Source organism: Bradyrhizobium sp. CCBAU 25360 (assembly GCF_028128695.1).
In the GTDB taxonomy this organism is placed as follows: domain Bacteria; phylum Pseudomonadota; class Alphaproteobacteria; order Rhizobiales; family Xanthobacteraceae; genus Bradyrhizobium; species Bradyrhizobium ottawaense.
This window is the reverse complement of sequence record NZ_LBJA01000039.1, coordinates 285,958-383,834: the sequence shown is the minus strand read 5'-3', so window position 1 is coordinate 383,834 and position 97,877 is coordinate 285,958. Positions and strand designations below refer to the sequence as shown.

At 65.0% G+C, this 97,877-nt stretch carries 91 protein-coding genes and 2 pseudogenes (1 of these 93 running past the window's edge); 42 read left to right on the top strand and 51 right to left on the bottom strand.

Annotated elements, in window-relative coordinates; all coding sequences use genetic code 11:
* A pseudogene (locus XH81_RS19520) lies at nt 1–247 on the bottom strand (hypothetical protein); the annotation flags it as partial.
* A 37-nt stretch (nt 248–284) separates the two neighbouring features.
* A complete protein-coding gene (locus XH81_RS19515; RefSeq protein WP_028140242.1) occupies nt 285–1,577 on the bottom strand; it encodes an adenylosuccinate synthase in 1,293 nt (430 codons plus the stop codon).
* Nucleotides 1,578–1,997: 420 nt separating this feature from the next.
* On the opposite strand from XH81_RS19515, the gene XH81_RS19510 reads away from it, so the two are divergent.
* From XH81_RS19510 to XH81_RS19500, 3 genes are all read left to right on the top strand, one after another.
* Complete coding sequence (locus tag XH81_RS19510; protein ID WP_028140243.1) at nt 1,998–2,930, top strand: DMT family transporter; 933 nt, start codon at nt 1,998–2,000, stop codon at nt 2,928–2,930.
* Nucleotides 2,931–3,055: 125 nt separating this feature from the next.
* Nucleotides 3,056–3,991: a DMT family transporter gene (locus XH81_RS19505; protein WP_028140244.1), complete on the top strand. Its 936-nt coding sequence runs from the start codon at nt 3,056–3,058 to the stop codon at nt 3,989–3,991.
* A 221-nt stretch (nt 3,992–4,212) separates the two neighbouring features.
* A complete protein-coding gene (locus XH81_RS19500) occupies nt 4,213–5,190 on the top strand; it encodes a Bug family tripartite tricarboxylate transporter substrate binding protein (protein WP_028140245.1) in 978 nt (325 codons plus the stop codon).
* A 158-nt stretch (nt 5,191–5,348) separates the two neighbouring features.
* Here the strand turns inward: XH81_RS19500 and XH81_RS19495 are convergent, their stop codons facing one another.
* Nucleotides 5,349–7,034, bottom strand: a complete 1,686-nt coding sequence (locus XH81_RS19495) for a methyl-accepting chemotaxis protein (RefSeq protein WP_028140246.1) — start codon at nt 7,032–7,034, stop codon at nt 5,349–5,351.
* A 258-nt stretch (nt 7,035–7,292) separates the two neighbouring features.
* Here XH81_RS19495 and XH81_RS19490 point away from each other — a divergent pair, with 258 nt between their 5' ends.
* The 5 genes from XH81_RS19490 (at nt 7,293) to XH81_RS19470 (ending at nt 13,183) form a co-directional block, all read left to right on the top strand.
* On the top strand, nt 7,293–8,336 hold the full coding sequence (locus XH81_RS19490; protein WP_028140247.1) for a C-terminal binding protein: 1,044 nt from the start codon (nt 7,293–7,295) through the stop codon (nt 8,334–8,336).
* 83 nt (nt 8,337–8,419) lie between these two features.
* Nucleotides 8,420–9,766, top strand: coding sequence for an ABC transporter substrate-binding protein (locus XH81_RS19485; RefSeq protein ID WP_028140248.1), 1,347 nt, complete (start codon nt 8,420–8,422; stop codon nt 9,764–9,766).
* A 124-nt stretch (nt 9,767–9,890) separates the two neighbouring features.
* The gene (locus XH81_RS19480) at nt 9,891–10,847 is read left to right on the top strand and encodes a carbohydrate ABC transporter permease (RefSeq protein ID WP_038974596.1); all 957 of its coding nucleotides are present in this window, start codon (nt 9,891–9,893) and stop codon (nt 10,845–10,847) included.
* The gene (locus XH81_RS19475; RefSeq protein WP_028140250.1) at nt 10,840–11,742 is read left to right on the top strand and encodes a carbohydrate ABC transporter permease; all 903 of its coding nucleotides are present in this window, start codon (nt 10,840–10,842) and stop codon (nt 11,740–11,742) included. The genes XH81_RS19480 and XH81_RS19475 overlap by 8 nt, the downstream gene beginning before the upstream one ends.
* Nucleotides 11,743–11,827: 85 nt before the next feature.
* Nucleotides 11,828–13,183 (top strand): esterase-like activity of phytase family protein, encoded by a 1,356-nt coding sequence (locus XH81_RS19470; RefSeq protein ID WP_028140251.1) that lies wholly within the window; start codon nt 11,828–11,830, stop codon nt 13,181–13,183.
* Between the two features lie 52 nt (nt 13,184–13,235).
* On the opposite strand, the gene XH81_RS19465 is transcribed toward XH81_RS19470, so the two are convergent.
* The 6 genes from XH81_RS19465 to XH81_RS19440 all read right to left on the bottom strand — a co-directional run bounded on the left by XH81_RS19465 (nt 13,236) and on the right by XH81_RS19440 (nt 18,625).
* Nucleotides 13,236–14,063, bottom strand: coding sequence for an energy transducer TonB (locus tag XH81_RS19465; protein ID WP_152102414.1), 828 nt, complete (start codon nt 14,061–14,063; stop codon nt 13,236–13,238).
* Entirely contained in the window at nt 14,063–14,509 is a 447-nt protein-coding gene (gene exbD / locus XH81_RS19460) for a TonB system transport protein ExbD (protein ID WP_271596334.1), read from the bottom strand. The genes XH81_RS19465 and exbD overlap by 1 nt, the downstream gene beginning before the upstream one ends.
* A gap of 4 nt (nt 14,510–14,513) precedes the next feature.
* Nucleotides 14,514–15,257: a tonB-system energizer ExbB gene (gene exbB, locus XH81_RS19455; protein WP_271596333.1), complete on the bottom strand. Its 744-nt coding sequence runs from the start codon at nt 15,255–15,257 to the stop codon at nt 14,514–14,516.
* A gap of 53 nt (nt 15,258–15,310) precedes the next feature.
* Entirely contained in the window at nt 15,311–15,826 is a 516-nt protein-coding gene (gene hutX, locus XH81_RS19450) for a heme utilization cystosolic carrier protein HutX (protein WP_152102412.1), read from the bottom strand.
* Between the two features lie 24 nt (nt 15,827–15,850).
* Nucleotides 15,851–16,183: an antibiotic biosynthesis monooxygenase family protein gene (locus tag XH81_RS19445; RefSeq protein ID WP_271596332.1), complete on the bottom strand. Its 333-nt coding sequence runs from the start codon at nt 16,181–16,183 to the stop codon at nt 15,851–15,853.
* A 93-nt stretch (nt 16,184–16,276) separates the two neighbouring features.
* Nucleotides 16,277–18,625: a TonB-dependent hemoglobin/transferrin/lactoferrin family receptor gene (locus XH81_RS19440; protein ID WP_271596331.1), complete on the bottom strand. Its 2,349-nt coding sequence runs from the start codon at nt 18,623–18,625 to the stop codon at nt 16,277–16,279.
* Nucleotides 18,626–18,892: 267 nt separating this feature from the next.
* Between XH81_RS19440 and XH81_RS19435 the strand changes: the two genes are divergently transcribed.
* Genes XH81_RS19435 through XH81_RS19420 form a run of 4 tightly spaced genes read left to right on the top strand, consistent with a single transcriptional unit; the run spans nt 18,893 to nt 21,971 of the window.
* Nucleotides 18,893–19,099: a hemin uptake protein HemP gene (locus XH81_RS19435; RefSeq protein WP_271596330.1), complete on the top strand. Its 207-nt coding sequence runs from the start codon at nt 18,893–18,895 to the stop codon at nt 19,097–19,099.
* 6 nt (nt 19,100–19,105) lie between these two features.
* Nucleotides 19,106–20,059, top strand: a complete 954-nt coding sequence (locus tag XH81_RS19430; RefSeq protein WP_038948446.1) for a heme/hemin ABC transporter substrate-binding protein — start codon at nt 19,106–19,108, stop codon at nt 20,057–20,059.
* Nucleotides 20,056–21,147, top strand: a complete 1,092-nt coding sequence (locus tag XH81_RS19425; protein ID WP_152102410.1) for a FecCD family ABC transporter permease — start codon at nt 20,056–20,058, stop codon at nt 21,145–21,147. The genes XH81_RS19430 and XH81_RS19425 overlap by 4 nt, the downstream gene beginning before the upstream one ends.
* On the top strand, nt 21,144–21,971 hold the full coding sequence (locus XH81_RS19420; RefSeq protein WP_271596329.1) for a heme ABC transporter ATP-binding protein: 828 nt from the start codon (nt 21,144–21,146) through the stop codon (nt 21,969–21,971). The genes XH81_RS19425 and XH81_RS19420 overlap by 4 nt, the downstream gene beginning before the upstream one ends.
* Nucleotides 21,972–21,975: 4 nt before the next feature.
* Here the strand turns inward: XH81_RS19420 and XH81_RS19415 are convergent, their stop codons facing one another.
* Together XH81_RS19415 and XH81_RS19410 are read right to left on the bottom strand one after the other, a co-directional pair.
* Nucleotides 21,976–23,652: a mucoidy inhibitor MuiA family protein gene (locus XH81_RS19415; protein ID WP_271596328.1), complete on the bottom strand. Its 1,677-nt coding sequence runs from the start codon at nt 23,650–23,652 to the stop codon at nt 21,976–21,978.
* 171 nt (nt 23,653–23,823) lie between these two features.
* Nucleotides 23,824–24,444, bottom strand: coding sequence for a response regulator transcription factor (locus tag XH81_RS19410; protein WP_028140262.1), 621 nt, complete (start codon nt 24,442–24,444; stop codon nt 23,824–23,826).
* A gap of 205 nt (nt 24,445–24,649) precedes the next feature.
* Here XH81_RS19410 and XH81_RS19405 point away from each other — a divergent pair, with 205 nt between their 5' ends.
* Entirely contained in the window at nt 24,650–25,684 is a 1,035-nt protein-coding gene (locus tag XH81_RS19405) for an AraC family transcriptional regulator (RefSeq protein WP_271596327.1), read from the top strand.
* Between the two features lie 3 nt (nt 25,685–25,687).
* Here XH81_RS19405 and XH81_RS19400 read toward each other — a convergent pair whose 3' ends face one another.
* Nucleotides 25,688–26,899, bottom strand: a complete 1,212-nt coding sequence (locus tag XH81_RS19400) for an NnrS family protein (RefSeq protein ID WP_271596326.1) — start codon at nt 26,897–26,899, stop codon at nt 25,688–25,690.
* A 130-nt stretch (nt 26,900–27,029) separates the two neighbouring features.
* Here XH81_RS19400 and XH81_RS19395 point away from each other — a divergent pair, with 130 nt between their 5' ends.
* A complete protein-coding gene (locus XH81_RS19395) occupies nt 27,030–27,740 on the top strand; it encodes a Crp/Fnr family transcriptional regulator (RefSeq protein WP_038970872.1) in 711 nt (236 codons plus the stop codon).
* A 134-nt stretch (nt 27,741–27,874) separates the two neighbouring features.
* Here XH81_RS19395 and XH81_RS19390 read toward each other — a convergent pair whose 3' ends face one another.
* Both XH81_RS19390 and hemN read right to left on the bottom strand, forming a co-directional pair.
* A complete protein-coding gene (locus XH81_RS19390) occupies nt 27,875–28,072 on the bottom strand; it encodes a DUF1858 domain-containing protein (protein WP_028140266.1) in 198 nt (65 codons plus the stop codon).
* Nucleotides 28,073–28,280: 208 nt separating this feature from the next.
* The gene (hemN, locus tag XH81_RS19385; protein ID WP_028140267.1) at nt 28,281–29,633 is read right to left on the bottom strand and encodes an oxygen-independent coproporphyrinogen III oxidase; all 1,353 of its coding nucleotides are present in this window, start codon (nt 29,631–29,633) and stop codon (nt 28,281–28,283) included.
* A 204-nt stretch (nt 29,634–29,837) separates the two neighbouring features.
* On the opposite strand from hemN, the gene XH81_RS19380 reads away from it, so the two are divergent.
* The 4 genes from XH81_RS19380 (at nt 29,838) to XH81_RS19365 (ending at nt 33,088) form a co-directional block, all read left to right on the top strand.
* A complete protein-coding gene (locus tag XH81_RS19380) occupies nt 29,838–30,038 on the top strand; it encodes a hypothetical protein (protein WP_028140268.1) in 201 nt (66 codons plus the stop codon).
* 25 nt (nt 30,039–30,063) lie between these two features.
* The gene (locus tag XH81_RS38590) at nt 30,064–30,939 is read left to right on the top strand and encodes a copper chaperone PCu(A)C (RefSeq protein WP_063615301.1); all 876 of its coding nucleotides are present in this window, start codon (nt 30,064–30,066) and stop codon (nt 30,937–30,939) included.
* Nucleotides 30,940–31,062: 123 nt separating this feature from the next.
* On the top strand, nt 31,063–32,157 hold the full coding sequence (gene nirK, locus XH81_RS19370) for a copper-containing nitrite reductase (protein WP_271596325.1): 1,095 nt from the start codon (nt 31,063–31,065) through the stop codon (nt 32,155–32,157).
* Between the two features lie 52 nt (nt 32,158–32,209).
* Nucleotides 32,210–33,088: an SUMF1/EgtB/PvdO family nonheme iron enzyme gene (locus XH81_RS19365; protein ID WP_028140270.1), complete on the top strand. Its 879-nt coding sequence runs from the start codon at nt 32,210–32,212 to the stop codon at nt 33,086–33,088.
* Between the two features lie 143 nt (nt 33,089–33,231).
* On the opposite strand, the gene XH81_RS19360 is transcribed toward XH81_RS19365, so the two are convergent.
* Both XH81_RS19360 and XH81_RS19355 read right to left on the bottom strand, forming a co-directional pair.
* Nucleotides 33,232–33,882: a 3-oxoacid CoA-transferase subunit B gene (locus XH81_RS19360; RefSeq protein WP_028140271.1), complete on the bottom strand. Its 651-nt coding sequence runs from the start codon at nt 33,880–33,882 to the stop codon at nt 33,232–33,234.
* 18 nt (nt 33,883–33,900) lie between these two features.
* Nucleotides 33,901–34,608: a CoA transferase subunit A gene (locus tag XH81_RS19355; RefSeq protein ID WP_028140272.1), complete on the bottom strand. Its 708-nt coding sequence runs from the start codon at nt 34,606–34,608 to the stop codon at nt 33,901–33,903.
* A 272-nt stretch (nt 34,609–34,880) separates the two neighbouring features.
* Here XH81_RS19355 and XH81_RS19350 point away from each other — a divergent pair, with 272 nt between their 5' ends.
* Complete coding sequence (locus XH81_RS19350; RefSeq protein WP_028140273.1) at nt 34,881–36,821, top strand: AsmA family protein; 1,941 nt, start codon at nt 34,881–34,883, stop codon at nt 36,819–36,821.
* 115 nt (nt 36,822–36,936) lie between these two features.
* On the opposite strand, the gene dctA is transcribed toward XH81_RS19350, so the two are convergent.
* The gene (dctA, locus tag XH81_RS19345; RefSeq protein WP_028140274.1) at nt 36,937–38,322 is read right to left on the bottom strand and encodes a C4-dicarboxylate transporter DctA; all 1,386 of its coding nucleotides are present in this window, start codon (nt 38,320–38,322) and stop codon (nt 36,937–36,939) included.
* Between the two features lie 68 nt (nt 38,323–38,390).
* A complete protein-coding gene (locus XH81_RS19340) occupies nt 38,391–39,464 on the bottom strand; it encodes a 4-oxalomesaconate tautomerase (protein ID WP_028140275.1) in 1,074 nt (357 codons plus the stop codon).
* A gap of 118 nt (nt 39,465–39,582) precedes the next feature.
* On the opposite strand from XH81_RS19340, the gene XH81_RS19335 reads away from it, so the two are divergent.
* From XH81_RS19335 to XH81_RS19315, 5 genes are all read left to right on the top strand, one after another.
* Nucleotides 39,583–40,563 carry a LysR family transcriptional regulator gene (locus XH81_RS19335; RefSeq protein WP_038948430.1) on the top strand — a complete coding sequence of 327 codons (981 nt, stop codon included), beginning with the start codon at nt 39,583–39,585 and terminating at the stop codon, nt 40,561–40,563.
* Nucleotides 40,564–40,792: 229 nt separating this feature from the next.
* Nucleotides 40,793–42,178 carry an ABC transporter substrate-binding protein gene (locus XH81_RS19330; RefSeq protein ID WP_028140276.1) on the top strand — a complete coding sequence of 462 codons (1,386 nt, stop codon included), beginning with the start codon at nt 40,793–40,795 and terminating at the stop codon, nt 42,176–42,178.
* A 93-nt stretch (nt 42,179–42,271) separates the two neighbouring features.
* Nucleotides 42,272–43,144, top strand: a complete 873-nt coding sequence (locus XH81_RS19325; protein ID WP_028140277.1) for a carbohydrate ABC transporter permease — start codon at nt 42,272–42,274, stop codon at nt 43,142–43,144.
* Nucleotides 43,141–43,992, top strand: coding sequence for a carbohydrate ABC transporter permease (locus tag XH81_RS19320; RefSeq protein WP_018317827.1), 852 nt, complete (start codon nt 43,141–43,143; stop codon nt 43,990–43,992). The genes XH81_RS19325 and XH81_RS19320 overlap by 4 nt, the downstream gene beginning before the upstream one ends.
* A 113-nt stretch (nt 43,993–44,105) precedes the next feature.
* Nucleotides 44,106–45,098 carry a hypothetical protein gene (locus XH81_RS19315; protein WP_038948428.1) on the top strand — a complete coding sequence of 331 codons (993 nt, stop codon included), beginning with the start codon at nt 44,106–44,108 and terminating at the stop codon, nt 45,096–45,098.
* Here the strand turns inward: XH81_RS19315 and XH81_RS19310 are convergent.
* The 5 genes from XH81_RS19310 to XH81_RS19290 form a co-directional block, all read right to left on the bottom strand.
* On the bottom strand, nt 45,031–45,843 hold the full coding sequence (locus XH81_RS19310) for an ABC transporter permease (protein ID WP_028140278.1): 813 nt from the start codon (nt 45,841–45,843) through the stop codon (nt 45,031–45,033). The two genes, XH81_RS19315 and XH81_RS19310, sit on opposite strands and share 68 nt — an antisense overlap.
* A gap of 4 nt (nt 45,844–45,847) precedes the next feature.
* Entirely contained in the window at nt 45,848–46,762 is a 915-nt protein-coding gene (locus XH81_RS19305) for an ABC transporter permease (protein WP_028140279.1), read from the bottom strand.
* The gene (locus XH81_RS19300; protein WP_038970878.1) at nt 46,759–47,931 is read right to left on the bottom strand and encodes an ABC transporter ATP-binding protein; all 1,173 of its coding nucleotides are present in this window, start codon (nt 47,929–47,931) and stop codon (nt 46,759–46,761) included. The genes XH81_RS19305 and XH81_RS19300 overlap by 4 nt, the downstream gene beginning before the upstream one ends.
* A gap of 74 nt (nt 47,932–48,005) precedes the next feature.
* Nucleotides 48,006–49,466, bottom strand: coding sequence for a glycerol-3-phosphate dehydrogenase (locus XH81_RS19295; RefSeq protein WP_271596324.1), 1,461 nt, complete (start codon nt 49,464–49,466; stop codon nt 48,006–48,008).
* Nucleotides 49,467–49,602: 136 nt separating this feature from the next.
* Nucleotides 49,603–52,290, bottom strand: a complete 2,688-nt coding sequence (locus XH81_RS19290; RefSeq protein WP_271596323.1) for a sensor domain-containing protein — start codon at nt 52,288–52,290, stop codon at nt 49,603–49,605.
* A gap of 202 nt (nt 52,291–52,492) precedes the next feature.
* On the opposite strand from XH81_RS19290, the gene XH81_RS19285 reads away from it, so the two are divergent.
* The gene (locus XH81_RS19285) at nt 52,493–53,596 is read left to right on the top strand and encodes an NAD(P)/FAD-dependent oxidoreductase (protein WP_038948423.1); all 1,104 of its coding nucleotides are present in this window, start codon (nt 52,493–52,495) and stop codon (nt 53,594–53,596) included.
* 175 nt (nt 53,597–53,771) lie between these two features.
* Here XH81_RS19285 and XH81_RS19280 read toward each other — a convergent pair whose 3' ends face one another.
* Nucleotides 53,772–53,951 (bottom strand): YdcH family protein, encoded by a 180-nt coding sequence (locus XH81_RS19280; protein WP_026201910.1) that lies wholly within the window; start codon nt 53,949–53,951, stop codon nt 53,772–53,774.
* A 329-nt stretch (nt 53,952–54,280) separates the two neighbouring features.
* Between XH81_RS19280 and XH81_RS19275 the strand changes: the two genes are divergently transcribed.
* From XH81_RS19275 to XH81_RS19265, 3 genes are all read left to right on the top strand, one after another.
* On the top strand, nt 54,281–54,487 hold the full coding sequence (locus XH81_RS19275) for a YdcH family protein (RefSeq protein WP_008546179.1): 207 nt from the start codon (nt 54,281–54,283) through the stop codon (nt 54,485–54,487).
* Between the two features lie 122 nt (nt 54,488–54,609).
* Nucleotides 54,610–54,828 carry a hypothetical protein gene (locus tag XH81_RS19270; protein WP_028140284.1) on the top strand — a complete coding sequence of 73 codons (219 nt, stop codon included), beginning with the start codon at nt 54,610–54,612 and terminating at the stop codon, nt 54,826–54,828.
* Nucleotides 54,829–54,851: 23 nt separating this feature from the next.
* Complete coding sequence (locus tag XH81_RS19265) at nt 54,852–55,103, top strand: hypothetical protein (protein ID WP_028140285.1); 252 nt, start codon at nt 54,852–54,854, stop codon at nt 55,101–55,103.
* Here XH81_RS19265 and XH81_RS19260 read toward each other — a convergent pair.
* Nucleotides 55,100–55,825, bottom strand: coding sequence for a GGDEF domain-containing protein (locus XH81_RS19260; protein ID WP_081494282.1), 726 nt, complete (start codon nt 55,823–55,825; stop codon nt 55,100–55,102). The two genes, XH81_RS19265 and XH81_RS19260, sit on opposite strands and share 4 nt — an antisense overlap.
* A gap of 141 nt (nt 55,826–55,966) precedes the next feature.
* Here XH81_RS19260 and purE point away from each other — a divergent pair, with 141 nt between their 5' ends.
* A complete protein-coding gene (purE, locus tag XH81_RS19255) occupies nt 55,967–56,455 on the top strand; it encodes a 5-(carboxyamino)imidazole ribonucleotide mutase (protein WP_018317812.1) in 489 nt (162 codons plus the stop codon).
* On the top strand, nt 56,452–57,558 hold the full coding sequence (locus XH81_RS19250) for a 5-(carboxyamino)imidazole ribonucleotide synthase (protein WP_028140287.1): 1,107 nt from the start codon (nt 56,452–56,454) through the stop codon (nt 57,556–57,558). The genes purE and XH81_RS19250 overlap by 4 nt, the downstream gene beginning before the upstream one ends.
* A 45-nt stretch (nt 57,559–57,603) precedes the next feature.
* Here XH81_RS19250 and aqpZ read toward each other — a convergent pair whose 3' ends face one another.
* A complete protein-coding gene (aqpZ, locus tag XH81_RS19245; RefSeq protein ID WP_028140288.1) occupies nt 57,604–58,326 on the bottom strand; it encodes an aquaporin Z in 723 nt (240 codons plus the stop codon).
* Nucleotides 58,327–58,587: 261 nt separating this feature from the next.
* Between aqpZ and rpsU the strand changes: the two genes are divergently transcribed.
* Nucleotides 58,588–58,887 (top strand): 30S ribosomal protein S21, encoded by a 300-nt coding sequence (rpsU, locus tag XH81_RS19240; RefSeq protein ID WP_028140289.1) that lies wholly within the window; start codon nt 58,588–58,590, stop codon nt 58,885–58,887.
* Between the two features lie 271 nt (nt 58,888–59,158).
* Nucleotides 59,159–59,809, top strand: a complete 651-nt coding sequence (locus tag XH81_RS19235; RefSeq protein ID WP_028140290.1) for a tetratricopeptide repeat protein — start codon at nt 59,159–59,161, stop codon at nt 59,807–59,809.
* A 16-nt stretch (nt 59,810–59,825) separates the two neighbouring features.
* Here the strand turns inward: XH81_RS19235 and XH81_RS19230 are convergent, their stop codons facing one another.
* From XH81_RS19230 to XH81_RS19175, 13 genes and pseudogenes are all read right to left on the bottom strand, one after another.
* Nucleotides 59,826–60,809, bottom strand: a complete 984-nt coding sequence (locus XH81_RS19230) for a hypothetical protein (protein ID WP_028140291.1) — start codon at nt 60,807–60,809, stop codon at nt 59,826–59,828.
* A gap of 92 nt (nt 60,810–60,901) precedes the next feature.
* Nucleotides 60,902–61,186, bottom strand: coding sequence for a cupin domain-containing protein (locus tag XH81_RS19225; protein ID WP_028140292.1), 285 nt, complete (start codon nt 61,184–61,186; stop codon nt 60,902–60,904).
* A 61-nt stretch (nt 61,187–61,247) separates the two neighbouring features.
* Nucleotides 61,248–61,414 (bottom strand): annotated as a pseudogene (locus tag XH81_RS38750) (ionic transporter y4hA); the annotation flags it as partial.
* Between the two features lie 24 nt (nt 61,415–61,438).
* Nucleotides 61,439–62,917, bottom strand: coding sequence for a sodium:proton antiporter (locus tag XH81_RS19220; protein ID WP_028140293.1), 1,479 nt, complete (start codon nt 62,915–62,917; stop codon nt 61,439–61,441).
* Nucleotides 62,871–63,668 carry an alpha/beta hydrolase gene (locus XH81_RS19215; RefSeq protein WP_028140294.1) on the bottom strand — a complete coding sequence of 266 codons (798 nt, stop codon included), beginning with the start codon at nt 63,666–63,668 and terminating at the stop codon, nt 62,871–62,873. Before XH81_RS19215 ends, XH81_RS19220 begins: the two co-directional genes overlap by 47 nt.
* Nucleotides 63,669–63,696: 28 nt before the next feature.
* Nucleotides 63,697–63,867, bottom strand: a complete 171-nt coding sequence (locus XH81_RS19210; protein WP_162832257.1) for a hypothetical protein — start codon at nt 63,865–63,867, stop codon at nt 63,697–63,699.
* Between the two features lie 19 nt (nt 63,868–63,886).
* Nucleotides 63,887–65,284, bottom strand: coding sequence for an NAD(P)(+) transhydrogenase (Re/Si-specific) subunit beta (locus XH81_RS19205; protein WP_028140295.1), 1,398 nt, complete (start codon nt 65,282–65,284; stop codon nt 63,887–63,889).
* Between the two features lie 39 nt (nt 65,285–65,323).
* Complete coding sequence (locus XH81_RS19200) at nt 65,324–65,641, bottom strand: proton-translocating transhydrogenase family protein (RefSeq protein WP_018317801.1); 318 nt, start codon at nt 65,639–65,641, stop codon at nt 65,324–65,326.
* A gap of 11 nt (nt 65,642–65,652) precedes the next feature.
* The gene (locus tag XH81_RS19195; RefSeq protein ID WP_028140296.1) at nt 65,653–66,780 is read right to left on the bottom strand and encodes a Re/Si-specific NAD(P)(+) transhydrogenase subunit alpha; all 1,128 of its coding nucleotides are present in this window, start codon (nt 66,778–66,780) and stop codon (nt 65,653–65,655) included.
* Nucleotides 66,781–66,917: 137 nt separating this feature from the next.
* Nucleotides 66,918–67,070 (bottom strand): aa3-type cytochrome c oxidase subunit IV, encoded by a 153-nt coding sequence (locus XH81_RS19190; RefSeq protein ID WP_028140297.1) that lies wholly within the window; start codon nt 67,068–67,070, stop codon nt 66,918–66,920.
* A gap of 97 nt (nt 67,071–67,167) precedes the next feature.
* Complete coding sequence (locus XH81_RS19185; protein WP_097668350.1) at nt 67,168–67,554, bottom strand: type II toxin-antitoxin system death-on-curing family toxin; 387 nt, start codon at nt 67,552–67,554, stop codon at nt 67,168–67,170.
* A complete protein-coding gene (locus XH81_RS19180; protein WP_038948412.1) occupies nt 67,551–67,817 on the bottom strand; it encodes an AbrB/MazE/SpoVT family DNA-binding domain-containing protein in 267 nt (88 codons plus the stop codon). The genes XH81_RS19185 and XH81_RS19180 overlap by 4 nt, the downstream gene beginning before the upstream one ends.
* A gap of 72 nt (nt 67,818–67,889) precedes the next feature.
* Nucleotides 67,890–69,797: a M3 family oligoendopeptidase gene (locus XH81_RS19175; protein WP_028140300.1), complete on the bottom strand. Its 1,908-nt coding sequence runs from the start codon at nt 69,795–69,797 to the stop codon at nt 67,890–67,892.
* A 127-nt stretch (nt 69,798–69,924) separates the two neighbouring features.
* Between XH81_RS19175 and XH81_RS19170 the strand changes: the two genes are divergently transcribed.
* The 3 genes from XH81_RS19170 to XH81_RS19160 all read left to right on the top strand — a co-directional run bounded on the left by XH81_RS19170 (nt 69,925) and on the right by XH81_RS19160 (nt 75,877).
* Entirely contained in the window at nt 69,925–71,421 is a 1,497-nt protein-coding gene (locus tag XH81_RS19170; RefSeq protein ID WP_028140301.1) for a sigma-54-dependent transcriptional regulator, read from the top strand.
* A 347-nt stretch (nt 71,422–71,768) separates the two neighbouring features.
* The gene (locus XH81_RS19165; protein ID WP_028140302.1) at nt 71,769–73,982 is read left to right on the top strand and encodes a L,D-transpeptidase family protein; all 2,214 of its coding nucleotides are present in this window, start codon (nt 71,769–71,771) and stop codon (nt 73,980–73,982) included.
* Between the two features lie 269 nt (nt 73,983–74,251).
* Nucleotides 74,252–75,877, top strand: a complete 1,626-nt coding sequence (locus XH81_RS19160) for a DUF882 domain-containing protein (RefSeq protein ID WP_028140303.1) — start codon at nt 74,252–74,254, stop codon at nt 75,875–75,877.
* 57 nt (nt 75,878–75,934) lie between these two features.
* Here the strand turns inward: XH81_RS19160 and XH81_RS19155 are convergent, their stop codons facing one another.
* The 3 genes from XH81_RS19155 to XH81_RS19145 all read right to left on the bottom strand — a co-directional run bounded on the left by XH81_RS19155 (nt 75,935) and on the right by XH81_RS19145 (nt 77,282).
* Nucleotides 75,935–76,360, bottom strand: coding sequence for a DUF1801 domain-containing protein (locus tag XH81_RS19155; RefSeq protein WP_028140304.1), 426 nt, complete (start codon nt 76,358–76,360; stop codon nt 75,935–75,937).
* Nucleotides 76,361–76,502: 142 nt separating this feature from the next.
* Nucleotides 76,503–76,775 carry a DUF2312 domain-containing protein gene (locus XH81_RS19150; RefSeq protein ID WP_014492426.1) on the bottom strand — a complete coding sequence of 91 codons (273 nt, stop codon included), beginning with the start codon at nt 76,773–76,775 and terminating at the stop codon, nt 76,503–76,505.
* Between the two features lie 195 nt (nt 76,776–76,970).
* Nucleotides 76,971–77,282 carry a DUF1244 domain-containing protein gene (locus XH81_RS19145; RefSeq protein WP_028140305.1) on the bottom strand — a complete coding sequence of 104 codons (312 nt, stop codon included), beginning with the start codon at nt 77,280–77,282 and terminating at the stop codon, nt 76,971–76,973.
* A gap of 179 nt (nt 77,283–77,461) precedes the next feature.
* Here XH81_RS19145 and XH81_RS19140 point away from each other — a divergent pair, with 179 nt between their 5' ends.
* Nucleotides 77,462–78,055 carry a DUF1036 domain-containing protein gene (locus tag XH81_RS19140; RefSeq protein WP_028140306.1) on the top strand — a complete coding sequence of 198 codons (594 nt, stop codon included), beginning with the start codon at nt 77,462–77,464 and terminating at the stop codon, nt 78,053–78,055.
* Nucleotides 78,052–79,488: a pyruvate kinase gene (gene pyk / locus XH81_RS19135; RefSeq protein WP_018317789.1), complete on the top strand. Its 1,437-nt coding sequence runs from the start codon at nt 78,052–78,054 to the stop codon at nt 79,486–79,488. The genes XH81_RS19140 and pyk overlap by 4 nt, the downstream gene beginning before the upstream one ends.
* 151 nt (nt 79,489–79,639) lie before the next feature.
* On the opposite strand, the gene XH81_RS19130 is transcribed toward pyk, so the two are convergent.
* Nucleotides 79,640–80,320 carry a TetR/AcrR family transcriptional regulator gene (locus XH81_RS19130; RefSeq protein ID WP_028140307.1) on the bottom strand — a complete coding sequence of 227 codons (681 nt, stop codon included), beginning with the start codon at nt 80,318–80,320 and terminating at the stop codon, nt 79,640–79,642.
* A 289-nt stretch (nt 80,321–80,609) separates the two neighbouring features.
* Between XH81_RS19130 and XH81_RS19125 the strand changes: the two genes are divergently transcribed.
* A complete protein-coding gene (locus tag XH81_RS19125; RefSeq protein WP_028140308.1) occupies nt 80,610–82,100 on the top strand; it encodes a hypothetical protein in 1,491 nt (496 codons plus the stop codon).
* A 249-nt stretch (nt 82,101–82,349) separates the two neighbouring features.
* On the opposite strand, the gene XH81_RS19120 is transcribed toward XH81_RS19125, so the two are convergent.
* Nucleotides 82,350–82,514, bottom strand: coding sequence for a Flp family type IVb pilin (locus XH81_RS19120; protein WP_028140309.1), 165 nt, complete (start codon nt 82,512–82,514; stop codon nt 82,350–82,352).
* 414 nt (nt 82,515–82,928) lie between these two features.
* Here XH81_RS19120 and XH81_RS19115 point away from each other — a divergent pair, with 414 nt between their 5' ends.
* The 4 genes from XH81_RS19115 (at nt 82,929) to XH81_RS19100 (ending at nt 87,932) form a co-directional block, all read left to right on the top strand.
* On the top strand, nt 82,929–84,419 hold the full coding sequence (locus tag XH81_RS19115; RefSeq protein ID WP_028140310.1) for a hypothetical protein: 1,491 nt from the start codon (nt 82,929–82,931) through the stop codon (nt 84,417–84,419).
* A 102-nt stretch (nt 84,420–84,521) separates the two neighbouring features.
* Complete coding sequence (locus XH81_RS19110) at nt 84,522–86,084, top strand: hypothetical protein (RefSeq protein WP_049801845.1); 1,563 nt, start codon at nt 84,522–84,524, stop codon at nt 86,082–86,084.
* A 160-nt stretch (nt 86,085–86,244) separates the two neighbouring features.
* On the top strand, nt 86,245–87,240 hold the full coding sequence (locus XH81_RS19105) for a glycosyltransferase family 2 protein (protein ID WP_028140312.1): 996 nt from the start codon (nt 86,245–86,247) through the stop codon (nt 87,238–87,240).
* An 8-nt stretch (nt 87,241–87,248) separates the two neighbouring features.
* Nucleotides 87,249–87,932 carry a class I SAM-dependent methyltransferase gene (locus XH81_RS19100; protein ID WP_038948400.1) on the top strand — a complete coding sequence of 228 codons (684 nt, stop codon included), beginning with the start codon at nt 87,249–87,251 and terminating at the stop codon, nt 87,930–87,932.
* 1 nt (nt 87,933) lies between these two features.
* On the opposite strand, the gene XH81_RS19095 is transcribed toward XH81_RS19100, so the two are convergent.
* From XH81_RS19095 to XH81_RS19065, 7 genes are all read right to left on the bottom strand, one after another.
* On the bottom strand, nt 87,934–89,379 hold the full coding sequence (locus XH81_RS19095; protein WP_028140314.1) for a hypothetical protein: 1,446 nt from the start codon (nt 89,377–89,379) through the stop codon (nt 87,934–87,936).
* 170 nt (nt 89,380–89,549) lie between these two features.
* Nucleotides 89,550–91,475 carry an ATP-dependent zinc metalloprotease FtsH gene (gene ftsH / locus XH81_RS19090; protein ID WP_028140315.1) on the bottom strand — a complete coding sequence of 642 codons (1,926 nt, stop codon included), beginning with the start codon at nt 91,473–91,475 and terminating at the stop codon, nt 89,550–89,552.
* Nucleotides 91,476–91,739: 264 nt separating this feature from the next.
* Nucleotides 91,740–92,798 carry a tRNA lysidine(34) synthetase TilS gene (gene tilS, locus XH81_RS19085; protein ID WP_028140316.1) on the bottom strand — a complete coding sequence of 353 codons (1,059 nt, stop codon included), beginning with the start codon at nt 92,796–92,798 and terminating at the stop codon, nt 91,740–91,742.
* Between the two features lie 77 nt (nt 92,799–92,875).
* A complete protein-coding gene (ybgF, locus tag XH81_RS19080; protein ID WP_028140317.1) occupies nt 92,876–93,940 on the bottom strand; it encodes a tol-pal system protein YbgF in 1,065 nt (354 codons plus the stop codon).
* Nucleotides 93,941–94,144: 204 nt separating this feature from the next.
* The gene (pal, locus tag XH81_RS19075; RefSeq protein WP_018317777.1) at nt 94,145–94,633 is read right to left on the bottom strand and encodes a peptidoglycan-associated lipoprotein Pal; all 489 of its coding nucleotides are present in this window, start codon (nt 94,631–94,633) and stop codon (nt 94,145–94,147) included.
* Between the two features lie 305 nt (nt 94,634–94,938).
* Nucleotides 94,939–95,679: an N-acyl amino acid synthase FeeM domain-containing protein gene (locus tag XH81_RS19070; protein ID WP_028140318.1), complete on the bottom strand. Its 741-nt coding sequence runs from the start codon at nt 95,677–95,679 to the stop codon at nt 94,939–94,941.
* A 191-nt stretch (nt 95,680–95,870) separates the two neighbouring features.
* Nucleotides 95,871–97,877 carry the 3' portion of a putative bifunctional diguanylate cyclase/phosphodiesterase gene (locus tag XH81_RS19065; protein WP_038974611.1) on the bottom strand. Its footprint extends 324 nt past the window's final position, so only the last 2,007 of its 2,331 coding nucleotides appear in the window; the start codon falls outside the window, past its right edge — the gene reads right to left on this strand; its stop codon occupies nt 95,871–95,873.

Here is a 97,877-nt window from a genome sequence, read left to right as displayed (position 1 = left end):
CGCCGCCACCGGGGCGCGAGGCCTCGCGGGCGCGCTGGGCGGCCTCCGATTCGACCTTGCGGACGGCCTCCTCCAGCGACAACCTTTCGCGCGTGATCTCGGATTCGGAGAGCGGCGGCTGCACGCTGCGCAGCTGCGCGATCAACGCCGTGCGCGCCCGCTCATAGAGCGCGCGACGGCTTTCGCCGGGAGCGTTCGGGTCCAGGGCGGCAATAGCGCGGGCGATCAGCGGATAGTAATCAGCCATTTCAACTCAACTATACGCGCGTCCCGGTAAGATATCGTTAAGCCTCAAACGGATTTTGCACCAGGATAGTATCTTCGCGTTCGGGGCTGGTGGAAAGCAGCGCAACCGGGCACCCCACCAATTCCTCGATCCGCCGGACATATTTGATGGCCTGGGCCGGCAGGTCGGCCCAGGACCGCGCATTGGCGGTCGGCTCCTTCCAGCCCTCGATGGTCTCGTAGATCGGCTCGACCCGGGCCTGGGCGCCCTCGCCGGCGGGGAAGTGGTCGATCTCCTTGCCGTCGAGCTTGTAGCCGGTGCAGACCTCGATCGTGTCGAAGCCGTCGAGAATGTCGAGCTTGGTCAGCGCCAGGCCGTTGATGCCGCAGGTCCGGACCGCCTGGCGGACCAGCACGGCGTCGAACCAGCCACAGCGGCGCGGACGGCCGGTGTTGGTGCCGAACTCGCGGCCGCGCTCGCCGATCCGGCGGCCGGTCTCGTTGTCCTGCTCGGTCGGGAACGGGCCCTGGCCGACGCGGGTCGTATAAGCCTTGCACAGGCCGAGCACATAGCCGACCGCCCCGGGTCCGAGGCCCGAGCCGGTCGCCGCCTGCGCCGCCACCGTGTTGGACGAGGTGACGTAGGGGTAAGTGCCGTGGTCGACGTCGAGCAGCGCGCCTTGCGCGCCTTCGAACAGCATGCGCTTGCCTTCGCGCCGCTTGATGTCGAGCAGCCGCCACACCGTCTCGGCGTAGGGCAGCAGCTCCGGCGCCAGCGCGCTCAACTCCTTCAAGATCACCTTGCCGTCGAATTCGGGCAGGCCGAGGCCGCGGCGAAGCGCGTTGTGGTGGGCAAGCAGCCGGTCGATCTTGTGCGGGAGCGTGTCGAGGTCGGCGAGGTCCATCAGGCGGATCGCGCGGCGGCCGACCTTGTCCTCATAGGCAGGCCCGATGCCGCGGCGGGTGGTGCCGATCGCGGTCGCCGCGCTGGCGGATTCGCGATGCGCATCGAGCTCGCGGTGCAGCGGCAGGATCAGCGTGACGTTCTCGGCGATACGCAGGTTCTCCGGCGAGACCGCGACGCCCTGCGCCCGCAGCTTGGAGACCTCGTCGAGGAAGGCGGCGGGATCGAACACCACGCCGTTGCCGATCACCGACAGCTTCTGCTCGCGCAGCACGCCGGAGGGCAGCAGCGCGAGCTTGTAGGTCTTGCCGTTGATCACCAGCGTGTGGCCGGCGTTATGACCGCCCTGGAAGCGGACGACGATGTCCGCCTGCTCCGACAACCAGTCGACGATCTTGCCCTTTCCTTCGTCGCCCCACTGGGCGCCGACGACGACAACATTGGCCATTCGCGGGTAATCCTTCGAAGATTTCTCTGTAGGTGGCACGATCCGAACGGAAAATTGGTACCCATTTTTCCGGAATCATGCCTGCGCCCAGCCCAATTCCCGGCCAGAGGCCGTTCGCACCGAGGCAGCCCAACCGGATAAAGGAAGCAGCCTCTCTAGGCAAGCAAGAACGGGGCATTTTCAGGGCTTCGAGGCTACTCCAAGCCTTTGATATCCCCGGAAAATCCAGAAACCTTCGCGGCCAGCGCGCAGGCTTCGACCAAAGCGTGAGAGGCTCAATCCGCCGCTGCATGGTCGCGATGCGTCCGCCCCCCGTTGATGCAGCCCCGATTTCCGTGTCTTTGGACAGCGCCGGACGATCAGCCGGCCCGGATCCCGCCGGGCTGGAAGCCTCGGCGCACGCGGGGCACGCCAATCCCAATGTCCGCCACCGGCCAGACCACGAGCGCGGAGACATCCGGCCACAGCTGGATCGCCAACCAGCCTTATCTGCTGCTCAGCATCACCGCGCTGTGCTGGGCCGGCAACGCCATCGTCGGCCGGCTCGCCGCCGGCCACATCCCGCCGGTCACGCTGTCGTTCCTGCGCTGGTTCTTTGCCTTCCTGCTGGTGCTGCCGTTCGCCTGGAAACATCTTGCCCAGGACTGGCCCGCGATCCGCGGCAGGCTCGGCCTGATGATCACGCTCTCGGTCACCGGCATCGGCGCCTTCAACACGCTGCAATATTGGGCGTTGGAGCATACCCAGGCACTCAATACGCTGCTGCTGCAGTCGGCCGCGCCCCTGGTCGTGGCGCTGTGGTCGCTGGCCATCCTCGGCATCCGCCTCACCGCGGCGCAGGCGTTCGGCGTGCTGCTGTCGATGTGCGGCGTGCTGACCATTCTGCTGCACGGCGATTTCACCACGCTGTCGAACATCGAGTTCAACAAGGGCGACCTCATCTTCATCGTCGCACTCGTCATCTTCGCGCTGTATTCGGTGCTGACGCTGAAACGGCCACCGATGCACGGCCTGTCGTTCCTCGCCTTCACCTTCGGGGCCGGCGCGGCCTGCCTCATTCCGCTGGAGATCTGGGAATTGTCCGCGCGCCCGGTCATGAAGCTCGACGGGCCGAACCTCTTGACGCTGTTCTACGTCGCGGTGTTTCCCTCGACGCTGGCCTATCTCTGCTTCAATCGCGGCGTGCGCCTGATCGGCGCCAACCGCGCCGCGCCGTTCTTCCACGTCGTGCCGGTGTTCGGCTCGATCATGGCGATGGCGTTCCTGGGCGAACACCCGCAGGCATTCCACTTCATCGGTTTTGCGCTGGTGCTGTCTGGCGTGTTCGTGGCGTCGCGAAAGCAGGCGGCGTAGGACAAGCGAGGGTTCAACATATTAGCTGCCAAAGGCGCCTCCTCAGGGTTTGCCTGCATTGTAGCATTGCGGCCGCGTGGCTTGTGCCGCGACGGCAATCCGGCGCAAGCTCGTATCCAACGCCAATGACGATTGCCTCGCCCGCGCCACCTGCCTCCAGTTCGGCCAGCTGGCTCAACAACCAGCCTTATCTGCTGCTCAGCCTGAGCTCGCTGTTCTGGGCCGGCAACATCGTGCTCGCGCGCCATGTCGGCGCGCATGTGCCGCCGCTGACGGTGACCACGATCCGCTGGTTCGGCGTTTTCCTGATCCTGTTGCCGTTCGCCTGGCCGCATCTCAAGCGCGACTGGCCCGCCTTGCGCAACAGCCTGCCGCTGATGCTGTTCCTGTCGCTGGTGGGCTTCGCCTTCAACAACGCGATCTCGTACTGGGCGATGCAGTACACGGAGGCGCTGAACGCGCTGCTGATCCAGTCGGCCGGACCGCTGTTCGTGGCGCTGTGGTCGCTGGTGCTGTTCGGCGTGCGGCTGACGGGTGCCCAGTTCGCCGGCATCGCGATCTCGCTTCTCGGCGTGTTGATCATCATTTTGCGCGGCGATCTCGCCGCGCTCGCGAGCATCAGCTTCAACAGGGGCGACATCATGTTCGCCTCCTCGCTGGTGGCGTTCGGGATCTACTCGGCCTTCATCCCGCGTCGGCCCAAGATCCACCAGCTCTCCTTCCTGTCCTTCACCACCTGCTGCGGCGCGACGATGCTGCTGCCGACCGCGATCTGGGAGGCGGCAAGCGGCCGCGTGCTGCAATTCGACGGGACGACGCTGGCGACGCTGGGCTACATCCTGATCTTTCCCTCGACGCTGGCCTATCTGTTCTTCAACCGCGGCGTCGCGCTGATCGGCCCGAACCGCGCCGCGCCGTTCTTCCATCTGGTGCCGGTGTTCGGCTCGGCGATGGCGATCGTGCTGCTCGGCGAAAAGCTGCAGCCGTTTCACCTGATCGGCTACGCGCTGGTGCTCGCCGGCGTCGTGATCGCCTCACGCCAGGGCTCGGCGGTGAAGTAATTCCGCGCGGCGGACGATGCGTGCTCGTGTCCCGGACAAGACGCAGCGCGCAGGCGGTGCGTCGCAGAGCCGGGATCCAGTTTGTGGCAGCATGGGCCCCGGCTCTGCAGCGCACCGCCGAAGAAGCGCTGCGCCGCGTCCGGGGCAAGCAACTCGCGTCTTCCGATTTTGGCGAAGAGACGCTAGTTTCCCCGCCAACGAAAAAGAGGGAACGTCTCGATATGATTTCAGGGCTGATTCGAAACCTGCGTGCCGTCGGCGCGGCTGCATTGTGCCTCGTCGCCGCATCCACTGCACAGGCCGATACCTGGCCGAGCCGCAACATCACGCTGGTTTTGCCGTTCGCGGCCGGCAGCGGCACCGACACGACGACACGGCTGATCTCGCAGCATCTGTCGCAGGCGCTCGGCGTCGGCATCGTGATCGAGAACAAGGCGGGCGCCAACGGCATGCTCGCCGCGAGCTATGTCGCGAAGGCCGCCCCCGACGGCTACACGCTGCTGGTGACGACCAACACCACGCATTCGGCCAATCCCTATCTGCTCAAGAGCCTCACTTACGATCCGGTCAAGGATTTCACGCCGATCGCGCGCACCGGCGACCTGCCTTTCATGCTGGTCGTCAATCCGGAAGTGCAGGCCAAGACCGTTGGCGAGCTCGTCGCCTACGGCAAGGCCAATCCGGGCAAGCTGAGCTACGCCTCGGGATCGTCCTCCGCGATCGTGTCGGGTGCGACCTTTGCGCACAATGCCGGGCTCGACCTGCTGCACGTGCCCTACAAGAGCTCGCCGCCGGCGCTCAACGACGTCATGGGCGGCCGCGTCTCGATGATGTTCGTCGACATCCTGACCGGCCTGCCCCACGTCAACGGCAACGCGCTGCGCGCGCTCGCCGTCACCACCAAGGACCGCTCGCCGCTGGTGCCGAACCTGCCGTCGATGCAGGAGGCCGGCGTGCCTGATTTCGACATCTCGTCCTGGCAGGGCTATTTCGGCCCCGCCGGCATGCCGAAGGAGATCGTGACCCGGCTCAACGCCGAGATCCGGAAGATCGTCGAGAAGCCGGAGATCAAGGCACAGCTCGCCACCCTCGGCATGGACGCGTTCTCGGGCACGCCGGAGCAGCTCGGCACGTTCGTGAACGAACAGCTCGTGCTGTGGGAGAAGCTGATCACCAACGCGAAGATCGAGAAGCAGTAAGGACGGTCTCGTGTCGCGGACGCGGCGCTGAGCCCGGGGCACCGCTCTCGTAGGGTGGGCAAAGCGAAGCGTGCCCACCGTCAGGTCGTCGCAAAAAGAAAAGGTGGGCACGGCGCTTCGGCGCCTTTGCCCACCCTACGAATTTCGAGCGTTTGGCCTTACGCCGCGCGCACCTTGGCGAGGAAGCCGTCGACGGCGCTGCGCAGCGCGCCGGACTGGCTGTCCAGTTCGCGGGCGTTGGTGAGCACGTCGGTTGCCGCGGTGCCGGTCGCTTCCGCGGCCGAGGTGACACTGCCGATATTGGCGTTGATCTCGTTCGAACCGGCCGCGACCGACTGGATGTTGCGGGCGATCTCGCGGGTCGCTTCGCCCTGCTGCTCGATCGATGCGGAAATGCCGGCGGTGATCTCGCTCATCTCGGCGATGGTCTGGGTGATGCCGGAGATGGCCGTGACCGCGTCGCTGGTCGAGGTCTGCATCGCCGCGACCTGCGCGGAGATCTCCTCGGTCGCCTTGGCGGTCTGGTTGGCCAGCGCCTTGACCTCGGAGGCGACGACCGCGAATCCGCGGCCGGATTCACCGGCGCGTGCCGCCTCGATGGTGGCGTTGAGCGCGAGCAGATTGGTCTGCGCTGCGATCGAATGGATCAGCTTGACGACTTCGCCGATCTTCTCGGCGCCGGTCGAGAGCACCTGCACGGTGGCATTGGTACGCTCGGCGTCGCTGACGGCGCGGCTGGCGACTTCGGTCGAGCGCGTGACCTGGCGGGAGATTTCCGCAACCGAGCTCGACAGCTCTTCGGCGGCCGCCGCAACCGTGCCGACATTGCCGGAGGCTTTTTGCGAGGCAGCGCCGACCGTCGCCGCGCGCGAGGAGGCGTCGCTGGCGGTCGCGGTCATCGACTGCGCCGTCGTCTGCATGCCGGCCGCGGCCGAGGAGACCGAGCGGACGATGCCGTTGACGCTGCGTTCGAAGTCGTTGGCGATGCCTTCCATCGCGCTGCGACGTTCCGCCGCGACGCGTTCCTTGGCATCGGCTTCGGTCCTTTCGAGGTCGCGGATGCGGACCGCGTTGTCCTTGAAGATCTGGACGGTGGAGGCCATCGCGCCGACCTCGTCGCCGCGGCCGACGCCGGGAATGTCGCCCTCGAGCTTGCCGTCGGCGAGATCCTTCATGCGGGCGCCAAGCAGCGCCAGCGGGCGGCTGATGCCGCGGCCGATCAGCCAGGCGACGCTGCCGGCGACAATGAATATGCCGAGCATGGCAAAGCCGAGCAGCCAATAGACCGGACCCATCTTGGCGTCGATGTCGTCGAGATAAGCGCCGGTGCCGAGATACATGTCGAAGCCGGGCACCGCCACCGCGTAGCCGATCTTGCGGATCGGCGTCGGCTGACCGGGCTTCATGTATTCATAATGCAGCAGGATCGAACCGTTGGCCTTGACGCCGTCCATCAGCTCGACCGACAGCTTGCGGCCGTTGGTCACGACATCCATGCGGTTGGTGCCGATCTGCTTGGGATCCGGCGCGAGCTGCGTGATGCCTTCATACGACGTACCGAACAGATAGCCCGCGCCGTTGTCGTAGGTCATCGAATTGCCGTAGCGGCGAAGCTCGGCCATGGCCGCGTCCTTCGTCAGCTCGCCGGCGTCGACGCGCTTCTTCAGAGCGCCCGCATAGTTGCGTGCCAGCTCGACGATCGCCTTGGCCTGATCGATGCGCGCATTCACCATCTCGCGCTTCATCAGATAGCCGGCGAGGACACCGGAGATGCACAGGCCGAACAAGGTGACGCCGACAAGGATGCCGAGCTTCGGGGCGATCTTCAGATTGCTCAATTTCACGATTAGCTCCGGCAATAATGGGATACGGGCGCGCGACAGATCGATCGAAATCGAAATAGCTTTTAGGGAGAGAGCCTTAGCAAGTTACTTACGTGCCTCCGTAGAAGCCCGGACGCAGCCGCAATAAACGGCAATTTATCTCCGCACCGGCAACCAACGATTGTACGCGACCGCTCCGATTTCGCGTAAAAGACGCAAAGGCCCGCCCGCGGAGACGGGTCACAACAAGAACCGACAAACCAAATCGGGAGCGAGAAAATGCCGAAATACAGGGTGGTGACGCCGAAGGGCGCGAGCTTCACGGTCGCGGGCAGCGACTATTCCTTTGAGCGCGAGGCGCTCGATCCGATCGACGCCGAGATCATCGAGGCTCCCGCCGACGAGGCCGGGTTCATCGCCGCCGCAAAGACCGCGGACGCCATCTATGCCAAGGGCATCCCGATCACCAAGACCATCATCGACAGCTTGCAGACCTGCAAGGTCATCACGCTTGGCTCGGTCGGCGTCGACAGCGTCGACGTCAAGGCCGCCACCGCGCGCGGCATTCCCGTCACCAACATTCCGGACACCTTCATCGAAGAGGTCGCCGACCACGCCATGATGCTGCTGCTCGCCGGCTTCCGCCGCCTGGTCGAGCAGGACCGCATGGTACGCAGCGGCCGCTGGGCCGAGGGCCGGCCAGCGCTGCTCAAGGTCCCGAGGCTGATGGGCCAGACGCTCGGCTTCGTCTCGTTCGGCCGCGTGGCGCGTGCGGTTGCGAAACGCGCGGCGCCGTTCGGCCTGCGCATGATGGCCTACGATCCCTTCATCCAGGAAACGCTGATGTACGATCACGGCGTGATCCCGGCGACGCTGAACGAGGTGCTGTCGCAATCCGACTTCGTCTCGATGCATGCCCCGGCAAGGCCCGAGGTGCATCACATGCTGACCGAGAAGCACTTTCGGCAGATGAAGAAGGGCTCGATCTTCATCAACACCGGGCGCGGCGCAACCGTGGACGAGGAGAGCCTGATCAAGGCGCTGCAGGAAGGCTGGATCGCGCACGCCGCGCTCGACGTGCTGGAGAAGGAGCCGCCCTCGCACAACAATCCCCTGCTTGGCATGGAGAACGTGACCCTGACCGCCCATGTCGCTTCGGCCTCGGCACGGTTTGACGAAGCGCGCAAGCGCCGCGTGGGCTACGAATTGTCACTGGTGCTTCAGGGCATGTGGCCGGTAAGCTGCGTCAATCCGTCGGTGCTGCAAGACACCACGCTCCGCCGCTGGCAACCCGTCAGCATGGATCGCGGGCCGAACAGCTAGGCGGCCGGCGCCAAGGCGCCAGAGGCGAAACGGCCCTTCACCGGCGATCAACGCCGGGAAGGGGACATCATAGGGAGGAACTGATGAGGAACGACATCACACGTCGTGATGCCTTGGCGCTGGGCCTGTCCGCTGCAACGCTCGCGGCCACCGGTGCTGCAGCGCAAACAACATCATCGACAATCAAGGCCGCCGACGTGGCGGCGCCCAAGCTTGCGATCGAGAAGGGCGCATCCTTGCGCATGCTGCGCCCGGTGCGCTTCGTCCAGGCCGACGAGGACGTGTTCCGTGCCAATGCAGCAAAGTTCACCAAGGAGACCGGCGTCGAGGTCAAGGTCGATTTCGTCGGCTGGGAGGACATCAACCAGCAGACCGCGGTCACCTCGAACTCCGGCGCGGGCCCCGACATCATCATCGGCTTCTCCGACGCTCCCCACATCTACGTCGACAAGCTGATCGAGCTGACCGACGTCGCCGATTATGTCGGCAAGCGCTATGGCGGCTGGCTCCCGCTGGCGCAGCGCTACGGCAAGAAGAACAAGAGCGACGCCTGGATCGGGCTGCCGTTCGGCGCCACCGCGGGGCCGCTGATCTACCGCAAGTCGATCCTGCAATCGGTCGGCTTCGACAAGGTGCCGGAAGACCATGCCGGCATCCTCGACCTCTGCCAAAAGCTGCACAAGGCCGGCAAGCCGGCCGGCTTCGCGCTCGGCAACGCGAGAGGAGACGGCACCGGCTTCGCCAACTGGACGCTGTGGTCGCACAACGCATCCCTGCTCGACGAGGAAGGCAACGTCGTCATCAACAGCAAGGAGACAATCGCCGCGCTGAACTGGGTGAAGCAGATCTACCCTACCTTCATCGCCGGCACGCCGTCGTGGAATGACGTGTCAAACAATCGCGCCTATTCCGCGCAAGAAATCTCGCTGACCGCCAACGGCGTCTCGCTGTACTTCTCGCTGAAGAACGACCCGGCGACCAAGGCGATCGCCGACGACAGCGAGCATCAGCTTCTGCCCAAGGGCCTGGCCAAGGTCTCACCGATGGACGGGCTCACGCTCAACGCCATGGTGTTCAAACACAGCCAGTATCCCAACGCCGCAAAGGCCTTCCTGCAATACATGCTGGAAAAAGACCAGTACGAACCCTGGCTCAACGCCAATTCCGGCTACTGGTCGCAGCCGCTGGCTGCCTATGCCGATGCCGCGGTGTGGTCGCAGGACCCCAAGGTGACAATCTTCAAGAACACCATGAACAGCACTTACTATAGCGGTTACAAGGGACCGATTTCGACGGCCAGCGGAGCGGTCACCGCCGATTACGTGCTGATTCAGATGCTATCGTCCGTTGCGACAGGCGCGGCCACGCCGGAGGCCGCAGCCGCGGAAGCCGAGCAACGCTGCAAGCGGTACTTCCGGCGGCAGAAGTAGAGATCGTCATTGCGAGCGAAGCGAAGCAATCCAGTCCGTCCGCGCAGCGACAGTCTGGATTGCTTCGTCGCTTCGCTCCTCGCAATGACGGCGTAGTGAAAGATCAGAACAGGACAACACACTAATGTCCGTGACCGCCCTTTCCTCCCAAGCCCTGGCGCAGCGGCAACCGTCCTGGCTGGTGCGGCTCTTCGACTACAAGCCATTCCTGATCATGATGTGCCTGGCGCCTGCGATCGGGCTGCTTTCGGTGTTCCTGACCTATCCGCTCGGCCTCGGCATCTGGCTCGCCTTCACCGACACCACGATCGGCCGGCGCGGCGTCTTCGTGGGCTTCGAGAATTTCCAGTATTTGCTCACCGATCCCTTGTGGTGGAACGCGGTCTTCTACAGCGTGGTCTATACGGGCATCGCGACCTTCGGGAAGTTCGCGCTCGGCTTCTGGCTCGCGCTGCTGCTCAACAACCATTTTCCGTTCAAGAGCATCCTGCGCGCGATCATCCTGTTGCCCTGGATCGTGCCGACCGTGCTCTCGGCGCTGGCGTTCTGGTGGATCTACGATCCGCAGTTCTCGATCATCTCCTATTTGCTGGTCGACGTGCTGCACTGGCGGTCGGGCAATGTCGACTTCCTCGGCTCGCCCTGGCCGGCGCGCTTCTCGCTGATCGCTGCCAACATCTGGCGCGGCATTCCCTTCGTCGCGATCTCGCTGCTCGCCGGCCTGCAGACCATTTCGCCCTCGCTCTACGAGGCCGCGATGCTCGACGGCGCCAGCGCCTGGCAGCGCTTCCGCTACATCACCTTCCCGATGATGATGCCGATCCTCGCCATCGTCATGACCTTCTCGATCATCTTCACCTTCACCGACTTCCAGCTGGTCTACGCCATCACCCGCGGCGGGCCCGTCAACTCGACCCATCTGCTGGCGACGCTGGCGTTTCAGCGCGGCATCGCCGGCGGCGAACTCGGCGAAGGTGCGGCGATCGCGGTATCGATGATCCCGTTCCTGATCTTCGCGACGCTGTTCTCTTATTTCGGCCTGGCGCGCCGCAAATGGCAGCAGGGAGAGGCCAATGACTGATACCGTCGCGCAAACCGCCGCTGTGGCCGACGCGAAAGCGGCACCTGACACCATGGCCTGGGATTCCGGGCTGCGGCGGCTGATGATGATCTATCTGCCGCTCGGCTGCTTCGTGCTGATCCTGCTGTTCCCGTTTTACTGGATGGCGATCACCTCGTTCAAGCCGAACGCGGAGCTGATGAACTACAAGGACCACAATCCGTTCTGGATCTCCTCGCCGACGCTTGCCCACATCAAGCATCTGCTGTTCGACACTGCCTATCCGCGCTGGCTCAAGACGACGATGCTGGTGGCGATCGGCTCGACCACGCTGTCCCTGATCGCGAGCACGCTCGCTGCCTATGCGATCGAGCGCCTGCGCTTCCGCGGCAGTCCTTATGTGGGCCTCGGCATTTATCTGGCCTATCTCGTGCCGCCGTCGATCCTGTTCATTCCCCTCGCCACCGTCGTTGTGCAGTTCGGCCTGTTCGACTCACCGCTGGCGCTGATCCTGGTCTATCCGACCTTCCTGGTGCCGTTCTGCACCTGGCTGCTGATCGGCTACTTCAAGTCGATCCCCTACGAGCTCGAGGAATGCGCGCTGGTGGACGGCGCAACACGCCTCCAGATCCTGCGACGGATCACGCTGCCGCTCGCGGTGCCCGGGCTGATCTCCGCCGGCATCTTCTCCTTCACGCTGTCCTGGAACGAGTTCATCTACGCGCTCGCCTTCATCCAGAGCGGCGCCAACAAGACCGTGCCGGTCGCAATCCTGACCGAGCTCGTCACCGGCGATGTCTACCAATGGGGGGCGCTGATGGCAGGCTCGCTGCTGGGCTCGCTGCCGGTCGCGATCTTCTACTCGCTGTTCGTGGACTACTACGTGTCCTCGCTGACCGGCGCGGTAAAGGAGTAGATCGCGGCTGCGGCGTTTGGCCCGGTTTCACAAAACTGCAACACGCGATCCGCATAACGCGTGCGTCCGCCAACAGGAGACGCACATGCACGCGACTTTTCTTGCCACCGTCGCAACGATCATTCTCGCCGTGAGCCCAGCGCTCGCGCAGAGCGAAGGTGAATTCCCCGCCAAGCTCGCCGGCCACGTGGTGATGCCGGCCGCCACGTTCATCGACGCCCCCGCCGATGCCCCCGCCGATCTCAAGACTTCAGGGAAATACACCACCGGCAAGCGGGTCGACGCGCTCGGCACCGTGATGGGCAAGTCCTATGAGCGCGCGACCGGCGTGTCGCTGCCGTTCAAGGGCCAGCCGCTCCAGGGCCATTCCGGCATCAAGACCATGCCCGACGGCAGCTTCTGGGTCATCACCGACAACGGCATGGGCGCGCGCGCCAACTCGCCGGATTCGATGCTGTACCTCAACCGCTACAAGATGGACTGGGCCGGCGGCAAAATCGAGCGGCTGGAGACGATCTTCCTGCACGATCCCGACAAAAAGGTCCCGTTCCGCATCGTGCACGAGGACACGCAGAAGCGCTATCTCACCGGCTCCGACTTCGACACCGAAGGCTTCCAGATCATCGGCGAGACCTTCTGGATCGGCGACGAGTTCGGTCCCTACATCCTGAAGGCCGACAAATCAGGCAAGATCCTGGCCGTGTTCGATACGGTTGCTGACGGCAAGCCGGTGCGGTCGCCGGACAGTTGGGCCGTGGCGACGCCGGGCGCGCCGGGCGCGACCTACACCAACGTCAACCTCCGCCGCTCCAAGGGCTATGAGGGCTTTGCGTCCTCCAAGGACGGCAAGTTCCTCTACGGCCTGCTCGAGGGACCGCTGTGGGACGCCGAGAAGAAGGACTGGGAGAAGGTCGACGGCAAGGAAGCCTCCCGCATCCTCGAATTCGACGTCGCTGCGGAGAAGTTCACCGGCCGTTACTGGCAGTATGTGTTCGAGCAAAACGGCAACGCCATCGGCGATTTCAACATGATCGATCAGGCCTCCGGCCTCATCATCGAGCGCGACAACGGCGAAGGCACGGCGGACAAGGCCTGCCCGCAAGGCCAGCGCGGCGAGAACTGCTTCCCGGATCTCGCCAAGTTCAAGCGCATCTACAAGATCGAGCTCACGGAGGCCAATGTCGGCAAGCCCGTGCGCAAGATCGGCTATATCGACCTCTTGAAGATCAAGGATCCCGACAAGAAGGCGAGGAAGCCGCTCAACGACGGCGTCTACACCTTCCCGTTCTTCACCATCGAGAACGTCGATCGCGTCGACGACACCCACATCATCGTCGGCAACGACAACAATCTGCCGTTCTCCTCCAGCCGCGATCCCAACAAGGCCGATGACGACGAGTTCATGCTGCTCGAGGTCGCGGATTTCCTGAAGGCGAAATAGGCTGACGCTATGCTCCTCTCCCGCTTCGCGCGGGGGAGGAGTTCGTCGCAAATCAATTACCAAACGCGACGCCCACGTTGATGGGAATCGTCGCATAAGTGATTTCGGACGGCACCGGCGGGAATGGCTGGGCCTGACGCACCATGGCCATGGCCTGGGCATCGAGCACCGCCACACCCGAAGAGCCCGCGAGGCGGCTGGACAGCACCTGCCCGCCACGGCCGAGCGTGAAGCTCAGCTTGACCACGCCCCTCTGACCATTCGCACTCGTCGGATACTGGTGGAAGCGCATGAGGTGCGCGCGCACGCGCTGATAATAGGTTGCCATCGCCGAAGCAACTGAGCCGGCACTCACGGCGGATGCCAGCGGAGCCTGGCGCTCGGCACGTGGCGGCGCGCTGGTGCGCGGCGCGGGCGGCGCATCCGACGGCTTCCGAGCATCGGGACGTACCACCCGAGGCTTTGCCGGTGCCGGCTTCTCCACGGGCGCGACTTGCACCGGCTCGGGCTTCGGCGGAGCCGGATCCAGCTTCTGCTCCGGCGGCGCAACCACGTCCGGCTTTTCCTGCGGCGGCGTCGGCGCGATCGTCTCTTCGACGGCCTGCTGCTGCTTCGGCTCCGGCGGCGACGCATCCGCCTGCTCCATCACGGGGCCCGGCGCGATATCGAGCGGTGTCGACTGCGGCGCCGATGTCTCCGGCGTCATGTCGATGAGGATCGCCGGCATGTTGACACCTTGCTCGGGCTGCGACCTGATCCAATTCATCGCCAGCAGTGCGGCGGCGATGTGCAACGCCACGACCACCGCCGCCGATGCGCCCCAGCGCGCGGTCTCGCGCTCTCGAAGCGGCTCGTGCAGGGCAAAGGCGTTCGCGGCCATCAGTTGCGTCCATCGAGGCCGACGAGGGCAACCTTGAGGTAGCCGGCGTTACGCAGGGTGTTCATCACCTCCATCAGGTCGCCGTAGGAGACGGCCTTGTCGGCGCGCAGATAGATGCGCTCGTCCTTACGGCCTTTGATGACGGCATCGAGGGCGGCGGCGAGACCGTCGCGGGCCATCGTGTCCTCGCCAACGGCAATTGTGGAATCCGGCTTCACCGTCACGAAGGTCGGCTTGTCCGGCCGCGGCGCCGGCTCGGCTGCGGTCGCGGGCAGCTCGACACCGATATCGACGGTGGCGAGTGGGGCTGCCACCATGAAAATGATCAGCAGCACCAGCATCACGTCGATGAACGGCGTGACGTTAATCTCGTTGACGACGTGGAGATCATCCGGGTCACCGCGCTTGAGCGGCGATCCCCCGCGCACGCCGAGCTTCGCACCCATGGGCCTACTCCGCCGCCCGCGCCAGGCGGAACTCCCTGTGGTCGCGCTGACGGCTGACCAGCAGCATCAGCTGCGCCGAGGCATCGCCGAGCAACGCGCGGTAATTGGCGATACTGCGGACCAGATGATTGTAGATCACCACCGCCGGGATCGCCGCGACGAGGCCGAGCGCGGTGGCGAGCAGCGCCTCCGCGATGCCCGGCGCGACCACCGCGAGGCTGGTGGTGTGGCTCTCGGAGATGCCGATGAAGGCGTTCATGATGCCCCAGACGGTCCCGAACAGGCCGACGAAGGGCGCAGTGGCGCCGATGGTCGCGAGCACGCCGGTGCCGCGCGCGATCTGCCTGGACATCGCCGCCTCCACCCGCTCGAGCCGCAGCGCCACCCGCTCCTGAAGGCCGTCGTCGAGGATGCCGCCCGAGAGCTCGGCTTCCCTGGCGCAGGACTGGATCAGCTGGGCAACGGCATCGTGCGCGTCACCGGCCCGTGACGATGCCTCAGCCAGCGTCATGTTGCCTTCGAGCCCGCGCGTCCGCTGCAAGGCGAGCATGCCCTTGCGGCGCAGCTCGATGGTCTTGGCGAGCCACACCGTCCATGTCACCAGCGAGGCGACAGCGAGCCCGATCATCACCGTCTTCACGATAATGTCGGCGCTGACGAACATGCCCCAGGGCGACAGATTGCGCGGTAACAGGGCTTCGTCGATCGCGAAGGCCGGTGTCGGCACCAGCGCGATTGCAACGACCATTTGGCGAAGCCTGGACTTGCCTTGCATCCTGATCTCCCGACAACAAAAGAAAGCTACGCAGCCGGCTGCGCCGCGATCCGGGCCGCGAGCTGCCGGAACCGCGCCAGCTGATCCGTCCGCAGCGCCCTTGTCTCGTCGCGGCCGACGAACACTTTGAACATGATGCCGCCGTCGGCGTTCACGAACGCGACGAAGGCCGACGATTTGCCCATGAACGGGCGCTCGACGAAGGCGACGCCAGCGCAGCGCTCGTGGCGAAGATGGCCGTGCAGACCCTTCGGCTGCATCAGGTTGAAATAGCCGCGGCCGATCTCGCCCGCAGGAACAGCGCCCGTGAACTCGAAGATCGCGTCATCGGTGTGCACGATCAGCGTGACCTCGCCCCACTCCGCGATGTCCAGCATGGCGGCGGCAAAGTGCTCGCCGCCACCGATCCGCACCATGGAGGATGGCAGCGCCTCGATCACGCTGCGCGGGGTGACCTTGCGCTCGCGCGCAACGTCCTCGATCACAGCACCCGGATTGTCGGCCATATGGACCCTGAGATCGGCAAGATCGGTGCTCAACATGTCCGGCTCCTCTGCCATTGCAATCTAGGCGGCCGCGGCCTTGCGCTCGCTCTGGATCACCTCAAAGGCCTCGAACTTGGGATGGCCGAGATACAGGCTCTCGCCGGTCGAGTTGTCGGCGCGGGCATGGGCACGACGAAACTGGTCCGAGCGCGTCCAGGCCTCGAACGCCGCCCTGTCGACCCAGGTGGTGTGCGACGAATAGAGCGTGTGGTCCTCGGCCTCCGGGCCCTTCAGCAGGTGAAACTCGACGAAGCCCGGCATGCTGCCGAGATAGGATTCACGGGTGGCCCAGACGGTTTCGAACGCGGTCTCCGCGCCCTTCTTCACCTGGAAACGATTCATGGCGATGAACATCAAAGTCTCTCCTTCTGATCAAAACGAAACGCGCCGGAGCCGCGCTGGAGCATCAGCGCGGCCCGGCGGAGATGTGGTGCTGCGAAGCTGGCGCTACGCACCTCCAAAATGGATCTTCATGCCGGCCTTGTAGACCCGGCCCGGTCCGGGGCTCGACCACAGCACGTCGTTCTGCGTGGTGCCGTCGGTCGACGTGCCGGGAATGGCGTAAGGCCGGTAGTACTGGTTCAAGAGATTGTCGATCGACGCCGAGAACACGATGTCCTTCGTCGCGTTGTAGGTCATGTACAGATTGACCAGCTCGTACCCGGTCGCGGGCAAATAGCCGGCGGGTACGTCGTTGTTGGCACCGAACGAGGCCCATTGCGCCGTCAGGATCAGCGTGCGGTCGAGCAGGCGGACGCCGCCGGTCGTGACGACCTTGCGCGGGGTGATGGTCGCGAGCCCGACATTGGTGACAGCGTTCTTGCCCTGGATGTAGTGGCCGGCGACACCGATGAACCAACTGCCGGCATCGTACATCGTCTCCGCCTCGAAACCCTGGATGCGGGCCCGCGCGATGTTCTGGTACTGGTAGAACTGACTGAACGAGCCAAACCCGGTCGGGACCGGCGTCGAGGCGACGAGGTCGATGTAATCGCTGACGTCGTTGCGGAACAGGTTGATCTTGCCGCGGAAGGAGTCACTGGCGCTGAAGATGTTGTCGTACTTCAGGTTGATGCCGACTTCCTTGTTCTTGCCGACTTCGGGACGAAGATTCGGATTGGGCAGGAAGCAGAACAAGCCGACGGTCCCGTCAGGACAGGGGAAGAAGGCCGGCCCGCCACCGGTCGCATGCGCGCCTGAGATCACGGTCTCGGTGATCGAGGGAGCGCGATAGCCTTCGGCGTAGCTGACATATGGCTGGAAGCCGGGAACGGGCGTGACGCCAAGGGTGATCTTCGGCGAGAAGCGGTCGCCGCTGCCGTTGGTCTTGCCCGACTCCAGATCGTAGCGATCGTAACGGATCGCGCTCACGGCCTCGAACCAGGTGCTGTAGTTCTGCTTCAACTGCAGGAAACCGCCCGACACGGTGCGGATGCCGCTCGGCGTGGTGATGTTGGAATTGCCGCGGCTGTCGGTCGTGATCACATCGTCCTGAAACGCATCGAAGCCCACTGTGAGTGCGTTGCGCCAGTCACCGACGTTGAACCGCGTGGTGTTGTTGGCGTCGATGCCGTAGGTATTGAGGACATAGCCGCGCTTGTCGCCGACGCAGCCGGAGATGTTGTTGCCGAAATTGCCGGTGCCGCACAGAGCCGCACCCGAGGTCGAATAGTGGTAGGTCTTGGTCTGGTCGTTATCGACGCGGTTTCCATAGATTGACATGTGCCAGTCGAACAAATTGTCGCTCGGCAGCGCGTAATTCCAGGTGATCGTGCCGGTGTAGTTCTTGGCATCGGAAGCGTAGACCGACGAGCCCTGATAGAGCGCGCGCTGGGCGGCGGTCGCGACGGGGCCCCTGTTGAACTGGCCGACATCGTATTGATAGTCCTGGAAGATGGCGCCGAACTTGACCTCGTGGCCGAGGGCGGGACGCACCGTGAGCTTCATCAGGCCACTCTCGACCTGGTTGCCGGTGTTGCCGATCTCGGTGCCGTTGCCGTCCTTGTAATTGCCTTGCGTGCGATAGACCGCGCCGCCGAAGATATCGACGTCCGGTGTGGCGCGCACGCCGCCGAAGACCGAGCCGAGGCCGCGATTGTTGTTGGAGCCGTAGGAGCCCGAGAGATCGACGCCCCAGCGCTCGCCGGGACGCAGCACATCGTCGATGTCCTTGGTGCGGAACGAGACCAGGCCGCCGATCGCGCCGGAGCCGTAGATGTTGGCGGTCGGGCCGCGCACGACGTCGACGCCGCCGACCAATTCAGGATCGAGGAAGAAGGAGCCGCTGGCGTTATGACCGGTGCGCTGGTAGTTCTGGCGCGCACCATCGACGACCACCGCAACGCGCCCGAACTCCTGCAGGCCGCGGATGTTGATGACGGTCGCGGGATCGTCGCCGCGTTCCTGGAACGACACGCCGGGTACAGCATAGAAGATGCCCGACAGCCGGTTGGGCTGGATTCCCTGGATCTGGTCGAGCGAAATGGAGCTGACCGGCGCGAGCGCATCGATCGCGCGCTCCTTGGTTTTCGTTGCAGCGACCGTGATGGTGTCGAGCGTCTGAACCGGCGCGGTGCCGCCGGCCTGGGCTCGGGCGTTGAGGACCTCCGGCGCTGCCTGCTGCGCGACCAGCGGCTTGGCCGGCTTGCGCTTGGCCTGCTTCGGCCGCTCCGTCGACGCGCGTTCAGCCTGCGGCTCGGCGGTCTGTGCAAGACCGCTCTCCGTCGTCATTGCCGCAAATGAAATCACCGACGCGCCCAAAATCAAGGCGCGCGAATACCTAGCCCCGTCAGCCATATCAGCCCCAGCCTGCACTTCACTCTATTATTTCAGGTCTTTTGGCTGGCGTGCGTTCGCAACGCGAACGACTGGCTGGCTGATTTCTCAAGACGCGGGCAAGTCGCCCCGCCGCCATAATTGGTTACGTGGCAACACTCTGACGGTCAATGACATCAGGTTGCAGTTTATATCGATTGTAAATTGCAGCCGTTGGAATGCGCTTCGTGCCGCTTATACAAACAAGCAAGCAGCACTCCAGAGTTTCGAAAGCGCATCACAGCCTACATGTCAGCAACATCAGGAGACAGCAGCGGCGGCGCGGCGGGGTCGGCAGGAAGCCCTGCTGCGACAACGAGAACCCTCACCATGCGTGGGAGCCGGATCGACAGTCGCGAGCTGTTTGGGGCCGAGCGCGAGATCATCATCGCGCATGGCGAGGACAGCTATCGGCTTCGCCTGACCTCGCAGAACAAGCTGATCCTGACGAAGTAACCTGTAATGACATTCTGTCGCACCCTCGCAAGCCTCCTGCTCTCCAGCACGATCGCGGTCGCCTCTGCCGCGCACGCCGCCGGCATCACCGTGCATGACGCGCGCAATCGCGACGTCGCCGTGACCGACTTCGCGCGCACCGTCTCGATCGGCGGCGCCATCACCGAGATCATCTATGCGCTCGGGCTCGAGAGCCGGCTGGTCGGCGTCGACACCACCAGCCTTTATCCAGCGGCGGCACTGCAGGACAAACCCAATGTCGGCTACATGCGCCAGATCTCCGCCGAAGGCGTGTTGGGCCTCAACCCCACCCTGATCCTGGCGATCCAGGGCTCGGGCCCGCACGCGACCATGGAGATCCTGGAAACGGCGAAGGTGCCGTTGGTGCTGGTGCCCGACACCTTCTCCGAGGACGGCCTGATCGAGAAGATAAAACTGGTCGGCCACGCCATGGGTGTCGATGCGCGCGCCGCGTGCCTCAGCGCCGCGGTCGGCGCCGATCTTGCGCAGCTGCGCGCCCTGCGCGCCAAGGTGACCAAGCCGGTGCGCGTGATGTTCGTGATGTCGCTCCAGAACGGGCGCGCCATGGTCGCCGGCCACAAGACCGCGGCCGACGAGATCATTCAACTCGCCGGCGCAGCCAACGCCGTCGACGATTTCGACGGCTACAAGATCATCGGTGACGAGGCCATCGCGGCGGCAAGACCCGACGTGGTGTTGTCGATCGAGCGCGGCAAGGACTCGCTTCCTGCCGACGCGATCTACGCCCATCCCGGCTTCGCCCTGACGTCGGTCGCGGCCAACAAGAGCCTCATCACAATGGACGGGCTCTATCTGCTCGGCTTCGGGCCACGGACGGCGGCGGCGGCGCGAGATCTCTCGGTAAAACTCTATCCGGCATTGGCCGAACCGGGCGATGCATTCACCTCGGCGCTGTCGGCGGCGAATTGCCGGCAATGAGGGTGGCGATCGGCACGGAAGCGCGCGGCACGGAACGACGCTCCAGTTCGCGGCGGCGGTCCGCATCGTTCGCAATCCCTCTCCTGATCGCGGTGCTCGCGGTCGCCGCGATCGTGGCGCTGAGCTTCGGCGCCGCCGGCATTCCCCTCTCCCGCCTGCCTGCCGCACTCGGCCTATCAGGCGAAAGCACGGCCATGACGGCCCGCGACCAGCTCGTGCTGTGGTCGATCCGCGTCCCCCGGATCGCGGCGGCGGCGATGGTCGGCGGCCTGCTCGCCGCGGCCGGCGCGATCATGCAAGGGCTGTTTCGTAACCCGCTCGCCGATCCCGCGCTGGTCGGCGTCTCCAGCGGCGGCGCGCTCGCAGCCGCAAGCGCGATCGTGTTCACCGATTCGCGCTTCGGCGAGACGCTGCGCTTCCTCCAGGCCGAGCTCCTGCCGCTCGCGGCATTCGCGGGATCGCTGGCCACGACCGCGATCCTCTACGGCATCTCGAGCCGCTCGGGCCGCACCTCGATCGCGGTCTTCCTGCTCGCCGGCGTCGCCATCACCGCCATCGCCAATGCCGGCATCGGGCTTCTGGTGTTCATCGCCGACGACCGCCAGCTCCGCGACGTCACGTTCTGGCTGCTGGGCTCGATGAGCGGGGTGACCTGGACCAAGGCCGCCGTGCTGGCGCCCATCCTCGTCATCGGGCTTGGCGCCTGCGCCTTCATCGCGCGCGGCCTCGATCTCCTGGTGCTCGGCGAGGCCGACGCCTTTCACGGCGGCGTTGACGTCGAGCGTCTCAAGCGGATCTCGATCGTCATGGTCTCCGCCATGACCGGCGTCGCGGTGTCGATCAGCGGTGTCATCGGCTTCGTCGGCATCGTCGTGCCGCATCTGCTCCGTCTCGTCATTGGACCTGCGCATCGGCTGTTGTTGCCGGCCTCGGTGCTATCAGGCGCGATCCTGATGGTCGGCGCCGACACGCTGGCGCGCACCATCGTGGCGCCGGCGGAGATGCCGATCGGCATTCTGACCGCAGCGGTCGGCGCGCCGGTCTTCCTCTTCATCCTGTTGCGGCAGCGCGGGCTGGCCCCGCTATGAGCGCCGTAATCGAGGCGCGTGCCTTGAGCAAGCGCGCCGGCCGCGCGACGCTGCTCGATGGCGTCGGCCTGACGGTTGCGGCCGGCGAGATGGTCGCGATCATCGGCCCGAACGGCGCCGGCAAGTCGACGCTGCTGCGGTTGCTCTCCGGCGATCTCCGCCCAAACGCAGGCGAGGTGCGCCTGAAGCAGCGGGATATCAGCGGCTATGCGCCCCGCGAGCTTGCCGCGCACCGCGCCATGCTGTCCCAGCACATCAACGTCACCTTCCCCTTCACCGTCGAGGAGATCGTGCTGATGGGCGCGGGCGAGCGCAGCGCGCGTGCAGCAGGCGCGCTCGTCGACGCGGCCCTCGATGAGGTTGGGCTAGCCCATTTCCGCGAACGGCAATTGCCAACGCTCTCAGGCGGCGAACAGCAGCGTGCCCATTTCGCCCGCGTGCTGGTGCAGCTCGCCTGCGGCGAAGCCGAGCATGGCCCGGGACTTCTGCTGCTGGACGAGCCGACCTCGAGCCTGGATCTGCGCCACCAGATCGACCTCGTCGAAGCAGCGCGCCGCCGCGCGGCCGGCGGCACCGCAGTCATCGCGATCCTGCACGACCTCAATCTCGCGATCCGCTTCGCCGACCGGCTGGTCGTGCTGGCTGGCGGCAAGCTCGCCGCAGATGGCCCGCGCGCGGATGTCGTCACCCGCGAGATCATCCGCGAGATCTTCGAGATCGATGCCGTCGTCCATCAAGGCGACGACGGCGTGCCTTACGTGCTGCCGCAGTCGATGCGGGCGGCGCTCCTCACCTCTTCCCAGCGGGGAGAGGTGAGGGCCTAGCCGCCTACCCCGCCGGGACGATCACCATGCTCTTGTCCTTCGGCCAGCGGATGCGCCAGGCGAAGTTGATATCCTTGACTTCGCCCGGCTTGGCGTCGAACGACCATTCCAGCACGCCGCGGCGGTCACGGATGTTGCTGGCGGTCGGCGGCGTGGTCGCGGGCAGCATTTCGACGACGATGTCCTCGCTCTCGCTGACCGGCAACTGATCCTCGATCGCAACCTTGATCGGGAAATCATGACCGTTGCGGATGGTGGTCTTGAACGTACGCTCGTCGGTCTTGGATGTTGTGACAAGCAGGCCGGCCGAACCCTCGTTGCGCTTGAGCACGACGCGCTCGATTCTCACCTTGTCGTCGGCGCCGAAGCCGAGCCGCACGATGTCGTCCTTGGCGGAAGCGGAGAGCTTGCCGCGACCGACGAAGACGCCGTCGCGGTAGATCGCGACCTTGCCGGGCAGCAGAGCCGAGTCGTCGGTCTGCTTGAAGCTGGCTTCGAGGAAGGCCGTCGGGTCCAGCACCGGTGCGGCGCGGACCGCGAGGTCGGCGGGCACGGTCATCGCTGCAATCCGCAGGCTCTTGGCGCCCTCGGCGGCGGCGAGGCTGACGCGGCCGGGAATTTTGAACGTCGCCTGGAAATCCCCGATCTCGGCAATTGCCTGCTGCTCGTCGGCACGTTCGCGCGGCTCGGCCGCCTCCGCGATCTTGGCCATCGCTGGCGATTGCATCTGGCGCAGGACCGGCGCGGGCCGCGCCAGATCGGAGACCGAGCCTGCTGCCAGCGGCTTCGGCACCTGGGGATATTGCGCGACCAGTGAATGCAGCTCCGGCGCACTGCCGCCGCGGCTGATGCGGGTTGTGGAGACGCCGAGCGTCACGTTGGACCAATCCTCGCCGGTCGATTGCGTGATCTCGGCGCGACGAATGAGTTCGAGCTGCGGCTTGCGATCCTTGGCGCCGGTGTCGAGCCGGGCGTCATAGAGCGGCATCCAGCGCGCATTGCGCACGGCATACGTCACGCGCAGCGTCGCCTTCATCGCAGCGGTCGCGGCAACGTCCATGCGAACCTCGAGCTTGCTCGGCGGCTTGGCCTTGCGCTCGACCTCGAGTTGGGCGATCTGCCGGTCGATCTCGCGCGTCTTGCGCGTGGCGTCGCGGACGGCGGTGTCGGCGCTCGCAATTTCCTCGCCGACCGCAGCAAAAGCCGCGCGCCATTCGGCGATCGGCCGCGCCTCGCCCTTGTCGCCGATCCCCGCCGGGGAGGTTTCCGCAAAGTGCTCCGCAAACTTGCGCCGCGCATTCGCCGAGTCGATCGCGCCTTGCAAATCGGCGCGCTGATCGTTCAAGGCCTCGATGCGCTTTTCCAGCTCGGGCAGATTGACCGGCGCGGCGCGAGGCGACCGCGCATCGATCGTGCCGATGGTGAGCTTTGCGCCGCCCTCACCCTCGACCCGGATGGAGGAGGCATCGAGACCAAGCGGGAAGTCCTTGGCAACAAGCGTCGAATCCCCGGACGGCAAATCGACCGTGATGACGCGCGTGACGGTGGCACCATCGGGGTAAACCGTGACCGTATCGATCGCCGAAATGGCGTCCAGATCGGCGGCCCATGATGGCGACGACGCCGCCATGGTGACCAGAACCAGGCTCGTCGTTGCCAAATATCTTGCGGTGATGCGCATGAAGTCCCTCCTGCCGTATCGCCGCGCCGCCAGCCGGACGCGCGCGATCAAATGCCTCGCCAACATGGTTGGACGCGGCAGGGAAGGAACTGGTTCGATTGGGGTTTCCGTGGGGCGCCGCAGCGGCGGCACCAAGGCCGCGGAACGGAACGTCGTCCCGCGGCGAGCCCGCTAAACCTGGGTCGACGCCCCCTGGCCGAAGATGCGGCGGAGCAGATCGGTCACGTTCCTGGCTCCGGCCTTCTTCAGGATGCCGGCGCGATAGCCCTCGACGGTCCGTGCGCTCAGATGCATGCGCCGGGCGATCTCCTTGTTGGTCAGGCCGGCAGCGAGGTGCTCGAGCACGTCGCCCTCACGCTCGGTCAAGGGCTCGCAGCCGGGCAGCCAGCGCTGCCGGCTCGTGCCGGGCTGCGCAAATTCGTCGATGGCGGCATCGATCCGGCCGACGATGTCGTGGGTGCGGAACGGCTTTTCGATGAAGTCGGCCGCGCCGCTCTTGATGGCGTCGACCGCCATGGCGATGCTGCCATTCGCCGAGGTCACCAGCACCGGTGCCATGCAGTTTTCCTCGCGCAGCCGCCTGAGCATGTCGAGGCCGGAGCGATCGGGCGGCAGCTCCATCAGCACGCAGGCCGGCATCCGCGCCTTCGCTTCCGACAGAAGTGAGGCACCGTCAGCGAAGCAGATCACGTCATAGGCGCTCTGTTGGAGCGCGGTCGAAAGTTGTTCGCGGGAGGCAGCGTCGGTGTCGATGACGAATACCTCGCCCTTGGAAAGCATGTTCCCCGGCATAATCCCGATCCAGCAATGTCTTGGTCAAATGGTCCGAGACGGAAAGCGGGCCGCATCGCCCTGCCGCGCCGTCGTGAGCACGGCATTCACGCCAGTGCTTCGGTTTCCCCTATGTATGTTCCGGCCGGTTCCTGGATTTGACGGATCGAGACAGAAACTTTACATTTCGGGACATCTGCGGGAATGGCTGGCAGGAACGGTTCGCATGACCGACCTCGTTCGCAGCGCAGGCTTGAGCTATTACCCGGAGGTTGCCCGGTCGGTCGGGCTCGATCCCAAACAGATGATGCGCAAGGCCAGGCTGCCGCTGGCCTGCCTCGACAAGCCCGATACGCCCATCGCCGTCGCCGGCCTGCGCCGTCTGCTCGAATTGTCGGCGGAGGCCTCCGGCGCCGAAGATTTCGGCTTGCGTCTCGCCGAGCGCGGCGGCCTGACCAATTTCGGTGCGGTCGGCCTGATCGTGCGCGAGCAGGCGACTGTCGGTGAGGCGATCGAAGCATTTTCGCGCTTCATCCACATCCATCATGACGGCATGCGGCTGGATGTTGCACGCGACGGGCAGATCGTGACGGCCACGCTGCACCTGCGCGGCCGGCGGCCGAGCGCGCCGCGCCAGGCGATCGACATGGTGCTCGGCAGCATCCACCGCATCATCCAATCGCTGTACGGCCATGACTGGCGGCCGCAGGAGGTCCACCTGCATTACCCGCCGCCGCGCGATCGCAAGCGCTATCGCGAGTTCTACGGCTGCCGCGTGACCTTCAACGCCGAACACGATGCGATCCTGCTCTCGGCGCGCGACATGGAGCGCCGGATCCCGAGCGCGCATCCCCTGATCGCGAGCTATCTGCGCAAGCGGATCGAGGCAATCGAGACCCGGCCGGCAAGTTGGGAAGGGAAGGTCGACGAGGTCGTGCGGACCCTGCTCGCCGGCGGCGACTGCACCGTCGAGCGGGTCGCCGAGCATCTTGCCTGCACCCGCCGTACCATCCACCGGCATCTGGCCTCATCAGGCACCAGCTTCTCGGCCATCCTGGATGCGCAACGCGCCGATCTCGTGATCCAGCTGATCGAGGACCCCGACCGGCCGCTGGCTGACATCGCGACCCAGCTCGGCTTCTCCGCGCAGAGCGCCATGGCGCGCTGGTTCCGCGGCCGGTTCGGCTGCACCGTCACCGACTGGCGCAAGGGCATTCGGCCTCCGACACCGTCCGATGCGCCTTCGGCGACCGCAGCTTGAGTTTCAGCGCGCCGGAGCAGGCACGCCCATTACGGCAAGGGCACGCCGCCGGCTGCCGGCGAGCAGCGGGCCGAACGCGACGGCAAATCCGAGGAACGCGACCAGCCAGCCGCAGGCGGCGATGTGCAACAATAGATCGCTGTGCGCGGGCAACACCACGGCGGCGACCCGTGCCAGAGCCGCGATGATGATCGCAGCGTAGATTCCCTGGGTCGCCGGCGAAGCGGTCAACGCCTGTCCGGTGTGGCCGAGGCTCGCGCGGGTCATCACCGCCAGCGTCATGGTTCCCGCCGCGCCCGTCATCCAGGCGTGGATGCCGGCGCTTGGCGGCAGCGCTCCGAAAACCGCGACGGCGTGCAGGATGAAGCCGAGCGGCACGAAGACATAGCCAATATGCAGGATCACCAGCAGTCGCTCGCGAAAGGTGCGATCGCCGGCCCAGCGCGCAAGCCGCACCAGATGCAGCCCGCCGACCAGCGCCATCAGGACACCGGTGACGGCATTCAGCGGCGCCACGATCCAGAAGATGAGCGCGAGCGCGCTGCATCCGATCACTGCGCCGTCGAAGCGTCCGAACGGCACCGGCAGACGGCCGGGATTGAACTTGACCAGCCAGTTGCGGGTGAAGCTCGGAATGATGCGGCCTCCGATCAGCGAGATCAGCAGCATGACCACACCGATGCCGACGCGGATGCTGACATCGGCCGCGCCCTGGTAGTGCGCCTCGATATGAAAAGCGACATTGCCGGCGAGCAGAACGGACACCATCGCCACCACGGGCAGGTTGCGCCAGTTGCCGCCTGCGATGATCTCGCGCGCCGCGGCAGCGACCACCAGCGCCAGGAAGGCGGCATCGACGAGAAGCGCAAACGCCCAGCCGGTATCGGCCGACAACGTCACCGCGATACGTCCGGCAAGCCAGACCATCACTAACGCCCCCAGCGAGGTGCCCTGGATCGGCAGCCGCCCGGTCCAGTTCGGGATGGCCGTGAACAGGAACCCGGTGATCACCGCCGGCAGGAAGCCGTAGAGCATCTCGTGGACGTGCCAGTCGCGCGGCGCGAACGCGGAACTCACCGACAATTCGCCGTAGAACATCGGCAGCCAAGCCAGGATCGATAGCCCCGCCTGGATCGCGGCGAGCAGGAAAAAGGGCCGAAAACTGTTCGCAAACAGCGGCCAGCCCTCAAAGTTGCGGGATCGAGCGCCAGCCATGGGGTCAACTCCAATAAATTTCAGTCCGTTATCTGGAAAAATACTGCCACTCAGCCGTCCCGTTTTGCGCTATCGCAAACTATCGAACGATTGCAGGTGCCATCACACTCCCTGATGCCAAGGAGGCAGAATGGCCAAGGTCGACACATCGCTGGTTGCGCATTTGCCGCTGTTTGCCGGGGTCACGCCGGAAGCTCTGGATGAGATCCTGCGTGAGGCCCGTTCGGCGCGCTATCCCAAGAACAGTGCCATTTTCGAGCAGGGGGCGGATGCGCAGTCCTTCTTCCTGCTGCTGCACGGCCATGTCCGCGCGGCCAAGACCACGCCGACCGGCGAGCAGATCGTGGTACGCTACGTCGCACCCGGCGAAACGTTCGGGCTCGCCATGGCGATCGGAGCCGTGCAGTATCCGGCGACCGCGATCGCGGTCGATGACAGCGTGGTGCTGATCTGGCCAACCTCGGCCTGGCCGCGGCTGGTCGAGCGATTTCCCTCGCTGGCGGCCAACACGCTCCAGACCGTCGGCAAGCGCCTCCAGGAAAGCCACACCCGCATCCTGGAAATGTCGACCCAGCAGGTCGAGCAGCGCGTCGCCCATGCGCTGCTGCGCCTCGCCAAGCAGTCCGGCAAGAAGCTCGACCACGGCATCGAGATCGACTTCCCGATCAGCCGCCAGGACATCGCCCAGATGACCGGCACCACGCTGCACACCGTCAGCCGCATCCTGAGCGGCTGGGAGAGCCAAGGCCTCGTCGAGAGCGGCCGTCAGCGCATCATCCTGCGCGATCCGCACAGGATCGTCGTGTTGGCGGAGCGAAGCGCCGACAGCGGCGCGGCGTGACAGCCGCCGGGACGTCTCCGCCCAAGATAGGGATTAAGACAGGGATCGAGATAGGGGTGAGGGGCGCTTCCGCTTACGGCGAAAGCGTCCCTCACCCGGGAATCCGCGCGCGCCCGCGTGAATTCCGGACCGCTTCACGCCGGCACGCAATCGCACAACGCGGCGAGGAATTTCTCGCGGTCGATGCCATGCTCGCGGCAGGCATCATCCACCGTGTGGAAGGTTGCGATCGGGCAACCGACACAAGCCATCCTGAAGGCCAGAAACACGCGGATCGTGTGCGGCGCGGTACGCATGATGTCATCGACCAGATCGTCGGATCCAAAAGACATGGACAACTCCGTTCCGCAACGACGATAGCAGAATGGATCGAAGGCTCCTTGTCGAAGCGCAAGCTGGCTTGTCATTCCGGGGCGCGCGAAGCGCGAACTATGATGCGCAATTGCGCATCTCAGAATCCATCGCGCAGCAGGTGACGTGGAGAAATGGATTCCGGGTTCGCGCCAAAGGGCGCGCCCCGGAATGACAGGAGGAGAGACCTTACACAGCCCGGCTGTGCAGCTGCTTCGCCGGATTGAGATGCGCGTCGAACGCGGCGGCGACGCTGCGGACCAGGAAGCGCGAATCCTTTGCGACTGCGAGGCGGTTGCCATCCAGCCTCACGATGCCGTCGGAGATCAGCGGCTTCAGACGCGCCGCCGAATTCAGCATCGCCCCCGCCTCCGCGCCATGGCGCGCGCAGATGTCGCCGAGATCGGCGCTGAACTCGCACATGATGCGTTCGATGATGTCGGCGCGCAGCCGGTCGTCGTCGGTGAGCCCATAGCCCTTGGCGGTGGCGAGACGGCCGGCGGCGATGCTTTGCGCATAGGCGCCGATCTGCACCTCGTTCTGGACGTAACCCTGCGGCAAATGCCCAATCGCGCTCGCGCCGAAACCGAGCAGGACTTCGCTCTTGTCAGTGGTGTAGCCCTGAAAATTGCGCCGCAGCGTCCGTTCCTCGAAGGCCACTGCCATGGAATCGTCGGGTCGCGCGAAATGATCGAGCCCGATCTGCACGTAACCGGCCTCCTTCAATGCATTCGCGATCGCGCAAGCCTGGTCGTGGCGCGCGAGTCCGTCCGGCAACACGGCCTCGTTGATCATCTGCTGGTGCTTCTTGAAGCTGGGCACGTGAGCGTACCCGAACACGGAGAAGCGGTCGGGCGCGAGCGTGAGGCTGCGCCGGACCGTATCCAGACAGGACGCGACGGTCTGGTGCGGCAGCCCGTAGATCAGATCGAAATTGAGTCCCTCGATGCCGGCGCGCCGGAGCATGTCGACCACGGAAGCCGTCTGCTCGAAGCTCTGCACGCGGTTGATCGCCCGCTGCACCACGGGATCGAAGCTCTGCACGCCAAGGCTCGCACGGTTGACGCCGGAGAGCCGCATGGCATCGACCATGTCGGCGGTCAATGTGCGGGGATCGATCTCGACCGCGATCTCGGCCGAGGGTAGCACGAAGAACTTCTGGCGCATCGTCGCCATCAACTCGGCGAAAGCTTCCGGCTGCATGATCGTCGGCGTGCCGCCGCCGAAATGGATGTGCTCCACCTTGATGCGGCGGCCAATGGTTTCGGCGACCTGCTCGATCTCGTTGCGCAGCGTCCGCTGATAGCCGGCGATGAGCTCGTCGCGGCGGACGATCTGGGTATGGCAGCCGCAATACCAGCACATCTCGCGGCAGAACGGCACGTGGAGATAGAGTGACGCGCTGGCGCCCGCCGGCAGCTCCGCCAGCCAACTGGCGTAGGCGTCCGGTCCGACCGCCGTCGAAAAATGCGGCGCGGTCGGATAGCTCGTGTAGCGTGGCAATCGTTCTTCGCCGTAGCTCGCCGCTAGATCAGCTCTCATGTCTTACCCATTCGTAAATTTCCGCCGTGCGCAGACATCACGGCAAATCACGGAATGCACTCCAATAACCCGGATCCGCGGAGGCGACCTTGCGCTCGCGCAAAGTCGGCCGGGGGTGCAGCAGACATTGCGCTCGCGCAAAGCGCAGCGGCGGGTTCGGGGCCATGATCATGGCAATTCGCACGCCATCCGGAGCGTTTGCCCATGAGGCTTCTCGCACTCGAACTGATTCTTTCCTTGCTCGACGTCCGCGGCCATATCCCGCGTTTCGACGACTTTCGGCCGGCCCCGGTCGCACCGGCCCCGGCCGGCACCGTGCGCGCTCTGGCCGCGGCCATCGCCGTCTTCGCCGTGCTGTCGCTAGCGATCTGGGCAACGGTCTGGCTTGCCACACATCTATTTTAGTCACGTCTTCGCGAAGGCCTCGACCATGATCTCATCCAAGCGCGCATTCGCCGGCGCGGTCGTGCTGGCATGCATTGTCGGGGCGCCGGCCTTTGCGGCCGACACGACCAGCGGCGATCTCGTCATCACCAGGGCCTGGAGCCGGGCGACGCCCGGCGGAGCCAGGGTCGCCGGCGGCTATCTGACGATCGAGAACAGGGGCCGCGCGCCGGAGCGGCTGCAGGCCGCATCGGCCGCCCATGCGCTTCGAACCGAGATCCATGAAATGACCGTCAACGACGGTGTCATGACCATGCGCCCGCTCGACAAGGGGCTTGTCATCGCACCCGGACAAATCGTGACGCTTGCACCCGGCGGCGGACACCTGATGTTCATCGGTCTCGATGTGCCGCTCCATGCCGGCGACCAGATGCCCGTGACGCTGTCGTTCGAGCACGCCGGCGCAGTGAAAGTGACGCTGGACGTGCAGGCCATCGGCGCACAGGCTCCCGAAAGCGCGAAGACAACGGCGGCCGCAGAGCCTGCACATCGCGTGGAGCAGGCTGCGGCGGTCCCACCCCCGTCGACGACCGAAGCTGACGAGAGCTTCTTCACGCATCTCCATGCTGAAAAGGCCATGGCCAACGTCACGGTCTCGCCCGGGCGCGCCGGTCCAGTCGAAATCGCAATCCAGCTTGAAGATGCGAATGAGTTGCCGCTGAGCGCCGACGCGGTTGCTGTCACGCTCGGCAACGCCGAGCACGGCGTCGCGCCGATCACCGCGAACGCCGAACGCGTCGGCAACGATCAGTGGCGAGTCAGAATGTCGGCACCGCTGTCCGGCCGCTGGTCGCTCGGCCTCGACATCCGCATCAATCCGTCGGATGCGGTTAACGTGGTGTCACCGATCCTGCTCCGTTGAGACACCTAAGTACTGTTGCGGAGACGAATCCGGCAAAACCTTGTCGCAGCGCAAACACTCTTGCCACGATCGGCGCACACTGCATCCGTCATCAAAAACCTTTCCAGATGAAGGATGCTTCCGATGTTCACCCGCAGAGCCGCATTGATCAGCGCCGCCGCGACCGCGCTGATGCTGGCGACCCCCGCCTTCGCGGCCGATGATCTCAAGCTGCCGCGCCAAAAGGTAGAGCTGGTCGCTCCGCCCTTCGTGCACGCGCACGAGCAGGCGACCAAGCAAGGCCCCAAGATCATCGAGTTCAGGCTCACGATCGAGGAGAAGAAGGTCGTCATCGACGAGAAGGGCACCACCTTCCAGGCGATGACCTTCAACGGTTCGATGCCGGGCCCGCTGATGGTCGTGCACGAGGGCGACTACGTCGAAACGACGCTGGTCAATCCCGCGACCAACACCATGCCGCATAACATCGACTTCCATTCCGCGACCGGCGCGCTCGGTGGCGGCGCGCTCACTCTGGTCAATCCCGGCGAGCAGGTCGTGCTGCGCTGGAAGGCAACCAAGACCGGCGTGTTCGTCTACCATTGCGCTCCGGGCAGCCCGATGATCCCCTGGCACGTCGTCTCCGGCATGAACGGCGCCGTGATGGTGCTGCCGCGCGACGGACTGAACGATGGCAAGGGCCACGCTCTGAAGTACGACAAGGTCTACTACATCGGCGAGCAGGACATGTACGTGCCGCGCGACGAGAAGGGCAACTTCAAGTCCTACGACTCGCCGGGTGAAGCCTTCACCGACACCGAAGAGGTGATGAAAAAGCTGACTCCCACCCACGTCGTGTTCAACGGCAAGGTCGGCGCGCTCACCGGCAAGAACGCACTGACTGCCAAGGTCGGCGAGAACGTTCTGATGGTGCATTCGCAGGCCAACCGCGACAGCCGCCCGCATCTGATCGGCGGCCATGGCGACTACGTCTGGGAGACCGGCAAGTTCGGTAATGCACCCGAAGTCGGGCTCGAGACCTGGTTCATCCGCGGCGGCTCGGCGGGAGCTGCACTGTACAAGTTCCAGCAGCCCGGCATCTACGCCTACGTCACGCACAATCTGATCGAGGCCGCCGACCTCGGCGCCACCGCGCACTTCAAGGTCGAAGGCAAGTGGAACGACGATCTGATGATGCAGGTGAAGGCCCCTGCCGAAATACCGGCAGCCACCAACTAAACGCGACAAGGGGCCGGTCATCACCGGCCCCTTCTTTCTTCGAGGAATGACCATGCTGATCGCATTCAAGCTCAAACTGGCACTCGCCTGCGCCGCCGGGCTCGCCGGGCCGATCGCGATGGCGCCGCTGGTCTCGGACATGACCGTCCACGGCACGGCGTCGGAGCCTGCGATCGTCAGGGTCGCAGCGGGCAGCCTGTCCTATCGCGAGGCCGGCGATTTCACACGCGGCGGACAGCAGGCGGAAGCGCCGCTGCGCGCGATGCGCGTCGACCGGCCGCTCCACATCATGCGAAATCAGGTCTCCTCATCCGACTATCAGCTCTGTGTGCAGGATGGCGCCTGCCGCGCGCTCGATCGCGACGTCGCGGTCGCCGCCGATCGTCCCGCGGTGCAGGTGAGCTGGCACGATGCCGAGGCTTATGCAGGCTGGCTGTCGCGCAAGACAGGCCACCATTACCGCCTGCCGAGCGATGCAGAATGGGCCTTTGCAGCAGGCTCCAGATTCAAGGACGATGGCGTCGCTGTCGATGCCGACGATCCTTCGAAGCGCTGGATCAGCCGCTATGAGCGCGAATCCGAACGCGACCTTTCCGACACCACGGCCTATCCGTTCGGCAAGTTCGGCCCGAACGAGCACGGCGTCGAAGACCTCGCCGGCAACGTCTGGGAATGGACCTCGACCTGCTTCGTGCGCTCGCGCGTCGACGCCGCCGGCAATGCCGGCCGCCCCACCGTGAACTGCGGCGTGCGTGTCGCCGAGGGCGCCCACCGCGCCTATGTCACCGATTTCATCCGCGACGCCCGCGCCGGCGGCTGTGCCCAGGGCGTGCCGCCCGCCAATCTCGGCTTCCGCCTGGTACGCGAGGAGACCTCGTGGGTCGCCAGCGTGTCGGCGCGCTGGAGCAAGGTGTGGGCGGTGAGGTCGTAGGGCGGGCCTGACTCGCGAAATAGCAGAGTCTCGGCCGCGCCTCATACTCCGTCATTGCGATGTGGAAGCAGTGCGCGTCGGTACTTCAATGAAAATGGCCGGGACAAAGCCCGGCCCTTTCCCATTGGTCGCGGATCGTCAACTCAGCTGTTCTTCAGCGCCACGCGAAACTCGGCTTCGGTCTTCGCCTTGACCTCGTCGAGCGAGACGCCGTCGGCGAGCTCGATCAGGGCCATGCCGCCGTCACCGTGCTTGTCGATGGTGAAGACGGCCAGATCCGTGACGACCATGTCGACGACGCGCTCGCCGGTCAGCGGAAGGTTGCACTTCTTGAGGAGCTTGGAGCCGTCCTTGGCCGAATGCTCCATCACCACGACGACGCGCTTGACGCCGGCGACGAGGTCCATCGCGCCGCCCATGCCCTTGACCATCTTGCCGGGGATCATCCAGTTGGCGAGATCGCCGTTCTGGGCCACCTGCATGGCACCGAGGATCGACAGGTCCATGTGGCCGCCGCGGATCATGCCGAAGGAATCCGCGCTCGAGAAATACGAGGTCGAGGGCAGCTCGCTCACGGTCTGCTTGCCGGCGTTGATCAAGTCCGCGTCCACCTCGTCTTCATAGGGGAACGGGCCCATGCCGAGCATGCCGTTCTCGCTCTGCAGGCTGACATCGACCCCGTCGGGGATGAAGTTCGAAACCAGCGTCGGGATGCCGATGCCGAGATTGACGTAGTAGCCGTCACGCAGTTCCTTCGCGGCGCGCGCGGCCATCTGTTCACGGGTCCAGGCCATGTGTGTCTCCTGATACGCTTAAGCGGCGGTGCGCGGGCGGGTGTTGCGGAATTCGATGCGCTTCTTGGCCGTGCCGACCTCGACGATGCGCTTCACGAAGATGCCGGGCGTATGGATGTGGTCGGGATTGAGTTCACCGGCCGGAACCAGATGCTCGACCTCGGCCACCGTGATCTTGGCGGCGGTCGCCATCATCGGGTTAAAATTGCGCGCGGTCTTGCGGTAGATGAGGTTACCGGCGGTGTCGCCCTTCCAGGCATGCACGATGGCGAGGTCGGCGAACAGGCCGCGTTCCATCAGATACTTCTCGCCGTCGAATTCCTTCACTTCCTTGCCTTCGGCGATCAGCGTGCCGACGCCGGTCTTGGTGTAGAAGGCCGGAATGCCGGCGCCGCCGGCGCGGATACGCTCGGCGAGCGTGCCCTGCGGATTGAATTCGAGTTCCAGCTCGCCGGCAAGGAATTGCTGGGCGAACAGCTTGTTCTCGCCGACATAGGACGAGATCATCTTCTTGATCTGCCGGGTTTCCAAGAGGCGGCTGAGCCCGATGCCGTCGACGCCGGCATTGTTGGAGACCACCGTCAGGCCCTTGACGCCGGACTCGCGGATCGCGTCCGAGAGCTCCTCGGCGATGCCGCAGAGGCCGAAGCCTCCCGACATGATCATCATGTTGTCTTTCAAAATGCCGTTGAGAGCCGACTTGGCGTCGGGATAGACCTTGTTCATGCAAATAACCTTCGACTGAACCTTCGGCTTGGAGGCGTCGCGCCCTATTGGCGGCGATTATTAGGCGAAATCCTCCAAAGCCGTCAATGATACGGGGTTCTCCGCACCGCGCCCGGGTGATAGAAGCTGCCCACACCGTGGGCAGAACCGTCCGCGGCCTTGAAAGCGACAAGAAAAACCATCAAGTTGCGGGGGTTGGGCGTGGGCACGCAGGTTTCCCGACCCGCCCTTCTGGCTCCAACGACCAACCCGATCAGGACATGCCATTGACCATGGCCCAAGGAATGAAGCGCCTCGGGACGCCGATCGCGGCGCTGCTCGGTGTCGCGCTGATCGCCCTGATCGCGACCTCATGGCTCATCAACCGCGACGCGCTGCGCAGGGCGGTCGAAGCGCAGATCCGCGACGTCACCGGGCTCGAGCTCAGTGTCGCAGGCGCAATCGACATCTCGGTGCTGCCGGCAAGCTACATCTCCTTCCGTGACGTCGGCCTCAAGGGCGGCGGCACCAGCGATCCCGCGCTCCAGGTCGACGTGCTCACCGCCAATCTGCGGCTGCTGCCGTTGCTGCTGCAACGGTTCGAGATCTCCGACCTGACGCTGCTGCGGCCCCGCATCCATGTCAGCCTGAAGCCGGACGGCCAGAGCAACTGGACGCCCTTCATCCAGACCATCGCGCGCACCATGAAGCCCGGGGCCGAGAACCAGGTCTCGTTCTCCGAAATCCGGATCCAGGACGGCGTGCTCGACTACGAGGACGCCGCCACGCACGGCACCGAGAAGTTCGAGGACATCGACCTGTCCCTGGCCTGGCCTTCGATCTCGCGCTCCTTCGCCGCGACCGGACAGTTCGACTGGCGCGGCGAGCGTGTCGACGGCTCGATCAGCTTTTCCGATTTCGTCGCCGCCCTCTCCGGCGAGCGCTCGGGGTTGAAGGCGCGGATCGCCAGCGCGCCGCTCAAGCTCGCCTTCGACGGCAGCGTCGCCAACCGCACCAGCCCGATGATGGAGGGCACGTTGACGATCGACAGCCCCTCCTTGCGCAACGCGCTGCGCTGGACCGGGCAGCCACAGCCCGCCAGCGGCGGCTTCGGCCGCTTCGTGCTGAAGGCGCGCGCCAACGTCGTCGGCGCCTCGATCGCGCTCACCAACGTCAATGTCGAGCTCGACGGCAATGCCGCCGAGGGCGTCATGACCTACGCCAATAACGGCCGGCAGACGCTGCAGGCGACGCTTGCCGCCGACGCGCTCGACTTCACGCCTTATATCTCCACCTTCCGCCTGCTCGCGAGCGGCGCGCGGGACTGGAACAGGCAGCTGTTCGATCTCAACGGATTGTCGACGACCGACCTCGACATGCGCCTGTCGGCAGCAAAGCTGACGGTGGGGCCGACCAGGCTCGGCCGCACCGCGATCGGCGCCAATTTGCGCAACGGCACGCTGGCGCTCTCGGTCGGCGAGGCGCAGGTCTATGGCGGCATCGCAAAGGGCTCGTTCGGCATCGCGCGCTCCGACACCGTCGCCGACATCAAGGCGCAATTCCAGTTCACCGACGTCGATCTCCAGGCCTGCGCCACCGAACTGTTCGGCCTCAGCAAGCTATCCGGTCGCGGCAACATCAACGTGTCGCTCTTCGCCTCGGGCTCGAGCCCGTTCGGCCTCGTGCAGTCGCTCGACGGCAGCGCCACCGTCACCGGCCATGACGGCGCGATCTCGGGCTTCAATGCCGAGCAGCTGCTGAAGCGCCTGGAGCGGCGGCCGCTGTCCGGCGGCGGCAATTTCCGCAACGGTTCGACGCCGTACAACAATCTCACCATCGCCGTGAAATTCTCCGATGGGGTCGCGACCGCCGAAGACATCCGTGTCGAAGGGCCGGCGGCGAAGATTACGCTCACCGGCACCGCCTCGGTGCCGACGCGCGAATACGACATGAAGGGCGTGGCGAGCCTCAACAGCACGTCGGGATTCGAATTGCCATTCGTGGTGCAGGGCCCCTGGGACGATCCCCTGATCTTCCCCGATCCGGAAAGCCTGATCCGCCGCTCGCCGGCCTCCGCGCCGCTGCTCGACATGCTGAAGGATCGCAAGGGGGGCGACGCCGTGCGCTCCGCGATCGAGCGCATCACCGGCAGCGGAAAGCGTCCTCCACCGGCGGAATCGCCGACGGCGGAGAACGCCAAAGAGAACGCGAAGGAAAACGCCAAATCCAACTAGGCTGATCAACGCAGCCTTCGCGGATTTCGGTAGCCCGAGCTCAACAAGCTCGACATGCCAGCGACTTGCCAAATCCAAATCGAGCAGTGCGGCCGATTGCATCCCGGAGGTGGCGTTAAGCGGCCGATTGCGTCGTCGAAATCCAGGCCTTGTCCCCCTGCAGCACTGCTCCTCCACCGATCTTCGATCCGGCCGCGACCTTGAGAGCGCCGCTTCCTCCCAGTTCGCGAGCCAACACCTCGCGGTCACAGGCGTCCTCCCACAGCGAAACGGTAATGGCTGCGACGCAGTTGCTGATCATGCTGGTCAGCGCCCGCGCTTCCGACATGAAACGGTCGATGCCGACAAGCAGCGCCACGCCGGTCACGGGCAGATCCGGCATGACGGAGAGGGTCGCGACAAGCGCCACGAAGCCGCTGCCGGTGACGCCAGCCGCGCCTTTGGACGTCAGCAGCATCAGTCCGAGCATCGCCGCAATCTGCCCCCACGACAGGTGGATGTCGCAGGCCTGCGCGATGAAGATGGAGGCCAGGGTGAGATAGATGGCGCTGCCGTCCAGATTGAAGGAATAGCCCATCGGCAACACGAGGCCGGACACGCCTTTCCGGCATCCGAGCTGCTCCAGCTTGCGCAGCGCTCCCGGCAGCGCCGGTTCCGACGATGATGTGCCGAGCACGATCAGCAGCTCTTCCTTGAAGTAGCGAATGGTCTTCCACAGGCTGAAGCCGTTCAGCCGCGCCAGCGTGCCGAGCACGACGACCACGAAGACGGAGCAGGCGATATAGAATGTCAGGATCAGCAGTCCGAGCGAGCCGATCGATCGAATGCCGTAGCGGCCCACGGTGAACGCCATGGCGCCAAAGGCGCCGAGCGGAGCGAGCTTCATGACGAAGCCAAAGGACACAAACAGGACCTGAGAGAAGGAATCGACCGCCTTCGTAACCACCGCGCCCCCATCGCCGGCACGGCTCAGGCCAAAGGCGATCAGGATGGAGACCAGCAGGACCGGCAGCACTTCGCCGTCGGCAAACGCGCCAAAGAAGGAATGCGGGATGATGTGCAGCATGAAGTCCGCAAATCCGGTCGCACTCGCCTGCTTGGTGAATTTCGCGGCCACCGACGGATCCAGCGTGCTGACGGACACATGCATGCCGACGCCCGGCTGGATCAGCAACACGGCGACCAGCCCGGCCAGCAGTGCGAGCACGGTCAGCAGGTAGAACAGCGCCATGGATTTCACCAGCGTGCGGCCGACCTCGCGGGAATCGCTGATGCTGTTGATGCCGCTGACGATGGTGCAGAACACGATCGGCGCGATCATCATCTTGACCAGCTTCACGAAGCCGTCGCCGAAGGGCTTCAGCGCGGCACCGAACTCAGGCCAGAGATGGCCGGTGAGGACGCCCAACATGAGACCGATCAGCACCTGGACGTAGAGGATCCGGTAGAATGGCTTTCGCGTCTCACTGTTCACGGGCCCGACCAGCGCTTGCTTCTGCATTCTCGTTTCTCCCATGGCTCTGATTTTTCATGGCTCTGATTTTTGAAGGCTTTGAAAGCGGTCCGGCTTCAGGCTGCCAGGACTGAATGAGGGACGTGCGATCGACGGGCGAAGACATGGCCCTCGAGAATTCGCCGGGCTGTCCGCTGCACCCGGGCAACCGGGCCGGGCTCCAGCCGAACCACGAGCTGGCCGGAGGGATGGGCGAGCGTGATCGGCACCGGAGGTGCAAGCAATCCAACCATCTCTGCGGCGATCGTCCCGGGCGTCACACAGGCGGTCGCGATCGCGACGGCACCGGTCACCGCCAGCGCGCTATGGCAGTCGTGCGGCATGAAGTACCTGACGTTCAACGCCGCCCCGCTTGCAGGCGCGATCAGAACCGGCTTCGGAATCACCATTGACGCGGAATCCGGAAAACCCATCCGGCGTCCAGCCTCGATGCGCAAATGTTCGAGCCGCCCGCGGAAGGCGCCGTCGGCGAAGGCCGGAGGGGCCTCGCGGCCGGTCCATCCGAGATCTGCCGCGCGGACCAGCATGACGGGCATGGCTGCGTCGATGCAGGTCACGTCGATCCCTCCGATACGGTCGACCGGACGTCCTGTCGGCAACAGGCGACCGGTGCGTGCGCCGGCCGCGTTGGGGAACGACAGTTCGATGGGCGCGGCCGTTCCCGGTACCCCGTCGATCCGCGCCCCGCCCTCATAGGTCACCCGTCCTCCGGGAGTGGCGACCGTCGCATCGATCAGCTTACCGGTGTTGACGTTATGGATACGCACATGGGTGCGATCTGCGGTAGCGGCGACCAGGCCAGCTTCGATTGCGAACGGCCCGACCGCCGCCAGCATGTTTCCGCAGTTCGGCGAGGTATCGACAATCCCTTCGCGAACGCGCACCTGGGCAAACAGGTAGTCGACATCGGCGTCGGGCACCGTTGCCGGTCCGATGATCGCGACCTTGTTGATCACGGCATTGCCGCCGCCGATTCCATCGATTCCGAGATCGTGCCCACCTCCCATTACCGACAACAGGACCGCGTCGCGCGCGTTGGGATCGGCAGGAAGGTCGCGAGCCAGGAAAAACGGTCCGCGCGAGGTCCCACCGCGCATGACCACACAGGGAATGGCAATCTGATCGTTCATGATGTTCTTCCGTTCGGCGACATGCTCGCCTGAACCAGAGCATCCTCCCTCCGAACTCTTTTGTGAAATGCAAATATCTGAGGTATTATTTCGTCAATCGACATAATGGAGCCTTGCCATGAACGCAGAACTGCTCGACCTCAAGGCGTTCATCACCGTCGCGGAGATGGGCAGCTTCGTCCGGACCGCGAAGGCGCTCAATCTGTCCCAGCCGGCGCTCAGCCGGCGCATTCAGAAGCTGGAGGAAAGTCTCGGAGCGCCGCTGCTCGAACGGTCCACGCGCCACGTCAATCTCACCATGACGGGCCGCGACTTCCTGCCGAAGGTCCGCCGTCTCATCGACGAGTTTGAGACCTCGGTGCTCGCCATCCATGATATCGGCGCGCGAAGTTCGGGTTTGGTCTCCGTGGCTGCGGTGCCGACAGCGGTGTTCTATTTTCTTCCGCGAGCGATCGGCCGGTTCGCCGAAGCGTATCCGCGCATCCGCATCCGCATTCTGGATATCGGCGCCAATGAGGGGTTGGAAGCGGTTGCGCGCGGAGAAGCCGACTTCGGCATCAATTTCATCGGCGCTTCGCATGCCGAAATCGAATTCGAGAAATTGGTTGAGGACCCGTTCGTCCTGGCCTGCCGTCATGACCATCCGCTGGCTTCGCGCAAGCAGGTGAGCTGGTCGGAGATCGTGTCGCACCGGGTCATCACCGTCGGTCGCAACAGCGGCAATCGCGCGTTGATCGACAATGCGCTGGCGCGGCAGGGCCTGCAGCTGAACTGGTCTTATGAAGTCGCCCACCTCTCCGGCTCGCTTGGCCTGGTCGAAGAGGGATTGGGCATCGCTGTGCTGCCGAGGCTCGCGACGCCCGCCGCCGGTCATCCGATCATTCACACCGTTCGGCTGATCGAGCCGGAAGTGTCGCGGACGATCGGAATCGTGCGCAGGCGCGGGGCGACGCTATCGCCGCATGCCAGCCAGTTTTTGAAGATGCTCCTCGAGGCATGGCGCTCTCCTTCTCGAGCCAGCGGGCATGGCAAGCCGCGGCCCCGATCCGCTGAGGCAAGTTCGAACACGATATCGACGGGTCTAAAGCGGAAGCGCTGACGGCTCGCCCGAGCGGGACGAGACCGTTCCCCAAACTGGAGTTCCTCGGAAGGCGCGAATTGATCAGGGCGAATTGATGCGGTGATTGGATCGATGCACGCGTTAAGGATCTCCGCAAGGCCCATCCCCGCGACCTATGTCTGACAACATGCCGCTAGATCGAGCTAACGCCATGCGCTAGTGTTTTATACGACCGGTTAAAAACACCGGCCGTTTGAGGGAGAAAAACGTGAAATCCAAGGTTATTGGCGCAGTATCACTGGCGGTCGCTGCGGCCGGGCTGTTTGCAGCCGCTGCACCCGCATTTGCGCAGCAGAAGACGATCACGGTCTGGTGGGGCAAGGGCTTCTATCGCTCCGAAGACGACGCACTGATCGAGACGATCAAGAAGTTCGAAGCCAAGACCGGCATCAAGGTCGAATTGTCGCAATACGCGATCCAGGACATGATTCCGAAGACGGTCGCCGCGCTCGATGCCGGCACCGTGCCCGATGTCGCCTATTCCGACTCTTATGACGTCCAGGCGCAGGGCAAGTGGGCCTATGAAGGCAAGCTCGAGGATCTCTCCGACGTGATGGAGCCGATCAAGGGCCGGTTCGTGCAGAACACGCTGGATGCGTCGATCCTCTATAACGACGTCACCAAGAAGAAGGCCTATTACGGCTTCCCGCTGAAGCAGCAGAGCATGCACGTCCAGATCTGGAACGACATGCTGGAGAAGTCCGGCTTCAAGCTCGCCGATATCCCGAACGACTGGACGGGCTACTGGACGTTCTGGTGCGACAAGGTGCAGCCGGGGATCCGCAAGGCCACCGGCCAGCGCATCTATGCCGTCGGCCAGCCGATGGGCGTGGAATCCACCGACGCCTTCCAGTCGTTCTACACCTTCATGGACGCCTACCACGTCAAGCTGGTCGACGACGACGGCAAGCTCACGGTCGACGATCCCACGGTTCGCGAGAACCTGATCAAGGCGATGAAGGATTACACCGACACCTACATCAAGGGTTGCACGCCGCCATCCTCCACGACCTGGAAGGATCCCGACAACAACGTCGCGTTCCACAACAAGACCATCGTGATGACCCACAATTTCACGATCTCGATCGCCGCGAAGTGGTTCGAGGACTCCCAGAACCAGGCGCTCACGCCCGAACAGCGCGAAGCCGGCAAGAAGGCCTACGAGCAGGACATCGTGACGGCGTCCTTCCCGAAGGCGCCGGATGGTTCGACCATCCGCTACCGCTCCGACGTCAAGACCGGACTGGTCTTCACCGCGGCCAAGAACAAGGCAGAGGCCAAGCAGTTCATCAGCTTCCTGCTCCAGGAAGAGAACGTCCGCCCCTACATCGAGGGCGCGCTCGGCCGCTGGTTCCCGGTGACGAAGGAAAGCCAGGAAAGCCCGTTCTGGCAGGCTGACAAGCACCGCAAGGCCGTCTACACGCAGTTCAAGGGCGGCACCGCGGCGTTCGACTTCACCAAAAACTGGAAGTTCACGATCCTCAACAACGAGAACGTGTGGGCGAAGGCGATGAACCGCGTCGTCAGCGAGAAGGTTCCGGTCGACAAGGCCGTCGACGAACTGATCGCCCGCATCAAGCAGGTCGCGGGTTAAATCATCCTGCCTCTCCCCGCCTCGCGGGGAGAGGTGCTAGAACAACACCGGCCGCGTTTCGCGGCCGGCATCTCTTTGAAGAGTCCGAAAAGAATGGCGATCACGCTCTCTGGCGATCAGGCACTCCCCGGCCCGCCCCTGTCGTCGCGGCTGACCCCGCCGCAGGTCTGGGGCATCGTGCTGCTTGCGCCCTATCTGCTCGTTTTCCTTGCCTTCGTGGTCTACCCCGTCGGCTACGGGCTGTGGCTGGCGCGGGCCCCGTCGAATTATGTCGCGCTCTACAACGATCCGATCTTCGCGCGCGCCGCGGTTAACACGCTGATCTTCCTGGTCATCGGCATCAACATCAAGATGCTGATCGCGCTGTTCCTGTCCGGCTTCTTCGCGGTGCAGCGCCCCTGGATCAAATGGCTCTCGGTGATCTTCATCCTGCCCTGGGCGGTGCCGTCGATCCCGACCATCCTGTCGGTTCGGTTCATGCTCAATCCCGAATGGGGCATGGTCAATCACCTCATCTTCTCCCTGACCGGCGATGACGGCCCGAACTGGCTCAACGACCCCACCGTGGCGCTCAGCATGGCGATCGCGGTGCACATCTGGAAGTCGCTGCCGTTCTGGACGCTGATCCTGATCACCGGCCGCCTTGCGATCTCGCACGATCTGTTCGAGGCCGCCGAGGTCGACGGTGCGAGCTGGTGGCAGAAATTCCGCTACATCACCTGGCCGTCGATGCAGACGCTCTACGTCACCTGCACGCTGCTCTCGATGATCTGGACGCTCGGCGACTTCAACAGCGTCTATCTGCTCACCGGCGGTGGCCCGGCCGACCTCACGCATGTGCTGTCGACCCTCGGCATCCGCTATCTCCGGCTCGACCAGCTCAGCCTGGCCATGGCATCGATCGTCTGCGCAATGCCGTTCGTCCTGCCGCTCGTGTACTTCATGATGAAACGGTTGTCGCGATGAAGCTCCCCACCCTGCGCGAAGTCGCAACCGAAGCGCGGTTGCTGCTGATCGGCATTCCCGTCTTCCTCTGGACGATGATTCCGATCTACCACATGTTCCTGTTCGCGATCTCGCCGAAGGAGGACGCATTCTCCGGCAAGCTGTGGCCGGACCATCCGACGCTGCACAACTTCGAAATCGTGTTCAAGCAACAGCACTACTTCCTGCGCGACTTCTACATACAGTTCTGGAACTCGCTGGTGATCGCGGCATCCGTCGGCGTGCTGACGCTGTTCATCGCGACCGCCGCGGCATTCTCGATCTCGCGGCTGAAGGTGCCCGGCGGGCGGGTCGTGATGAATCTCGCGCTGTTCACCTATTTCATCCCGGCGGCGTTCCTTGCCGTGCCGATGTACCGCACCATGGGCAATTACGGCCTGCTCAACAATCACTGGTCGCTGATCCTGGCGATGGTGACCATCGCCAGCCCTTACGCGATCTGGGTGCTCAAGCAGGCCTCCGACAAGCTGCCCGTCGAATTGGACGAAGCCGCCGTGATGGACGGTGCGACGACCCTCCAGATCTTCCGCCTGGTCTACCTGCCGCTGATGATGCCCTCGCTGGTCGCGATCGGCACTTATGCGGTGCTGCTGGCCTGGAACGAATATCTCTACGCGTTCCTGCTGCTCTCGAACGACCGCGAGATCACCCTCCCCGTCGCGCTCGGCAACTTCCTCGCCGCCGACGACTCGCCGTGGGAGCTGTTGATGACGACCGGCTTCATCTACGCACTGCCGCCGGCCGCGATCTACTATGCCTTCCGCCGCTACATGGTGGGCGGGCTCACGGCAGGTGCGGTGAAGTCCTGACGCGACAGGACGCATCGGGTCGCCGCAAGCAGGACGTTCGAGCGACAACGTGGACAATTGCGGGTTGTCCACGCCTGCTCTAGCCTCCGTGCCCCAATGCAGGGCACGGCATCATGCGCAGCAACGACGCGATCCATCTCGGCCTGATGCTGCTGGCGCTCGCGGCGGCCTATCTGATGCCGTTCGAGCTGCTCCTGCTGGCTTATGTCGTGCTCGGCCCGGCGCACTACTTCACCGAGATTTCGTGGCTGCACGACCGCAGCTACTACCTGCCACATCGCGGGATTGCGGCAGCCCTCGCAATCATCGCCGTGGTCGCGGCCCTGATCGACAACGCCTCCTGGTTCGGCTTTGCGATGTGGGGCGCGCTGATCGTCTGCGCCATGCTCGCGGCCACCACCTCGGCGATCGAGAGCATGCTGCTGTTCATGACGGCACTCGCCCTGTCCGCGATCATGTATTCGAGCGGGTCTTCGCTCGCGGTCATCGGCATCCTGATTCCGACCCTGGTCCACGTCTCGCTGTTCACGCTGATCTTCATGGTGCTCGGCGCGCACCGATCCGGCAGCCGCGTCCAAGCTGCGCTGGTGGCTGTCTACCTCGTCGCGATTGCTACGATCCTGCTGCTGCCGCCAACCGCCGAAGTCCGGATCGCAAGCTTTGCCCGGGTTGGACAGGATTATTTCGGCAATGTCGGCCCGGCGCTCAGCCGGCTGTTCGGCGTACCCGGTCTCGTCCTCGACACCAGGCTGACGAGCCTGCTCGCCTTCGTCTATACCTATCATTACCTCAACTGGTTCATCAAAGCCGACGTCATCCGCTGGACCGCAGTCCCGAAGGCGCGGCTGGCGGCGATGGCCGCCGCCAGCGCAGCCTCCACCGCGCTCTACTTCTACGACTACGCGTTCGGTTTCACCTTCCTGCTGGCGCTGAGCCTGATCCATATCCTGCTGGAATTCCCGCTCGACGCCCTGGCGCTGCGGCAACTCGGGGCGGCGGTGCAGGGCGCGGCGCGAGGATGGCACGCTGCACGAACGGCTACAGCGGCGCCGCGCTCTCGCCCTGCGAGCTCGACAGTTTCGAAGCGAGCGAGGCGATCACGATGACCACCGCGATCAGGGCGATCACCAGCGTGCAGATCGCGTTGATCTCCGGCTTCACGCCCAGCCGCACCTCGGAATAGATCCGGATCGGCAAGGTCGCCGACCCCGGCCCGGTCGTGAAGCTCGCGATCACGAGATCGTCCAGCGACAGCGTGAAGGCCAGCATCCAGCCTGCGACGATCGCGGGGGCGATCAACGGCAGCGTCACCGAAAGAAAGGCGCGGACCGGGTCGCAGCCAAGGTCCATCGCCGCCTCCTCCAGCGAACGGTCGAGCGAGCCGAGCCGGGACTGCACGACCACGGCGACGAAACACATCGTCAGCGTGGTATGGGCGATCGTCACCGTCCAGAAGCCGCGCTCGGCGTTCAGCGCGACGAACAACAGCAGCAGCGACAGACCGGTGATCACCTCGGGCATCACCAGCGGCGCGTAGAGCATGCCGGAGAACAGCGTGCGGCCGCGGAAGCGCTCGCCGCGCGACAATGCGACCGCGGCGAGCGTGCCGAGCAGCGTGGCGATGGTCGCGGAGGAGACCGCAACGCGAAAACTCATCCAGGCCGCCTCGATCATGGCGCGGTCGTTGAAGAACTCGTGATACCAGCGCAGCGACCAGCCGCCCCACACCGTCACCAGCCGCGAAGCATTGAAGGAGTAGATGACGAGGATGAGGATCGGCAAGTAAAGGAACGCCAGCCCGAGCGCGAGCGAGGCGATGTTGAAACGGGACAGGCGTGAGACCTTGCGCATGGCGTCAGCGCCCCTGTTCCAGCTGCCGCTTCTGGAGCCGCTCATACAGCAGCAGCGGCATCAGCAGCACCACCAGCAGCACGATGGCCGCGGCAGAGGCGACCGGCCAGTCCTTGTTGGTGAAGAATTCGAGCCACAGGGTCTGGCCGATCATCAGCGAATTGGAGCCGGCCAGAAGGTCCGGGATGACGAATTCGCCGACGATGGGAATGAAGCACAGCAGCACGCCGGCACCGACGCCGGGCAGCGACAGCGGGAAGGTGACGAGCCAGAACACCTGCCACGGTGGCGCGCCGAGATCGCCAGCCGCCTCCTCCAGCGCTGGCTCCATCTTGGCGAGCGTGGCGTAGAGCGGCAGGATCATGAACGGCAGATAGGAATAGACGATGCCGATATACATCGCGCTGTCGGTGGAAAGCCAGACCAGGGGCTGGCTGACCAGGTGTAGCGCCAGCAGGATCTGGTTCAGCAGCCCGTCGTGCTGGAGGATGTTGATCCAGGCATAGATGCGGATCAGGAACGAGGTCCAGAACGGCACGATCACCAGCACCATCGCCACCGCCTGCCAGCTCTTCGGCAGTCGCGCCATGCCGTAGGCGATGGGATAGCCGATCAGCAGCAGCAGCGCAGTCGCGGTCACAGCGACGGTGAGGCTGCGCACATAGGCGAACACATAGATGTCGTCGGAGACGAGCAGCTTGAAATTGTCGATCGACAGTGCGGCAAAGGCCGCCTTGAGCGCGTCCCACCCCGCCATCAGGTCGAACACCGGCTCGTAAGGCGGCTGCGCGATCGCCGTCAGCGACAGGCTGATCTTGAGCACGAACGCGAACGGCACCAGGAAGAACAGCACCATCCAGACATAGGGGGCGATCGCGGCAAAGCGCGCCGGACGCGCGAAGATACGGCGGGAGCTCATGACGGCAGCACCACGCAATCATCGGGCGTGAACCAGGCGACGATTTGCTGGCCCACGCTATAGGCGTCGACGTCCAGACGCGCGCTGTTGGCGACGGAGGCCCGTACGATTCCGCCGGTATCGAGCTTCACTTTATAGGTGGTGGTGCCGCCGAGATAGCAGATGTCCGCGATCACGCCGTCCAGGCTGTTGATCGTGGTTTCACGACCGGCTTCGCTGACCGGGGCGCGGCGCGACAACTTGATCTTCTCGGGACGAATCGCGATCGAGAATCTTCCCGCGCCGACCGGTTCGCGCGGCTCGGCCACCACCAGCGTACCCGCATCACGCGTACCAATGACCAGACGATGACCGTCGCGCAATCTGGTCTCGCCGTCGAACACATTGACGTCGCCGACGAACTCCGCGATCCAGCGCGAGCGCGGAGCTTCATAGAGCTCGCGGGGGCTCGCGACCTGAGCAAGCCTGCCGGTGTTCATCACTCCGATCCGGCTCGCCATCGTCATGGCTTCCTCCTGGTCGTGGGTGACGACGATGAAGGTCATGCCGAGCCGGCGCTGCAGCTCCATCAGCTCGCCTTGCGTATTCTCGCGCAGCTTCTTGTCGAGCGCCGCGAGCGGCTCGTCGAGCAGCAGCAGTTGCGGGCGGCGCGCCAGTGCGCGGGCAAGCGCGACGCGCTGGCGCTGGCCGCCGGAGAGCTGATCCGGCTTGCGCTTCTCGAGCCCTTCGAGCTTCACCAGGGCGACCATCTCGGCCACACGGCCGGCGATGTCGGCGCGTGCCATGCCGGCGCGCTTCAAGCCGAAGGCGATGTTGTCGCGCACCGACAGATGCGGAAACAACGCGTAATTCTGGAACATCATGTTGATCGGGCGCTCATGCGGCAGCGCCTGCGCGATGTCTTTGTCCCCGAGCAGGATGCGCCCCTCGTCCGGCGCCTCGAAGCCGGCGAGCATGCGCAGCAGCGTGGTCTTGCCGCAGCCGCTCGGGCCGAGCAGCGCGAAGAATTCGCCAGCCTTGATGTCCAGCGAGACGCCATCCACGGCGCGGAAGGTGCCAAAGGTTTTGGCGACGCCCTCGATGCGCAGCAGCGGCTGGCCCGCCGCAGGAAGCGCATCTCCGCCGGCCGCATCAGCCGCGGCGCCTGTTCTGGGCAACTCGTCCGTCATGATCCTGCCAACCCCGATTCCGCCGCACGCTAGCCGCCGATCGTCCCTAGCTCAACCGTGCCGGGAGAGATCGTTCACATCACATTCGCCATGAACGACGCCAGCGCGTCGCGGTCCGCCGCAGGCATGGTCAGGCCCAGCTTGGAGCGGCGCCACAGGACGTCCTCGGGGAAGCGGGCCCATTCGCGAGCCATCAGATAGCGGACCTCGGCGCCGGTCAGTTCGGGACCGAAGCCCGGGCCGAGATCGTCGCGGCTCCTGGCGTCACCGAGAACTGCGGACAACCGCGTCCCATAAGCCCCGACCAGACGCTGGGCCTCTGGCTCCGAGAGAAACCGCCAGCGGTCGCGCGCAAGGTCGACTTCGGTGTCGAAACGCTCCCAGGCAAAATCTCCGCCGGGCAGCGCGGCGCCGGCAGTCCAGGGCGGCGACATCGGATAGAACGGCGTCAGCTTCGTCACCGCCCACTCCGCGCGCAGGCGCGAGGTGGTGACGTCGCCGCCGAACATGGTGAGCAGCGGCGCCTTGCGCTGGCGCGCATGGAACAGCATCGTGCCGTCGCGGCCGCGCAGGGACGCCAGCGTCAGGTTGACGCCGGAGACCGTCCGGACCACGTCGGTCGGGGCGACGCGCTGACGAAAATAGCGGCTCGCCGCTTCGCAGAGATAGCCGACGTCGGCCCCCGGCATCGCCACAATTGCGGGATCGCCGGTGAAGGCGTGCGTGACCGTGCCGATCAGCGTGAAGTCGCGCTCGAAGGGCCGGGCAAAGATCAGCCGTCCATCATTGTTCTGAAAGACGTAGACGTTCTCGGAATCGAACAGCCTGGGCACGATGATCTGGCTCATCTGCGTGGCCGCCATCGCGGGCTGCGGCTGCCGCAGCACGGTCTCAGCAACCATTGGCGTCCAGCCGCCGGTGGCGTTGGCCAGTGCCCGCGCCGTGATGGTGCGGCGGTGGCCGCGATCGACCACCGCGAGCCGCCAAATGTCGGTTCTGTCCGCACGGACGCAACGCGCACCAGTCCGGATCGCCGCCCCATGCTCAGCGGCATCCAGCGCCGTCAGCACCACCAGGCGAGAGTCATCGACCACGCAGTCCGAATATTCGAACGCCGTACCGAACGGGCGCTTCAGCGCGTTGCCGACCGGATGATGCGTGATGTCGAGAGTGGCCGAGGGCGGCAGGCCGCCCCGGTTCGTGAGACCGTCATAGACATACAGGCCGGCACGCAGCAGCCATGGCGGCCGCTCGTCGGAATGCGCGGGGATCACGAAGCGCATCGGCCGGACCAGATGCGGTGCGATCCGGAGCCAGGTCCGGCGCTCGGCCAGGGCCCGGCGCACCCGCCGGAACCCGCGCCGCTCCAGCACCGACAGATCGCCGTGGATCAGCCGCGGTGTTGCCGACGATGCCGCGCTGCCGAGATCGCCCTGCTCGAACAGGATCACCCGCAAGCCGCGGCCGGCCGCATCGCGCGCGAGGCTGACACCGTTCAGGCCGCCGCCGATGATCGCGAGGTCGTAATCCGCCATGAAGCCGTCGAATGGGAGCAAAGCGCCCCATCATCACTAGAGCCATTTCCGTTCCGATGAAATCGAAACGGGGCTCTAGATTCTTATTCTGACGGTTTTTCTTGACGCGAACCGGCGTCCACTTCGCTCGAACGCTCTAGCCGGTCTTGAGCGCAAGCTCCATGACTTCAGCGCGGCCGACGAGCCCGGCATATTTCCCGATCGGCAAGGGCTTGCCGAGCAGATAGCCCTGCACGCCGTCACAGCCCTCCTTGGCGAGGAAGGCGAGTTGCTCGACCGTCTCGACGCCCTCGGCGATGATCGACATTTCGAGGCCGTGGCCGAGATCGATCACCGCGCGCACGATCGCAGCCGATTGCGGATTGCGGCCGAGATTGGTGATGAAGGCCCGGTCGATCTTGATCTTGTCGAACGGGAACGCCTGGAGATAGCTCAGCGAGGAGTAACCGCTGCCGAAATCGTCCATGGAGATGCGCACGCCGAGCGCCTTCAGGCGGCGCAGCAGCGCGAGGCCCCGGTCGAAGTCCTCGATCAACACGCCCTCGGTGATCTCCAGCTCGAGCCGGCCGGGTGCAAGGCCGGTCTCGAGCAGGATCGAATGGACGAGGCCAACCACGTCGCCGTGCATGAACTGCGCCGGGGACAGATTGACCGCGACCTGGAGCGGCTTCGGCCAGGACGCCGCCTCGCGGCAGGCCTCGCGCAGGATCCACTCGCCCATCTCGACGATCAGACCGCTCTCCTCGGCGATTGGGATGAATTCGGCCGGCGAGACCTGGCCGCGTACCGGATGCTGCCAGCGCGCCAGCGCCTCGAAGCCGATGATCTCGCTCTCGGCAACGCTGTGGCCGGCGGCGCCCTGGGGCTGGAAGGCAAGCGAGAGCTCGCCGTTCTTGATGGCCACCGACAGGTCCTGGTGCAGCACGCGGCGGTCGCGGATCTGCTGGTCCATCTCGGGCTGGAAGAGGCTGATCGTGCCGCGCGACTTCTGCTTGGCGCGGAACAGCGCCGCACCGGCATTGGCGAGCAGCGAGGCGCCGTCAGTGCCATTGTGCGGGAAGATCGACATGCCGGTGGTGACGCCGGCGCGGACCGCCCGGCCGTCGATCTGGAAGTCCTTCGCGACGGCGTCGCCGATCTGCTGCGCCAGCGCAAGACCCGCGTCCGGCTGCTTGCCGTCGATGATCAGTCCGAATTCGTCGCCGGACAGGCGCGCCACCACGCCGCCACGGGCGGAGTCCTGGAGCCGCTTGGCCACCTCGATCAGGAGCTTGTCGCCGAGCGCATGACCGAAGACGTCGTTGACCTCCTTGAGGCCGTCGAGGTCGACGCAGAGGACGGCGAACTCCTCGCCGGTGCCTTCGCAGGCCTCGATCATCTGGGTTAGCGCCTGAAGGAAGGCGGCGCGGTTCGGCAGATCGGTGAGGCCGTCGTGATAGGCCATGTGCGCCATGCGCGACTCGGTCTGCCGGCGGTCGGTGACGTCCTCGTGGGTCTTGATCAGATATTGCGGCTCGCCGGTATCGCCGAGCACGGTGGCGCGGCGGGTCAGGAACAGCCGCAGGCCGTCCTTGGTGGAGATCGGATGCTCCTCGGTGATCATCCCGCGTTTCTTGATCGCGGCCTCGTCGCGCGCGATGATCAGCTTGGCTTCCTTGGGGTTGAAGATGTCGGACGCGGTCAGGCCCGTGGCCTCCTCGCGCCGGCGGTTGAGGATCGTCTCCGCGCTGCGATTGGCGAGCAGATAGCGGCCGTCCTTGACCTGCTCGACGATCAGCGCCACCGGGATGTTGTCGACCACCAGCTCGAGGAACTTCTTGGTGCTCTCCAGCTCCTGCGACAGCGACCGGCGGTCGGTGATGTCCTCGAACACCAGCAGCAGAAACTCGGGCTTGTTGCTCTCGTTGCGGACCACGATCCGAATCGAGGCGACCATGCGCCGCTCGCCGCCGCGGTCGACCTCGAACTCGTTGCGGAACTGGCCGTCCGGGGAGTTGAGCGCCGCCCGGTCGGTCGCCTCGATACTGGCTGCCGAGACCGGCGCAAACAGCTCGCGTGCGTTCTTGCCGACGGCATGATCCCGCGAGAACCCCCAGAACCGCTCATAGGCGCTGTTGGCGAAGATGTAGCAGCCGTCCTCGATGTTCTTCGCGGCCACGCAGGCCGGCACATGGTCCAGCACCGATTCCAGGAATTGCTTGGTGGAAGCGAGCTGTCGCGACAGCTTGCGCTGCTCGCTGACGTCCAGATGCGTCGCCACCGAGCCGCCGTTCGGCAGCACGAAAAACTTCACCAGGATGGCTCGGCCGTCGGGCAGCTCGGTGATCAGGCCGTTGTGGCTTGCCGCCTTCTCGTAGAATTCGTCGTCGGAGATGCCGCCGAGCACCCCGCGCTTGCGCCGGAGCTTAAGAAGCTCATAGCCGTCCATATTGGCCCAGAGTTCCGACCGCGTCAGGCCGTAGATCTCGAGATAGCGGTCGTTGCAGAAGATGATGCGGCGCTGCGCATCCGTCATCACCACGCCCTGATTGAGATTGTTCATGGCGGAGGAGACGAAGGCGTTGCGCCGCAACTGTAGACGCCTGGTCCGGCGCAGCGAGGAATGGATCCACAGCACGATCGCGGCGAGGAAGGCGCAGACGACGATGCCCGCGATCAGGACTTCCCAGACCACGTTGGGATCGAGCTGGCCGAGATAGCTCGGCGCGGCAAAGCTGTCCGACAGCGCAAAGGCGCGCGCGGGCGCAACCGTGCCGGCCAGGCACACAACGGCCTGCACAGCAATCGGAAGCGTGCTGCCCTCGTGCCAGTTCTTCTCAGCCATCAGCCACCCGCGATTTCAACGTCGGATTGTCTGGCTTCACGCGTTTGGATCGGGTAAACGCCTGTACGCGCAACAGAAAAATGTGACGTGAAATACGGCAATTGCCCTGACATGATAAATTCTTCCTTAACGGAAAACGGCCGCGCGGCATTCTCTCCAGGCCTGATGCCACCGGCGCCTCCAGCGGACCTCCTGCACAACCATGGATAAGGTCGATTGCGTCGTCATCGGAGCCGGCGTGGTCGGGCTCGCGGTGGCTCGAAAGCTTGCGCAGGCCGGACGCGAGGTCATCGTGCTCGAGGAGGCCGAGGCGATCGGCACCATCACCTCCTCGCGCAACAGCGAGGTGATCCATGCCGGCATCTACTACCGCGCCGGGAGCTGGATGGCGCGCATGTGCGTCGACGGCAAGCACGCGCTCTACCGCTACTGCGCCGAGCGCGGCATCCCGCACAAGAATTGCGGCAAGCTGATCGTCGCGACCAGCCCGCAGGAGACCGAGAAGCTGCAATCGATCAAGGCGCATGCCGAGGCCAATGGCGTGCTCGACATGCAGCAGCTCACGGGCGAGGCGGCACGCGCGCTGGAGCCGGCACTGGCCTGCGACGCCGCGCTGCTGTCGCCATCGACGGGCATCATCGACAGCCACGCCTACATGCTCTCGCTGCGCGGCGAAGCCGAGGAAGCCGGCACGGCGTTCGCGTTTCACACGCCGCTGATCCGCGCCAAGGCGGCGAACGGCCTGATCGAGATCGACGCCGGCGGCGAGGCGCCAATGACGCTGCAATGCGCCCTCCTCGTCAACGCCGCGGGGCTCTCGGCGACCAATGTGGCGCGCAACATCGACGGCATGCCGCTGGACCGAATTCCGCGCGCCTATCTCGCCAAGGGAAATTACTTCAGCTGCAATGCCAAGGCGCCGTTCTCGCGCCTGATCTACCCGGTGCCCGAACCCGGCGGGTTGGGAGTGCATCTGACGCTGGACATGGCAGGCCAAGCGCGCTTCGGCCCTGACGTCGAGTGGATCGAGACGATCGACTACGAGGTCGACCCGTCACGCGCCGAGCGGTTCTACCCGGCGATCCGCAAATACTGGCCGACACTGCCTGACGGCGCGTTGATGCCGAGCTATTCGGGTATCCGGCCGAAGATCGTACCGCCCGCGGTGGCCACGCAGGACTTCCTGATGCAGGGCCCGCGCGATCACGGCGTCGCTGGCCTGATCAATCTGTTCGGCATCGAATCGCCAGGACTGACGTCGTCGCTCGCGATCGCAGATCACGTCGCCGAGCTCGCAGACATCTGAAGCGTTTTCGAGCGACGTGGATATCAGTTCGCGGCAAGACAACGCGTTGCGACAAAAACCAAACACCGCGCAAACTTCTTTGCACGGTTTCTCACCTTTGTTGCAGGGATGAGCGCAAAAGCTCCCACCCCTGCGGGATAGGGGTATGTTCAACTCTACGCTGTTGCGGGGGGTACTAGTGGAGCGTGTCGCCGTGCCTCAGACGCTCGATCTGGTCCTTGACCATCAACTTCCGGCGCTTCAACTCAACAATTTGCAGGTCGTCTGTTGAAAGGTGCACGAGAGCTTCGTGCAATTCGTTTTCGAGAAGTTTGTGCTTCCGCTCCAATTCAACGAGATGTGCCTGAATTGTCATTCGAAACCTCCTCGGTAGGGTTGAACCTCAGGATTCGATCCGGACAAGGAAGTGTACATCAGCGATTCGTTCTGTCGATGGGTAACCGTCGCCGCAGCTTCATTTTTGAAAATTCATATGTAACGAAGCGTGAGTAAAGGAACCGCGCGGGAAAAATCCATGATATCAATGCGCTTGCGCAGCGCCGCAGCGATCAGCGGAAATATGTCGCTGGAGATCGGCGAACGATGGTCGCAGATCGCTTGCGATCACGCCGCGCAAGGACGATAATTTCCACAGGGCATCCACAGCCTTAATCCCACGCCTATCGGTTTTCGGCCACCGCAGACATGACCAATGAAGACGAGCGTGAGCTCGAAGCCGAGCTCACCCGGTTGCAGCAGGAACACCGAGATCTCGATGCGGCGATCGATGCACTGCATCAATCGCCCGCCCCCGACCTATTGCGGTTACAGCGCTTGAAGAAGCGCAAGCTGTTGTTACGAGACCGCATCGCGTTCATCGAAGACCAGATCACCCCCGACATCATCGCCTGACCTGCGATCCGGCTTTCCCTCGCGCGGATGAATCCGCTTGACTCCAAAAGAACAAAATAGGAACATTTGACGACCCCAGCGCCCCCAGAAAACGCCCAGGACAACTGACAAGGACAATGCAGATGTCGACAGCCGCCCTTCTCGACAACAGCCATTATGAACAGGCGTGCGATCAGGCGATCGCGATGTGCGACGGCAATCTGCGCAGCACCATCAAGGCGCTGATCATGGCCAACGAATATCTGGAGGCCGAGCTGGAGGAATTGCAGGCGGCGATTTCCGCCGGCTGCATTCCGGACACCTCGCGCAGCAAGATGCGGAGCAAGAGCAGCGCCGCCTGAACCGTCAGCTATCGGAGCCGATCATGCCCGACGTCACCTACTACGTTGCATTGCCCTTCCTGATCGACGAGGACGGATCGCCGGTGGCGGGTGCTGCCGAGGAATGCCAGACATCGGCTGCCGCCCTGCGTCGTGCGGAAATGCTGGCGCACGGCGCCGGCCATATCGGCGCCGTCGCCTTCAGCCGCAGCGGCGATCCCCTGACCGGCGAGTTTGGCGACGCCAAATTGCTGCGGAAATTCGGTAACGTACCGCCAGATCTCAGCGCGCTTTAGCTGCCGACCAGCCTGACCCCCGGCTCGTGCCGCCGGTGCGCCTTTCGCACATACATGGCGGCATCCGCCTCCTCCAGGGCGCGGCCCGGGTCGGACTGCGCCCCCAGAAGCGCGACACCGGCGGAGGCGCCCGCGGTCACCTCCTGGCCGCGAAAGACAAAGGACAATTCGTCGACCGCCTGCTCGAAGATGGCCGCCTTCGCCTTGGCGTCGGTCTCGCTGAGATTCCACAGCAGCAGCGCGAACTCGTCGCCCCCGAGCCGGCCGACCACGTCGGAGGCACGGACCTGCCGCGTCAGCGTGGCGGCAATCGCCTTGAGCACCTCGTCGCCGGCGCCATGACCGAACGAATCGTTGATCGGCTTCAACCGATCGACGTCGAGCACGATCAGCGCCCCGCTGGCGCGGTAGCGCTTCATGTAGGCGATGGCGCGCGCGAGCTCGCGCTCGAAGCCGCGCCGGTTGGGGATATCGAGCAGGAAATCGGTGTCGGCCGCAGCTTCCAGTTCCGCGACCCGGCGCTGCGCCTCCTTGAGCTTGGCCCGCAAGCCCCGGATCGTCGTCCTGACGGCATCCTTGGCTCCATCATCGCCCGAGGCGCCGCGCGTCGGCGGCCCCGCCGAACGCCTGGTCAGCCGTTTTGGGGCGGCTTTGGATCGGCCGGCACTGGTTTTCCGGCCCTTTTTGGCCTTCGCAGCGCCCGCCCTTTTTGGTTTCTTCATGGGCATCCTGCTCAATGAAGGCTTGCGGGGATTCACCAAGACAGGATAGTGGATTCCCTTCTCCTTGCCACCGCCTTGCGAGCCGCCGGCCGGAACCGTTAATCTGGCCTATCTTTCTGTTTTTCGGGCACAATTAACGTCATGACCGCGCCGATCGCCATCATCATGGGAAGCCAGTCGGACTGGGACACGATGCGGCATGCCGCCGACACGCTTGCCGCGCTCGGCGTCGCCGCCGACACCCGCATCGTCTCGGCCCACCGCACCCCCGACCGTCTCTTCGCTTTCGCCAAGGGCGCCAAGGCCGCGGGTTACAAGGTCATCATCGCCGGCGCCGGTGGCGCTGCGCACCTGCCCGGTATGGCGGCGGCGCTGACCGAACTCCCGGTGTTCGGCGTTCCCGTCGAATCCAAGACGCTCAAGGGCCTCGATTCGCTCTATTCGATCGTCCAGATGCCCGCCGGCATCCCGGTCGGCACCCTCGCCATCGGCAAGGCCGGGGCAACCAACGCCGCACTGCTGGCAGCGGCCGTCCTGGCGTTGTCCGACCCGGCCTTGTCCGATCGCCTCGCAGCCTGGCGCAAGGCGCAGACCGAGGCGGTCGCCGAGCGCCCGGAGGACAAGGCGTGACCGACACCAGGCAGGTGAAGCTGAAGCCCGGTGACACCATCGGAATCCTCGGCGGCGGACAATTGGGCCGGATGCTGGCCATGGCTGCGGCGCGGCTCGGCCTGCGCTGCCAGGTGTTCTCGCCCGATCCGGACTCGCCGGCTTTCGACGTCGTATTGAACGCGACCTGCGCCGAATATGCCGACGTCGAAGCGCTCGAACTGTTCGCCAACGACGTCGACGTCATCACCTACGAATTCGAGAACGTGCCATCGGCCGCCGCGATGGTGCTGGACGCGCGCCGACCCGTGCTGCCCAACCGCAAGATCCTCGAGACCACCCAGGACCGGCTCGCCGAAAAAGATTTCGTGACGCGGCTCGGCATCGGCACTGCGGCCTATGCCGACGTCACCTCGGTGTCCTCGCTGCGCGAGGCGATCGCCAGGATCGGCCTTCCGGCCGTGCTCAAGACCCGCCGCTTCGGTTATGACGGCAAGGGCCAGGCCATCATCCGCGAGGGCGACGATATCGCCAAGGTGTGGACCAGCCTCGCGACCAAATCCGCGATCCTGGAAGCCTTCGTGCCATACGAGCGCGAGATCTCCGTGATCGCCGCACGCTCGGTCACAGGCCAGGTCGAGTGTTTCGACGTCACCGAGAACGAGCACCGCGACCACATCCTGAAGATATCGCGCGCGCCCGCGCCGATCCCGGCTGCGCTCGCCGACGAAGCACGCAGCATCGCCGGCAAGATCGCAAGCGCGCTCGACTATGTCGGCGTGCTCGCTGTCGAGATGTTCGTGCTCGCCAATGGCACAGGCCCGAAGGTGCTGGTCAATGAGATCGCCCCGCGCGTGCACAATTCCGGGCACTGGACGCTCGACGGCGCGTCGGTCTCGCAGTTCGAGCAGCACATCCGCGCCATCGCCGGCTGGCCGCTCGGCAAGCCCGTGCGTCACGGCGAAGTCGTCACCATGACCAATCTGATCGGCGACGAGATCAACGATTACGAAAAGTGGCTGAGCGTGCCCGGCGCGACCGTGCACATCTACGGCAAGGGTGCGCCGCGTCCCGGCCGAAAGATGGGCCACGTCACCGAAGTCAGGCCGACGAAAGGCAAGTAGCGGGACCGCAGCAATCGCTGCGATCCCGCTTCGCTCGAAAACGCTTTAGGCCGTCTTCGCGCCTGCGACGACGCCCGTGGGCTCCTCGCTGAGCCAGCGATAGATCACCCCGCCCAGCGCACCGCCGATCAGCGGTGCGACCCAGAACAGCCAGAGCTGCGCGATCGCCCAGCCGCCGACGAACAGCGCAGGACCCGTGCTGCGCGCCGGGTTCACCGAGGTGTTGGTGACGGGGATGCTGACGAGATGGATCATCACCAGCGCGAGCCCGATCGCGAGCGGCGCGAAGCCCGCGGGCGCGCGACCATGGGTCGCGCCCATGATGATGAACAGGAACATCATGGTCATCACCACCTCGGTGAGGAAGCACACGATCATGCTGTACTGGCCGGGCGAATGCGCATCATAGCCGTTGGATGCGAAGCCCTTGCTGACATCGAATCCGGGAGCTCCGCTCGCGATGACGTAGAGGAGCCAGGCGGCCACGATCGCGCCGGCCACCTGCGCGATCACATAGGGCAGGATCTGGCCGGCCGGAAAACGCCCGCCGGCGGCAAGACCGACCGTGACGGCCGGGTTGAGATGGCAGCCGGAGATATGGCCGATCGCATAGGCCATGGTGACCACGCTCAGTCCGAATGCGAGGGAGACACCGACCAGACCGATTCCGACCTGCGGGAAGCCGGCAGCGATCACCGCGCTTCCGCAGCCTGCGAATGTGAGCCAGAAGGTGCCGATGGCTTCAGCGGCGTATTTCTTGATATCCATGTGTCGTCCCCTGCTTTCAAAGATTCCGGAACAAGCTCCGGAAACGGCCCCATCCCTGGCGTCGAATCGCCCAAATCAGGGCCGCACAGAGGTATTTTCGCCTCATTTAATGGCTGAACTTGGCCCGAAAGCCCGCTTGTCCGGTGGACATCCCGGGATTTGTCTGATACATCCGCGCCCTCAAGGTTAAGGGCTTGCGCGTTTTCGCCATCCCCTTCGTCTTACCAGAATTCAAATCCGATCCACTGAAGAGGATGCCGCGTGCAGGTTCTCGTTCGCGATAACAATGTCGACCAAGCCCTCAAGGCGCTGAAGAAGAAGATGCAGCGCGAGGGAATTTTCCGCGAGATGAAGCTCCGCGGTCATTACGAGAAGCCCTCCGAGAAGAAGGCCCGCGAAAAGGCCGAAGCTGTGCGCCGTGCGCGCAAGCTGGCCCGCAAGAAGCTGCAGCGCGAAGGCCTGCTGCCGATGAAGCCGAAGCCGGTGTTCGGCGCCGGTCCCGGCGGTGATCGCGGCGGGCGTGGCCCGGGTGCAGGTGCTGGTCCGCGCGGACCGCGCTGATTTACCGAATTTTGCAAGATTTCAGTTTCGATGACGCGGGCCTCTGGCCCGCGTTATTGTTTGTGCGCGGGGCCTTTTCCGGGTCGGGCACCACGGATGCGGCACGCAAGCGCGATGAGATTTGGATTGAACGTCGTCGCGCTTTAGTTTGTTGTTTGAGCAATCTCTACGCAAACGCATTGCGCGTTTGTCGCGAGAGAAAACCGCTGCATACTTTTCGCCAACGCGGCCCTTCGGGTCCGGATCATGCTCTAGCGCGAGCGAACCGTAGATGGCCTCCCCCCTCCCCCAGCACGGCTTGACGTGGCTACGCCGGATCTCGCAGCCGCCGTTCGCGCTGGCGCTCATGGGGATAGCGTTGTGCGGCTGCTCGTTCGATCTGGGATCGCTGATGCCGGAGAAGGACAAGCCGCAGGAGGCGCCCAAGGCCGCCGCGCCCGCCGAGAGCGCGGTGAGCGCCGCCAACGTCACCGAGGCTCAGGCCCACACCGCAAAAGCCCAATCCCTGGCCAAGTCAGGCGAGGTCGCGGCGGCGCTCGACGAGTTCAATCGCGCGGTCGGGCTCGATCCCTACAATGCGCAGGCGCTGTATGGCCGTGCCCTGATCTACCAGAGCAACAATCAGCACGACTTCGCGATCGCAGATTTCAGCGCTGCGAGCGGGCTCAATCCCCAGAAGGTCGAGCCGCTGCTCGGCCGCGCCACCAGCTATCTCGCGCTCGGCAAGGTCAGGGAGGCCACGGCCGATCTGGATGAGGCCTCAGAGGCCGATCCGCACAACGCGCAGGTCTGGACCGCGCGGGGACAGGCCTATGAGCGGCTGGGCGACAGGGCCAAGGCGGCGGCGTCCTACACCAGGGCTGTATCGCTTCGTCCACGCGACGACGCCGCGCGCAGCGGCCTCGCCCGCGTCGGCGGCTGACGGTTCTGGCACCGTCTCAATCGGGGGTGGCGCTCTTCGGCAGAACCGAGTGGAACATCGACTTCATGCCCGACAGCATCTCGTCGGCGACATTGGTCTTCTTGGGCCGCGGCATGGAGCCACCGGCGTCGGCGCGCAGATCGAGCGGTGGCGCGATCACCGGCACGGGAATGTCAGCCGGCGGCGTCATCCGATTCGGATCATCGCTACCGACCGAGGCCGTATAGGACGGATTGGCCGGCGAGGAGCCATCCTTGCCATAGGCCTCTGGTGAGGGCGTCGATACCGTGATCGGCGGCGGCAGCGGACGGACCGTAGCCGGCTCCATGCTGATGACCCGCGGGGCCTCGGGCGTGCGAGCGGCTTCCCGCACGGCAGGCTCGGTCGGCTTCTCGGCTGACCTGGTCTCGGTCGGCCTAACCTCGGCAGCAGGCTTGGTCTCGGCGGACTTGCCTTCATACGACTTGCCCTCAAGAGACTTGCCCTCAGGAGACTTGCCCTCAGGAGATTTGCGCAGCCGCTCGATCGCGGCACGCACGAGGTCGTTGGCGTCGGGGGCCGGAGCCGCGGCAGCCGGCGCCGAATTGGCCTCAACCACCGGAGCGGCGGGAGCGGGCGTGCTGGCGGCCGGGGTAGACGTCGGGGTAGACTTGGCGACCGCCTTCTCGCGCGCCGACGGCTTGCCACGCGGGCTGGCCTCGGCCGGAGCCACATCCGCAGCCTTGTGCTCGGCAGACGGCTGATCGGCAGCCTTTTCAGCCGCCGGCTTGTCCGTCACGCTCTTCTCGGGGATGCCTTTGGCCTTGACGCCGGGCGCCGGGAGATTGGCCACATCGGCGGGCTTGCCGTTCTTGCCGGCCTCGGCAGGGGCCACGACGGCCGCAGGGGCGTCAGCCGCCGGCTTGGCGTTGATGTAGTGGTTAACGATGTACGCCCCGATGATCGTCGCGAGCACCGAGGGGAAAATATCCATCGAAATTTTAGCGAGGTATTTCAGCATTCCGGCCACTCCCCGCGCGATCTGATGCGGGAACTTTGGGGCATTGTAAGGGATCAACTGCGACGGATCGATGGCAAGTTGTAAGGCCGGACCTACGGCTTCAGCTCGATCTCAAGGAACACGATCTCGGTTGAGGTTTCGTTAAGTACGTCATGTTGGACGCCCGCCTTGCGGAAATAGGATTTCCCGGCCGCCAGCTGCGCCTTGGACCGCTCGCCGCCCGGCGCCACGATGGTCATTTCGCCCGCGACGACGGGAACAATCACATAGTCCATGCCGTGGGTGTGATGCCCCGTGGCGCTGCCCGGACCGAGCCGCCATTCCGTCACCCGGACCTCCTCGTTGTCGACCTGAACCTCGGATCTGGCGGCAAGCATTGGGACCTCTCCTGGGACGCGATCCCGGCCCCCGAAGGGCCGCGTGAGCGCAAAGTGGTTCAGGGCACGAAACCATGAATACGTAGACGCCAAATACCATCACATGGACAAGCCCGAACAGGACGTTTGTCCTGCCCGTGCCGAAGGTCGGCATGCTCAGGACGAAGGTCGGGAGCAAGACCACGCTGCCCCCCGGGCGTCGAGGCCGAGCTCGAGCTCCTTGTCGAGCGGCGAGCAAATCGGCCGGCGGATTCAATGCCAGCGCAGGATCGGCGCGACCGGCAGCAGCGTCAGCAGCATGAACAGCGGGATCAGCACCGCGCCGGCGCGCACGAGATAGCCAAAGAAGCTCGGCATCTTGATCCCGTTCTCGCTGGCAATGCTGCTGACCATGAAGTTCGGCGCGTTGCCGATATAGGTGAGCGCTCCCATGTAGACGGCGCCCATCGAGATCGACGCGAGCGTGCCCGACAGCTGATGCATCAGCATTTGCGGATCGCCGCCGGCAAGCTGGAAGAACAAGAGATAGGTCGGCGCATTGTCGAGAAACGCCGACATCAGGCCGGTGAACCAGAAATAGGCGACCTCGCGCGGCGTGCCGTCCGGTGCCGTCACGGCCGACAACAGCCAGGCAAAGGCGCCGTGATGGCCGGCATTGAGCATGGCAATGACCGGGATGATGGCGACAAAAATGCCCGCGAACAGTTTTGCGACCTCGCGGATCGGCTCCCAGGTGAAGCCGTTGGCCAGCCTGTGCTCGTCCGGCGTCAGCCACACCGACAGCGCCGCAATGGAAAGCAGCGCCAAATTGCGCGCGATGTCTTCCAGCTCCAGCTTCGTTCCGAGAATGTCGAAGGCGATAGCGGGCTTCCACATCGCCGAGGCCAGCAGGCTCGCGACGATGGCTGCGATCAGCACGAGGTTGACCAGACCGCGGATGCGGACCGGATCCGCAGGACCGGCGTCGCTCAGCGCGGGCTCGCTGCGGAAGCGCCAGGAATCGATGGCGATGAAGATCGCGAGCAGCAATCCGGCGACGATTGCGGTCTGCAACCAGATGCTCCGCGTGGTCCAGAAGAAGTCGACGCCGTGCAGGAAACCGACGAACAGCGGGGGATCGCCGAGCGGGCTCAGCGCGCCGCCGACATTGGCGACCAGGATGATGAAGAAGATGATGACATGGGCGTTGTGGCGCCGCGGCCGGTTGGCGCGGATCAGCGGACGGACCAGGATCATCGCGGCCCCCGTGGTGCCGACGATGCTTGCCATCAAGGTGCCGAGCGCGAGGATGCCGGCATTCGTCGCCGGCGTGGCCTTGATGTCGCCGGTAATGAGAATGCCTCCGGCCACGACATAGAGCGCGAACAGCAGCACGATGAAGCCGAGATATTCAGCGAGCATGGCATGGACGAACGCCGCCAGCGTCGCCATGCTCCCGGCAAAAATGACGAGCGAGGCCAGCGCCAGCAGCGACCAGGCAGCAGCGATCTTGCCGTAATGATGGTGCCAGACTTTTGCAAACAGCAGCGGTCCGAGCGCGATCGACAGCAACAGGCCGGCAAAGGGAAGCGCATAGGGCCAGCGCATCGCCGCACCATCGAGGCCGCTTGCGGCCCAGGCCTGCTGCGGCAACAAGGCGAGGATGGCGGCGAGGGATACGCCCCACAGCCGGGAGACGAGCCGTTCAGGATCCAATGAAGCGCCTTGCCGTTTCGATCGCACCGAACGCATCGAGATTGTCGTGTCCGCCGCCCGCAAAGCGAACGAACTGCTTCGGTTCATGCGCGAGCGCGAACAGACGCTCTCCGAACACGATCGAAATGACAAGGTCATTGGTGCCATGCATCACCAGGAGCGGCACCGTGACGCGCGCGATCCGCTCGTCGGAAGGGAACGGATCGCGCATCAAGAGGCGCACCGGCACGAACCAGAATGACGAAGATGCAATGTCGGCCGTCGAGGTATAGGGGGCCTCCAGGACGAGCTTTCCAACACGCTGTTCCGAGGTGAGCGCAACCGCCACGCCGGTCCCGAGCGAGAAGCCCCAGGCGACGATTCGTTCCGCCGTGTAGCGGGCGGTGGTGAAGGCATAGGCGGCAGCGGCATCGCGCAGCAGACCCTCCTCACTCGGCGCGCCGCTCGAGCCGGCATAGCCGCGGTAGGACAGCGCGACCAAGCCGGTGCCATCAGCCGTCATGGCCTTGAAGCGGCTGACACGGCCGGCGAGAAAATCGCCATTGCCCGGAAAATACAGGATCACGGGACGACCCGGCCTCGCCGGCACATGCCAGACGATGATCTTCTCGCCATCCGAGGTGGCCAGGACATGCTCCTCCGCCTCGGGACAATTTGCAGCCTCAGGCGGGGTCCGCTTGGCGGTCGGTATCGGAAACAGCATCTCGCGCTGCCGGGCATAGAGCACGACGAGCCCGGCGAGATAGACGGTCGCGAGCAGGATGACGGTCCATTTGGCGATGGTGATCATTGCGCGGCCGGCCCCCGGTTCAGGCTCAGGGCTTGCGACTGCTCCGCAGCAATTTCATGACGTCGGGCCGGAGGCTCGCCGGTACGTCCCGGCAGCCGCACGCCGCCTTGTGGGCGGCGTGCCATGCGACGCGCTGCTCGCGCGTCGCCTTGAGCGGCATGCGATGGGACCGGTGCCATTCCCTGTTGATGGCCACGGTCCGTTTCCTTCGCGTGCTACATCGCCTTGACGATGTTCTCGGTGACCTTCTTGGCGTCGCCGAGCAGCATCATGGTGTTGTCGCGGTAGAACAGCGGATTGTCGATGCCGGCATAGCCGGAGGCGAGCGAGCGCTTGATGAACATCACGGTGCCGGCCTTCCAGACCTGAAGAACGGGCATGCCGTAGATCGGCGAGGTCTTGTCCTCTTCGGCCGCCGGGTTGGTGACGTCGTTGGCGCCGATCACGAAGGCGATGTCGGCCTGCGCGAATTCGGAGTTGATGTCCTCGAGCTCGAACACCTCGTCGTAGGGAACGTTGGCTTCGGCCAGCAGCACGTTCATGTGGCCGGGCATGCGGCCGGCGACCGGGTGAATGGCGTACTTCACCTCCACGCCTTCCTTCTTCAGGATGTCGCCCATCTCGCGCAGCGCGTGCTGCGCCTGCGCCACCGCCATGCCGTAGCCGGGCACGATGATGACCTTCTGGGCATTCTTCATGATGAAGGCCGCATCATCCGCCGAGCCGAGCTTGGCGGGCTTCTGCTCGCCGCCGCCACCGCCGGCCGCCGCGGTCTCGCCGCCGAAGCCGCCGAGGATGACCGAGATGAAGGACCGGTTCATCGCGTGGCACATGATGTACGACAGGATCGCGCCCGACGAGCCGACCAGCGCGCCGGTGATGATCAGCGCGGAATTGCCGAGCGTGAAGCCGATGCCGGCCGCAGCCCAGCCGGAGTAGGAGTTCAGCATCGAGATCACGACCGGCATGTCGGCGCCGCCGATCGGGATGATCATGAGCACGCCGAGCGCCAGCGCCAGGATGACGATCAGCCAGAAGTCGAGCGCGCCGCCGGTCAGGACCAGGCGAACGATGAAGAACACCAGCGCCACGGCAATCGCGATGTTGATGATGTGGCGGGCGGGCAGGATGATCGGCGCGCCGCTCATCCGCGCGGACAGCTTCAGGAACGCGATCACCGAGCCGGTGAAGGTCAGCGCGCCGATGGCGACGCCGAGCGACATCTCGACCAGGCTCTGCGGATGGATATTGCCGGGGGTGCCGATATCGAAGGCCTCGGGCGCGTAGAACGCGCCGGCGGCGACCAGCACCGCGGCCATGCCGACCAGCGAGTGGAAGGCGGCGACCAGCTCCGGCATCGAGGTCATCGGCACGCGACGGGCGATCACCGCGCCGATCGCGGCACCGATGGCGATACCGACGATGACGAGCACCCAGGCGAGGCCGTCTGCCGGCGGATGGTTGGCCAGCGTGGTGGCGACCGCAATCGCCATGCCGATCATGCCGAACAGATTGCCCTGGCGCGACGAAGCCGGGCTCGACAGCCCGCGCAGCGACAGGATGAACAGCACTCCCGCCACGAGATACAAAAATGCAGAGAGGTTGGCGCTCATCTCAGGTCCCCATTGATCCCTTCAGCCCGAGGTGGCCGCTTACTTCGACTTCTTCTTGTACATCGCCAGCATGCGCTGGGTGACAAGGAAGCCGCCAAAAATGTTCACGCAGGCGAAAATGAGCGCGACAAAGCCGAAGGCGCGGGCCCAGCCCGAGCCACTCGAGACGTTCGCGACGCCGCCGGCAAGCAACGCGCCGACCACGATCACCGAGGAGATCGCGTTGGTCACGCTCATCAGCGGCGTGTGCAGCGCCGGTGTCACCGACCACACCACGAAATAGCCGACGAAGACGGCGAGGACGAAGATCGACAGCCGGAAGATGAAGGGGTCGACGACCTGTGCAGCATGCTCCATGGCGGGTCTCCTTAAGCCTTCGGCTGGAAGTTCGGGTGGATGACGGCGCCGTCTTTCGTGAGCGCGGTCGCCTTGACCAGTTCATCGTCCCAGTTCACGGCGAGCTTCTTCTCCGTCTTGTCGACCATGGTCTCGATGAAGGAGAACAGGTTGCGCGCGTAGAGGCTGGAGGCCGAGGCCGCGACGCGGCCGGCGACGTTGGTGTAGCCGACGATCTTGATGCCATCGAGGTCGACGACCTCGCCGGCCTTGGCGCCTTCGACATTGCCGCCGCGCTCGACGGCGAGATCGACCAGCACCGAGCCCGGCTTCATCGACTTGACCATCTCGCCGGAGACGAGCTTCGGCGCGGGCCGGCCCGGGATCAGCGCCGTGGTGATCACGATGTCCTGCTTCTTGATGTGCTCGGCGGTGAGCGCGGCCTGCTTGGCCTGGTATTCCCTAGACATCTCCTTGGCGTAGCCGCCGGCGGTCTGCGCGTTCTTGAACTCCTCGTCCTCGACGGCGAGGAATTTCGCGCCGAGCGATTCGACCTGCTCTTTGGTCGCGGGCCGCACGTCGGTCGCGGTCACGATGGCGCCGAGACGGCGCGCGGTCGCGATCGCCTGGAGGCCGGCGACGCCGACGCCCATCACGAACACTTTCGCCGCAGGCACGGTGCCGGCAGCGGTCATCATCATCGGGAAGGCGCGGCCGAACGCCTCGGCGCCCTCGATCACGGCGCGGTAACCGGCGAGGTTCGCCTGCGAGGACAGCACGTCCATCACCTGCGCGCGCGTGATGCGCGGCATCAATTCCATCGCGAAGGCGGAAACGCCGGCATCGGCGATCGTCTTCAGCGCGGCCTCGTTGCCATAGGGGTCCATGATGGCGATGACGAGCGCGCCGCGCTTGTACTGCGCGAGCTCGGAGGCTTCAGGACGCTTCACCTTGATGATGATGTCGGCATCCTTCAGCGCATCTGCGCTGACGGTGGCACCTACCGCGGTGAATTCGGAATCCGGCAGGCCCGATTTGAGGCCGGCGCCCGGCTCGATGGCGATCTCGGCGCCCAGCGCCTTGAACTTCTTCACCGTATCGGGCGAAGCGGCGACTCGCGGCTCGAGCGGATCGATTTCCTTGGCAACGGCGATCTTCATAGGTCCTCCGGCGGCGCGGGACAGCGCGCGCGCAAACTAAGCGTTACTCCCGCGGCGTTCGATACCGGTTTTGGCACCGGCTTGGATGCAAATATTCTGGGCAGCTGCTGCCGCTGGCGTGTGCAGCTGCCGACAGATCAGGTCAGGAAGACCGCCATCAGGATCACGATGAGCGCGACCGAGACCGTGCCGTACTTCACCAGCTTGATGAAGCCCTCGTAGGTCTGCTCGTGGGCAACGTAGTCGTTGCCGTCGGCGGTGCTGTACGCCACTTCGCTATGATCAGCCATGGATTGTCCCCAGTCGAAAGTCGAATTCTTGGGCTGGGATACCTGAAACCTTCGAGCAGGGCAACGGCGCTGGGCAGCGGTTTTCCCGCAAATCGGCTCATTTGGAATCCCAATTGTCGCGGATCCAACGCGTCAGGTTCTCCTCGCTGACCTCGCCGGCAGCGAGCGACAGGATGATGGCTGCCGCTTCAGCCTCGGGTACAACGAAGTCGATGCCGTTCACGCCGAGAAACGTGTACAGCGCCAGCAGCGACGTGCGCTTATTGCCGTCGACGAACGGATGGTTGCGCGCGATGCCGAAGGCGTACGCCGCCGCCAATTCGGGAAGATCGGCGCTCTCGTAAGACCGTTTGTTTCTGGGCCGATCGAGCGCGGATTCGAGCATGCCTTCATCTCGAAGGCCGCTTGCGCCGCCATGGATCGCCAGTTGTTCGTGGTGGATCGCAATGATGATCCGACGCGTCAGCCAGAACGGCTCATTCACTTGGCAAGCTCGGCGAGAGCGTTGTGATAACGCTTCATGCCTCGCCGTGCGACTTCCATTGCTTTTTCGAAGTCAGGATCATGCGGCGTCAGCAACACGCCACCGTCCGACTGCTCCACCGGAAACAGCCTGTCGCCCTCTTTGAGATTCAGACGACCCGCGAGCTCCTTCGGCAGGATAACGCCGATCGAATTGCCTATCTTGCGCACCTGAAGCACGGTGGATTCGTTCTTCAAGTCCTTAGAGCTCGCGTTCTCGTTCATGGCAGCACCTCGTTATACATCTGTATAACACGACCCACCCAATTGTTCAACAAATGTTTTACGGCCCTACACTCAGCCCATCGCCTCGAGCTCGTCGATCATCCCGGCGATGACACTCAGGCCGCCGTCCCAGAACTTCGGGTCCTTGGCATCGAGCCCGAACGGCCGCAGCAACTCGGAATAATGCTTGGTGCCGCCGGCGGCGAGCATGTCGAGATAGCGCTCGGCAAAACCCTCGGCCGCGTTCTCGTAGACCGCATAGAGCGAGTTCACGAGGCAATCGCCGAACGCGTAGGCGTAAACGTAGAACGGCGAATGGATGAAGTGCGGGATGTACATCCAGTAATTCTCGTAGCCCGCCTTGATCTCGATCGCCGGACCCAGGCTCTCGCCTTGCACCGACAGCCAGATCTCGCCGAGCCGCGTCGCGGTGAGCTCGCCGTTCTTGCGCTCGGTGTGGACCGCGCGCTCGAACGAGTAGAACGCGATCTGCCGCACCACGGTGTTGATCATGTCCTCGACCTTGCCGGCGAGCAGCGCCTGGCGCTGTTTTGCATTTTTGGTCTGGGCAAGGAGCCGCCTGAACGTGAGCATCTCGCCAAACACACTGGCGGTCTCGGCCAGCGTCAGCGGCGTCGGCGCCATCAGCGCACCGTTCTTCGCCGCCAGCACCTGATGCACGCCATGGCCGAGCTCGTGGGCGAGCGTCATCACATCGCGCGGCTTGCCCTGGTAGTTCATCAGGACATAGGGATGCGCCGACGGGGTGGTCGGATGCGAGAACGCGCCCGGCGCCTTGCCCGGCCGCACCGGCGCGTCGATCCAGCGATCGGTGAAGAAGCGCTCGGCGATATCGGCCATTTTGGGCGAGAAGCCGCGATAGGCCGTCAGCACCATGTTGCGCGCGTCGGGCCAGCCGATGGTATCGGTCGCGGCAAAGGGCAGCGGCGCATTGCGATCCCAATAAGCCAGCCGCTTCTTGCCGAACCACTTCGCCTTCAACGCATAATAGCGATGCGACAGCTTCGGATAGGCCGCCCGCACCGCGGCGACCAGCGCATCCACCACTTCGCGCTCGACACGGTTGTTCAGATGGCGGGAATCCGCGACGTCCTGAAAACCGCGCCAGCGGTCGGAGATGTCCTTGTCCTTGGCGAGCGTGTTGGTGATCAGCGCAAAGGTGCGCTCATTGGCCTTGAAGGTTTTTGCCAGTGCCTCGGCTGCGCTCTTGCGCTTGGCGCCGTCGCGGTCCTGCAACAGATTGAGCGTCGGCTCGATCGCCAACTCCTTGGCCCCGACCTTGAAGCGCAGTCCGGAGATGGTCTGGTCGAACAGCCGATTGAAGGCGGAATAGCCGGTCTGCGCCTTCTCCAGGAAAAGCTGCTCGAGCTTGTCGTCGAGCTGATACGGCTTCTCCTTGCGCAGATCCTCGATCCAGGGACGGTAGTGCGCGAGCTCGGGCGCTTGCATCGCCCGGTTCAAAATATCGTCATCGACACGATTGAGCTCGAGCGCAAAGAACAGCAAATGCGTGGACGCCGCCGTCAGCCGCTCGGAGACATCGCCGTAAAACTTTGAAATCGCAGGGTCCACGCTGTCGCCGGCGTGGACGAGCCCGGCATAGGAACCGAGCCGGCCGGCAAGATCGTCGATTGCCTCATAGCGTCGCACGGCTTTCGCGAGCCATTTTCCGCCATCTTCGTTTGCTGTCCCTGTCGCCAGCTTGCCCTTGTAGTCGGTCTCGAACGCGACGCAGTCGGCATCCATCGTTTCGAGATCGCGCGCCACTTCCGGCGCATCGATCCCGGAATAGAGATCGGCAAGGTTCCACTCCGGAAGCTTGCCGGTCTTGCTCGCAGGCTTTGCGAGCGGCGTTTTGGAGGACTTTGCCTTGGCGGCGGATTTCTTGGCGGCGGACGTTCTGGCGGCGGATGTTTTGGCGGCAGGCTTGCGGAGAGCAGTCTTGGAGCGCGAATTCATTGTGTGGGAAACCTGTGTTCAACAAGCGCGACGGCGGGCGGAGGCATCAAGGTTTAAGAGTGCGTTAATCGGCTTCGGCCAGAGTGCCCCGATTCGAGACAGATAGTAGTAGCGTGCGGGGAACACCATGGCTGCCAGTATTTTGATCGCCGACGACGACGCCGTAGCCCGCCGGCTGGTCGAGAACATGGTGCAGAAATGCGGCTATGAGACGGTCGTCGTGGACTCCGGTGACGCCGCGATCGCCGTCCTTACCACTCCCGACGCGCCGGCCATCGACGCCGTCATCCTCGATCTCGTGATGCCCGGCCTCGACGGCATGGGCGTGCTGGCGAAAATCCGCGAAGCGGGTCTCAGCGTCCCCGTCATCGTGCAGACCGCCCATGGCGGCATCGACAACGTGATCTCGGCGATGCGCGCCGGCGCGGCCGATTTCGTGGTCAAGCCGGTTGGTGTGGAGCGGCTCCAGGTCTCGCTGCGCAACGCGCTCAACGCCTCCGCGCTCAAGGGCGAATTGCAGCGCATCCGGCACAGCCGCGAGGGCCGGCTGACGTTCTCCGACATCATCACCCGCGCCGAGGCGATGGCTGGCGTGATGCGCGCCGCGCAGAAGGCGGCGAACTCTGCGATTCCCGTTCTGATCGAAGGCGAGTCCGGCGTCGGCAAGGAGATGTTCGCGCGCGCCATCCATGGCAGCGGCGAGCGCAAGGCCAAGCCCTTCGTCGCGGTCAATTGCGGCGCGATCCCCGACAACCTCGTCGAGTCCATTCTGTTCGGCCACGAGAAGGGCGCCTTCACCGGCGCGACCGAGCGGCACATGGGCAAGTTCGTCGAGGCCCATGGCGGCACGCTGTTCCTGGACGAGGTCAGCGAGCTGCCCCTGACTGCGCAGGTCAAGCTGCTGCGCGCGCTCCAGGAAGGCGCAGTCGAGGCGGTCGGCGGCCGCAAGCCCGTCAAGGTCGATGTCCGCATCGTCTCGGCAACCAATCGCCGGCTGCTGGAGCGGGTGAAACAAGGACACTTCCGGGAAGACCTGTTCTATCGCCTGCACGTGCTGCCGCTGACGATCCCCTCGCTCCGGGCGCGGCGCGAGGACATCCCGCATCTGCTCCGGCATTTCCTGGCGCGGTTTGCCGCCGAGGAGAACCGCGCGATCACCGGCATCAGCGGCGAGGCCATGGCCCATCTTGCCCAGCTCGACTGGCCCGGCAACATCCGCCAGCTCGAGAACGCGGTCTACCGCGCCGTGGTGATGAGCGACGGCGACCAGCTCGGCCTCGGCGACTTCCCTCTGCTCGCTTCGCAGCCGCATCCCGTAACCGAGATTCCGACCGCCCCGCTGATGCTCGAGCCGGCGGCGACCCCGTCGGTGGTATCGGGTAATGAAATACCGATCGCGCCGCTCCCGGCGGTAGGCACGCTCGCCCTGCTCACCGCGACCGGCGATGTCCGCTCGCTGGAGGACATGGAGAACGAGATCATCCGCTTCGCGATCTCGCACTACCGCGGCCAGATGTCCGAGGTGGCTCGCCGCCTCAAAATCGGCCGGTCCACCCTCTACCGCAAACTCGACGAGGCCGGGGTTCCCGGACATGGCGGGAAAAGCGGCGAGGAGACGCACTGAGCATCATGCGAACGAGGGTTCGCGCGGCGATGCGGGAGCGGCTGTAAGCCGTTCGCCTGACGACAGAATTCGACTGCTTCTTGAACCGTGACTTGGAAGTGACAGACACAGGGAAAAGCGCGCTGTGCAGGCGCACAATCCGTTGCCAAGAGGCTCCCTTGAAGTCAGTTTGGCGTGAGTTGTCCCGGTTAGCGCTGGCTGCAAAACCGGGGCCTGTATATCGTCTGCGTATGAATCGTTGCTTGCAGGCGTGCAACTTTCGAGAGGCCGGCGCGATTTAGCCGAAGCTCAATAGGCGAAAACAAAGCTGTTCCACGAGGGACAGTTCACCCGAGGGGTGCGACACAATGCGTGACTGTTTGAACCACCGTGCGGGCTTCGACCGTGTCTTGATGACGGTCGCAGCGACCTTCCTCACGGTGTCGGCCAGCTCAGCCCTGGCGCAGGATCAGGCGCGCAGCAGCGCTGCCGAGTTCGCGATCGAAGCCGCGATCCCGCGCCCCGAGCCGGCCAACGTCCCGCCCCCGACCGCCTCCGATATCAAGCTCGACACCACCGCCACGGTGCAGGATTCCGCCAAGGAGCCGGCACAGGCGCCCGTGAAGGCTGACATCGCACCGGCCCCGAACAAGGTCGAGACCAAGCCTTCCGACGTCGCCACCACGCCCGCCGCCGAGGCGCCGAAGGGCGAAACGGCCAATACCGAACCTGCCAAGACCGAGCCTGTGAAGACCGAGCCGGCCAAGGCAGACACCGCCATGCCGGCTGCGCCTGCGGCACCGGCCACGGCTGCGGCCCCTACCGTTGAGCCCGTGAAGGCCGCGAGCAATGTTCCCGCCGCCGACCAGCCGGTCGCCGACAAGCTCAAGGACATCATCGGCGCCAAGACCTCGCGCCATTTCGATCGCAAGAACGAGCGCGCGGCGATCGAGAAGTTTTATGGCGCACGCGACTTCGCGCCGGTCTGGACGCAAGGCGGCAGCCTGACCACCGCGGCCAAGGGCGTCATCGCGCGGCTGAAGGACGCGGCGTCCGACGGCCTCAATCCCGCCGACTATCCGGTGCCGGACTTCGCCAGCGCCACCACGCCCGATGCGCTGGCCGATGCCGAGCTCAAGCTCACCGCCAGCATGTTCGACTATGCGCGCCAGGCCCAGAGCGGCCGCATGCATTGGTCGCAGGTCAGCGGCGACATCCTCTATCCCGAGCATCCGGTCGACCCGAACGAGGTGCTCGCCAAGGTCACGACCGCGACGGACGCCTCCGCTGCGCTCGACAGCTACAATCCGCCCCACAAGCTCTACAAGGAGCTGAAGGCCAAGCTCGCGGAGCTTCGTGGTCAGGGCAGCGGCCCGGTGATCGAGATCGCCGACGGTCCGGCGCTGAAATACACCCCGGCCAGCAAGAAGCAGGCTGAGGTCGTCGTGGAAGATGCGCGTGTGCCGCAGCTTCGCGCCAAGCTCGGCCTTGCCGAGAATGCCGGCGACACCCGCTATGACGCAGCGGTCGCCGACGCCGTGCGAAAATTCCAGAGCGGCGCCGAGATGAAGGTGACCGGCGTCCTCGACGACAAGACGGTCAAGGCGCTCAACACCCCCAAGCGCGACAAGCAGATCGACGTGGTGCTGGTGAACATGGAGCGCTGGCGCTGGCTGCCGCGCGATCTCGGCGCGCCCGCGCTGGGCGATGCCTATGTGATCCTCAACATTCCCGACTACACGCTGAAGGTGATGCAGCGCGGCCAGCAGGTCTGGACCACCCGCGTCGTCACCGGCAAGCCGGGCACGCATGCGACCCCGCTGCTGACCGAGACGATGAAGTACATCACGGTCAATCCGACCTGGAACGTGCCGCCGTCGATCGTCTACAACGAGTATCTGCCGGCGTTGCAGCAGGACCCGACCGTGCTGCAGCGCATGGGCCTCAAGCTCGAACAGAACCGCGACGGCTCGGTGCACATCTCGCAGCCGCCCGGTGAAGCCAACGCGCTCGGCCGCATCCGCTTCAACTTCCCGAACAAGTTCCTGGTCTATCAGCACGACACGCCGGACAAGAACCTGTTCGCCAGGGAAGATCGCGCCTTCAGCCATGGCTGCATGCGCGTGCAGAACCCGGATCAGTACGCGTCCGTACTGCTCAACATCACCATGCCGAACGAGAAGTACACGCCCGAGCGCGTGCGCAGCATGTACGGCAAGAGCGAGATCGACCTGAAATTCCCGACTCCGGTCCCGGTCAACATCACCTATCAGACCGCCTTCGTGGACGATGCCGGCAAACTGCAGTTCCGCAAGGACGTCTATGGCCGCGACGCGACCATGATCAACATCCTGAAGAACAACCGCGGCAAGGATCTCGAGGCCGTCGTTGCGCACTCGCAGCCGAGCTATTCGCGCCCGGCGACGACCCTGCCCTCAGGCGTGGCCGTGGCCAACAATGGCGGTGGCTTCGGCTCGTCGGGCCCGAACTTCTTCGAACGGCTGTTCGGAGGCGGGGCGCCGACCCCGCCGCCGGCTCCGGTCGGCCGCCGGTCCCAGCAGCAGCGGGTGTTCACCCGGTAAGGCTGCGGGAGCTCAGCTTTTCGAATTCCACAACGATATCAACGGCCCCGTCCCATGGATGGGGCCGTTTAACGTTAACCATTGTCCACCCCGCTCCCGGCACCGGGCGTTTTTTTGCCACACTCAACGGGTTAGGATTGTAGCCTGACTTGGTTTGGGCGCGGGAAGGTCAACCTCGAATTAACCTTCTTGCTTTAAGAAAGCGTTCATCCTCTTTCGCACTGCTACGGGGTTGGCGGGAGAGTCCATTTTGAACGCTCGTCGACTGGGTGGGCTCATACGTGCTGACTGGTCTCGCACGCCAATTTACTGTGCTGTCGTTGTCCCATGCGGGAGTGAAGGCCGGATCCCGGATCGGCCTCGCTGCCGTATTGCTGCTTGCTGCCGCGGGTTCAGTCCACAACGCCGCCGCGCTGAGCGAAACCAAGACCCTCTCCTTCCACCACACCCATTCCGGCGAAGACCTGACCGTCACCTTCAAGCGTGATGGCCGCTATGACGAAGCGGCGCTGAAGCAGCTCAATCACTTCCTGCGCGACTGGCGCACCCAGGACGAGACGGTCATGGACCGCCGCCTCTTCGATATCCTCTGGGAAGTCTACCGCGACGTCGACGCCAAGCAGCCGATCCAGATCATCTCCTCCTACCGCTCCCCCGCCACCAACGCCATGCTCCGCCGCCGCTCCTCCGGGGTGGCGCGCTTCAGCCAGCACATGCTGGGACATGCGATGGACTTCTACATTCCGGGCGTGCCGCTGGAGCAGATCCGCTTCGCCGGCCTGCGCCTGCAGCGCGGCGGCGTCGGCTTCTACCCGACGTCGGGCTCGCCCTTCGTGCATCTGGACACCGGCAGCATCCGGCACTGGCCACGCATGACGCATGACCAGCTCGCCCGCGTCTTCCCGGACGGAAAGACGGTGCACTTGCCGACAGACGGCACCCCGCTCAAGGGCTATGAGCTCGCCAAGGCCGAGATCGAGCGCCGCGGCAATGGCGACGACTCCAGCAGCAAGCCGAACTTCTTCGCCGCTTTGTTCAAGGGCAAGTCCGCCGCTCCGGCCGCCAGCAGCGACGAGGACGACGAGGGCGCGCCCGCGCCGGCCGCCAAGCCGGCGGTGCCGACCGTGGTCGCAGCCGCAGCCAAGCCCGCCGATCCGGTGCCGACGCCGCGCGCCAAGCCGCAGATTGCCGCCGCGATCCAGCTCGCCTCGGCCGACGCACAGCTGGTCGCGCCGCCCAAGCCGAAGCCCGCGGCCGTGGCTGACAAGCCGGCACCCAAATCTGCAGAGGGCAAGCCGGAGACTCCGGCCGACATCATCAACGCCCGCGGCTTCTGGGATGATGTCCCGGCCGCGCCGCAGCAGGCGACGCCGGCGCAAATCGCTGCGCTGAAGGCCCGCCAGGCGCTCGCCTCTGCCACCGATCCGCAAGCAACCGCGAGCGTGTCCAACGCGGCCCTTCAGGCGCTGGCTTTCGCGCCGGCCGCCTCCCCGGTTGATCGCGGCAATGTCGTCGCCGCCTCCGCGCCGATCCCGCGCTCGGCCCGTCCCGCGTCACGCAGCATCGCCCAGGCGACCGAAATCAACACGGTGGTCGGCAAGAGCGTCGACGGCGCGGTCGCGACCGCGACCCGCCTCTCCGCCGCCAAGAGCGACAGCATCTGGCTCAAGATCGTGATGCTGTCGCCGAGCGCCAGCCGCGCGATGTCGGTCACGCTGATGGGCGAGCTCGATACGGCCGCGCTGCGCGGCTATTTCGTCAAGCCGCAGGCCGTGATCGCAATGGGCTTTGCCGACGACCCGATGCACGGCCTGTCCTGCGACAGTTTTTCGGGCAGCGCGACCGCGAAGCTCCAGACGACGTCGTTCGTCATGCGCACGGCCGCGCTGCGCTGAGGCGCCGAGCTACCTCCACGAATTCAGTCTCTTCGCTCCATCCAGGCCAAGAACGCCCTACCGCGCTTTCCTCGCTCGCCGGTCCAGATGATACGTCAGCGCCAGCGACAGGCAGACGGATAATTCCCGCATCGGCAGCCTGCCCACCACCGGCAACAACAGCGCCCGGGTCTGCCGGTACTCGAACCGATCGGGAAAGCGTTCGCGGAAGCTATCGATCAGCGTCGTCTTGCAATTGAACAGGATGGCGGCGTGTGCGGGGTCCTTGACGCGGCCGAGCCGGATCGTCGAGCCGCTGCCGGTCTCGTCGGTCAGATACGCCGGCTCGCCCCATTTGAGAGTCTCGGTGAGCCGGCCGACCTCTTCATACGCCGCGGCCGTCGCGAAGATCAGCGCGCGCACCTGAAGCAGCCGCTTGCCGATCGGTGCCGGCAGAGCGCCGAAGGCACGGTTCACCTCGCGCGGCAGCGGCGGCGCAGTCATTCGCGACTCCGTTCGCAAACGAAACACGCGCAATTTTTAGCCCGGATGGAGCGCGGCGCAATCCGGGATTGCTTTCACACTGCGAGAACCCGGATTTCGCTGTGCTCCGGGCTGCCGCAGTCGTGCTTGAGGCGCGACCGCCTCAGAGCATGCCCAGCGCCTGCATGTAGGTCTCGAGAATCGTCTCGGCCTCGGCGCGCTCGTTGGGGTCCTGCTTGCGCATGCGCACGATGGTGCGTAGCGCCTTGACGTCGTAGCCGTTGCCTTTGCTTTCGGCATAGACGTCGCGGATATCGTCGGAGATCGCCTTCTTCTCTTCCTCCAGCCGCTCGATGCGCTCGATGATGGATTTGAGCTGGTCCTTGGCAAATTTCGTCGCGGGCTCGTCGTCGCGGACGGCGGCGGAGGTGGCCATCTAGGTACTCCCAATGGAACTGGCAAAACGAGGTGACGCCGGCATCCCTCACCGCGCGTGCTGGTAGACCCTTAGGGTTGGTACCGACTGCGTTCAAGGCAGCATCGCGCTCGTCCACAGCGCGCCCACACCTTCCTGCGGCGAGGCCAAGAAAGCTGTTGTGTGGTGCGACTCAGCGAGGCGCGCCCGCGCCGTTCAGTGCCCGTGTCCGTGGGGATGGACCTTCTTCATCGTCTCGAGCTGTTCTGGCGTGGCCGTGCCCTGGTATTTCGACTTCCAGGTCTCGTAGGGCATGCCGTAGACGGCCTCTCGGCTCTCGTCCTTGCTTAAGGCGACGCCCTGGGCGTCGGCAGCTTCCTTGAGCCAGTTGGACAGGCAGTTGCGGCAGAAGCCCGCCAGATTCATCATGTCGATGTTCTGGACATCCGTCCGCGATTTCAGATGATCGACCAGACGGCGGAAGGCGGCCGCCTCGAGCTCCGTTCTGGTTTTGTCGTCGATTGCCATGGCTATGTCCCTTGATATCCCTTTGGGCCTGCCCCGATTGCGGTCACCCTTACGGGATCAGGTGGGTCCTGTCACAGATTTTGCCATATCCCGGCGCAAACCGACCCGAACCCGGCCTTGAGGCAGTTCCCCGGCCCCCTACGCCAAATCGCCAATGATCTGATATAGCTTCCGCGACAATGATCGCCGAATCTCCCCGCTTCCCCCTTCGCATGCTCGCCCGGTTGGTCCCGGTGCTGGCAATTGGCCTGCTGTGCTTGTGGAGCAGCACGGCCTCCGCCGATTTCCGTCTCTGCAACAACACGTCGAGCCGGGTCGGCATTGCGCTCGGCTACAAGGACGCCGAGGGCTGGACCACCGAGGGCTGGTGGAACATCTCGTCCCGCTCCTGCGAGACCCTGCTGCGGGGAACGTTGGTCGCCCGTTACTATTACATCTACGCCATCGACTATGACCGCGGCGGCGAGTGGTCGGGGCAGGCCTTCATGTGCTCGCGCGACAAGGAGTTCACCATCCGCGGCACCGAGGATTGCCTCGCGCGCGGCTATGACCGGACCGGCTATTTCGAGGTCGATACCGGTGAGCAGCGGGCGTGGACGGTGCAGCTCACCGATGCCAACGAACAGCCGGCGCAGCAGCGCGTACCCGGCCTCCCCGGTCCGGTTGGCCCGGGCGGGGTTCCGGGTTTGCCCAATAGCCCGCCCGGTGGTACGCCCCCCGCCCCGCCTGGCCTCCCGCCAGCTCCCTCGCCCCCGTCTGGAAATAAGCCATGAGGCGTCTTCGCCGTATCAAGATTCTCGCGACCCTGGGCCCAGCCTCTTCAGACCTCGCGATGATCCGCCGCCTGTTCGAGGCCGGCGCCGACCTATTTCGCATCAACATGAGCCACACCCCGCATGACAAGATGCGGGAGCTGGTGGCGACGATCCGCAACGTCGAGAGCAGCTATGGCCGGCCGATCGGCATCCTGGTCGACCTGCAGGGCCCGAAGCTCAGGCTCGGCTCCTTCGCCGAAGGCTCGGTGCAGCTGCAGAACGGCCAGACCTTCACGCTGGATTCCGACAAGGCCCCCGGCGACACCACGCGCGTCCACCTGCCGCATCCCGAGATCCTGGCGGCGCTGCGGCCCGGCCACGCGCTGCTGCTCGACGACGGCAAGGTGCGCCTGATCGCGGAGGAGACCTCGAAAGAGCACGCGGTGACGCGGGTCGTGGTCGGCGGCAAGATGAGCGACCGCAAGGGCGTCAGCCTGCCCGACACCGACCTGCCCGTCTCCGCCATGACCTCGAAGGACCGCGCCGACCTCGAGGCGGCGCTCGTCACCGGCATCGACTGGATCGCGCTGTCCTTCGTGCAGCGCGCCGACGACGTGATCGAAGCCAAGAAGATGATCCGCGGCCGCGCCGCGGTCATGGCCAAGATCGAGAAGCCGCAGGCGATCGACCGCCTCGCCGACATCATCGAGGCCTCCGACGCGCTGATGGTGGCGCGCGGCGACCTCGGCGTCGAATTGCCGCTCGAGCGCGTGCCGAGCCTGCAGAAGCAGATGACGCGGATGGCGCGCCGCGCCGGCAAGCCGGTGGTGATCGCAACCCAGATGCTGGAATCGATGATCCAGTCGCCGGTGCCGACCCGCGCCGAGGTCTCCGACGTCGCCACGGCCGTCTATGAGGGCGCCGACGCCATCATGCTGTCGGCGGAATCGGCGGCCGGCAAATTCCCGGTCGAGGCGGTCTCGACCATGAACCGCATCGGCGAGGAGGTCGAGCGCGACCCGATTTATCGTTCCGTGCTCACCGCACAGCGTCCCGCGCCGGAATCCACCGCGGGCGATGCCATCGCCGACGCCGCGCGGCAGATCGCCGAGACGCTCGACCTTCCCGCCCTGATCTGCTGGACCAGCTCGGGCTCGACCGCAGTGCGGGTGGCGCGCGAGCGGCCGAAGCCGCCGATCGTGGCGATCACGCCGAACATCACCGCCGGCCGACGGCTCGCGGTGGTCTGGGGCGTGCATTGCGTGGTGGCGGAAGACGCGCGCGACCAGGACGACATGGTCGGCCGCGCCGGCCAGATCGCGTTCCGGGACGGTTTCGTCCGCGCCGGCCAGCGTGTCATCATCGTCGCCGGCGTGCCGCTCGGCATCCCCGGCACCACCAACATGGTGCGCATCGCCTCGGTCGGCCCCGAGGGCGACGCGATCATGTAGGCCCGCCCGGGCACGCCAAACAAAAAGTCGAAAAACAACCCCATACACAGTAGCCGGAGGGCCCGGCGATCGTGCTGTGGTTTTGCGAAAAGGCTCGCTCAGTCAACCACCTGAGCGCCGTCACGCCGGCCGCTTCGTGCACAGGGCGATTTTACGCCCCAACGAGCGCCTTCGCGGCCGGCAGCAGCGTCTGCTGCACCACGAGTCCCCGGGCGCGGGCGTCCATGACGCCGACCGCACGCAGCGCCAGCAGCGTCACGGTCTGCACCGCATCGCGCATCTTGACGGGATCGTCGAGATTGTCAGGCGCTAGCGGCCCGACCAGGGCCTCATGCAGCGCGCCGAGCAAGGCGGTGGCGGCGAGTGCGGTGTCCTGGGCGGGCAGGTGACCGGCACGCACCGCGGCGTCGATCCGGGCGGCAATCTCGCCGGCAATCTCCCGCCGGCTGGCAAGGCGGGAGGCGCTGACATCGACATCGACCGGTTCTGCCAGAATGCCCCAGGCCAGCCGCCGCTGCGACAGGGTGTGGACCGCCACGGTGGTGACGGCGGCCGCCAGCGCCGAGGATGGCCCCGGCGCGGCATCGGCCGCCCGGCGGATCGCCGCGAGCTCATCGCGCGAGACCTCGGCAATGAGCTCGGAGATCAGCTCGGCCTTGGAGGGGAAGTAGCGGTAGACCGTGCCGGCCGCGACATTGGCCCGGACCGCGACGGGCGCGATCTGCACCGCCGCCATCCCGCCTTCCGCTGCAGTCTCCCGTGCCGCCGTCAAGATCGCACTGCGCCGCGCCGCAAGGCGCTTCACCACTTGATGCGTCCGCCGATAAACCATGGCGCGCTTCCTGTCCCACACGCCTGCCGCACGCCCTGCGGCAAAACGCTTCGTCACGCAAAAGATGCAAATCGCCCCGCAAAGACTGAACAACTATTCAGGCGGGATGACAAGACGCAAATGAGCATCCGAAAGCCCGGCACCTCGGGAGAGCACGCGTAAGCATAATAAACGCATCCTTACGCGGGATGACCGCGGTGGATCAGTTTGGTTTACCTCAACTTAAACGCGATCATGGTGATGTGCGGATGCGCCGTCACTGCGTGGTCGATCCCACCCCGAGAGTTCAATGTCGGTTTCCCTGACAAGCAGCGCTCCCGCGCGCGGCTTAGCACGCTGGATCTTGCCGTTCTGCATCGGTGCCGGTGCCTACCTGTTCTTTCTTGGCGTCGGCGACATCATGCTGCGGGATTCCGACACGCTGTGGCAGATCAAGATCGGCCAGTGGATCCTCGAACACCGCGCGTTGCCCCACAACGACATCTATTCGTTCACGCGCGACGGCGAGCCCTGGATCTCGAGTTCCTGGCTATCGCAAGTTTTGTTCGCGCTGGTTTACGAACCGTCGAACTGGGCGGGCGTGGTTATCCTGACGTCGCTCGCGATCGGCGCGACCGCGGCGATTTTCGCGCACCTGATCGACCCCTATCTGGATCCCGCGCGCGCCTTGCTGCTCATCGCCCCAATTCTCGTGATGTCGATGGGCCATTTTTTCGCGCGCCCGCACATGCTGGCCCTGCCTGTCATGCTGGCCTTTGTCGGCGGACTGCTGGCGGCCGCCGACCGGCGCACCGCGCCATCCTGGCTGTTGCTGCCCCTGATGGCGCTGTGGGCCAATCTTCACGGCGGCTTCGTCATGGGTCTAGCGCTGATCGGAGCCGTTGGCCTCGATGCGATCGCGTCCGCCGATCGCAAGGACCGCTTTGCACTGGCCGCACGCTGGACCGTGTTCGGGCTTGCCGCGCTTGCGGCAAGCTGCTGCACGCCCTATGGCTGGAACACGCTCCTCGCGTCGACGAAAATCCTCAACCTCGGCAAGCTGCTCTCGATGATCGGGGAGTGGAGGCCAGCCGACTTCAGCTCGCTCGATCTGTTCGGAGTCAGCCTGCTCGGCTTGATCGCCATTGGCTACTACAGCGGCGTGGTGCTGACCGCGACCCGCATTCTTCTGCTGCTCGGTCTGGTCTGGGCGGCTCTCAGCCACTTCAGGAACATCGAGGTTTTTGCGCTGTTGACGCCGCTCGTGCTGTCGAAACCGTTCGCCGAACATTTTGGAATGACGAGGTCCGTTGCACCCAGGGGAACGGAAACGCGGCCCTCTTTTGCGCTGACCGCGATCGCGGCGCTCGCGATCGTCGCGGCCGGCTGGAGCATCACGCGGTCCTATGCCACACCGCACCGCTATGCCTTCATCAGCGATCCGTCTCCTGCGGCCGCGGTCGACCTGCTCGAGCGGCGGCACGCGCAGCGGATCTTCAGCACCGCGCCGATCGGCGGCTATCTGGTCACCCGCAACATCAAGACCTTCATCGACGGCCGCGCCGAACTGTATGGCGAGCAATTCGTGCTCGACTATTTCGAGGCTGTCGAAGGCAAGAACGTCGAGACCCTGCTGCGCCTGCTCGAAACCTACCGGATCGACGCGACTCTGCTGAACAGGACGGTCCCGGCATCGATGATCATGGACCATTTGCCGGGCTGGAAACGGCTCTATGCGGATGACATCGCCGTGGTCCATGTCCGCGACGACGCACCGACCAAACCCTCCGCGTCACAGTGAGGCACGAACCAAATCTCGAGCATGATCCGGATCATGCTTCAGGCTGCCAGCTCTCGCGCGCCTCGCACGGGCAGGAACGCCCGCCACACGGCTCAAGACACAAGCCGCGGGCTCGCCAAAATGAGAGCCGGACACCTGCCCGCGAAACGCCACCTCGTCCGTTAGCCGATCGGCCGGCAGCAAGCCCTCGCACAAAAGAAAAGAGCCTCGTCTTGGACGAGGCTCTCAGAATTCTCAGGTCGGCCGGCCTTACTTGAGGCTGCTCGAGATCGAGGTGAACTTGGCGTTCAGCGTGGTGCCGAGATTGTTGACGACGGTGATGATGGCCAGCGCGATGCCGGCAGCGATCAGGCCGTATTCAATGGCGGTGGCGCCGGATTCATCCTTCAGGAAACGCGCAACGAGGTTCTTCATAGAGTGCTCCAAATGAGTACACGAGGCTACAACTGATCTGGTCTTTTCGGCTTCCCAGCGCCGCCCGACCATGGAACCAAACGTAGAGGCAAAGAATTGCGCCGCAGTTAATTCGTCTGCGTAAACACCGAGCGGTTTGCGTGTATTCGCCGATGGTAAATCGAAATCTAAAACAATCCGTTAAATTGTCGGGACATGAAACCGGCGTAGCCTGCAGGTTTACCCGAAGTTATGACCGCCCGTGATCCAATGCCGCCCGCTCGGACTGGCGCGCGATGAGATGAATCCTTCATCGCGCTTCAGGTGATTGCCTGAGCATGATCTTCTCGGAAACCGCACCTCACTTTGCGCCAACGCGGCCCGCCGGGTCCGGATCATGCCCGACCGACAAGAACAACAGGACGACGAGGCGGCATGTCACTTTCCTTTGCCAACAGCATCGCGGCGCAGAGCCGCGCGAGGGCCCTGGTGCCGCTATGCGTCGGCGCCGGCGTCTATCTGTTCTTCCTCTACCTCGGCGACACCCGGCTACAGGACTCCGACTCGTTCTGGCAGGTGAAGATCGGGCAATGGATCCTCGATCACCGCGCCATGCCCACCACCGACTTCTATTCGTTCACGCGAACGGGCGCGCCATGGATGTCGACGTCGTGGCTGTCGCAGGTGCTGTTCGCCTATTCCCACGCGCAATGGGACTGGGCAGGTCCCGTCATCCTCACCGCGGTCGCGGTCGCGGTCACGGTCGCGATCTTCGTCTATCTGCTCGACGTGCAGATCGAGGCACCACGCGCAGTGCTGTTCGCGATGCTGGCGCTGCTGCTGTCGGCCCATCACGTGCTGGCGCGGCCGCATATCCTGGCGCTGCCCGTCATGGTGGCGTGGGTCGGTCTGCTGATGGCAGCTGCCGACCGCAAGAGCGCGCCGTCCTGGTATTGGCTGCCGCTGATGGCGCTCTGGGCGAATTTGCATGGCGGCTTCGTGCTGGGCCTCGTGCTGATCGGCCCGATCGCGCTCGAGGCCGTCGAGCACGCCGAGAAGGGACGACGGCTCCAGCTGTTCATGCGCTGGGTGTTGTTCGGAATCGGTGCTCTGATCGCGAGCTGCTGCACGCCGTATGGCTGGCGGACGCTGCTGGGCGCGACCAATATTCTCGGCCTCGGCGAACTGCTGTCGCTGATCTTCGAATGGATGCCCGCGAACTTCTCCACGTTCACCCCATTCGAAGGCGCCCTGCTCGGCCTGATCGCATTCGGCTATTATCGCGGCCTGGTGCTGTCGGCGCCCCGGATCTTCCTGATCCTGTTCCTGACCTGGAGCGCGCTGACCCATGTCAGGAGCATCGAGGCATTTGCGTTCGTGGTGCCGCTGGTGCTGGCAAAGCCGCTCGGCGAGATGTTCCCGCGCCCGGCGCCTGACGCCGCCGGTGCCGGGCGCTGGCCCGCCCGCTATGTCACCGCGCTTGGCGCGCTGATGATCGTGGCGGCGAGTTGGACCTCGACGTCGCTCTACATGGCGCACCACCGCTTCACCTTCACGACGGCGCACACGCCGGTTGCGGCCGTCGACGTGCTCGAGCAACGCAAGATGCAGCGCATCTTCAATGCCTACCAGTTCGGCGGCTATCTGATCTCGCGCGATATTCCGGTCTTCGTTGACGGCCGTGCCGAGCTCTATGGCGAGAAGTTCGTCATGGACTTCTTCAAGGCGACGGAGGGCAAGAAGCCCGAGCTGCTGCCGCGCCTGCTCGACGAGTACAAGATCGACGCGACGCTCCTGGTTGCCGATGCGCCGGGCCCGCAGATCCTCGACCAGCTCAAGGGCTGGAAGCGGATCTATGCGGACGACATCGCGGTGATCCATGTGCGAGACCATGCGGACAGCGCGACAGCGACGCCTTCGAAGTGAGAACCTCCTTGAGGGCGCGTACTCGTAACCGTGAGATGTCCCTCCAAAGCCGACGTGGACGCGACCTGGCACACCACGCTCAAACCCCGGCGATCCCGCGACATGTCTTGTTTTGACAGGCCGACTTTGACCATCCCGGCTCGGCTCGACTCGGAGCGGTCCGTGGGAATCGCCGTTCTTGCGGTGCTGGCGGCGGTCTCCCTTCTTCCGGTGCTGCTGACCCCCATTCCCGCGATGGTGGATTATCCCAATCACCTCGCCCGCATGTACATTCTGAGCCGGAACGGCACCCCCGACGCCAATCCGTATTACGAGGTGGCCTGGGCCTTCTATCCCAACCTTGGAATGGATCTGCTGGTGCCGCAGCTGGCGCGGCTGATGAGCGTCGAGCACGCCACGCGGCTGTTTCTGCTGCTGAGCCAATTGCTGATCGTCGGGGGTGCGCTGCTGCTGGAATGGGCGCGAAAGGGCCGGGTTCATCTTGCCGGCTTCGCTGCGCTCGCTTTCCTCTACTGTCTGCCGTTCAGCTGGGGCTTCGTGAATTTCGAGTTTGGCCTCGGCCTCGCTCTCTGGGGCATCGCAATCTACCTGATGCTGGCCGAAGGCCCATGGCCGCTGCGTTTCGCCGCCAATTTGCTGTTCGTCGCTGCGCTGTATGCGGCGCATTTCTTCTCCCTCGGTATCTACGGCGCGACGCTTGGCCTCTACGAGCTCTCGCGCATTCGTCAGCAGCGCGCATCGTACCTGGGCGTGGCCGCGCGGCTCGGCGCGCTGGCCCTGCCGGCGCTCGTGTTGTTTGGGATCATGCAAATGACGGCGGGCTCGATCGGAAGCGAGGGGACGAGCTGGTTCTTCGGATTCAAGCCGGTCTGGCCGCTGCGCATCCTGAACGGCTACAGCCTGACGGCATCGGCAGTGACCGGGCTGGCGCTGATGATCTCGTTGCTTTTCGCCGCAAGGCGCGGCGTCCTCAAGCTCGAGCCGGCCGGCCTCTGGCTCGCGATCGGCTTTGCACTGCTCTACCTGGTCATTCCCTCCAAGCTGTTCGGAACCTCGTTCGTGGACCTTCGCGTGATTCCCGCTGCAGCTCTGATCCTGCCGGCCTTCTGCTCGCTGTCGCTGCCGAGCCGGGCCTGGAGAACGGCTGCGCTCGCCGCGATCAGTGGGATCACACTGATCAATCTCGCGATCGTCCTCGCGGTGTGGCTGCCTTACCGCGCCGACTATGCGGCGATCATCGCCTCGTTCCAGAAGATCGAGCGCGGCTCACGCGTTCTCGTTGGAAGCACGGGCGACAATGGTGATCCGCCCTTCGCCGACCTCACCTCGTATCCGATGTACTATGCGCCGACGCTGGCCGTGCATTATGCCAACGCGTTCGTGCCCAACCTCTTCACGGAAGCGGGCAAGCAGCCGGTGCGGCCACGCGAGGGCGTGCGCCGCCTTGCCATTCCCTATGGAGGGCCGGTGCCGTCGGAGCTGCTCACCGCGATTGCGGCAAGCCGGCCGCCGGCGGACGTTCCGCCGTTCATCCGCACCTGGTACCGGGACTACGACTATCTCTATGTGCTCGGACCGCCGGCCGCGAACCCGCTGCCGGAACTGCTCGAGGTGCTGGATACCTCGGACCGATTTGTTCTCTACAAGATCCGCCGCAGGTCCTAGACCGACGCCACGGCTGCGCAAGCATGGTTAATCGTGCATCGCGTTCCGCCTCCGCCCTCAATCGCCCGAGTACCCTAGATCCTTAACAGTCGCGGCAAGGCGACCTTAACCACCGCCGAACTAGACTCCCGCCCCTGCAACCCAGCCGGAAATCTCTCGCATGGCGGCCAATTCCAGATCGATCCGCTACAGCCTCGTCATCCCCGTGTTCAACGAGGAAGCCGTGCTGCCGGTCCTGCTGCGCCGGCTCGACCTGGTCTTGTCCCGGCTCGACGGTCCGGCTGAAGCGATCTTTGTCGACGACGGCAGCAGCGATTCCAGCTCGATCGTGCTCCAGGCGCTCGCCAAGCGCGATCCGCGCTTTCGCTATGTCGGCCTGTCGCGAAATTTCGGCCATCAGGTCGCCATCACCGCCGGCATGGACGCCGCGGAAGGTGACGCGATCATCGTGATGGATGCCGATTTGCAGGATCCGCCCGAAGTGATCGAGCAATTGATCGCAAAATGGCAGGAAGGCAACGACGTCGTCCACGCCCGCCGCCTGTCACGCGAAGGCGAAAGCCGGTTCAAGCGTGCGACTGCGCATCTGTTCTACCGGCTCCTCGGCAGGATGTCCTCGGTCGGCATCCCCGCCGATGTCGGCGACTTCCGCCTGATCGATCGCAAGGTGCTCGACGCACTCAGGCAGATGCCGGAGCAGGATCGCTTCGTACGCGGCATGATCGCCTGGCTCGGTTTCCGGCAGGCCGAGGTCGCCTTCCACCGCCTCGAGCGAGCCGCGGGCGAAACCAAATACCCGCTGTTCAAGATGGTGCGGCTCGCGGTGAACGCCGCGCTCGGCTTTTCCGATCTGCCCCTGCGGCTTGCGATCTGGTGCGGCTTGACGGTTTCGGGACTGGCCCTGCTCTACGGCGGCTGGGTGATCCTGCTGTGGCTCAGCAAGGACAGCCATCTCGTGACCGGCTGGTCGTCGACGATCGTCGTCGTGTCCCTGCTGTGCGGAATCAACATGCTGATGACCGGTATCGTGGGGCTGTATGTCGGCCGCATCCATGCCGAGGTGAAACGCCGCCCGCTCTATGTGGTGCAGACGCGCGCCGGCTTCGATCGCAACGAGGCGGCGGCAGCGCCTGCAATCCACGCAGTCAACGAGTGACCCTGCGCATGAGCGAGCTCTTCGACGGCTATCACGCCAACTACCGTGACGTTGTCCAGTCCTCGATCGACTTCTCCGGCTTGCCGCATGATTTCTTCATGCGCGCGAAGGCCGATCTCCTGGGCGATCTGATCGCGCAGCGGCTGAACACCGAGAGGCCCGACATGCTCGACGTCGGCTGCGGCGTGGGCAGCCTTCATCCCCTGTTGCACGGCATGGTCGGCCGCTTGAGCGGTATCGACGTTTCGTCGGCCAGCCTGGCGCAGGCCCGCGCGGCCAATAGCGGGGTCGACTACCGCGAGTTTGACGGCCGCACGTTTCCCTTCGAGGACGCCAGCTTCGATCTCGTCACGGCCATCTGCGTGATGCACCATATCGTGCCGGCCGAATGGACGCATTTCATCACCGAGATGCGGCGGGTGGTGCGGCCCGGGGGGCTCGTCTGCGTGATCGAGCACAATCCCTACAACCCGCTGACACGTCTTGCCGTTGCGCGCTGCGAGTTCGACCGGGACGCCGTCCTGCTCAGTGCCGGCAAAGTCCGAAAGCTGATGGCTGCGGGCGGCTTGCGCGAGATCGGCGCCCGCCATTTTCTGCTGCTCCCCTGGGACACCAAACCGGCGCGTCGCCTCGAAGATGCCCTGAGCGGCGTGTCGCTCGGCGGCCAATACGCGGCCTTCGGGTCCGTCTGACTTATCTTTGCGCCGTATCCCGCCGCTTGTGCACGACCGCCACGTCGTCGCTGTAGACGCGTTGCCACTGCGGCAGCCGGTCGAGCATCGCGACCGCCGGTGTCCGCGGCGCGAGCAGCGTCGCGCCGATGTCGTATTCGTCGAGCAGCTTGAGAAAATCTGCGAGGTCAACCAGCGCCAGGGCACGATTGTAGCGGTCGATGAACGGTCCGCCATACAGTTCGCCGCGACCATCGATGAAGGTGGGAATGCCGGCAAAGATCAAGTAGCCGCCGAAGGAATAATCGTTGAGCACGCGCCCCGCCTTGGCGAGGTCGGCTTGCGCGACGGCAGCTTGAGGGGTGATGACGGGAGCCGGCCGTATGTCGCGCGCCAGCGCCGCCCCGCTCATCGCGATCAGAACACCGAACGCGGCCAGATTCAGGCCGCGCGACGCGCCCTCTGCATCGTCCGTGATCCGCCCGCCGAATGTCCGACCCAAGGGGGCCGCCAGATAGAGCGGCGCCAGCATGGCCAGCAGATCCGCATTGCGTACCTGCGCCAGTGCGAAATGGAGCAGGCCGATCACCACCAGGGCCCGCACGACCGGCAGCGTCACGCCGCGCGCGAGCGCAAAGATGCCAGCCAGCAGCAGCAACTCGAAGCCACCGACATGGCTGAAATCCTGCGGCCGCCATTCCCCGATCCAGGCGAGCGCAGAGCCGAGGCCGAGTGTCGTCAACGGCATCAGCAGCGGTTCCGGCCCGTGTGGTGTCAGGCATGATGCTGCGAGGGCAAGCGCCGAGAATGGCAGCCATCGCAGCAGCACGCGCGGCCATTCGCTTCGCTCCTCACGCAGCAGCGCCTCGAGCACGGCCGGACCGATCAGCCCGAGCGCGAGCACCACGCTGCCATGCAGATTGGTCCACAGCACCAGCAGCGGCAGCGCCCAGTATGGCGGAGGCCCGCCGCGATCCATGCAGCGCACCAGGGTCGCCGCCCAAATCACCATCACCGGCAGCACGAGGACATGCGGCCGCGCCAGCATATGCGGCGCCAACAGGATGACGGCCGCGATCACCATGAGCAGCGTCAGGGCCGGCGAGAGCTCGCGCAGCAGGAAGAAGGTGAACAGGCCAAAGGCGAGCGCTATCGCAGCTGCTGCGACGACGACGACGCCGGGCCAGCCGGACAATGCGTAGGCTCCGGCGTAGACGATTTCCGAGAGCCACTCGAAGGTGATCCAGGGCGCGCCATGCTTCGAAAACGAAAAGGGATCGCTCTCCGGCAGGGTGCCATGCCCGATGATCCAACGCCCGACCTCGATATGAGAATAGCTGTCGGGATCACCGAGCAGCCACGGCCCAACGATCAGCAACAGGGCATAGACGCCGATGCCCACTGCCCAAGGGAGCGCTGCACGTGCCGAAAACGATTGAACCGCGCTGTGGACGACCTGGTCAGTCATGGCGGGCCAAAATAGGACGCAAGCGTTAAGTTCTTCTTTAGTGATTCCCGCGGTTGCCCCGGAAGCCGCGCGCTTCGCTCGCGCCGGGAGCGCCCTGCATCCGCGAACCGCCAGCCAACAAAAAACGCGGCGTTTCCGCCGCGTTTTGCAATCTCACCTGCCGCTCGCAATTACGCCTGCGGCTGCGGCTCCAGGCCGGGATCCGTATCGGGCCGCGGGCGCGGCGACTTGCCGGCCGGGGGCACCGCGGAGGCGCGCGGCGTGCTCGGCTCGAGCACGGACTCGCGGTTCGGCTTCTTGCCCTTGAGCAGATCGACGATCTCGTCGCCGCTCAGCGTCTCGAACTCCAGCAGGCCCTTGGCGAGCGCTTCGAGATCGGCGCGCTTCTCGGTGAGAATACGCGTCGCTTCGTTGTAGCCCTCTTCCACGAAACGCCGGATCTCGGTGTCGATCTTCTGGACCGTCGCCTCCGATGCGTTCTGGGTGCGCGACACCGACATGCCCAGGAAAACCTCGTCCTGGTTTTCGCCATAGGACACGGTGCCCAGCGCCTCGGACAGGCCCCAGCGCGTCACCATCATCCGGGCCAGGCGTGTCGCCTGCTCGATGTCGGAGGACGCACCCGAGGTCACCTTCTCGCGGCCGAAGATCAGCTCTTCGGCGACACGGCCGCCCATCATGATCGCGAGCCGCGAGGTCATCTGCTCCAGAGACATCGACAGCTTGTCGCGCTCGGGGAGCTGCATGACCATGCCGAGCGCACGGCCGCGCGGAATGATGGTCGCCTTGTGGATCGGGTCGGTCGCGACGACGTTGAGGCCGACGATGGCGTGGCCGCCCTCGTGATAGGCCGTCAGCAACTTCTCTTCCTCGGTCATGACGAGCGATTTGCGCTCGGCGCCCATCATCACCTTGTCCTTGGCCTCTTCGAATTCGGCCTGCGTCACCATCCGCTTGTTGCGGCGGGCGGCGGTCAAAGCGGCCTCGTTGACGAGGTTCATCAGGTCGGCGCCGGAGAAGCCCGGGGTGCCGCGCGCGATGGTCTTGAGGTTGATATCGGGGGCCAGCGGCACCTTGCGAACGTGAACCTTGAGGATCTGCTCGCGGCCGACGACATCGGGGTTCGGCACCACGACCTGACGGTCGAAGCGGCCCGGACGCAGCAGCGCGGGATCGAGCACGTCGGGACGGTTAGTCGCGGCGATCAGGATCACGCCCTCGTTCGCCTCGAAGCCGTCCATCTCGACCAGCAGCTGGTTCAGCGTCTGCTCGCGCTCGTCATTGCCGCCGCCGAGGCCGGCGCCACGATGACGACCGACCGCGTCGATTTCGTCGATGAAGATGATGCAGGGCGCGTTCTTCTTGGCCTGCTCGAACATGTCGCGGACGCGGCTCGCGCCGACGCCGACGAACATCTCGACGAAGTCAGAACCGGAGATGGTGAAGAACGGCACGTTGGCTTCGCCCGCGACCGCGCGCGCGATCAGGGTCTTACCGGTGCCGGGAGGGCCGACCAGCAGCACGCCGCGCGGAATGCGGCCGCCGAGGCGCTGGAACTTGCCGGGGTCGCGCAGGAATTCGACGATCTCCTGCAGGTCCTGCTTGGCCTCGTCGACGCCGGCGACGTCCTCGAAGGTGACGCGGCCATGCGCTTCGGTCAGCATCTTGGCGCGCGACTTCCCAAAGCCCATCGCCTTGCCGGCGCCGCCCTGCATCTGCCGCGACAGGAAGATCCACACGCCGATCAGGGCGATGAACGGCAGCCAGGAGACCAGCAGCGAGACGAACCACGGCACGTTGTCGCCGGGCGGCTTCGCGGTGATCTGCACCTTGCTGTCATAGAGGCGCTTCACCAGCGTCGGGTCGCTGGGCGCATAGGTCTGGAAGCTGGAGCCGTTGGTGAAGGTGCCGTGAATGTCCGGCCCCTGGATCACGACGTCGCGCACATTGCCGCGGTCAACCTCGCTCAGGAGCTGCGAGAAGGCGATGTCCTGCGAGGAGGCCCGCTGACCCGGATTCTGGAAGAGCGTGAACAACGCCAAAAGCAGCAAGACAATGATGACCCAGAGGGCGAAATTGCGCAGATTGGCGTTCATCGATCTTCCTTCGTGGTCGCGCGGATCGCGGCCTCATCCTTGGGCTCTACGAGGAAATCCCCAAGGAATCCTCATCGTTAGACGCATACAATTTAGGTGCCGTCCCGGTCGCTGCCAAGGGAACGAGGTGGGACTATTTATCCCATCTTAGAGCGATTCCCGCTGAAATAATGGCGTCCGAAGCGGGGTTTTTCCTGCCTGGTTAAGGTGTCCTGACGGCGCGGGGCCGAATTGGCCGGTGTCATGATCCGCCCTCGTCCGCGCCTATCCGCCCTTGCGACGCCGGACCGGCGCCGGTGCGACGTGGATACGCCCGCCGGCAAGGCTGATCAAGGCTCCCGCAAGGGTCTGCCTCAGGGCCTGCCGGCCATTTGCGCCCGTGCGAGGGCTTGCGGCGATGGCCTGGTCGAGCGCGGCAAGGAGAGACTCAACCTTGCCGAGTTCCGCCGGCCCTTCATGCCCGAGCGCGTTGATGGCCCGCAGCAGGAGCCGCAGCCGGACCTCCTCCGGCAGGACGGCAAAGGCCGAGGCCTCGAAGCTTCGAACACCTGCCTGCGGCGCATCGCCGCGATCCCTCAAATGGAGGAAGCGCTCGGCGCCGTCGGCCAGCAGCTCGACCGCCGCATTGGCCCGCGCCAGCCGGGCCGCGAGCCGCACCAGCGTGCGGGCATCGCCACCCTCGGCCGCAAGGAGCGGCAGCAGCGCCCGCAGCCGCGGCCGGGTGAAGGCGGTGTCGCGGTTGGTGGGATCGTCGGCAAAGCCGATCCTGGCCCGCTTCAAGGTCGCGATCAGCTGCGACTTCGGGACCTCGAGCAGCGGACGCGCCAGCACGATCCCGTCGCGCTCGCTGAGGGAGGCCATTGCCGACAGCCCGGCAAGTCCGCTGCCGCGCAACAGGCGCATCAACAGGGTCTCGGCCTGGTCGTCGCGGGTGTGGGCGGTCAGCACATGGCTCGCGCCGACGGCACGCGCGGCCTGCGCGAGCAGGCGGTAACGCGCCTCGCGCGCCGCCGCCGGCAGTCCGGTCTTCGGCTTTGCGCCGCGCCAGCGCAGGGTCCGGTGCGGCAATCCGAGCTCAGTGGCGAGCCGCTTGACCTCGCGCGCCTCGCGCGCCGCCTCTCGCCGCAGGCCGTGATCGATCGTGACGACGGTGAGATGCGGGCCGCGCGCGAGGCTGCGCCGCCAGCGCGCCGCAAGCCACATCAGCGCGACCGAGTCGGGCCCGCCCGACACGGCGAGCACCAGCGCCGGCGCGCTCTTCAGGCCGGCGAAGAGCCGCCTCGCCTCGCGTGTCGAGATCGGAGATTTGTCGTCGTCTGACATGACGCGGCCCTGACCGTCGCAGGCGGATGGTTACGATGTCTAGCGCAGCGCCATCCGCGTTGTCAGGACCCCCGACGTCAGCACTTCACCCGTTTCTGCTCGCGGTCGACCGCGGCTTTGACGCCGGCGGAGGCGCGCGGATATTTGCGGCCGACCTCGCCGAAGGCGGCGCAGGCGGCCTCCTTCTCCTTCAGCGCGGCGAGCGACTGGCCGAGCCGCAGCAGCGCATCCGGGGCCTTGGCCGATTTCTCGTATTTGGTGGTGACGGCGAGGAAGGCTTCCGCGGAGTCCCGATATTGCTGGCGCTGGAAGTAGCTCTCGCCGAGCCAGTATTGCGCGTCGCCGAGCAGCGGGTCGCTCGGATATTTCTGCGTGAAGTTCTTCATGGTCTGCTCGGCGAGCGCGTAGTCCTTGCGCTGCATGTAGCCGATGCCGAGGTCGAACTCGTCGCGCGGCGTTGCCGAGGGCGGCAGCGTGGTCAGGCCGGCGCCGCCGGCCGGCGCGGGAGAGCCGGATTGGGCCGGCGGATAGCCGGGCTGCGCGGCCGGGGGAGCGGCCTGCTGCTGATAACGGGGGCCGGTGTTGGCGAGATCGAGCGGCTCGCCGGCGCCGCGGCCGCCGGGTGCTCCCGACGGCATCGGCTGCGGGCCGCCGCCGAGCGCGCGCGGCGCACCCGGCGCGTTCGGGTTCTGGTTCGGATCGAAGGCATCGCCGCGACGGCGCGTGCCGGGAGCGCCGGGCGCCGGCTGCTCCTGAACGATCGGCGCAGAGGCCGCGCTCTGCGGCTGCTCGTAATTCGGTTGCACGGCCTGCTGCTGCGGCTGCTGGCGATAGCCGGGCGCAACCTGACCTGGTCCGACCTGGGCGGGCGGCATCGCCGCGACATTGGGCGCCTGTCCGGGCGCGCCTTGGGCGCCGCCCTCGAGCGCCCGCAGCCGCTCTTCGAGCTGGCGGTTGCGGTATTGCAGCTCTTCGTTCTGGCCAGTGAGCTGGCGCAGCTGGTTCTCCAGCCGCTCGATCCGCATCTCGGGATCGGCATCATCCGACTGCGCAAAGACCGACTGCGCAGTTGCGGGCGAACACAAAGAGAGCAGCGCGACGGTTGCCACGGTGCCGGTAATTGCCTTGAATTTCGATGACATCTTGCCCTGACGACAAAAGCGACGTGGCCCACGGCGGACCATTCGCCGCGCCACATAATGAGGAAGGGAGTACGCCAAAACCGTGACTTGAACCAAGGGGTTTTAGGTCACGGTTTGCTGAAACGAAACCGGCGCCCGAGAGGGCGCCGGCATACTCGGTTCTGGAAGATGAACGGCGCCTGACTGAGTGTCAGTATCTCGGCGTCAGGAGCTCGCGTTCAGCACGGTGACGGCACGACGGTTCTGCGACCAGCAGGAGATGTCGTTACAGACGGCGACCGGCCGCTCCTTGCCGTAGGAGATCGTGCGCATGCGGTTCGGATCGATGCCGCGCGAGGCCAGGAACGAACGCACCGACTGGGCTCGCCGGGCGCCGAGCGCGATGTTGTATTCGCGGGTGCCGCGCTCGTCGGCGTGGCCTTCGACGGTGAAGCTGTAGCGCGGATAGGTCTGCAGCCACTGCGCCTGCTTCTCCAGGGTCACGATCGCCTGCGGGGTCAGATCGGTCTGGTCGCTTTCGAAGAATACGCGGTCACCCACGTTGACGACGAAATCCTGCTGACTGCCAGGTGTTGCCGCATTGGCCATCGCATCCGTCGCGGCATTCTTGTTGGCGCAGGCGCCCATCGACAGCGCGACGGCGAGCACCGCGACCAGCTTCAATCCCTGGAGGATACGCATAGGATGTTTCATTCCGGAGCCTCCACGCTCACGTTAGTCCACTGCTGTCCGGTCTACAGGGGGTTGGTTAAGCGAACGTTCCGTCAACCTTGACGGAACCTTGCCTCAGCCGATCAAATGCCCCCAACCAGCGAAAAGCACCCGTCATGGTTAATGGGTTGTAAATGTGGCGCGAGGGTGAAGGCAAGCCGCGGCGGCCGGCAAAAACCCGGCTTTCGCCGGAATTTTGGGCCCAGGGCGCGATGCGTGGCGACGCGTGACGGGTAAGGGGCAGAGCCCAGGCTCAAACCTGGAGCCGCATCCACGCCATCGCCGACTCAGGCGTGCGCGGCGTCCGCGTGCGCAGCGTCCGCCACGAGCACCGGCCGCTGCGGCACCTGGCGCTGGCCGCCGCGCCCGAACAGCATCCGCCGCTCGAAGGCAGTCGACCGCATGATAGGATAACGCTCGAACACCTTCTTGCGGAAGGTCGGGAAGTCCGCCGCCATCAGTCCGAACGGCTTGGTGAGGCCGGGAACCAGCCGCGGCTCGGCGATGGTCTCATGCAGGAACACCCGCCGGTAGAAGGCCTGATGCTCGGGGCGCACGATGGCGAGGCCGAGATCGGCATTGAAATGCTCACAGGCCATGTAAGCGAGACGCGTCGTCAGATAGGGCAATTCCGGGACCCGCTTGACCTGGTCGGGATCGGCGACGAAGCGGGTCGGGTCGATCATGACCTCGCCGCGATCGAGCCGCGGCAGCAGGATGTCCGGGAAGACATCGGCCGAGGTGGACTCGCGCCATTCCGATGTCAGCACGCTGATGCGCACCGAGCTGCAGAGTTCGCCATGGAGATAGACGCCGAAGGTCCACGCGTTCGGCAGCTCGTCGTAGCGGTCGGTCACCCGCGCATCGGCGGAGGGCTTCACCGCGCCTTCCCGCAGATAGGCGCGGTAGCGGAGATTGTAGATCTCCTCCTTCTCCGCGACGGTTTCGGCAAGATGATAATCGACGTCGGTCAGAAGCTCTGCTCCCCGTCCAACAGCCGAAATGACAGATCTGGCTGAGGACTGCATTCCAACTCCTTAAACACACTCACGTCGCGGCATTTGAAGGCAATTCCTGCAAGACAACTTACGCGCGCGCCATGATTTATTAACACCTTCTTAACAAGTATGCAAAGCAATCGAAGGGTTAGGGTTAACCTCCGTAGCACTACGGTACCCTGCAACAGTCTGAAATGATGGGACGTTTCCGAGAAACGGAGTTAAGCGAAGGAGCGCGAGCTGGCGACGTGGAGCTGGCCTTCGCCGCGCCGCCCATGCGAGGCGTTGAGCAGCTGGCGCATCCGCACGGCGGGCACCGGACGGCTGAACAGATAGCCTTGCGCCTCGGAGACGGTGCCGTCGGCGCTGATCAGATCGAGCTGCTCGTTGGTCTCGATGCCCTCGACCACGACGGCCATGCCGAGATCGGCGGACAGCCGCGCCACGCCGCGCAACAGCGTCAGCGGGCGGTCGGTGTCGATGCCTTCGAGGAAGGAGCGGTCGATCTTCACCTTCTGCATCGGGAAATTGTGCAGATAGCTGAGGCTGGAATAGCCGGTGCCGAAATCGTCGAGCGAGATGCGCACGCCGAGCGCATGCAATTGCGACAGGATGTCGTGGGTCAGCTGGGTGTTGCGCAGCAGCGAGGACTCGGTGATCTCGATCTCCAGCCGATGCGCCGGCAGGCCCGACACCTCCAGCGCGTAGCGGATTTCGCTCAGCACGTCGCGCTGGTGGAATTGCTGCGGCGAGAAGTTGACGGCGACGCTGACGCCCTCCGGCCACTTCATGCATTCCATGCAGGCGCGGCGCAGGATCCAGCGGCCGAGATCGACGATCAGGCCCATGTCCTCGGCGACCGGGATGATGTCGATCGGCGAGACCGTGCCGCGCACCGGATGATTCCAGCGCAGCAGCGCCTCGCAAGTGGTGATCTTGCCGGACTTCAGATTGACCAGCGGCTGGTAGAACAGCTCGAATTCCTCGTTGGCGAGCGCCTTGCGCAGGTCGAGCTCGAGGATGCGGCGGGCCTCGACGGTCGCCGCCATCTCGTCGCGGAAGAAGCAGAACGTGCCGCGGCCGTCGGCCTTGGCACGGTACAGCGCCATGTCGGCGTTCTTGAGCAGCGTATCGGCACTGGCATCGCCCGGCGAGGTCAGCGCGATGCCGACGCTGGCGCCGATCTCGACCAAATGATTGTCGATGCGGTAGCGCTCGCTCAGCCGCTCGACGATGCGGCGGGCCAGCGCGGCGGCGTCCTCGGGCGAGGAGATGTTCTGCTGGAACACGACGAATTCGTCGCCGCCGAAACGGGCGACGAAATCTTCGGGGCGCAGCATTTCGCGCAGACGGTTGGCGACGGCGCACAGCAGCTGGTCGCCGCAGGGATGACCGAGCGTGTCGTTGACCTGCTTGAACTGGTCGAGGTCGACGAAGAGCAGCGCGGAGAGCCGCTCGGCATGATGCGAATTCTTCAGCAGCCGCTCGATCTCGTCGTGAAAGCTGACCCGGTTGGGCAGCGCCGTGAGCTCGTCGTAACGGGCGAGATGGCTGATGCGGGCTTCCGCATTGGTGCGTTCGGTGATGTCTTCCAGCAGCAGCACCGTGCCGCCGCCGGTCATCGGCTGGAACGTCCAGGCCAGGGTGCGGCCGCGCGAGGAATCCGGATCGGCGGTGACGATCTCGCAGATCCGCGCATGCTCGATCTCGGCCAGGATGTGGTTGCCGCTCTCCGCCGAGATCGACCCGGCGGAAACGCAGGCCGCCGCGATATCGGCGGCAGTGGCGCCGCGCTTGACGAGGTCCTCGGGCAAGGCCATCAGCTCGCCGAAGCGGTGGTTCATCACTGCAAGGCGGCCGTCGGCGCGGAACATGCACAGCCCGTGCGGCATGTTGTTGAGCGCGGTGTCGAACTGGCTCGCCAGCGCGGATTCGCGGAAGCTCGAGGTCAGCGCCTTGACGAAGATCGCATGCAGGCTGAGGTTGATGTTCTTGAGCCCGATGAAGAAGAACACCAGCAGGATGGCAAGACCGATGTGGTAGAAGCCGCCGTGCAGCAGCAAGGCGAGCGACATCGGACCGCAGGCCAGTGCGACGTGCCACTGGATCACCCGGGGCTGCCCGTAATTGCGGGCGGCGCCGCCCGCGGTGTAGCCGATGCCGATGGCGACACAGAGCATGTCGGCGACCGGATCGTTGTTGTTGTAGATGACGACGAAGGCCCACAC

Excerpts from the sequence above, each read along its gene's own strand:
- XH81_RS19505 (WP_028140244.1), top strand. The coding sequence starts at position 3,056 with ATGACGATTGCCTCGCCCGCGCCACCTGCCTCCAGTTCGGCCAGCTGG.
- XH81_RS19180 (WP_038948412.1), bottom strand. The coding sequence starts at position 67,817 with ATGAACGAGAACGCGAGCTCTAAGGACTTGAAGAACGAATCCACCGTG.
- XH81_RS19490 (WP_028140247.1), top strand. The coding sequence starts at position 7,293 with ATGCCGAAATACAGGGTGGTGACGCCGAAGGGCGCGAGCTTCACGGTC.
- XH81_RS19405 (WP_271596327.1), top strand. The coding sequence starts at position 24,650 with ATGACCGACCTCGTTCGCAGCGCAGGCTTGAGCTATTACCCGGAGGTT.
- pal (WP_018317777.1), bottom strand. The coding sequence starts at position 94,633 with ATGAAACATCCTATGCGTATCCTCCAGGGATTGAAGCTGGTCGCGGTG.
- XH81_RS19515 (WP_028140242.1), bottom strand. The coding sequence starts at position 1,577 with ATGGCCAATGTTGTCGTCGTCGGCGCCCAGTGGGGCGACGAAGGAAAG.
- XH81_RS19445 (WP_271596332.1), bottom strand. The coding sequence starts at position 16,183 with ATGTTCATCGCCATGAATCGTTTCCAGGTGAAGAAGGGCGCGGAGACC.
- XH81_RS19125 (WP_028140308.1), top strand. The coding sequence starts at position 80,610 with ATGTCGGTTTCCCTGACAAGCAGCGCTCCCGCGCGCGGCTTAGCACGC.
- XH81_RS19155 (WP_028140304.1), bottom strand. The coding sequence starts at position 76,360 with ATGACTGCGCCGCCGCTGCCGCGCGAGGTGAACCGTGCCTTCGGCGCT.
- XH81_RS19200 (WP_018317801.1), bottom strand. The coding sequence starts at position 65,641 with ATGGAGCATGCTGCACAGGTCGTCGACCCCTTCATCTTCCGGCTGTCG.
- tilS (WP_028140316.1), bottom strand. The coding sequence starts at position 92,798 with ATGTCAGACGACGACAAATCTCCGATCTCGACACGCGAGGCGAGGCGG.
- XH81_RS19360 (WP_028140271.1), bottom strand. The coding sequence starts at position 33,882 with ATGGCCTGGACCCGTGAACAGATGGCCGCGCGCGCCGCGAAGGAACTG.
- XH81_RS19260 (WP_081494282.1), bottom strand. The coding sequence starts at position 55,825 with ATGAAGAAACCAAAAAGGGCGGGCGCTGCGAAGGCCAAAAAGGGCCGG.
- nirK (WP_271596325.1), top strand. The coding sequence starts at position 31,063 with ATGTTCACCCGCAGAGCCGCATTGATCAGCGCCGCCGCGACCGCGCTG.
- XH81_RS19115 (WP_028140310.1), top strand. The coding sequence starts at position 82,929 with ATGTCACTTTCCTTTGCCAACAGCATCGCGGCGCAGAGCCGCGCGAGG.
- XH81_RS19225 (WP_028140292.1), bottom strand. The coding sequence starts at position 61,186 with ATGCTTGCCGCCAGATCCGAGGTTCAGGTCGACAACGAGGAGGTCCGG.
- XH81_RS19440 (WP_271596331.1), bottom strand. The coding sequence starts at position 18,625 with ATGGCTGACGGGGCTAGGTATTCGCGCGCCTTGATTTTGGGCGCGTCG.
- XH81_RS19435 (WP_271596330.1), top strand. The coding sequence starts at position 18,893 with ATGTCAGCAACATCAGGAGACAGCAGCGGCGGCGCGGCGGGGTCGGCA.
- XH81_RS19070 (WP_028140318.1), bottom strand. The coding sequence starts at position 95,679 with ATGCAGTCCTCAGCCAGATCTGTCATTTCGGCTGTTGGACGGGGAGCA.
- XH81_RS19165 (WP_028140302.1), top strand. The coding sequence starts at position 71,769 with ATGCGTGACTGTTTGAACCACCGTGCGGGCTTCGACCGTGTCTTGATG.
- XH81_RS19265 (WP_028140285.1), top strand. The coding sequence starts at position 54,852 with ATGCCCGACGTCACCTACTACGTTGCATTGCCCTTCCTGATCGACGAG.
- XH81_RS19280 (WP_026201910.1), bottom strand. The coding sequence starts at position 53,951 with ATGACAATTCAGGCACATCTCGTTGAATTGGAGCGGAAGCACAAACTT.
- dctA (WP_028140274.1), bottom strand. The coding sequence starts at position 38,322 with ATGCAGAAGCAAGCGCTGGTCGGGCCCGTGAACAGTGAGACGCGAAAG.
- XH81_RS19120 (WP_028140309.1), bottom strand. The coding sequence starts at position 82,514 with ATGAAGAACCTCGTTGCGCGTTTCCTGAAGGATGAATCCGGCGCCACC.
- ftsH (WP_028140315.1), bottom strand. The coding sequence starts at position 91,475 with ATGAACGCCAATCTGCGCAATTTCGCCCTCTGGGTCATCATTGTCTTG.
- XH81_RS19105 (WP_028140312.1), top strand. The coding sequence starts at position 86,245 with ATGGCGGCCAATTCCAGATCGATCCGCTACAGCCTCGTCATCCCCGTG.
- XH81_RS19220 (WP_028140293.1), bottom strand. The coding sequence starts at position 62,917 with ATGCGTTCGGTGCGATCGAAACGGCAAGGCGCTTCATTGGATCCTGAA.
- XH81_RS19140 (WP_028140306.1), top strand. The coding sequence starts at position 77,462 with ATGATCGCCGAATCTCCCCGCTTCCCCCTTCGCATGCTCGCCCGGTTG.
- XH81_RS38590 (WP_063615301.1), top strand. The coding sequence starts at position 30,064 with ATGATCTCATCCAAGCGCGCATTCGCCGGCGCGGTCGTGCTGGCATGC.
- XH81_RS19470 (WP_028140251.1), top strand. The coding sequence starts at position 11,828 with ATGCACGCGACTTTTCTTGCCACCGTCGCAACGATCATTCTCGCCGTG.
- XH81_RS19350 (WP_028140273.1), top strand. The coding sequence starts at position 34,881 with ATGGCCCAAGGAATGAAGCGCCTCGGGACGCCGATCGCGGCGCTGCTC.
- XH81_RS19235 (WP_028140290.1), top strand. The coding sequence starts at position 59,159 with ATGGCCTCCCCCCTCCCCCAGCACGGCTTGACGTGGCTACGCCGGATC.
- XH81_RS19335 (WP_038948430.1), top strand. The coding sequence starts at position 39,583 with ATGAACGCAGAACTGCTCGACCTCAAGGCGTTCATCACCGTCGCGGAG.
- XH81_RS19415 (WP_271596328.1), bottom strand. The coding sequence starts at position 23,652 with ATGCGCATCACCGCAAGATATTTGGCAACGACGAGCCTGGTTCTGGTC.
- XH81_RS19195 (WP_028140296.1), bottom strand. The coding sequence starts at position 66,780 with ATGAAGATCGCCGTTGCCAAGGAAATCGATCCGCTCGAGCCGCGAGTC.
- XH81_RS19355 (WP_028140272.1), bottom strand. The coding sequence starts at position 34,608 with ATGAACAAGGTCTATCCCGACGCCAAGTCGGCTCTCAACGGCATTTTG.
- ybgF (WP_028140317.1), bottom strand. The coding sequence starts at position 93,940 with ATGTCATCGAAATTCAAGGCAATTACCGGCACCGTGGCAACCGTCGCG.
- XH81_RS19205 (WP_028140295.1), bottom strand. The coding sequence starts at position 65,284 with ATGAGCGCCAACCTCTCTGCATTTTTGTATCTCGTGGCGGGAGTGCTG.
- XH81_RS19100 (WP_038948400.1), top strand. The coding sequence starts at position 87,249 with ATGAGCGAGCTCTTCGACGGCTATCACGCCAACTACCGTGACGTTGTC.
- XH81_RS19315 (WP_038948428.1), top strand. The coding sequence starts at position 44,106 with ATGCGCAGCAACGACGCGATCCATCTCGGCCTGATGCTGCTGGCGCTC.
- XH81_RS19110 (WP_049801845.1), top strand. The coding sequence starts at position 84,522 with ATGTCTTGTTTTGACAGGCCGACTTTGACCATCCCGGCTCGGCTCGAC.
- XH81_RS19475 (WP_028140250.1), top strand. The coding sequence starts at position 10,840 with ATGACTGATACCGTCGCGCAAACCGCCGCTGTGGCCGACGCGAAAGCG.
- XH81_RS19485 (WP_028140248.1), top strand. The coding sequence starts at position 8,420 with ATGAGGAACGACATCACACGTCGTGATGCCTTGGCGCTGGGCCTGTCC.
- aqpZ (WP_028140288.1), bottom strand. The coding sequence starts at position 58,326 with ATGGATATCAAGAAATACGCCGCTGAAGCCATCGGCACCTTCTGGCTC.
- XH81_RS19270 (WP_028140284.1), top strand. The coding sequence starts at position 54,610 with ATGTCGACAGCCGCCCTTCTCGACAACAGCCATTATGAACAGGCGTGC.
- XH81_RS19390 (WP_028140266.1), bottom strand. The coding sequence starts at position 28,072 with ATGTCTTTTGGATCCGACGATCTGGTCGATGACATCATGCGTACCGCG.
- XH81_RS19095 (WP_028140314.1), bottom strand. The coding sequence starts at position 89,379 with ATGACTGACCAGGTCGTCCACAGCGCGGTTCAATCGTTTTCGGCACGT.
- hutX (WP_152102412.1), bottom strand. The coding sequence starts at position 15,826 with ATGTTGAGCACCGATCTTGCCGATCTCAGGGTCCATATGGCCGACAAT.
- XH81_RS19175 (WP_028140300.1), bottom strand. The coding sequence starts at position 69,797 with ATGAATTCGCGCTCCAAGACTGCTCTCCGCAAGCCTGCCGCCAAAACA.
- XH81_RS19320 (WP_018317827.1), top strand. The coding sequence starts at position 43,141 with ATGAAGCTCCCCACCCTGCGCGAAGTCGCAACCGAAGCGCGGTTGCTG.
- XH81_RS19425 (WP_152102410.1), top strand. The coding sequence starts at position 20,056 with ATGAGGGTGGCGATCGGCACGGAAGCGCGCGGCACGGAACGACGCTCC.
- purE (WP_018317812.1), top strand. The coding sequence starts at position 55,967 with ATGACCGCGCCGATCGCCATCATCATGGGAAGCCAGTCGGACTGGGAC.
- XH81_RS19170 (WP_028140301.1), top strand. The coding sequence starts at position 69,925 with ATGGCTGCCAGTATTTTGATCGCCGACGACGACGCCGTAGCCCGCCGG.
- XH81_RS19465 (WP_152102414.1), bottom strand. The coding sequence starts at position 14,063 with ATGGCCGCGAACGCCTTTGCCCTGCACGAGCCGCTTCGAGAGCGCGAG.
- pyk (WP_018317789.1), top strand. The coding sequence starts at position 78,052 with ATGAGGCGTCTTCGCCGTATCAAGATTCTCGCGACCCTGGGCCCAGCC.
- exbD (WP_271596334.1), bottom strand. The coding sequence starts at position 14,509 with ATGGGTGCGAAGCTCGGCGTGCGCGGGGGATCGCCGCTCAAGCGCGGT.
- XH81_RS19130 (WP_028140307.1), bottom strand. The coding sequence starts at position 80,320 with ATGGTTTATCGGCGGACGCATCAAGTGGTGAAGCGCCTTGCGGCGCGG.
- XH81_RS19410 (WP_028140262.1), bottom strand. The coding sequence starts at position 24,444 with ATGCCGGGGAACATGCTTTCCAAGGGCGAGGTATTCGTCATCGACACC.
- XH81_RS19510 (WP_028140243.1), top strand. The coding sequence starts at position 1,998 with ATGTCCGCCACCGGCCAGACCACGAGCGCGGAGACATCCGGCCACAGC.
- XH81_RS19380 (WP_028140268.1), top strand. The coding sequence starts at position 29,838 with ATGAGGCTTCTCGCACTCGAACTGATTCTTTCCTTGCTCGACGTCCGC.
- XH81_RS19400 (WP_271596326.1), bottom strand. The coding sequence starts at position 26,899 with ATGGCTGGCGCTCGATCCCGCAACTTTGAGGGCTGGCCGCTGTTTGCG.
- XH81_RS19430 (WP_038948446.1), top strand. The coding sequence starts at position 19,106 with ATGACATTCTGTCGCACCCTCGCAAGCCTCCTGCTCTCCAGCACGATC.
- exbB (WP_271596333.1), bottom strand. The coding sequence starts at position 15,257 with ATGGTCGTTGCAATCGCGCTGGTGCCGACACCGGCCTTCGCGATCGAC.
- XH81_RS19290 (WP_271596323.1), bottom strand. The coding sequence starts at position 52,290 with ATGGCTGAGAAGAACTGGCACGAGGGCAGCACGCTTCCGATTGCTGTG.
- XH81_RS19230 (WP_028140291.1), bottom strand. The coding sequence starts at position 60,809 with ATGCTGAAATACCTCGCTAAAATTTCGATGGATATTTTCCCCTCGGTG.
- XH81_RS19340 (WP_028140275.1), bottom strand. The coding sequence starts at position 39,464 with ATGAACGATCAGATTGCCATTCCCTGTGTGGTCATGCGCGGTGGGACC.
- XH81_RS19305 (WP_028140279.1), bottom strand. The coding sequence starts at position 46,762 with ATGAGCTCCCGCCGTATCTTCGCGCGTCCGGCGCGCTTTGCCGCGATC.
- XH81_RS19325 (WP_028140277.1), top strand. The coding sequence starts at position 42,272 with ATGGCGATCACGCTCTCTGGCGATCAGGCACTCCCCGGCCCGCCCCTG.
- XH81_RS19285 (WP_038948423.1), top strand. The coding sequence starts at position 52,493 with ATGGATAAGGTCGATTGCGTCGTCATCGGAGCCGGCGTGGTCGGGCTC.
- XH81_RS19365 (WP_028140270.1), top strand. The coding sequence starts at position 32,210 with ATGCTGATCGCATTCAAGCTCAAACTGGCACTCGCCTGCGCCGCCGGG.
- XH81_RS19150 (WP_014492426.1), bottom strand. The coding sequence starts at position 76,775 with ATGGCCACCTCCGCCGCCGTCCGCGACGACGAGCCCGCGACGAAATTT.
- XH81_RS19395 (WP_038970872.1), top strand. The coding sequence starts at position 27,030 with ATGGCCAAGGTCGACACATCGCTGGTTGCGCATTTGCCGCTGTTTGCC.
- XH81_RS19190 (WP_028140297.1), bottom strand. The coding sequence starts at position 67,070 with ATGGCTGATCATAGCGAAGTGGCGTACAGCACCGCCGACGGCAACGAC.
- XH81_RS19295 (WP_271596324.1), bottom strand. The coding sequence starts at position 49,466 with ATGGCGGATTACGACCTCGCGATCATCGGCGGCGGCCTGAACGGTGTC.
- XH81_RS19420 (WP_271596329.1), top strand. The coding sequence starts at position 21,144 with ATGAGCGCCGTAATCGAGGCGCGTGCCTTGAGCAAGCGCGCCGGCCGC.
- hemN (WP_028140267.1), bottom strand. The coding sequence starts at position 29,633 with ATGAGAGCTGATCTAGCGGCGAGCTACGGCGAAGAACGATTGCCACGC.
- XH81_RS19275 (WP_008546179.1), top strand. The coding sequence starts at position 54,281 with ATGACCAATGAAGACGAGCGTGAGCTCGAAGCCGAGCTCACCCGGTTG.
- XH81_RS19310 (WP_028140278.1), bottom strand. The coding sequence starts at position 45,843 with ATGCGCAAGGTCTCACGCCTGTCCCGTTTCAACATCGCCTCGCTCGCG.
- XH81_RS19300 (WP_038970878.1), bottom strand. The coding sequence starts at position 47,931 with ATGACGGACGAGTTGCCCAGAACAGGCGCCGCGGCTGATGCGGCCGGC.
- XH81_RS19500 (WP_028140245.1), top strand. The coding sequence starts at position 4,213 with ATGATTTCAGGGCTGATTCGAAACCTGCGTGCCGTCGGCGCGGCTGCA.
- XH81_RS19145 (WP_028140305.1), bottom strand. The coding sequence starts at position 77,282 with ATGGCAATCGACGACAAAACCAGAACGGAGCTCGAGGCGGCCGCCTTC.
- XH81_RS19480 (WP_038974596.1), top strand. The coding sequence starts at position 9,891 with ATGTCCGTGACCGCCCTTTCCTCCCAAGCCCTGGCGCAGCGGCAACCG.